General features: G+C 60.7%; 99 protein-coding genes (2 of these 99 running past the window's edge). 47 read left to right on the top strand and 52 right to left on the bottom strand.

The window, feature by feature from the left end:
* The 9 genes in view from tssF to H597_RS0128535 are tightly spaced (at most 26 nt apart) and all read left to right on the top strand, a layout consistent with a single transcriptional unit that may run on beyond the window.
* Positions 1-1,419 carry the 3' portion of a type VI secretion system baseplate subunit TssF gene (gene tssF / locus H597_RS0128575; protein ID WP_028105133.1) on the top strand. It extends 456 nt beyond the left edge of the window, so the window shows 1,419 of its 1,875 coding nt (coding positions 457-1,875); its start codon lies off the left edge, out of view; it ends in the stop codon at positions 1,417-1,419.
* On the top strand, positions 1,395-2,450 hold the full coding sequence (tssG, locus tag H597_RS0128570; RefSeq protein ID WP_028105132.1) for a type VI secretion system baseplate subunit TssG: 1,056 nt from the start codon (positions 1,395-1,397) through the stop codon (positions 2,448-2,450). Before tssF ends, tssG begins: the two co-directional genes overlap by 25 nt.
* The gene (gene tssH, locus H597_RS0128565) at positions 2,443-5,112 is read left to right on the top strand and encodes a type VI secretion system ATPase TssH (RefSeq protein WP_028105131.1); all 2,670 of its coding nucleotides are present in this window, start codon (positions 2,443-2,445) and stop codon (positions 5,110-5,112) included. Before tssG ends, tssH begins: the two co-directional genes overlap by 8 nt.
* Positions 5,113-5,126: 14 nt before the next feature.
* Entirely contained in the window at positions 5,127-7,415 is a 2,289-nt protein-coding gene (locus tag H597_RS0128560; RefSeq protein WP_035375431.1) for a type VI secretion system Vgr family protein, read from the top strand.
* 26 nt (positions 7,416-7,441) lie between these two features.
* Entirely contained in the window at positions 7,442-7,918 is a 477-nt protein-coding gene (locus tag H597_RS0128555) for a DUF6484 domain-containing protein (protein WP_028105129.1), read from the top strand.
* A gap of 12 nt (positions 7,919-7,930) precedes the next feature.
* Entirely contained in the window at positions 7,931-9,175 is a 1,245-nt protein-coding gene (locus tag H597_RS0128550; protein ID WP_028105128.1) for a TIGR02270 family protein, read from the top strand.
* 2 nt (positions 9,176-9,177) lie between these two features.
* Complete coding sequence (locus H597_RS35445; RefSeq protein ID WP_161630658.1) at positions 9,178-9,339, top strand: hypothetical protein; 162 nt, start codon at positions 9,178-9,180, stop codon at positions 9,337-9,339.
* A 20-nt stretch (positions 9,340-9,359) separates the two neighbouring features.
* On the top strand, positions 9,360-11,003 hold the full coding sequence (gene tagH, locus H597_RS0128540; RefSeq protein ID WP_028105127.1) for a type VI secretion system-associated FHA domain protein TagH: 1,644 nt from the start codon (positions 9,360-9,362) through the stop codon (positions 11,001-11,003).
* A 2-nt stretch (positions 11,004-11,005) separates the two neighbouring features.
* Positions 11,006-11,761, top strand: coding sequence for a PP2C family protein-serine/threonine phosphatase (locus tag H597_RS0128535; protein WP_028105126.1), 756 nt, complete (start codon positions 11,006-11,008; stop codon positions 11,759-11,761).
* Positions 11,762-11,764: 3 nt separating this feature from the next.
* On the opposite strand, the gene tagF is transcribed toward H597_RS0128535, so the two are convergent.
* From tagF to H597_RS0128505, 6 genes are all read right to left on the bottom strand, one after another.
* Complete coding sequence (gene tagF, locus H597_RS32835) at positions 11,765-12,478, bottom strand: type VI secretion system-associated protein TagF (protein ID WP_035375458.1); 714 nt, start codon at positions 12,476-12,478, stop codon at positions 11,765-11,767.
* On the bottom strand, positions 12,478-16,089 hold the full coding sequence (gene tssM / locus H597_RS0128525) for a type VI secretion system membrane subunit TssM (protein WP_028105125.1): 3,612 nt from the start codon (positions 16,087-16,089) through the stop codon (positions 12,478-12,480). The genes tagF and tssM overlap by 1 nt, the downstream gene beginning before the upstream one ends.
* An 11-nt stretch (positions 16,090-16,100) precedes the next feature.
* On the bottom strand, positions 16,101-17,426 hold the full coding sequence (locus tag H597_RS0128520; protein WP_028105124.1) for a DotU family type VI secretion system protein: 1,326 nt from the start codon (positions 17,424-17,426) through the stop codon (positions 16,101-16,103).
* Positions 17,427-17,428: 2 nt separating this feature from the next.
* The gene (gene tssK, locus H597_RS0128515; protein WP_028105123.1) at positions 17,429-18,760 is read right to left on the bottom strand and encodes a type VI secretion system baseplate subunit TssK; all 1,332 of its coding nucleotides are present in this window, start codon (positions 18,758-18,760) and stop codon (positions 17,429-17,431) included.
* Positions 18,761-18,812: 52 nt separating this feature from the next.
* Positions 18,813-19,286 carry a type VI secretion system lipoprotein TssJ gene (gene tssJ / locus H597_RS32830; protein ID WP_035375457.1) on the bottom strand — a complete coding sequence of 158 codons (474 nt, stop codon included), beginning with the start codon at positions 19,284-19,286 and terminating at the stop codon, positions 18,813-18,815.
* A 235-nt stretch (positions 19,287-19,521) separates the two neighbouring features.
* Positions 19,522-20,859 carry a 3-oxoacyl-ACP reductase gene (locus tag H597_RS0128505; RefSeq protein WP_028105122.1) on the bottom strand — a complete coding sequence of 446 codons (1,338 nt, stop codon included), beginning with the start codon at positions 20,857-20,859 and terminating at the stop codon, positions 19,522-19,524.
* Between the two features lie 158 nt (positions 20,860-21,017).
* Between H597_RS0128505 and H597_RS0128500 the strand changes: the two genes are divergently transcribed.
* From H597_RS0128500 to H597_RS33655, 4 genes are read left to right on the top strand one after another with little or no spacing between them, the layout of a single operon-like run.
* Entirely contained in the window at positions 21,018-22,121 is a 1,104-nt protein-coding gene (locus H597_RS0128500) for a DUF2169 family type VI secretion system accessory protein (protein WP_028105121.1), read from the top strand.
* Positions 22,118-23,149, top strand: coding sequence for a 3-oxoacyl-ACP synthase (locus H597_RS0128495; protein ID WP_028105120.1), 1,032 nt, complete (start codon positions 22,118-22,120; stop codon positions 23,147-23,149). Before H597_RS0128500 ends, H597_RS0128495 begins: the two co-directional genes overlap by 4 nt.
* Positions 23,146-24,156, top strand: coding sequence for a DUF4150 domain-containing protein (locus tag H597_RS34510; protein WP_035375429.1), 1,011 nt, complete (start codon positions 23,146-23,148; stop codon positions 24,154-24,156). Before H597_RS0128495 ends, H597_RS34510 begins: the two co-directional genes overlap by 4 nt.
* A 22-nt stretch (positions 24,157-24,178) precedes the next feature.
* On the top strand, positions 24,179-25,081 hold the full coding sequence (locus H597_RS33655; RefSeq protein WP_051294178.1) for a hypothetical protein: 903 nt from the start codon (positions 24,179-24,181) through the stop codon (positions 25,079-25,081).
* 23 nt (positions 25,082-25,104) lie between these two features.
* Here H597_RS33655 and H597_RS0128480 read toward each other — a convergent pair whose 3' ends face one another.
* Entirely contained in the window at positions 25,105-26,172 is a 1,068-nt protein-coding gene (locus H597_RS0128480) for a hypothetical protein (protein WP_028105119.1), read from the bottom strand.
* 558 nt (positions 26,173-26,730) lie between these two features.
* On the opposite strand from H597_RS0128480, the gene H597_RS0128475 reads away from it, so the two are divergent.
* The gene (locus H597_RS0128475) at positions 26,731-28,878 is read left to right on the top strand and encodes a hypothetical protein (protein WP_051294177.1); all 2,148 of its coding nucleotides are present in this window, start codon (positions 26,731-26,733) and stop codon (positions 28,876-28,878) included.
* A gap of 32 nt (positions 28,879-28,910) precedes the next feature.
* Here the strand turns inward: H597_RS0128475 and H597_RS33650 are convergent, their stop codons facing one another.
* Positions 28,911-31,007 carry a S8 family serine peptidase gene (locus H597_RS33650; protein ID WP_051294176.1) on the bottom strand — a complete coding sequence of 699 codons (2,097 nt, stop codon included), beginning with the start codon at positions 31,005-31,007 and terminating at the stop codon, positions 28,911-28,913.
* A gap of 339 nt (positions 31,008-31,346) precedes the next feature.
* Between H597_RS33650 and H597_RS0128465 the strand changes: the two genes are divergently transcribed.
* Positions 31,347-32,360 carry a hypothetical protein gene (locus H597_RS0128465; protein WP_154668324.1) on the top strand — a complete coding sequence of 338 codons (1,014 nt, stop codon included), beginning with the start codon at positions 31,347-31,349 and terminating at the stop codon, positions 32,358-32,360.
* A gap of 36 nt (positions 32,361-32,396) precedes the next feature.
* Here the strand turns inward: H597_RS0128465 and H597_RS35285 are convergent, their stop codons facing one another.
* The 3 genes from H597_RS35285 to H597_RS0128445 all read right to left on the bottom strand — a co-directional run bounded on the left by H597_RS35285 (position 32,397) and on the right by H597_RS0128445 (position 36,187).
* Complete coding sequence (locus tag H597_RS35285; protein WP_154668323.1) at positions 32,397-32,555, bottom strand: hypothetical protein; 159 nt, start codon at positions 32,553-32,555, stop codon at positions 32,397-32,399.
* A 34-nt stretch (positions 32,556-32,589) separates the two neighbouring features.
* On the bottom strand, positions 32,590-34,233 hold the full coding sequence (locus tag H597_RS35280; protein WP_154668322.1) for a zinc finger-like domain-containing protein: 1,644 nt from the start codon (positions 34,231-34,233) through the stop codon (positions 32,590-32,592).
* A gap of 712 nt (positions 34,234-34,945) precedes the next feature.
* The gene (locus H597_RS0128445; protein WP_083941338.1) at positions 34,946-36,187 is read right to left on the bottom strand and encodes an acetamidase/formamidase family protein; all 1,242 of its coding nucleotides are present in this window, start codon (positions 36,185-36,187) and stop codon (positions 34,946-34,948) included.
* Positions 36,188-36,721: 534 nt separating this feature from the next.
* On the opposite strand from H597_RS0128445, the gene H597_RS35275 reads away from it, so the two are divergent.
* The 3 genes from H597_RS35275 to H597_RS0128440 all read left to right on the top strand — a co-directional run bounded on the left by H597_RS35275 (position 36,722) and on the right by H597_RS0128440 (position 38,054).
* Complete coding sequence (locus H597_RS35275; protein ID WP_154668321.1) at positions 36,722-37,063, top strand: hypothetical protein; 342 nt, start codon at positions 36,722-36,724, stop codon at positions 37,061-37,063.
* Between the two features lie 222 nt (positions 37,064-37,285).
* Positions 37,286-37,690, top strand: coding sequence for a surface-adhesin E family protein (locus H597_RS35270; RefSeq protein ID WP_154668320.1), 405 nt, complete (start codon positions 37,286-37,288; stop codon positions 37,688-37,690).
* A gap of 70 nt (positions 37,691-37,760) precedes the next feature.
* A complete protein-coding gene (locus H597_RS0128440; protein ID WP_028105113.1) occupies positions 37,761-38,054 on the top strand; it encodes a hypothetical protein in 294 nt (97 codons plus the stop codon).
* A gap of 113 nt (positions 38,055-38,167) precedes the next feature.
* Here H597_RS0128440 and H597_RS35765 read toward each other — a convergent pair whose 3' ends face one another.
* Positions 38,168-38,317, bottom strand: coding sequence for a hypothetical protein (locus tag H597_RS35765; protein WP_154668318.1), 150 nt, complete (start codon positions 38,315-38,317; stop codon positions 38,168-38,170).
* A 409-nt stretch (positions 38,318-38,726) separates the two neighbouring features.
* Between H597_RS35765 and H597_RS0128425 the strand changes: the two genes are divergently transcribed.
* Positions 38,727-39,317 carry an antitoxin Xre/MbcA/ParS toxin-binding domain-containing protein gene (locus tag H597_RS0128425; RefSeq protein WP_028105112.1) on the top strand — a complete coding sequence of 197 codons (591 nt, stop codon included), beginning with the start codon at positions 38,727-38,729 and terminating at the stop codon, positions 39,315-39,317.
* Positions 39,314-39,790 (top strand): RES family NAD+ phosphorylase, encoded by a 477-nt coding sequence (locus H597_RS34495; RefSeq protein WP_083941337.1) that lies wholly within the window; start codon positions 39,314-39,316, stop codon positions 39,788-39,790. Before H597_RS0128425 ends, H597_RS34495 begins: the two co-directional genes overlap by 4 nt.
* Positions 39,791-40,105: 315 nt before the next feature.
* Here H597_RS34495 and H597_RS0128420 read toward each other — a convergent pair whose 3' ends face one another.
* A complete protein-coding gene (locus H597_RS0128420) occupies positions 40,106-40,555 on the bottom strand; it encodes a hypothetical protein (RefSeq protein WP_154668317.1) in 450 nt (149 codons plus the stop codon).
* A gap of 1,101 nt (positions 40,556-41,656) precedes the next feature.
* Here H597_RS0128420 and H597_RS0128415 point away from each other — a divergent pair.
* From H597_RS0128415 to H597_RS32810, 7 genes are all read left to right on the top strand, one after another.
* A complete protein-coding gene (locus H597_RS0128415; protein WP_028105110.1) occupies positions 41,657-43,246 on the top strand; it encodes a ferritin-like domain-containing protein in 1,590 nt (529 codons plus the stop codon).
* A gap of 6 nt (positions 43,247-43,252) precedes the next feature.
* Positions 43,253-44,671, top strand: a complete 1,419-nt coding sequence (locus H597_RS0128410) for a hypothetical protein (RefSeq protein ID WP_229632268.1) — start codon at positions 43,253-43,255, stop codon at positions 44,669-44,671.
* The gene (locus tag H597_RS0128405; protein ID WP_035375428.1) at positions 44,671-45,495 is read left to right on the top strand and encodes a hypothetical protein; all 825 of its coding nucleotides are present in this window, start codon (positions 44,671-44,673) and stop codon (positions 45,493-45,495) included. Before H597_RS0128410 ends, H597_RS0128405 begins: the two co-directional genes overlap by 1 nt.
* The gene (locus H597_RS0128400; RefSeq protein ID WP_028105107.1) at positions 45,485-46,876 is read left to right on the top strand and encodes a radical SAM/SPASM domain-containing protein; all 1,392 of its coding nucleotides are present in this window, start codon (positions 45,485-45,487) and stop codon (positions 46,874-46,876) included. The genes H597_RS0128405 and H597_RS0128400 overlap by 11 nt, the downstream gene beginning before the upstream one ends.
* 5 nt (positions 46,877-46,881) lie before the next feature.
* Positions 46,882-48,351: a flavin-dependent monooxygenase QhpG gene (gene qhpG / locus H597_RS0128395; protein ID WP_028105106.1), complete on the top strand. Its 1,470-nt coding sequence runs from the start codon at positions 46,882-46,884 to the stop codon at positions 48,349-48,351.
* Positions 48,352-48,469: 118 nt separating this feature from the next.
* Positions 48,470-50,710, top strand: coding sequence for a M4 family metallopeptidase (locus tag H597_RS0128390; RefSeq protein WP_028105105.1), 2,241 nt, complete (start codon positions 48,470-48,472; stop codon positions 50,708-50,710).
* A gap of 51 nt (positions 50,711-50,761) precedes the next feature.
* Positions 50,762-51,595, top strand: a complete 834-nt coding sequence (locus tag H597_RS32810; protein ID WP_154668316.1) for a transporter substrate-binding domain-containing protein — start codon at positions 50,762-50,764, stop codon at positions 51,593-51,595.
* 48 nt (positions 51,596-51,643) lie between these two features.
* On the opposite strand, the gene H597_RS0128380 is transcribed toward H597_RS32810, so the two are convergent.
* The 3 genes from H597_RS0128380 to H597_RS0128370 all read right to left on the bottom strand — a co-directional run bounded on the left by H597_RS0128380 (position 51,644) and on the right by H597_RS0128370 (position 56,268).
* On the bottom strand, positions 51,644-52,918 hold the full coding sequence (locus H597_RS0128380) for a leucine-rich repeat domain-containing protein (RefSeq protein WP_028105104.1): 1,275 nt from the start codon (positions 52,916-52,918) through the stop codon (positions 51,644-51,646).
* A gap of 159 nt (positions 52,919-53,077) precedes the next feature.
* Entirely contained in the window at positions 53,078-53,938 is an 861-nt protein-coding gene (locus H597_RS0128375; RefSeq protein WP_154668315.1) for a hypothetical protein, read from the bottom strand.
* A 125-nt stretch (positions 53,939-54,063) separates the two neighbouring features.
* Entirely contained in the window at positions 54,064-56,268 is a 2,205-nt protein-coding gene (locus H597_RS0128370; RefSeq protein ID WP_028105102.1) for an OsmC domain/YcaO domain-containing protein, read from the bottom strand.
* Positions 56,269-56,620: 352 nt separating this feature from the next.
* Here H597_RS0128370 and H597_RS32805 point away from each other — a divergent pair, with 352 nt between their 5' ends.
* From H597_RS32805 to H597_RS0128355, 3 genes are all read left to right on the top strand, one after another.
* Positions 56,621-57,289 carry a substrate-binding periplasmic protein gene (locus H597_RS32805; RefSeq protein ID WP_229632267.1) on the top strand — a complete coding sequence of 223 codons (669 nt, stop codon included), beginning with the start codon at positions 56,621-56,623 and terminating at the stop codon, positions 57,287-57,289.
* Positions 57,290-57,310: 21 nt separating this feature from the next.
* On the top strand, positions 57,311-59,575 hold the full coding sequence (locus tag H597_RS32800; protein ID WP_051294175.1) for a TonB-dependent receptor: 2,265 nt from the start codon (positions 57,311-57,313) through the stop codon (positions 59,573-59,575).
* Positions 59,576-59,773: 198 nt separating this feature from the next.
* The gene (locus H597_RS0128355) at positions 59,774-60,307 is read left to right on the top strand and encodes a DUF2478 domain-containing protein (protein ID WP_028105101.1); all 534 of its coding nucleotides are present in this window, start codon (positions 59,774-59,776) and stop codon (positions 60,305-60,307) included.
* A gap of 111 nt (positions 60,308-60,418) precedes the next feature.
* On the opposite strand, the gene H597_RS0128350 is transcribed toward H597_RS0128355, so the two are convergent.
* Entirely contained in the window at positions 60,419-61,306 is an 888-nt protein-coding gene (locus H597_RS0128350; protein WP_028105100.1) for a LysR family transcriptional regulator, read from the bottom strand.
* Positions 61,307-61,401: 95 nt separating this feature from the next.
* Here H597_RS0128350 and H597_RS0128345 point away from each other — a divergent pair, with 95 nt between their 5' ends.
* The gene (locus H597_RS0128345; RefSeq protein ID WP_028105099.1) at positions 61,402-62,379 is read left to right on the top strand and encodes an NAD-dependent epimerase/dehydratase family protein; all 978 of its coding nucleotides are present in this window, start codon (positions 61,402-61,404) and stop codon (positions 62,377-62,379) included.
* A 111-nt stretch (positions 62,380-62,490) separates the two neighbouring features.
* Positions 62,491-62,970: a DUF2726 domain-containing protein gene (locus H597_RS32795; RefSeq protein WP_211232098.1), complete on the top strand. Its 480-nt coding sequence runs from the start codon at positions 62,491-62,493 to the stop codon at positions 62,968-62,970.
* A 22-nt stretch (positions 62,971-62,992) separates the two neighbouring features.
* Here H597_RS32795 and H597_RS0128335 read toward each other — a convergent pair whose 3' ends face one another.
* From H597_RS0128335 to H597_RS0128305, 7 genes are all read right to left on the bottom strand, one after another.
* Complete coding sequence (locus H597_RS0128335; protein WP_028105098.1) at positions 62,993-64,771, bottom strand: AI-2E family transporter; 1,779 nt, start codon at positions 64,769-64,771, stop codon at positions 62,993-62,995.
* Positions 64,768-65,037, bottom strand: a complete 270-nt coding sequence (locus H597_RS35435) for a hypothetical protein (RefSeq protein ID WP_028105097.1) — start codon at positions 65,035-65,037, stop codon at positions 64,768-64,770. Before H597_RS35435 ends, H597_RS0128335 begins: the two co-directional genes overlap by 4 nt.
* A gap of 82 nt (positions 65,038-65,119) precedes the next feature.
* Positions 65,120-65,365 carry a TetR/AcrR family transcriptional regulator gene (locus H597_RS0128325; RefSeq protein ID WP_083941334.1) on the bottom strand — a complete coding sequence of 82 codons (246 nt, stop codon included), beginning with the start codon at positions 65,363-65,365 and terminating at the stop codon, positions 65,120-65,122.
* A complete protein-coding gene (locus H597_RS0128320) occupies positions 65,356-66,765 on the bottom strand; it encodes an efflux transporter outer membrane subunit (RefSeq protein WP_028105095.1) in 1,410 nt (469 codons plus the stop codon). The genes H597_RS0128325 and H597_RS0128320 overlap by 10 nt, the downstream gene beginning before the upstream one ends.
* Positions 66,762-69,896 (bottom strand): efflux RND transporter permease subunit, encoded by a 3,135-nt coding sequence (locus H597_RS0128315; RefSeq protein WP_028105094.1) that lies wholly within the window; start codon positions 69,894-69,896, stop codon positions 66,762-66,764. The genes H597_RS0128320 and H597_RS0128315 overlap by 4 nt, the downstream gene beginning before the upstream one ends.
* 9 nt (positions 69,897-69,905) lie before the next feature.
* Complete coding sequence (locus H597_RS0128310) at positions 69,906-71,060, bottom strand: efflux RND transporter periplasmic adaptor subunit (RefSeq protein ID WP_028105093.1); 1,155 nt, start codon at positions 71,058-71,060, stop codon at positions 69,906-69,908.
* Between the two features lie 60 nt (positions 71,061-71,120).
* Complete coding sequence (locus H597_RS0128305; protein ID WP_028105092.1) at positions 71,121-71,687, bottom strand: TetR/AcrR family transcriptional regulator; 567 nt, start codon at positions 71,685-71,687, stop codon at positions 71,121-71,123.
* 88 nt (positions 71,688-71,775) lie between these two features.
* Between H597_RS0128305 and H597_RS0128300 the strand changes: the two genes are divergently transcribed.
* Positions 71,776-72,684: a LysR family transcriptional regulator gene (locus H597_RS0128300; RefSeq protein ID WP_028105091.1), complete on the top strand. Its 909-nt coding sequence runs from the start codon at positions 71,776-71,778 to the stop codon at positions 72,682-72,684.
* A 33-nt stretch (positions 72,685-72,717) separates the two neighbouring features.
* The gene (locus tag H597_RS0128295) at positions 72,718-74,685 is read left to right on the top strand and encodes a peptidase U32 family protein (protein WP_028105090.1); all 1,968 of its coding nucleotides are present in this window, start codon (positions 72,718-72,720) and stop codon (positions 74,683-74,685) included.
* Here H597_RS0128295 and H597_RS0128290 read toward each other — a convergent pair.
* A complete protein-coding gene (locus H597_RS0128290) occupies positions 74,682-75,227 on the bottom strand; it encodes a hypothetical protein (RefSeq protein WP_028105089.1) in 546 nt (181 codons plus the stop codon). The two genes, H597_RS0128295 and H597_RS0128290, sit on opposite strands and share 4 nt — an antisense overlap.
* A gap of 95 nt (positions 75,228-75,322) precedes the next feature.
* Here H597_RS0128290 and H597_RS33645 point away from each other — a divergent pair, with 95 nt between their 5' ends.
* The 3 genes from H597_RS33645 to H597_RS0128275 all read left to right on the top strand — a co-directional run bounded on the left by H597_RS33645 (position 75,323) and on the right by H597_RS0128275 (position 81,887).
* Positions 75,323-79,084 carry a CHASE domain-containing protein gene (locus H597_RS33645; protein WP_083941333.1) on the top strand — a complete coding sequence of 1,254 codons (3,762 nt, stop codon included), beginning with the start codon at positions 75,323-75,325 and terminating at the stop codon, positions 79,082-79,084.
* A 66-nt stretch (positions 79,085-79,150) separates the two neighbouring features.
* Complete coding sequence (locus H597_RS0128280) at positions 79,151-79,630, top strand: hypothetical protein (RefSeq protein WP_028105088.1); 480 nt, start codon at positions 79,151-79,153, stop codon at positions 79,628-79,630.
* Between the two features lie 7 nt (positions 79,631-79,637).
* Positions 79,638-81,887 carry a putative bifunctional diguanylate cyclase/phosphodiesterase gene (locus H597_RS0128275; protein ID WP_028105087.1) on the top strand — a complete coding sequence of 750 codons (2,250 nt, stop codon included), beginning with the start codon at positions 79,638-79,640 and terminating at the stop codon, positions 81,885-81,887.
* Here H597_RS0128275 and fusA read toward each other — a convergent pair.
* The 12 genes from fusA to mltG form a co-directional block, all read right to left on the bottom strand.
* A complete protein-coding gene (gene fusA / locus H597_RS0128270) occupies positions 81,884-83,998 on the bottom strand; it encodes an elongation factor G (RefSeq protein ID WP_028105086.1) in 2,115 nt (704 codons plus the stop codon). The genes H597_RS0128275 and fusA overlap by 4 nt on opposite strands.
* Positions 83,999-84,071: 73 nt before the next feature.
* On the bottom strand, positions 84,072-84,683 hold the full coding sequence (locus H597_RS0128265; RefSeq protein ID WP_028105085.1) for a flavin reductase family protein: 612 nt from the start codon (positions 84,681-84,683) through the stop codon (positions 84,072-84,074).
* A 16-nt stretch (positions 84,684-84,699) separates the two neighbouring features.
* Positions 84,700-84,897, bottom strand: a complete 198-nt coding sequence (locus tag H597_RS0128260; RefSeq protein ID WP_028105084.1) for a hypothetical protein — start codon at positions 84,895-84,897, stop codon at positions 84,700-84,702.
* A gap of 223 nt (positions 84,898-85,120) precedes the next feature.
* Entirely contained in the window at positions 85,121-86,032 is a 912-nt protein-coding gene (locus H597_RS0128250; protein ID WP_028105083.1) for a class I SAM-dependent methyltransferase, read from the bottom strand.
* Between the two features lie 96 nt (positions 86,033-86,128).
* On the bottom strand, positions 86,129-86,803 hold the full coding sequence (locus H597_RS0128245; protein WP_035375423.1) for an ankyrin repeat domain-containing protein: 675 nt from the start codon (positions 86,801-86,803) through the stop codon (positions 86,129-86,131).
* Positions 86,800-87,579, bottom strand: coding sequence for a TatD family hydrolase (locus H597_RS0128240; protein ID WP_028105081.1), 780 nt, complete (start codon positions 87,577-87,579; stop codon positions 86,800-86,802). The genes H597_RS0128245 and H597_RS0128240 overlap by 4 nt, the downstream gene beginning before the upstream one ends.
* A gap of 38 nt (positions 87,580-87,617) precedes the next feature.
* Entirely contained in the window at positions 87,618-88,784 is a 1,167-nt protein-coding gene (locus tag H597_RS0128235; RefSeq protein WP_083941332.1) for a tetratricopeptide repeat protein, read from the bottom strand.
* Positions 88,781-89,287 (bottom strand): GNAT family N-acetyltransferase, encoded by a 507-nt coding sequence (locus H597_RS0128230; protein WP_028105079.1) that lies wholly within the window; start codon positions 89,285-89,287, stop codon positions 88,781-88,783. The genes H597_RS0128235 and H597_RS0128230 overlap by 4 nt, the downstream gene beginning before the upstream one ends.
* Positions 89,288-89,290: 3 nt before the next feature.
* Positions 89,291-89,668 carry a PilZ domain-containing protein gene (locus H597_RS0128225; RefSeq protein ID WP_028105078.1) on the bottom strand — a complete coding sequence of 126 codons (378 nt, stop codon included), beginning with the start codon at positions 89,666-89,668 and terminating at the stop codon, positions 89,291-89,293.
* Between the two features lie 12 nt (positions 89,669-89,680).
* Positions 89,681-90,700 carry a DNA polymerase III subunit delta' gene (locus H597_RS0128220; RefSeq protein ID WP_028105077.1) on the bottom strand — a complete coding sequence of 340 codons (1,020 nt, stop codon included), beginning with the start codon at positions 90,698-90,700 and terminating at the stop codon, positions 89,681-89,683.
* A complete protein-coding gene (gene tmk / locus H597_RS0128215; protein ID WP_028105076.1) occupies positions 90,697-91,311 on the bottom strand; it encodes a dTMP kinase in 615 nt (204 codons plus the stop codon). Before tmk ends, H597_RS0128220 begins: the two co-directional genes overlap by 4 nt.
* Positions 91,311-92,297 carry an endolytic transglycosylase MltG gene (gene mltG, locus H597_RS0128210; RefSeq protein WP_028105075.1) on the bottom strand — a complete coding sequence of 329 codons (987 nt, stop codon included), beginning with the start codon at positions 92,295-92,297 and terminating at the stop codon, positions 91,311-91,313. Before mltG ends, tmk begins: the two co-directional genes overlap by 1 nt.
* Positions 92,298-92,440: 143 nt before the next feature.
* Here mltG and ygfZ point away from each other — a divergent pair, with 143 nt between their 5' ends.
* Genes ygfZ through H597_RS0128195 form a run of 3 tightly spaced genes read left to right on the top strand, consistent with a single transcriptional unit; the run spans position 92,441 to position 94,559 of the window.
* Positions 92,441-93,448 (top strand): CAF17-like 4Fe-4S cluster assembly/insertion protein YgfZ, encoded by a 1,008-nt coding sequence (gene ygfZ, locus H597_RS0128205; protein WP_028105074.1) that lies wholly within the window; start codon positions 92,441-92,443, stop codon positions 93,446-93,448.
* A 2-nt stretch (positions 93,449-93,450) separates the two neighbouring features.
* A complete protein-coding gene (locus H597_RS0128200) occupies positions 93,451-93,738 on the top strand; it encodes a DUF4936 family protein (protein WP_028105073.1) in 288 nt (95 codons plus the stop codon).
* A complete protein-coding gene (locus H597_RS0128195; RefSeq protein WP_028105072.1) occupies positions 93,729-94,559 on the top strand; it encodes an NRDE family protein in 831 nt (276 codons plus the stop codon). The genes H597_RS0128200 and H597_RS0128195 overlap by 10 nt, the downstream gene beginning before the upstream one ends.
* On the opposite strand, the gene H597_RS0128190 is transcribed toward H597_RS0128195, so the two are convergent.
* The 7 genes from H597_RS0128190 to H597_RS0128160 are packed head-to-tail and all read right to left on the bottom strand — an operon-like array spanning position 94,556 to position 100,074.
* Entirely contained in the window at positions 94,556-94,813 is a 258-nt protein-coding gene (locus H597_RS0128190; protein ID WP_154668314.1) for a hypothetical protein, read from the bottom strand. The genes H597_RS0128195 and H597_RS0128190 overlap by 4 nt on opposite strands.
* Before the next feature lie 9 nt (positions 94,814-94,822).
* Positions 94,823-95,245: a GNAT family N-acetyltransferase gene (locus H597_RS0128185; protein WP_028105070.1), complete on the bottom strand. Its 423-nt coding sequence runs from the start codon at positions 95,243-95,245 to the stop codon at positions 94,823-94,825.
* A 13-nt stretch (positions 95,246-95,258) separates the two neighbouring features.
* Complete coding sequence (locus H597_RS0128180) at positions 95,259-96,155, bottom strand: SDR family oxidoreductase (RefSeq protein WP_028105069.1); 897 nt, start codon at positions 96,153-96,155, stop codon at positions 95,259-95,261.
* Complete coding sequence (locus H597_RS0128175; protein WP_028105068.1) at positions 96,152-97,150, bottom strand: NADP-dependent oxidoreductase; 999 nt, start codon at positions 97,148-97,150, stop codon at positions 96,152-96,154. The genes H597_RS0128180 and H597_RS0128175 overlap by 4 nt, the downstream gene beginning before the upstream one ends.
* Positions 97,151-97,159: 9 nt before the next feature.
* Positions 97,160-97,945, bottom strand: a complete 786-nt coding sequence (locus H597_RS0128170) for an SDR family oxidoreductase (RefSeq protein ID WP_028105067.1) — start codon at positions 97,943-97,945, stop codon at positions 97,160-97,162.
* Between the two features lie 10 nt (positions 97,946-97,955).
* Entirely contained in the window at positions 97,956-98,258 is a 303-nt protein-coding gene (locus H597_RS0128165; protein ID WP_028105066.1) for a Dabb family protein, read from the bottom strand.
* A 10-nt stretch (positions 98,259-98,268) separates the two neighbouring features.
* Positions 98,269-100,074: an acyl-CoA dehydrogenase gene (locus H597_RS0128160; protein ID WP_028105065.1), complete on the bottom strand. Its 1,806-nt coding sequence runs from the start codon at positions 100,072-100,074 to the stop codon at positions 98,269-98,271.
* A gap of 213 nt (positions 100,075-100,287) precedes the next feature.
* Here H597_RS0128160 and H597_RS0128155 point away from each other — a divergent pair, with 213 nt between their 5' ends.
* Together H597_RS0128155 and H597_RS0128150 are read left to right on the top strand one after the other, a co-directional pair.
* The gene (locus H597_RS0128155) at positions 100,288-101,991 is read left to right on the top strand and encodes an MFS transporter (protein ID WP_028105064.1); all 1,704 of its coding nucleotides are present in this window, start codon (positions 100,288-100,290) and stop codon (positions 101,989-101,991) included.
* A 217-nt stretch (positions 101,992-102,208) separates the two neighbouring features.
* Complete coding sequence (locus tag H597_RS0128150) at positions 102,209-103,228, top strand: hypothetical protein (protein WP_028105063.1); 1,020 nt, start codon at positions 102,209-102,211, stop codon at positions 103,226-103,228.
* A gap of 123 nt (positions 103,229-103,351) precedes the next feature.
* Here H597_RS0128150 and H597_RS0128140 read toward each other — a convergent pair whose 3' ends face one another.
* The 5 genes from H597_RS0128140 to H597_RS35260 form a co-directional block, all read right to left on the bottom strand.
* Positions 103,352-103,879, bottom strand: coding sequence for a hypothetical protein (locus tag H597_RS0128140; RefSeq protein ID WP_028105062.1), 528 nt, complete (start codon positions 103,877-103,879; stop codon positions 103,352-103,354).
* Between the two features lie 137 nt (positions 103,880-104,016).
* Positions 104,017-104,883: a carboxylating nicotinate-nucleotide diphosphorylase gene (gene nadC / locus H597_RS0128135; protein WP_028105061.1), complete on the bottom strand. Its 867-nt coding sequence runs from the start codon at positions 104,881-104,883 to the stop codon at positions 104,017-104,019.
* Positions 104,880-106,019, bottom strand: a complete 1,140-nt coding sequence (gene nadA / locus H597_RS0128130) for a quinolinate synthase NadA (protein WP_028105060.1) — start codon at positions 106,017-106,019, stop codon at positions 104,880-104,882. Before nadA ends, nadC begins: the two co-directional genes overlap by 4 nt.
* Complete coding sequence (locus H597_RS0128125; protein WP_028105059.1) at positions 106,020-107,621, bottom strand: ABC-F family ATPase; 1,602 nt, start codon at positions 107,619-107,621, stop codon at positions 106,020-106,022. It lies immediately after the preceding gene.
* Positions 107,622-107,754: 133 nt separating this feature from the next.
* Positions 107,755-108,081 (bottom strand): hypothetical protein, encoded by a 327-nt coding sequence (locus H597_RS35260; protein WP_154668313.1) that lies wholly within the window; start codon positions 108,079-108,081, stop codon positions 107,755-107,757.
* A 278-nt stretch (positions 108,082-108,359) separates the two neighbouring features.
* Between H597_RS35260 and H597_RS0128115 the strand changes: the two genes are divergently transcribed.
* The 5 genes from H597_RS0128115 to H597_RS34490 all read left to right on the top strand — a co-directional run bounded on the left by H597_RS0128115 (position 108,360) and on the right by H597_RS34490 (position 112,786).
* Complete coding sequence (locus H597_RS0128115; RefSeq protein ID WP_211232097.1) at positions 108,360-109,082, top strand: SIR2 family protein; 723 nt, start codon at positions 108,360-108,362, stop codon at positions 109,080-109,082.
* Positions 109,083-109,829: 747 nt separating this feature from the next.
* A complete protein-coding gene (locus H597_RS0128105; protein WP_028105056.1) occupies positions 109,830-110,336 on the top strand; it encodes a hypothetical protein in 507 nt (168 codons plus the stop codon).
* Between the two features lie 76 nt (positions 110,337-110,412).
* Positions 110,413-111,012 (top strand): SOS response-associated peptidase, encoded by a 600-nt coding sequence (locus H597_RS32780; RefSeq protein ID WP_307581297.1) that lies wholly within the window; start codon positions 110,413-110,415, stop codon positions 111,010-111,012.
* Between the two features lie 23 nt (positions 111,013-111,035).
* Positions 111,036-111,872 carry a hypothetical protein gene (locus H597_RS0128095; RefSeq protein ID WP_028105055.1) on the top strand — a complete coding sequence of 279 codons (837 nt, stop codon included), beginning with the start codon at positions 111,036-111,038 and terminating at the stop codon, positions 111,870-111,872.
* On the top strand, positions 111,869-112,786 hold the full coding sequence (locus H597_RS34490) for an RES family NAD+ phosphorylase (protein ID WP_083941331.1): 918 nt from the start codon (positions 111,869-111,871) through the stop codon (positions 112,784-112,786). Before H597_RS0128095 ends, H597_RS34490 begins: the two co-directional genes overlap by 4 nt.
* Before the next feature lie 46 nt (positions 112,787-112,832).
* Here the strand turns inward: H597_RS34490 and H597_RS35255 are convergent, their stop codons facing one another.
* The 3 genes from H597_RS35255 to ldcA form a co-directional block, all read right to left on the bottom strand.
* On the bottom strand, positions 112,833-112,976 hold the full coding sequence (locus H597_RS35255) for a hypothetical protein (protein WP_154668312.1): 144 nt from the start codon (positions 112,974-112,976) through the stop codon (positions 112,833-112,835).
* Positions 112,977-113,177: 201 nt separating this feature from the next.
* The gene (locus H597_RS0128080; RefSeq protein ID WP_028105053.1) at positions 113,178-114,470 is read right to left on the bottom strand and encodes an NAD(P)/FAD-dependent oxidoreductase; all 1,293 of its coding nucleotides are present in this window, start codon (positions 114,468-114,470) and stop codon (positions 113,178-113,180) included.
* Positions 114,467-115,343, bottom strand: partial view of a muramoyltetrapeptide carboxypeptidase gene (ldcA, locus tag H597_RS0128075; RefSeq protein WP_028105052.1) — the 3' portion only. Its footprint extends 26 nt past the window's final position; the window shows 877 of its 903 coding nt (coding positions 27-903); the start codon falls outside the window, past its right edge — the gene reads right to left on this strand; the stop codon is at positions 114,467-114,469. Before ldcA ends, H597_RS0128080 begins: the two co-directional genes overlap by 4 nt.

Genomic DNA, 115,343 nt, shown 5'->3' with positions numbered 1-115,343 from the left:
CCGGACCTGCCGTTGACGTCGCTGCCTGTTGCGCAGCGGATCAAGGGCGGCGTGCGCTTGCGGCTGAAAACAACGGCCGGCCTGCAATTCCAGCAGCTGGGGCTTGATCGCTTGCAGGTCTTCCTGTCCGGCAGCGACGAAATCGCCTACAAATTGCACGAGCTTTGCCTTGGCGCCTGTGTCGGCATGCTGGTGGCGCCTGCCACCCGTCCCTGGCCATGGCATCAGTTCCTCCCTGCGGATAGGGTCGGTAAATCAGGATACCAGGATGAGCAGGCTTTGTTGCCGCCGGCCTTGCGCTCTTTCCAGGGCTACCGTCTGCTACAGGAGTATTTTTCCTTCCCGCAGCGCTTCCTCTTCATCGACCTGCAAGGGCTTGGACCGGGCGTGCGGCGGCATGCCGGTAATGAGCTGGAGGTGGTCCTGCTGTTCGAGCGCGGCGACGCTTCGCTGGAGAGCGTGGTCGACGCCTCCAATTTTTCCCTGTTCTGCGCGCCCGCGGTCAACCTGTTTCCCAAACGCGCCGACCGGGTGCATCTGAACGATGGCTCCCACGATTACCATGTGGTGGCGGATCGCACCCGTCCGATGGATTATGAGGTCTACGAGGTGACCGGGGTGACCGGCCACGGCGTCGGCAGCGACAGCGAACGGCATTTCGCGCCGTTTTACGCGGCCTATCATACCGAAGGGCGGCAGCACGCGGCCTACTTCACCACGCAGCGTGAGCCTCGGGTGCTGTCTGAAGCGCAGAGGCGGAACGGCTTCCGGTCCAGCTACGTGGGCAGCGAGGTATTCATTTCGCTGGTGGACCCTGACGAAGCGCCGTACCGCCACGATCTGCGCCAGCTCGCCATTACGACGCTGTGCACCAACCGCGATCTCCCTTTGCACCTGCCGCTGGGAAGTGGGGTGTCGGATTTTGTGCTGGACCACGCTGCCCCGGTGGCGGGGATACGCTGCGTCAAGGGGCCCTCGAAGCCGCACTCTCCCCTGTGGGAAGGCGCTGCCGCCTGGCGCTTCATCAGTCATTTGTCGCTCAATTATCTGTCCTTGCTGAACACGGACGAAGGGGAGGGAGCGCAAGCCCTGCGCCAGATGCTCGCTTTGTACGCGAACAGCACAGGAGGCAGCCTGCAGCGGCAAATCGACGCGCTGCAGGCCGTGCGGGCCGCGCCTATCGTGCGCCGGTTGCGCGGCTGCGGGCCCATTTCCTTCGGGCGCGGCTTGCGAATCGAGCTGGAAGTCGACGAAATGGGGTTCCAGGGCGGGAGTGCTTTCCTGTTCGGCAGCGTCATGGAGGAGTTCTTCGCCCGTTACGTGTCGATCAATTCCTTCACCGAAACCGTTCTGCGTTCGACCGGGCGCGGCGAAATCATGCGTTGGGAGCCCAGATGCGGGACCGGCTTGATCATCTGACGTATTTCCAGGCACTGGAGATGGCGCCGTACCGGCACGATTTCTTCCAGGCGCTGCGCCGTATCGATTGCCTGTTCCCGCATCTGCCGCGCATTGGGCAGGCGCTGCGGCCCGCCGACGAGGCGCTGCGCCTGGCCCAGGAGGCCGCGCTGGATTTTGCGCCAGCCACCCTGTCGTCCTTCCATCAGCCGCAAGGCTCGGCGGTGCCTCGGCTGGAGGTCCGCTTTTTTGGCCTGCTGGGCCCAAACGGACCATTGCCCCTGCATCTGACGGAATTCGCCCGCAGCCGCAGCCAGCACTCCGGCGACCTTGCGTTGACGCGCTTCCTGGACCTGTTCCACCACCGTTTCCTGGCCCTGTTCTACCGGGCGTGGGCCCAGGCCCAGCCAACCGTCAGTCTGGACCGGCCGCGCGACGACCGTTTTTCGATCTACGTCGGCGCACTGTGCGGTCTTGGTGATGCCAGCTTACGCGAGCGCGATGCGGTCCAGGATAACGCCAAACTGTTTTATGCCGGCCTCCTGGCGCGCCAAGTACGCAACACCGACGGCCTGGTGGCTCTACTGGCCGGTTATTTCCGCCTCCCGGTGACGCTGGAGCCATATGTCGGGCACTGGCTTACGCTGGCGGAGGTTGATCGCACGCGGCTCGCCGGTTCCAGCGTAAGTCCGCAAGCGGGCGTGGGACTTGGCGCCGTGCTTGGGCGGCGGGTATGGGACCGGCAGCACAAGTTCCGCCTTTGCCTTGGCCCTTTGGCGCTGGGCCAGCTGGAAGAATTTCTCCCGGGCGGCCCGGCGCTCCCGAAACTGGTCGACTGGGTGCGCCAATATCTCTGCTTCGAACTGGAGTGGGATGTGCGTCTGATCCTCAAACGCGAACAAGTTCCCGCGGCGCGTCTCGGCAGGTATCAGCGACTGGGATGGAGCACCTGGCTGGGCACGCAAGCGCGCGCGCAGGATGCGCGCGACCTGGTGCTGGAGCCGGAACGCTTGACCGCCGCTTTATCGTCAAAAGGAAAACATCATGGGTGAGATCAGCCGGATTGCGCTGTTTGGGAAATTGAACAGCCTGGCTTACAAGTCGATCGAGGGCGCCACGGTACTGTGCAAGCTGCGTGGGAATCCCTACGTGGAACTGGAACATTGGGTGCAGCAGATCTTGCAGGCGCAGGACTCCGACCTGCACAGCATTGCACGCTATTTCGAACTGGACGCTTCGCGCCTGGCTGCCGATCTGACGTCGGCGCTGGACCGGCTGCCGCGTGGCTCGACCTCGATTTCTGACCTGTCCATGCATATCGAAAATGCGGTGGAGCGGGCCTGGGTCTATGCAACGCTGATGTTCGGCGCGTCGCAGGTGCGCAGCGGGCATCTGGCGGTGGGAATCCTGAAGACGCCCTCGCTGCGCAATGTCTTCCTGCGCATTTCGCCGGAGTTCGATCGGATCAAGCTTGATGTCCTGACCGAGAATTTCGTCGATATCGTCAACGGATCGCCGGAACAAAGCTTGCATTCCGGCGACGGCAGCGGCCTGTCGGCTGTACCGGGCGAGGCCAGCGGGGCAATGCCGCCGGCGCAACTTGGCAAGCAGGAGGCGCTCAAGCGATTTGCGGTGGACTTGACCGAACGGGCGCGCAAAGGCGAGATTGATCCAGTCACCGGCCGCGACGAGGAAGTACGCCAGATCGTCGATATCCTGATGCGGCGGCGCCAGAACAATCCCATCCTGACCGGCGAGGCTGGTGTCGGCAAGACGGCGGTGGTGGAGGGCTTTGCCGCGCGTATCGCCAGCGGCGATGTTCCGCCGCCATTGCGCGATATGTCCCTGCTCATGCTGGACGTCGGGTTGTTGCAGGCCGGCGCCAGTATGAAAGGGGAATTCGAGAACCGCTTGCGACAGGTGATCGACGAGGTGCAGGCTTCGCCGAAGCCTGTCATCCTGTTCATCGATGAGGCCCATACCCTGATTGGCGCAGGCGGTGCGGCCGGCACCGGGGACGCGGCAAACCTGCTGAAGCCAGCGCTGGCACGCGGTACATTGCGCACTATCGGTGCGACGACATGGGCCGAGTATAAGAAGTACATCGAGAAGGATCCGGCGCTGACCCGGCGCTTCCAGGTGGTCCAGGTCGACGAACCGGATGAGGAAAAGGCCATCCTGATGGTGCGCGGCCTGGCGGGGGCATTGGAAAAGCATCATCGCATCCAGGTTTTGGACGAGGCGATCGATGCCGCTGTCAGGCTGTCCCGCCGCTATATCCCGGCGCGGCAATTGCCGGACAAGGCCATCAGCCTGCTTGACACCAGTTGCGCACGCGTCGCCATCAGCCAGCATGGGACGCCCGCTGGGGTGGAAGACAGCAAGCGGCGCATCGAGGCGCTTGAAACGGAATTGGCCATTATTGGCCGCGAGGAAGCGATTGGCCTCGATACGGCTGAACGGCGCAGCGCGGCGGAGCGCAATCTGCAGGCGGAACGCAGCCGCCTGGATGGCCTGGAGACGCGCTGGATCAATGAGAAAGACCTGGTGGATGAAATCCTTGCATTGCGGGGCCAGTTGCGCACGGAGGGCGTTGCCGTCGACGGCCAGGCGGAGCGCGCCGGACGCGGCGCCGCGCTGGACAAGCTGCAAGTACTGCAACAGCGGCTGGCCGACATGCAGGGCGAAAGCCCGCTGATCATGCCGGCAGTCGATGCCCAGGCCGTAGCGTCGGTGGTGGCCGATTGGACCGGTATTCCGCTTGGCCGGATGGTGAAAGACGAAGTCGAAGCTGTGCTCGCGCTGGCGCAAACGCTGAATCAGCGGGTGGTCGGGCAACGCGAGGGGCTGGAAGCGATTGCGCGCAGGATCCAGACTTCGCGCGCCAAGCTGGATAATCCCAACAGGCCGATCGGCGTGTTCCTGCTGTGCGGTCCTTCCGGTGTAGGCAAGACGGAAACTGGACTGGCGCTGGCCGAGGCGCTGTACGGCGGCGAGCAGAACATCATCACCATCAATATGAGCGAGTTCCAGGAAGCGCATTCGGTGTCGACCCTGAAAGGATCGCCGCCCGGGTATGTCGGGTATGGCGAAGGCGGCATCCTGACCGAAGCAGTGCGCCGCAAGCCCTACAGCGTGGTCCTGCTGGACGAGGTCGAGAAGGCCCATCCCGACGTGCACGAAATTTTCTTCCAGGTGTTCGACAAGGGCTGGATGGAAGACGCGGAAGGGCGGCATATCGATTTCAAGAACACCCTGATCCTGCTGACATCCAATGTGGGCTCGGAACTGTTGATGAAGCTTTACAAAGATCCGGAATTGACGCCCGAGCCGGCGGGTATCGTCAAGGCGCTGCGCGATCCGCTGTTGAAGGTGTTTCCGGCAGCATTGCTGGGCCGGCTGGTGGTCGTGCCGTACGCGCCTATCTCGGAGGGAATGCTGGGCAGCATCATTGGCCTGCAATTGGATCGCATCGGTCATCGCATTGCGGAGCAGCACAAGATCGGATTCCGCTATGACGCGGCGGTTCCCCGGCTCATTGCGGCCCGCTGCAATGAGCTGGAAAGCGGAGCGCGCGCGGTCGATGCGATCTTGACCAACACCATGCTACCCAGGATCAGCGTGGAGCTGCTGACGCGTAGCTTGGGAAGCACTCCGCTCGCAAGCATTGCGGTTGGCGTGCGCGATGGGGACTTCGACTACCGATTCGAATAGGCCGGGAGGGCGGAATGCGCAGGGCGATCGAGATCGTAACGCCGTTGGGGCAAGACGTATTGCTCTTTCACCGCATGCATGCGAGTGAGGAGCTGTCGCGCCTGAGCGAGTTTGAACTGGATCTCCTGAGCGAGCACGGCGACATCAATCTTGACCAGATACTGGGCAAGAATGTAACGGTGAAGCTGGAAATGCAAGGCGAGGGTGTGCGCCACTTTAATGGCTATGTGACGCGCTTTGCGCAATCCGGGATGTCCGGCCGCTACCATTTCTACCGCGCCATGGTGCGCCCTTGGCTGTGGTTCCTGACGCGGACGGCCGATTGCCGCATTTTCCAGGAGATGACGGTTCCGGAAATCATCAAGCAGGTGTTCAATGATCATGCGGTGGCCGACGTGAAGAGCAACCTGAGCGACAGTTACCACAAGTGGAATTACTGCGTTCAGTACCGGGAGACTGATTTCAACTTCGTCAGCCGGCTGATGGAGCAGGAGGGGATTTACTACTACTTCACGCATGCTGAGGGACGCCATACCATGGTGCTGGTCGATGCCTATAGCGCTCATCAAGCTGCCGCGGGCTGCGACAGCCTGCCATATATCGATTCCGAACGGGTTGTGCGTCCCGAACAGGAATATGTAAAACAATGGAAGTACGCGCGGGAGATCCACCCCGGTAACTGCCAGATCACGGATTTCGACTTCGAGCGCCCGGCCGTTGACCTGGCGGTGAAGACCAAGGTGAAACGGGAGCATGTACTGGCGGACTACGAAATCTACGACTATCCCGGCAGCTATGTGCAGGCGGCGGACGGCAACCGCTATGTGCAAGCCAGGATGGACGAATTGCAGACGCGCTTTGAATTGGCGCGCGGCGCAACCAATGCGCGCGGATTGAGTGTTGGGCATTTGTTCAAACTAAGTGGACAGCCACGCGCCGACCAGAACCGCGAGTATCTGGTGATGGCGGCGACCCATACGCTTGTATACAACGCTTATGAAACGCAGGAGACGGCGAGCGCAGGCGCCAGCTACAACTGCAGCTTCACGGCGCTTGCCAGCCGCCAGCAATTCCGTCCCCAGCGCGTGACGCAGAAACCTTTCGTCCAGGGTCCCCAGACGGCTATTGTTGTCGGCCCGTCCGGTGACGAGATCTATACCGACAAATATGGCCGGGTGAAAGTCCAGTTCCACTGGGACCGCTATGGCAAGCAGAACGAGAACAGCTCGTGCTGGATCCGTCCCTCGCATCCTTGGGCGGGCAAGAACTGGGGCATGGTCTCGATCCCGCGCATTGGACAGGAAGTGATCGTCGATTTCCTGGAGGGCGACCCGGACCGGCCCATCATCACCGGGCGCGTGTACAACGCTGAACAGATGCCACCTTATGCTCTGCCGGCCAATATGACGCAGACCGGCATCCTGAGCCGCTCATCCAAATCAGGCAGCGGGGCAAATGCGAACGAATTGCGTTTTGAGGACAAGAAGGGCGCCGAGCAGGTGTTCCTGCACGCCGAGAAGAACCAGGACATCGAAGTCGAAAACGATGAAACGCATTGGGTCGGACATGACCGGACCAAGACGATCGACAACGACGAAACTACCCATGTCAAGCATGACCGTACGGAATCCGTCGATAACAACGAAACCATCACGATCGGCGTCGACCGGAAGGAGAAGGTCGGGAGCAATGAGAACATCACGATTGGCGTCAACCGGACCGAAAACGTGGGGGCCAACGAGACGATCACGATCGGCGCGAACCGTACTGAAAACGTGGGCGCCAATGAAACCATCAGCATCGCATCCAACCGCACCATTACCGTGGGGGCTTGTGAAACGGCGACTGTGGTGGCGCAGCGCACGCACACGGTAGGCATCAACGAGACAATCACGGTGGGCGCGGCGCAGGAGGTCACCATTGGTGCGATGCAGATGGTCACCGTCGGCGCGAACCAGGTGGTGAACGTTGGCGTCAACCAGTCGCTCGACGTCGGGGCCAACCAGAAGACTGATGTGGGCGCCAACATGTCCGAAAGCGTTGGCGGTTCACAGTCCAGCAAAGTTTCGAAAGGCAGAACCACCTCGGTTGGCGACGACGATTCACTCAAGGTTGGCAAGCACCTGGTGATCGATGCGGGCGACTCTGTGACCATCAAGACGGGTAGTGCCAGTATAACAATGAAGAAAGACGGAACCATCGTCATCGAAGGCAAGGACATCACGATCAAGGGCTCGGGCAAGATCAATGCGAAGGCAACCGGCGATATCGTGATGAAGGGATCGAAGATACTCCAAAACTGATTGCAAAGCACTGGCTGGAGGTGGATATGAGTGGCAGGGATCTGATAGCGGAGGAAGCCGCCGCAGCGGCGCTTCCGGCGGCAGGCGTGGTGATCGGCGAGTTGATCGGGATGAAGGAAGAGGGACGCGTGCCGCTGGTCCTGTATTCCGGACAGCATGGAACCGCAGGTGTTGCTGCGCGCAGCGTCGTCGACCTGCATGCCCCGCACATTGGCGGCAAGGTCGTGCTGATGTTCGAAGGCGGTGATATCGACAGGCCGATTGTCATGGGCGTGCTGCGCACGGGCGAAGGATTGCCATTGGAGGAGCGTCCCGGCCAGGTGGAAGCGGATGTGGACGGCGAGCGCCTGATTGTCAGCGCAAAGGAGCAGCTCGTCCTGCGCTGTGGCAAGGCGAGCGTCACACTTTCGAAAAACGGGAAAGTGCTCATCCAGGGAACGTATTTGCTGAGCCGTTCGTCCGGGGTGAACCGGATTAAAGGCGGCGCCGTGCAGCTTAACTGAGTGGATTTGATCATGTCCACCAGTCCGCAGCATATCGTGCCCAATGTGATTCAGCAGCATGTCGAAGAATCGGCGATTCTGCGCGGGGTTCGCTCGGCCCTGGTGCGGGGGCCGCATGTCAAGCTGCATCATTTGCGGCGACTGGATGAACGCCTTGCCGCGCATCTCGATGGGATTTCCATTGCCGGCGACTTCGGCCGCAATGCTTGCACTGCCACGCTGGAAAATCCGCAAAAAGGGCAAGTTTTCACGGCGGCAGCGCGCGCGATCGAAGATGGCGCCGTGGTTGAACTCAATCGGCTGCTCGCGTTGGCGGAAGCGATGCCTGAAATACAGCCCGGTCTTTTGTCGGCAGCGGGATGGGTTTCGGCCAGGTTCCTGCAAGGGACGGTGCGGGAACTTCTTCAATCCACAAGCGCCTTTCGGCGGCAGGTCGGGATCAGTGCTTGCGCCATGCACCAGGTCGATCCCGGCGACGCACTGCAAAAGTCCCTGGGCGATCCGGACAGCCGCTTGCGGGCGAGGGCGCTGCGCTGCATTGGCGAGTCCGGCCGCCGCGACCTCTTGGCGTCCTGCCTGCAGGCGATTGAACATGAAGACCTGGCATGCCGACTATGGGCGGCCCGCTCGGCAGCCTTGCTGGGTGAGCGGGAACGGGCTGCCGCGTTCTTAACCGAGCTGGCGGTGAACGATGCGAAGGTGCGCCGATATGTTCTGCCGATGCTGCTCAAGCTAGTCGATGCGGCGCAGGCGAATACCATCCTGAAGCAGTTGGCGAAGGAATCATTGGAACTCCGGCTGTTGATATCCGCCAGCGGCACAACGGGCGATGTCAGTTACATACCATGGCTGATCAAGCAGATGGACGATCCGAAGTCGACGCGCCTTGCCGGGGAGGCATTTTCAATGATCACCGGCCTGGATCTTTCCTTATTGGATCTTGACCGAAAGCCGCCGAAGGACTTCGAACCAGACGACGAGCTGGGAATCGACGATGACGACAGCCTGCCATGGCCGGATCCACAGAAGCTGCAAGCGTGGTGGCAGGAAAACCTGAACCGCTTCAAACCCGGTGAACGCTATTTCATGGGCGAACCTCCCACTGTATCGCATTGCATGAATGTGCTGCGGGATGGCTACCAGCGGCAGCGTATCGCTGCAGCCGAGCATCTCTGCCTGCTGCAGCCGGGGTCTCAATTATTTCCTGCCAGTGCGCCGGCGTGGCGCCAGGAGCGCTGGCTGAAGAAGATGAACTAGATATGGATGCCAGGACTATTCTCAGCGTTCTATCGCTGGTGTTCTTAACGGCGGCGACTTTGCGCTATTACCGCGACGGAGGCCACATTGTCCCGGCGAGCAAGGCATGGTATCTGGTCGCCTCTATTTTCGCGCTGGTGAGCGGCTGGCTGTGGCTACAGTGATTACATTGCGGAGGCCCCTAATGATTTTGATCAAAGCAGTTTCATTCAACGGCCAGGCGATGCCGACAGCGCTTGGCGCGGAGTTTGGCGAAGAAGGCGGCATCATCGGACGCGGGACGGGTAACGCGCTGGTCTTGCCGGACCCCGAGCGCTTCGTGTCGAGGACACATGCCGCCATTGCGTTCCGTGCCGGAACCTATGTGATCCGTGACTTGAGCAGCGCGTCACCGGTCTATGTCAATGGCATCCCCCTGGGAAACGGGCGGGAGGCCAAACTGACATGCGGCGACGAATTGCGCATCGGAGCTTACGCATTGCTGGTGGAAGCGCCACCGCCCGCGAACCAGCACACGGCCAGCATCGAATCGTCACCGATTGACGATCCTTTGGGTTTATTTGGTGGGACAAGCATGGCTTGCGCGCCTTGGCAGGGTTCGAAGGCCCCGGCTTCCGGCAGGGGCAGTATTCCCGACGATTTCGATCCTTTTGCCGACCTGTCGCCTTCGCACGCGGAGCCGCAAGCCCCAAGCCAGCCGGACGACTTCCATCTGGGCCTTGAGCCGTCCGGTGGCTCGGACATCAACCGTCTTTTTGGCCTAGGAGCCGGTGCCAGTGGCGGTTTATTTCCAGACGGCCATCCCTTGGCCGAAAATGCACATACGCACGGACCCGTCGACCCGCTGGTGGCGTTGGGTGCAATGCAGCAGCCGCAATGGGGCGCGAACAGCCAGCGCGACGATGCGCCAGAGATCTATGCGTCGTTTGTGCCGCCTATGTCCTATGCAGGGAACCAGCAGAAGGCGCAGGAAAGTGTGCAGGGCGACCTGGGTTCGCAGCGGCAGGGCGCGGCATTTGTGCCGGCCGGGCCAACAAATATGGTCGTATCCTGGAATACGGAAAATGAGCAGGCTCCAGGTAGCATCAAGACCTTGGTCATGGGTTCGCCAGGGAGGACGGCCGCGAAGGCGGTGGCCAGCGCCCCCGACACGGCCCAGCCAACACTAGCACTACCGGATCCTGCTGTCGTGGAAACTCCCGCCGCGCCTTCGGCCCGAGTCGAGGAGGCCGAACTGCTTAAGGCCTTCCTGGAAGGAGCCGGAGTGCCGGATTTGGAAATGGGCGCTCCGCTCACGCCTGAAATGATGGCGATGTTCGGACAGCTCCTGCGCGAATCCATGAAGGGTACCTTGGACCTGCTAATGGCAAGAGCGATGACCAAACGTGAAATGCACGCGCAAATGACCGTGATCAGCATGCACGAAAACAATCCTCTCAAGTTTTCGCCCAATGTTGAAGTAGCGCTGCATAGCGTGTTGGCACCGCGCGGCAAGGGATTCATGCCCCCCGTGCCGGCAATGAAGGACGCCTACGATGACTTGCGGGCCCATCAATTCGGTGTCATGGCCGGCATGCGTGCGGCCTTGTCCCGTGTACTGCAACGATTCGATCCAGTGCACCTGGAAGAGCGCCTGACCGACAACACCCTGGTCGATTCGCTGCTTCCTGCCAATCGCAAGGCCAAGTTGTGGACGCAATACCTGGATCTGTACGCTGATATCACGAAGGAGGCGGAAGACGACTTCCAGATCTGGTTCGGAAGGGAGTTCCTGAGCGCTTATGAAGCCCAAATGGCCAAATTGAAGCAGGACGGACAGCAGGGATAAGCATGGACATCAAGATATCGGTGCTGTCAAAACCCGGCGGGCGCGCCGTCAACGAAGACGCTTATGGATGCTGGTCGAACCGGAGCGCCTGTTTTTGCGTGCTGTCCGATGGTGCCGGCGGACATAAGGGGGGCGCCGTCGCGTCCAGGCTGGCGGTCGAACACGCACTGACATGGTTTCGCCTTCGTCCTGAGTGCAGCGCCGAATGTGTGGCACAAGCCATCCAGGCAGCCAACGCAGCAGTCGTCGACGCGCAGCGTGAGATGCCCGAATACGGCGATATGCGCGCGACTATCGTCGTACTGGCGCTCGATTCCGAGCGTGGGACTGCGGTGTGGGGCCACGTTGGCGACTCGCGCCTCTATTGTTTCCGCGGCCAGCGCATCACTTTCCAGACGCGCGACCACAGCGTCCTGCAAGGCATGGTTGATGCCGGCTACATGCAGCTTGAAGATTTGCGTCATTCCCCGCAGCGTAGCGTCTTGCAGGCGGCGCTGGGCGATGCAAAGGCATTCGGGCCGTGCATCGGGCCGTCGTCGTTCCCCCTCAAGGATGGCGATGTTTTCCTGCTTTGCACCGACGGCTTCTGGGAACACCTGGACGAGCCGGGAATGGAGCGGTCGCTGCATGAGGCGGAGTCGCCGCATGCCTGGCTGGACCGGATGGAAGTGGCGGTGAGGGCGCAGGAAAGCCGGCAGCAGGACAACTATTCGGCGGTACTGGTGGCTTGCCAGGACTTCAGCATGGCCGGGGCTTGACGGTCAGCCAGCGTCCCCCAACAACGCCTCGAAATCGTTTTTCGCTGGCAGCCCGGAGAAGGCCAGCAGCTGTATTGCGCCACCTGAAGCAGGTTCGCTCCACCACAGGCTTTTGCCGCGACCCGTGCGTCCATAGTGGTGCGATCCCGCCTCCCAGAAAAGTTCGCAGAGCCCCGCCCTGGATGGAATGTCCAGACTCAACACGGTGCCTGCTGAAGCGCTCCACCAGCGGTCGATGCGCTGTGCGCCATCGCGATCCCAGCCATCCGCAATGACTGGAAAAGCGCTTCCGGCCAATCGCTCCTCGAGCACGGCGGGATCGAACCCCACATCAAGGCATTCCAGCGCTAGCTGTTCCATGCCGCAGAACCAGTGTTGCGCTGACAATAGTGATGCCAATACTTCGGGAACTGGCGCAAGTTCCACGGCCAAGGTCAAGGGGAAGTGCCGGCCCACCTTATCGACGCTGGGCATCATCACTCCAGCCCATGCGGATTCCCCGCATACGCCAGGCAATAGGGCAAAGTTCCAGAGCGGGCCGTTCAAATAGGTTTCCAGCCAGCGCTCCTTAAGGCTGCTGCGGCTGGCCGCCATCCCCTCCTGCAGCCACGCATCCCATGCGGCGATGAAACCGGGCGGCAGGCGCCTTGATGCGAAATCTCCCAATGCCGGAATCTTGCCATACCATCCTGGCAGCGGGGGAGACGCTGCGTGCATCAGAACGCTCCCGGACATTGGAACTGCTCCAGTTCCGCCAGCCGGAAGGGATTGCGCACACTGTTGGTCAAGACCTCAAACTGCGCTTTACGCCCTTCCACGTTGAAGGTGGCGAGGAACTTCTCGGGCTGGCCGGTACTGTCGACTTGAACCTGGTCAAAAAGGCGGAACAGGGCCCAAGCGCCTTCAAAGGTCCGGCCCGAAGCGCCGGCACCGCTGACGGGGCTCAGCTGCAGCCGCACCTGGGTGCTGCCGCGCGGGCCTGGCCATTGGATCTGCGCCGGCACTTGCGGCCCGTGGCTGTACTTCACCAGCTGGCCGTCCACATCGAGGATGAACTGGGTAATCGAGGCATCCATCATCATCGGCTTGAGATCCAGGCGCATGCTGACTGCCGGGCCGCTGCGGAAAAAGACATCGCGAATGACCTGGGCGCGCTGGAACTGCACCAGTGCGGCGGAACTGGCGCCCATCGACGCATCGCCCACCGGGCGGAAACTCCATGGCCGCGTTGCCGTATTCACATATTGGGCCAGGTTTTTCTGGAAAAAGTCGTCCATCAGACCGCCGGGCGCGAACAGCCGGCTGAAATCGTCCGGTGTGACGTCGCGCCCGCTGCCTTTGGAGAACGGATATCGCCCCGCAATGGCTTTATTGCAGAAATCCCCGATTGAAGCCTGCATCGCCTGGCTAAGGTTGTTGCGCGCAACGCCCAATGCCTGGCTCGCGCCGCCCGCCGACAAGGTCAGCATGATCGAGCGCAAGGGCTCCGGCTGGCGGCTGCCTTCGGCCTTGACCTTGTTCGGCACATCGCTGGGAGGAGGCGTATTGGCGCTTTTCAGTGCCGCATCGGTGGCAGTCAACAGCATGTAAAGTTCGTTGATCAGCGCGATGCTGGTGTCGATCGGCGCCGGCTGCCCTGCCACCTGGCTGCGAACCTGGCGGCGCAGCGCATCGAACTGGCGATCGACGATATTCTCCGGCAGTGCCAGGCTGGCGGCCGTGCTGGAAGGGGGCGCCTGCTGGCCAAACAGTTTGAGAAGTTCTTCGCGGGTGGTCTTGATCTTTTCACCAGCCTTGTCGACCACAGTCTTGTCGGCCTCGTCCAGTTGAACCAGGGTTACTTCCTTGACGATGGCGCGCAGCAGCAATGGCAGGGGGGAATCCGGTGCGGACAGGATGCGCGCCAGCTCGATGCTTTGCTGCAGGCTTGTTGCGCGGACCAGGGTGATATCGTCGACGAAGTTGGCCCAGGTCTTTGCATAGTCCTCAAAGTATAGGCGGCCCACTTCATTGACCAGCTTCGCTTTCTTGTCCGGTGCTGCCAGGCCGCGTTCCTTCTCGGGGAGACCCAATACCCAGGCCTCCTCGTCTGCCAGTTGGCCGGTGGTGCGCACCGCTTCCTGGAGGAAGACTTTGCGATAACCATTCACGCTAAAGATGCCCGGCACGCCCCTGGTCAGGGGCAGGTCGCTGTGACGCCTGAAGACGAGCAGGGCAGTGGGGCCGCCCGCATTGGCAATGGTGAATTCAGACAGGCTGCTGCCAGCACCCTGTCGCTTGATACGGTTGTAAATGCGTTCGGCCAGGGGCGTTTGGGCCAGCGCCTGGCGCGTGGAACCGATAAGACGGAGGTCGGCGGGATTCGGCGCAAGCACGTCGCCGCTCGCCAGCAGGGTATCCAGGTGCTGTTCAAGCTCCTGGCGCTGGGTGCGGGTCGCATCGCGCGGCAGGCTGCTCTCCCAATCGGCCGTAATGAAGGCCTTCAAGGCTGCCGGGTCCAAGTAGCGTCCGTCGTGCAGCATGATGTACGCTTTCAGCGCCTCGTACAGCAGCTCGGGATTGGCCTGTCCATCCGATTGCAGTTGCTGCTGGATTCTGAGTTCCAGGCGCGGCAGGAAGACATCATGCAAGAGCCGTCGGTGCGCCAACCTGGATGCGGCGCCCAGTTTGTCGCCCTGGTACAGGCCGAAACCCATGGTGAAGGGGATCTGGCCCGGCGGCGCGTTGGAAACGCGGGCCAGGTCGCGTACCGCGCCCATGGCTGGAAGCAGCTCCATTACATTGGTGCTCGCGACGCCTCCCAGTTGGTCCAACTGGCGTGAAACCGCGCCGGTCCTCGCTTGTACGTCGGCGACGTAGGCACGATTGCGGGCAAAACTGATCATCCATGCAGTGATGGCGCCGATGGCGATGAGCCCGGCTAGTACCAATGCACCGAGTTGCAACAGCGCACGCCGGCGCTCCCATCGCGAGTTGGTGCCGGCCAGTCCGGCTTCCTGGAACACCACCTCCTTGAGCAGGCGCGTGATGAAATAGCTCTTGCCGCTGGGAGTGTTGGGCGCCAGCACCTTGCGCTCGAGCTGCAGGGCGCGGCCCAGGTTACCCATCAAACGGTCGATCGGGCTGCCTTCTTGCGTGCCGCTGGTGAAATAGACCCCGCGCAGCATTGGCTCGGCCGTGAAGCGCGACGCGGAAATGAGGTTGTCGACGAATTCGCACAGGCTCGCCTTGAGAGCGGCAAGTTGCTGGGGAAAGACATAGAGCGCGGCACGGCGCTGGGGATCGCGCTCCTGTTGCAGCCGATCGATCAGGCGCGCATTGATGCGCTCTTCCAGAACCGCGAATTGGCCGGCGAAGTCCGGTGCGGGCGTGGCGTCCCCTGCGGCCTCGCGATAAGCAAAGGTTGCGCCCCAAACCTGCGCGCGTTCTTCTTTGCCCATGTCGCTGAAAAACTCCATGAAGCCGGGCAGCAGGTCGATCTTGGTCACCAGCATGTACAGCGGAAAGCGGATATTCAGCTCGTCGTGCAGTTCCTGCAGGCGCATGCGCAGCGCATTGATATGGTTCGCTCGCTGGGCCGGGGACTGTTCCAGGAGTTCGGGCACGCTCAGGCTTAGCAGCGCGCCATTGATCGGCCGCCGCACACGGTATTTTTTTAATAATTGCAGGAAGCCGCTCCAAGCCGCGGCGTCCGACTGCTGGTTGCTGTCTTGCGTCGTATAGCGACCGGCGGTGTCCAGCAGGACCGCATCATTGGAGAACCACCAGTCGCAATTACGCGTTCCGCCGATGCCCCGTATGGCCGGCTGTCCGAAGCGTTCGCTCAACGGGAACTGCAGGCCCGAATTCACCAGTGCTGTTGTCTTGCCCGAGCCTGGAGCCCCGATCAGTATGTACCAGGGCAATTCATATACCCATTGGCGGCGCAAGTCGGCCAGCATAGCGAGCGCTGACGTGCGCCCGCGCTCGCTGAGGCGCGCCTTCTTCAGCACGAGCACGGCATCTTCGAAGCGTTTGCCGAGTGTGGCCAATTCCTCGGCGGCGACACTGTCCACCGCTGGCGCCGAAGGCGTTGCCTGCTTGAGCAGGCCATCCATCAGGCGCGCGTTGGCGCGCCTGGCTTTAACAACCGTCCATAGCCGCTTTCCTGCATAGAAAAGGACTACCAGCAGAATCAGGATAAGGCGAACACGCTCGGTTTCCAAGGGATGGTACTCGGCGATGCCGAGCAGGGGGCCGACCAGCCAGATGAGCAGGGCGATGGCAAGCAGCCCGAGGATCGCAAGGACGTATTGGTTAAGCATCCAGGAAAGGAGCTTTTTGATCATGTCTTGGTCCTTTATTGGGCGTCTTGTTTCGGAGTCAGGACGATTTCCACGCGGCGGTTGCGCGCGCGCCCGGCGGGCGTATTATTGGGAGCGATCGGGCTTGCATCGGCATGTCCTTCCGCCGTGAAGCGGCCCTGGCCCGCGGACTTTTCCTCCAGCAGGCGCGCCACGACGCTGGCCCGTTCTTGCGACAAGTGCCAGTTTGACGGGAAACGGGTCGTTCTGATTGCCTGGTCGTCGGTGTAGCCGTCAACCACGACGGAGCCGGGAACTGCCTTGAGTGCCGCCGCAATCCGATCCAATACGTCCATGTAATTGGCCGATACGGTGGCGCTGCCGGGCGCAAACAGTCCATCGCCGCGCATGGTGACCACGCTGCGTCCTTGTTCGTCGCGCACCGCCACCAGGCCCAGTTCGATCTCCCGCGCCAGGAATCCCGCCAGGCGCGGTTTCGCCGCCGGCGGCGGCACGGGCGGCAACGGCGCCACAATCATTGCCGGTGCGGCACGCATGCCCTGGATTTGCGTGAACGTGGGATCCGAGTTCCGGTTCAGGATGAAGCTGAACGTGGCGTAGACCCCCAGCATCAGCAGGCCTAGCGCGCCAAACGCCACCCACAGCGGCAAGGCCGCCAGAATGGCGCGGCCGGCAGCGGGCGCGCCTTCCCAGTGAGGCGAAAGCGGGCGTTCGTACTCGCCTTGCAGTTGCCGCAACATCAGGGCCAATCGTTCACGCAGGGCATCCAGCTGTGCTTTGCCATTGTCGAGGACCCGGTAGCGGCCTTCGAGCCCCAGCGACAGGCAGATGTACATCAGCTCCAGCAGTGCGCAGTGTTCGGCTGGCGCCTCCGCCAGTTTGGACAGTAGCTGGAAGAACTTCTCGCCGCCCCATGCCTCGTTATGAAACCTTACCAGCAGGCTGTCCCTGGCCCAGATGCCGGAACCGCCCCAAGGTGTGGATGCCGCTGCCTCATCAAGCAGGGTACAAAGCGCGTAGCGCGCCGCGATAATGTTTTCATTCGCGATGCCGGCCGCTTTCGCGCGCCGTTCGAATTCCCTAATTTGCCGCGTGAGGAATTCCTTCGCAGCTGCCGGATCCGGGTGATGCAGGGTTGCCCGCAGTTGCGGCACAATGTTGAGGAGCGGATTGGCGGCGGCCAGCAGGGGATTCAGTCCCGAAATTTCCGCCGTCTGGACGAAACCAAAATCCGCGCTTTCATGAATGGGCGGCACCGCCACCGGCGCTGGCGCCGCTTGGGCACGCTGGCGCCCGCCCGGCGTGGGGAGAACGATGGTATGTTCCGCGTCCGCCGTGGCAAATGGATCATCCTGGCTCATGGTTACCCCTTAATGGCCCAAAATTCGAGTTCCAGCCCTGGAAACTCGCCAGCGATATGCATGGCCAATCCGCCGGAACGTTCAAGCTGGTCCCACAATTCACCGCCACGTTCAATTTCAAAGTAATTGAAGCCGGCGTGGTAGGGAATCTGGCGCGGCGCCACCGGCATCGAATGCAAGGGAATGCCGGGCAAGGCGAGATTGACGAGGTCGCGGATCCGTTCGACCGGTCCCACCTTGACTTGGCTGGGAAAGCGCGCGCGTAGCGTCTCGGATGGCATCTGTGCATTGACGGCGAGTACGAAGCCGGCCGACTTCAAGAGGTCGCGGTCCGGCAGTTGTGCCAGGCGCACACCATATTTCCTGTCCTGAAGCTCGATCGGAACGGCGCTGCGATGCAGGACCATGCTGAGCGCGCTGCGCAGTTCGGCCATGATTGGCGCAAACGTCTGCGCCAGGTTGTCGTGCTGGTAGGCCGGATGACTCTGCGGACGCCGGTTTTCGCGGCTGAAGGTGGCGAGGTCACCCGCGAGCGAGAGCATAGCGACAAACAATTCTTCGGGGTGGAAGAGGGCAGTACGGCAGTAATGGGCAAAGACCGGCTCGTGCCGGTTAACTGCCTGCAGCAGCATGAAGTCTGCCACCTCCGCCACGCCACCCCGGCCCGGCTGCGCCAATTGAGCGGCCAGTTCCTCGCCCCGCTGATGCAGCAGTCCGTGGATTTCATTGCAATAACCGGCAAGCGCCGCATTGTCGCGGATTGCCAGCGATGGCGGAATGTAGTGCTTGTCGAGGAGCAGCCGGTTATCCGCACGACGTTCGCTCAAGCGCAGCACGCCAAGACAGGCATAGGCCTCCGTGCGTTCGCTTTCCAATAGCAGGCTCAGGCGCATCTGCCCAACCTGGATCGGCGCTGAATTGCTGGAAGTGCTGTCCGCAACATCCAATTCGGTGACGTGGTAGCGTGCCAGCTTGTCCTCGCCAGCCGAATTCGCATCCGACTCCGAACATCCCTTGCGCCGCATGGGCACTGCCAGCATGACCAGCTGGTCGCGAGCGCTGGCGGGGATATTCAGCGGAGCTGGTGCCGAGTGGGTGGAAGGAAAGTCGAAGGGGGTGCCGTCGGGGAACAGGCCGCTGCCCGTTGCAAGTACGACTTTCCCCATTGCCAGTGCCGCTTCGTCGACCTCCATTGTCAGGAAGCCCCAGCTATGCGACCTCGCCGGACGGGACCGCGCCTCGATCAGTTTTTCAAGATAGCGTTCGTGTTGCTGAAAATGTTGTGGTTGCAAAAACATGCCTTCTGACCAAATGACTTTGCTTTCCCACGACATGATCGATGTTCCTTAAATCCAGATGAGCTGGTAAGGTTGAAAGAAGTTGTTTTCATTTTTCAGCGCTGATGGAGACGCCGCGCGACTTCAGGCTGATCGATACCGGCATGGACTGGCCGGCCGGCACGGGAAGCGAGGCGCGCCAGGACGACTTTTCCAGGTCACGGAAGGCGGCGACCACGGCGACGAAGCGCGTGTCCGCTTGCAAGGTGCGGTCAAAATGCTTGGTTTCGCCTGGGCGTAAGGTGAATTCCTCCCTGGCCACCAGTTCGCCACCCAGGGCTTCCTTGTCGCGTTCAAGCAGGGAGAAGAAATCGGCGCTCTGGAATGCGCCCAGGTTTTTCAACTCAAACAGGCGCAGCACAACAGGAGAAGCGCGGCCGCGGGTATCGGGATTGACATCGCCGGAGACAGTCACATTGGTCTGCATCACCGCCGGCTTGGGCGGGCCGGACGCACAGGAGCAAAGCGCGGCCAGCGCCGCAGCGCTGGCTAGTCGAATCGCAAGAGAACGGTAGCGGCCCATCGAATTCTCCAGGAGATACATATCAGGCGTGAATCAAGCGGCTTCCTTGCAAACGATAGTACATCCGATAACAGTGCACAAAACTCACACTTATTCACGGAACAAGCGCGGACTGCGCTGCGCTGAAGGTAATCCGTTGACACGGCCGCAGGCGGCCAAGGGAGACTTTTCGGTTGGTAGCCCAATGGAATAGCCTTCCTCGTCCGCGGCACTGCCTGTCGGATGAGGGGCGTCGTCAAGCGCCCATCAATCCCTGCCCGCAGACACGGATTGTTTGTCCGCTGATGCCGCAAGCGCCGGGCGTGCACAGGAAAGTCACCATTTCGGCGACATCCCGTGGTTGCCCTCCCTGGGAAAGCGAATTGAGGCGCCGGCCTATCTCGCGGGTCAGGAACGGGACCTTCCTGGTCATCGGCGTTTCGATGAATCCCGGTGCGACAGCATTGAAAGTAACGCCGTCAGCCGCGTGCAATGGCGCCTGCGCGGCTACATAGGCAATCAGGGCTGCCTTCGATGTCGCGTAATTGGTCTGGCCGAAATTGCCGGCAATGCCGCTGATCGATGACAAGCACACCACGCGGCCATGCTCCCGCAGCAGCGATTCGTCCATCAGCGCCTGGTCTATTGCCGTAATGGCGGCCAGATTGATTTCTAATACCTGGTCCCATTCGCGCTGCTCCATCTTTGCCAACGAGCGGTCACGCGTGATTCCGGCGTTATGCACCACGATGTCGATGCCGCCAAAGCTGTCGCGCACGCATCGGGCAATTGCGGCGGGTGTTCCCGCCGCTGCTATATCCAATGCCAACGCCGATCCACCGAGCCGTGTGGCGACCGCGCCCAATTCTTCTGCGGCGGCCGGAACGTCGAGCAGCACCACTTTCGCGCCTTCCTGCGCCAGCCGTTCTGCCGTTGCGAGGCCGATGCCGCGGGCCGCCCCCGTGACCAGGGCTACTTTTCCGGCAAGTACGTGGGTCAAAGGCCGGCTGTCCGGCGCCATCGCCAAAGCCGTCACGTGCAGCGCTTGGCCAGAAACGTACGCGCATTGGGGGCCGCAGAAGAAGCGCACGACGCCGTCCAGTCGGCCCACTGCAGCGCGGTCTACGCTGACCAGATTGGCGGTCACACCGCGCCGGCCGAGTTCCTTGCCCAGTGAGCGAATGAAGCCCTGCAGCCCACGCGCTACCGATACGGCCAATGGACCGATCGCCTCCGAGAGCGACGGAGCGACCAGAAGCACCCGGCCATTGCGCGCAATGCTTTTCAAGCGGGGCTGGAAGGCGGCATAGACGGCGCGCAAATCGGCCACGCTCCGGCACCCGCTAGCGTCCATTACAAATAGGTCGATTGCGGCTGTCGCTGCGTGCGCGCCTGCGCCGCGCAGGGCGGCCTCCAGCTCGGATGAAGCGTAGGCGCCTGCCGTCGCCGCCAGCAGGAATGCCTTTCCCTGAAAAGGCAGTGCTGCGTATGGCGCGAATGAACGCTGCAGCTCGGTTGGATGCGGCAGGCCGAGGGCACGCACTATCGGGCCAATGACGGGCCAGCGGTTAATCTTGATCAGGGTATCGGGCATTTACAGTTTCAGGACAAGTTGGCATTCCGGGACGCAACTATACTACCGAAGCCCGATAAGGCCGTACAATTGGTGAACAAATTTGGGCGCCGACCTGGCAACGTGGCTTGCAAGTTGGCGGCAAGGTATGGAAGGTGCAACTCATCTGAAGGGAATGCATGGAGTTCGTGAATGCAACGCGCATGGTCACTGGCTACACCCTTGGCACCGAACCCTCCGGGCGGGAATGGCTTGTGATCGTTATCAAAGGCACGTTTCACTTACCTAAGCCGGGCGAAGAGGTTCGCTTACACGATCAGCAGCTGCCCCTGCACATGGCCGATGTCTGGTGCGGGGCTCCGGCACTTTCCGCTCCGCGTTACGAAGCGGACTTCGCGCTGCGCAAGCAACGTTGCGACATTCTCCTGCACGGAAGTGCCTATGCTCCGGGAGGACGACCGGCCACCCGCGTGCCGGTAGGTCTGCGCGTTGGCGACCGCGCGAAATCCTTCGCCGTTGTGGGAAACCGGCACTGGCAGTGCGGGTTCGGCGCGGTAACGGCTAGCGCACCGGAAGCTTTTTTAAGCCAGCCGATCGGCTATGAGGCTGCCTTTGGCGGTATTGATATGAGCGACGCCGATCCAGCCCGCCATACTGCTTTCATGCCCAATCCCGTCGGGCGGGGATTTCACCTGAACTTGGGAAGCGAATGCATCGACGGTGCGCCGCTCCCAAATACCGAGGAACTGGAACGTCCCGTCACATCGCCGCAGGGCGCATTCATGCCAATGGCGTTTGGCCCAGTCGGCCGCAATTGGGATCCGCGCATCCGCTACGCTGGCACCTACGACCAACGCTGGCTGGAGGAGCATTTTCCTTTCCTGCCGCCGGACTTTGATGAACGTTATTACCAGAGCGCTCCGCAGGACCAGCAGTGGCGGCAGCCTGTCAGCGGGCAGGAGGTCGCACTGGTAAACCTGACTCCGGACGGCCACCGCGCCTTCATGCTGCCTGACTTCGAAGCGCCGGTGAACATCATTGCAAAAGGCGGCGCGCGCGAAGACTTGCGGGCAACGCTGGACACCATCGTATTGGAACCTGACCAGGAGCGGTTCAGCATGACGTGGCGTCTGGCTCGCCCGCTGAAACGCAGTATTTTTGAAATCTCCCAGGTGCTGGTCGGGCGCAAAGGCAAGGAATGGTGGCAGCAACGCGAGCAGGTGATTTTCCCGATCAAGGTGCAGATGCTGCCGGTCAGACAGCAAGGGAGTCCTGAACCATGACCGCAGCAGCTATCGCAATTTGCAATGCAGGCCTGGTCACCAGCGTCGGCCTGTCCGCTCCAGCTAGTTGTGCCGCAATTCGGGCCAAAGTGAGCAATGCGAGCCAGACGCGCTTCGCCGATTCAAGTGGAAACTGGATTATGGCGCACCAGGTTCCGCTCCAGGAATCGTGGCGCGGCCGCGCGAAATTGGCGCGTATGGCTGCTATGGCAATCGAGGAGTGTCTGCGTGACGTGCCGCCCGAGGAATGGGGCGGCATTCCGATGCTGCTATGCGTGGCGGAGCAGGGCCGTCCCGGCCGCCAGGCCGGCGTGGACGATCTTTTGCTGCAGGAAATCAGGGCGCAGCTAACCGCCCCGGCCGCAGAGCGCCACACAATTATCGCGAATGGCCGCATCGGCGTTGCCATCGGACTGGCACAGGCACGCAAGCATATGCAGGAAGAGCCGGCATGCCGGATGCTGCTGGTTGCGGTGGACAGCCTGCTTGGCTGGCCCACCCTCGAAGATTACCAGCGCAAGAACCGCCTGCTGACGGCCAGCAATTCCAATGGCTTCATGCCAGGCGAGGGGGCTGGCGCCCTGCTGCTGGCCAGGCCGTCCGGAAAGACCGGCGAGCTGCTTTGCACAGGCATCGGCTTTGGCCAGGAAGAGGCGTCGATAGATAGCACCGAACCTCTGCGCGGCGACGGCCTGTCGCAGGCTGTCAAGACGGCACTGGCCGACGCCGGACTGGCGATGCAGCATATGCATTTCCGGATCACCGATAACGCAGGCGAGCAATACTACTTCAAGGAGGCGGCGCTAGCGCTGCAGCGGACCCTCCGCGTGCGCAAGGCGGATTTTGATCATTGGCATCCCGCGGAGTGTACCGGCGAAATCGGCGCGGCGGCGGGCATCAGCATTATCGCCAATGCGATGGCGGCATGCGCCAAGCGCTATGCCAAGGGCGCGAACATCCTGGTTCACCTTGGGAATGACAGCGGCGAGCGGGCATCGCTCACTCTCCAGTACCGGGAGGCAGCATGAGCAACCAGGTCTACGCAAACAATATGGAAGTATCGTGCAAGCAGGCGGACGGCAAATCAGTCAGCGCATTTCCCGACGTTTGCTATACCCCGCCACAAACGGCTGCTACACCGCCCGGCGTGCCGGTTCCCTATCCCAATACAGGCCTTGCCAGCGACACCAGCGACGGTTCCAAAAGCGTCACGATTTCCGGGCAGGAGGTGATGCTGAAGAATAAGAGCTACTTCAAGCAAAGCACCGGCGACGAGGCTGGATCGGCTCCATTGAAAGGCGTCGTTACGCACGTAAACAAGGGAAAGGTGTACTTCACGATGTGGTCGATGGACGTGAAGATCGAAGGGGAAAACGTGGTGCGCCACCTCGATCTCACCACCCATAACCATGCATCGCAGCCGGGTCAGACACCGCCAATGGTCTATCAGGACCTTGTCGCATTCGGAGATCCCGTACAGTGTATTGGCGATTCAGCCAAGGCCACGGCGGCTTGCGCCGGCTGCTCCCAGGATACCTGTACCAAGGATTGCGAAGACTGGCAAGCCTGCATCCTGGTTGCAAAAAAGGACGCGAAAAGCAAGTGCTGCAAGGGAAAGCAGACGGGCGACCACCTGATCGAAGACCACTGGGTAAGGCCGAAGGGCACACTGGTCGCCGACTTCCAGCATCTCGCCAGCAAGCCCGGTGGCGCCTACCATGGAGCGCCCACCGCTTGTGTGAACCGCTCCCGTTATGAGGAGAAGCATGGAATCGGGCACGGAACCCGGGGCGTGTACGAAGACAAATTCTTCATGGGTGGAACTTTTTCCTACCTCGAAGCGAAAGCCATGGCGCGCGAATCGCACCAGGATGCGAATGGAAACCGATGTAGCGAAGCATGCCTGGATGCGCAGCTCGACGCCTTCTATGGCAAGGGCGACGACCGGCAATTGCAGGCTTCGAAGCAACGGCAAGCGTTGACAGAACAGCAGCGCAAGGATGCTCTAGCCCGAACCGGAGTGGATAACTGGTAGCCTAAGACAGAAAGGAGTGCGGATGGATATGACATTGACTGGGGCGGCCGTCAGAGGTGGCGATGAAGCTTTCCTGGCAGCGATCATTGACGAGTACTCGGACGAAAGCCCGGACCACTGCATGGTATTGCGCTATCAAGGCGGAGCATTCAAGCAGCGTTTGCTCGATCATGCTGTGTGCGCGATCGTGGTTTCGCCCGATATCAACGCCCCGGTGTATTTCCTCAGTCCGCACGGCGAAGTCACGCTTGCCGGTCCATCCGGCAATGCTACCGAATTGATCGACGACTCCGACCGCGGGCCGAGCTCGATGGTGCTGGTGCGCGATGCCGCCTGGATCGGCAGATGTCTTTACGCCTGCGGCATGGCGCGTATGGTCTACATGCGTGATAGCGATGGAATTTGGCATAGCATCGACGCGGAAGTCTTCGTGCCGCGCGAGAAACGCGAGCGAGCGCTTGGTTTCCATGCAATCGGCGGGGCAGGGCCGAAAGACATATACTGCGCAGGCCAATATGGAGAAATCTGGCACTACGACGGCGCCCATTGGCAGCAGGAAGACAGTCCGGCGAATCTGGCGCTTACCGGCATTTGCGTGCGGCGCTCTGGCGAAGTGGTCATTGTGGGGATGTCCGGCACGCTGCTCGTAGGGCGGCACGGCAAGTGGGCTGTTGTGGACCACCAGGCGACTGAACGTGATTTTTGGGGCGTTGCCGAATTTTTAGGTGAGATCTATGTATCGAACCACGATGGCGTTTTCCGGCTGGTGGGCGAAACGCTGGATCTGATCGATTTGGGCGCCGAGACGGTGCCCACGACAGCCTATCTGGCCGCGAACGGCGAGGTACTCTGGTCGATTGGCAGCAACCACGCGTTTTACACCAGGGATGGGCGGGTCTGGGTTTCAGTGGCGCTGCCGTCCTGAATGGACGACTTGCGGGAACCCGGTCAGTCCGCCTTGTGCAGCGCCTTGGCATCGTTTGCCCTGCCGACGGTCACTGTCACCGGGTTGGCGTAATTAGGACTGGAGGCATTGACTTCATGGAATGTCTGAGCTGCCTGTTCACCATACATCTGGAAATACCAGCGCGGGTCGGCGCCGTTCTGGCGATTATCGCCACGCGCATAATTCTCAAGTGTGACGCGGTCTGTTCCACTGCGCGCCACAACTCCGGCAAAGTGGAAGGACCAGCCAAGGTCCCGGTCCGTGCCGCTTGCGAAATCGCGTACGCGCGAGGTCCCATTCGGCTGAGGCGCACCGCCGCCGATGGTGGCAATCATGTACGCCTCGCCCACAGCCGGCTTTGCATATTGGTTGGCGCCTGCTGTTGCCAGGGCGCGCCGGCTGTTCGGTAGCGCTGTCACGTATTCCCGCGCAATCGCATCCGCCCGGGCATTTTCGTTGAACTCTTGCTCTTCGTCGTAGTAGGCGTCTTTGTACGCTTGCCATGCGGCAGGCGCCAGCCGCGCGGCCGTCCGCGCTGCGACGCGCTGGCCGCGCCCCAGCATCGATTCGGTCTCCGCGCCAACGACCCTAGCGCCGACCGCATTGCAATTCTGCGGCAGCAGGTTGGGGTTGCCGGCATTGAGCTGAGGTGTGACCCGAAGCAGGATGTTCTGAGTGCTCCAGCCGGTCCAGATCGTGATACTGGTACCGTCTGTATGCAAGGTGATGGGAGAATGTGCCGCCGCCAGGGCCTGGTTACTCGCCTGGACGAGGGCAGCAGTGGCATAGAATTCCTTCGGTTGGCGGGCAGTGAGGTTCGATTCCTCGATCGCCATATCTGCGTTGTTCGACAGGCGCAACGACAAGCCGCCCGGATGGGGGACAATGTTTGCCGTTGCTGCGTTGGCGCCGCTCAGGAACTCATCGCCACCGCCAACCCCATGGAGCGCAGCCTGCGCATTGAACTGGGCCGCGCCGACAATCGCGTAGGGGTATCCAAACCAGGGGCGCTTGGCTGGAGCGTTGACGATGACTTTTGCCGGCGGCAGCGTCCGGTGCCGTTGAATCACCTGGCCCGCTTGCAGGGACCGAAGACCAGGCACGCTAGACCGTTGTGCTGCGCGCATGGAGTTCGCTGGAGGGGGCACCACCGGCGTCTTGACGGGAACAGCGCGAGCGACCGGATGAATGCCTGGCTGTGCTGCGCGCGCCTGTAGCGGGCCTTGCCGCACCATGGGGTTGCTACGCGGCGGTATCAGCGCCGATGGCGGCACGGTCACCGTCGGCTTCCGGGTTGCAAGGACTGCCATACCTGCCGCGCCTTTTGCGATGCGAGGATCTTGCGCCATATCTGCTTTCTCCCGAATGAGTTTGGAAACTGTAACCGAAGGCGTTGGGCGGCGCAAATTCCGTCACTTATTCTGCCTCATAGAAGAACTGCTCGATCCTCACGTCGTCAGGATCGAGCTGAAATTTGGGCGACACTTGGCTTCAAAATTGGGTGCCAGCACCAATTCCTGTATTGCTCCGTCCACCTAAAGTGCAGCACATGCAGCCGCGCTGATGCGTGTGGCCAGCATGACTACATGTACTTCCACAAATCCGAAGTCCAAACAAGGAGCTCAGCAATGGATGCCCAAAACAACGCTTCCGCCATGCAATCGAACCAAGTATTCCCGCCACTGCCCGACGTACTTGAAATGCCGTCGCCGCAATCTTCTGCCGATATTCAAGCTCATTTCCCTGGCCCCGGTGAGCTGGGCCTGCCGCAGTTTCCTGTGCTGAAGAGCGTACGCCCCGGCTGCTACCTGCTGAATTACTCGCCTAGCGGCAGCAACCTGGTGACGTTCGACGGCACCATGCGCGTGGAGAAGCATGCAGCAGGCCGTACGGCAAGCGGCGACCTGTATCAACGCCCGGTCATCTTCCTGCCGCTGAAGTCCGCGCTGCCGGCCGACCTGCAACGGCCGCTGTTCTTCCCCGGCCCGAACCCGGCAAGCGGCATTCCCATTCTTTCGCGCGGCCGCTACCGCTACTACCTGAAGGTGACCCAAATTCTGGAGAACTTCACCTTCGGTAATAGCTTCACGCTGGGCCTGGAGATGTGGCGCTTCGTCAAAAACGCCGGGGCATGGAATACTGGCGGCACCTGGGTCAATGAAGGAGCTGTCACCGCACTGATGACCTGGCAGGCCGCACCTGCCGGCTATCCGGCACCGAACCACTACCTGGCGGGCGACGTAAAGAATGCTGCCAACGTGGTGATAGGGCGCCTGACCATGGGCTGGGTCTCCGATTACCTGCGCAAGGCCACCATCGAAGTGGATCGGGTCAGTCAGTCCGAGGCCGTGATCAACAATGGTGCCGGGGTAGACTGGGCAGCAGTCGGCAAGAGCGTCGACTGGGACATCACCGCCATTCAAAGCGATGCGAATGTTGTGGAACCAAGCGGCATCTCCTGGTCCAACGGCGAGGCCCATGCAGCCATGCTGGCCAAGCGCGATTCGTCCAACCTGGACGTCGAATGGCGGTACCACGTCCTGGTCATGCGCCGCCTGGACGAGACGGAACGCGGCATCATGTACGACAACGCCGGTACCGACTCCAACAACGTGCCACGCGAAGGCTGCGCCATCTCCTCGCACTGGGTCATGCCGAATACCGCGGAGTGGGGCACTGTTGCCGGTCAGCGTTTCGGCACCGCCGCCGCGCCGTACTTCCGCACCGCAGTGCATGAAATCGGGCATGCAATGGGCCTGTACCACAACACGGTGGACAACGGCTACCTGTGCACGACCGACGTGATCGCATCGCGCTCGCTGAATCCTGGCAGCATGCAGTTCCCGGCGAATATCCAATGGTCCTATAACGCGGACGATGCCAAGCGCCTGCGCCATATGCCGGACATTTACACCCGTCCCGGCGGCCTGCCATTCGGTACCGCGTACGGAGCGACGCCAATCAGCCCAACCGATATGGAACTGGAAATGGAGGGACTGAGCATGTTCGTGACGCCGGTTTCCTGCGCGGTTCCGATTGGCGCGCCGGTCCGGGTGAACATCACCATGCAGAACCAGACCAGTGCCCCAATCGCGGCACCGACCTCGCTGAGCATGAAGAGTGGCGTTGTGCGCGGCAAGGTGATCGATCCTTGCGGTACGATCCGCACCTTCTCGCCAATCGTCATTTGCGTGGAAGACAAACCGCTCGAGCCGCTGGCTGCGCAGGATACCATCGATCACTCGCTGACCCTGTTGCGCGGCGGGCAGGGCGCGCTGTTCCCGATGCCAGGGGCGTACCGCATCATCGTGGAAGCCCGTTGGGATAACCACGGCCTTGAATGCGTGTGCACCGGCGAAAATACGGTGATGGTGACTTCCGCTGTCGATCAGGCGCATGCGCAGGCCGCCCTGAAAGTGCTGTCGACGCCGGACACGCTGCTGGCATTGGCCATCGGCGGCGACCACCTCAGTGAAGGGATGGCAGCTGTCGATGCGGCAATCGCGAATCCTGTCCTGCGTCCGCACTTCGCCTATATTGAAGCCAAGCGTATGGCAACGCGCTTCCGCCATCGCAAGGCCGACTTCGCCGCGGCGGCCAAGCTGATTGACGGCAGCACGATCATGAGCCCGGCCGAAGTAAAGCGTGCAGCAAGCTGGGTCAAGGATGCCGGCCCAAGCACAGCGCCAGGCAAGCAACTGGCCAAGGAGTTGACCAGCAAGGCCAAAGACATGAATATCGAGGAGGCGCTGAAAGCTCTGGCCGAACCGGCCTGATGTAGGAGAAGGGGGCGTAGAGCCCCCTTTATTTATTGCAGGTTGACGGTTACGCCGTTGGTGGTGCAAACGGTATTAGCGCCAGAACGGATTTGCATATAGCGGTAGTACGCGCCATGCCAGGCCGCTTGCTGGTAGGTGTAGCTGTAGGAGCCAGGAACAGCGCCTGCGTCTTGCGCTACAACGTCGGTGGTACCGTCCTTGCTGCCATACCAATAGCCCTGAGCACCGGCGGGCAGGTTATTGCCCGAGACAGTGAAGGTATAGCTGCCGCCCAGTGCCACATTGCGGGTGCTGACGCTCAGCGAGCAGCTTGGCGCAGCTTGCTGGAATTGCACGGTCACCGCATTGGTGGTGCAGACAGCCTGGCCTTGCGGGTTGCGGATCTCGGCGCGGCGGACATAGCTGCCTTCCATGCCTACCGCATTCGTTTCGCTGGTCTGGTATGGAACGGCGCCGGCATACAGCCCATTTACGTCGGTCATGCCATTTTTGCTGCCATACCAGTATGCGGTGGAGCCCGCTGGCAACGAGGTGCCATTGATCGTCCAGGTCACCGCTCCGTTTGCCGGGACCACGCCGGTGCTGGCGGACAGGGAGCAGCTTGGACCGGTCAGCGAGGCCCACTTCTTCATCGCCGCGCCCAGGTTCAGGACACCTGCGCCGCAAACTGCGTTGCTGCCGGTACCGCAAGGCGTGCCTTTCGGCGTTGCGGCACCGGCCGGAATTGGCGATACGGTCTGCAGCAGCACTTTGACAGCCTCGTCGCCAATCTGGTTGGCCGGGAACAGGGTGGGGCGGTAGGACAGCATCAGGGCCAGGGCGCCCGACACGTGCGGCGCTGCGAAACTGGTTCCAGTGCTGCCATCGCCGCCTTTGCCGGCGCCGGTCGGCAGTTGATAGGTGTAGTAAGAGCTGATTCCGCTGCCGTCGCTCTCCGGCGAGGCGGTCGTGGTGTGGATACCTACGCTTGGAGCGCTCAGGCTGACACCAGTGCCGAAATTGCTTTGCCAAAAATATGCATTGTTCGACACGCCGCCAACCACCACCACGTTCTTGCAGTTTGCCGGTTGCCAGTTGGAGATGTCTTCGCCCTGGTTACCGGCTGCCACCACCACGACGGCGCCTACGCTTCGGGCTTTGTCGATCGCATTCTGGTATTCGCGCGAGCAAGGGCCGCTATCTCCACCCAGGCTGACGTTGATCACCTTGGCAGGGAAAGCATTGCGAGGCTGAGGCGTTTTGCCGTCCGGCCCCATGATTTCGCCGGCCGTTCCCGGAACACCTGCGGCCCAAAGAATGCCTTTGGCCGCATCGGCGACGGTGAAGCTGCGGCTGCTGCGGTCGGTGACCCGTACCGGCAGCAAGTTGACGGAATTGCTGATGCCAGCGATACCCAGTCCATTATTATTGGCGGCGGCGATGATGCCCGCTACCTGCGTGCCGTGCCAGCTTTCCGCATTGGCCGTGCCAAAGGCGATATCGCGTCCGCGCAGACCGCAGTTCGCGGCCAGCATGTCGCAACCTGGCAGGCGGCGTGCACCGAACTCTTCGTGCTGCACGATGCCCGAATCGATCACGGCTACCACAACCGGCGAGCCTTCGCGGGCGATGTCCCAGCCGGCTTCGGCGTTGATGCTGGCGAGATTGGACTTTTGGTATTTCACATACGCCGGGTCATTTGGCGCGAACTGCAGGCGGCCGTTGCCACCGCTTTCAACATACTCGACCTGGGATTGCTTTTTCAGGGCGCCGATAAAGGCCGTCAGCTCGCTGTAGTTCAGGCGATTTGCTTCGATGCCCGCGGTCGCAACTTTACCCGGGGTTGCACGATATACCTGGTAATGGGTCGCACCGGACGGCAGCGTTTCGATGCGCACCAGGCGCACGCCGAGGTTTTTCAGCATGTCGACGGCGAACTGGTTTTCCGCCGCTTCCCGCTGCTGCGCAGTGCCTGCCTGGGCGCGCAGTTTGACCATGATGGTGGCTGGCGCGTAGCCAGCCGGCAGCTTGGCCGATGCGCCGTCCAGGCTGCCGGCAAATGCGACAGGTGTAATGCTGGCGACCGCGCCGATGGCGCTGATTGCGCAGGCGATTGTGCCAAGCTTGATCAGCTTCGTTAATTTCATCTGTGATTCCTTGATTGTTGAGATATGCAAAAGCCTCCCGGCTTGCGCCAGGTTTAACCGGGTTTGTTGCCAATAGTGTTTGATGCAATCCGGGTAGTCCGGGATCACGTCGTTGATAGTGGCGGCAGAACACGCGCCTGATCCCGCATCACGCGTGCAATGGGCACGGATGAGGGGGAATGGGTGGGTTTTGGTTACTACATTAGCAAGCTTGAATGATAACTAATAGTTACTATGTTTGCCAACACGATTGAGCAAGCCCCACAAAATGAAGACCTCCCGATGGCCTTTTCCAATGTGGGAGCCTTCACGCCGAATTAGCAACAGAGGTGATAATTGATGATATTTTCGCCATCGATCGAGGCATATACTCGGCCTCCAGATATTGATATTCCGCAAATTTCATCTAATAAAAAGGGCGAAATCCGCCTGCTTCGCAGTCCTCTCCAGGATTGCTTTCTGTCCCTCCAGCTGACGTATTTACCAGCGCTGGTCGTCCTGCATCGAGCATTTTGCTTGGCTTCCCGGGGCATTCATCATCCGAATCATCTCGACATGAGATTCACCGGGAAGCCGAATTCCGTTGATGCCGTATCCGATGAGGAGAAAACCATGCTTCTTGAATCAGTCGCAACTGCATTGAACCTGCGCGCCACGCCTGGTGGGGCCATTATTGGGGAACTGCGTAACGGGGATCTTGCTGAGTGGGACCGTATCGAAAAAGAGTGGATCCAGGTGAAGGTGCAGACGGGGCATTGCGCTGGCATGTCCGGCGCAGTGCGGCGAAAATGGCTAATCCAGCACTACGCAACGGCGCCAAAGCTGGCAGCGGTCGACCGGAAGAAGGCCGCCGACATCATCCGACGGTACAGCGTTGAATTCGACGGTGTGCATTACTCACTCGGCACCAAGGCCAAGTCCTGGGAGGAGTTGAAGGCCCGCGGTTCGGTGGATTGCTCCGGTTGGGTGTATCTGCTAAGCCGCCAGATCCTGGCGGAATACGGATTGGAAACTAAGCCGGGCCTTTTATATACATACTCGGACGAGCAGATCACCAATATAGGAAAGAACACAGAAGCGATCATCGCTGGCCACTACCTGAAGAAGGAGCACTTTGTACCCGGTACGCTGATCGGCATCGACTTCAAGGAATACTCGTGGGATCGTGGCCGGCCGTTGGACATCGACCATATCACGATGGTGGGACAAGACGATCATGGCCTGTTCATCTCGCAAAGTTCCAGCAGCGGGGGCGGCGTCAACACAGTTCCGCTCGATAAATGGCTTAACAGTCAGGCGCAATTGATCGCGCTGGGGCGCGTACATCTGGTCGATCTTCTTGCCGTTGCTTGAAGTCGCGAGCTTGAATGAGGCGTAAAAAGCCGTCCGTCAAGGACGGCGCAGCAACTCCTCTATGCGCCAGAGGGGCTGTACGTGCGACAAGTGGCAGCCTACAATTTGCTGCATGATCGCTTCGCCCAGCCTGCCGTCAGGCGCGCCAACTTGAAAGCACTTCGAATTGAGCAGGATCGGGATTTCTCGGATCATTCGCACCTCCTGCTCTGTGTCCAAAAAATTGCGATTAGGGCCGCGCCACACCCGTTGAGACCGGATGTATGCCCGGGAGCCAACGTGCAATACTTGGCACCTTCGCCAAATAGGGCGTCACCAACGGCCAATTATGGCGGAAAGCGAAGTGCCCATATCCACTGCCGACAAACGACGAGACAAACGCAAGCAAAAGGAAGCTCGGCAGGTGCTCCCAGTTGCGAGGCCTTTGGCGATAGGCGGCCGGAACTTTTAATCGTTGCAAATAGCTGGTGACTTTGCTCGCCAACCAGGGCAGCGGCGAATAGATCAAGGCAGCGACGATCGCGAGAACGGCAAAGAGCCCCGTGCGCAGGAAGCACTCGAAGCCGCTCAGTTGATCCTCAGAATATATTGACGACACGACCGCGAACACGACCAAAGCCGGCAACATGACATTGAACCAGGCCGCCGCCGAATTCGCCGGCGAAATGCCATCGAGGGTCTTTTCGATGCCCTCGGCAAGCACCTTCGCCTTTTCACGGCTGATCATATTCTCCAGCCGTTGATTGACTGCATCGTAAAAGCGCTTTGCCGTCTTGTCTGTCGATTGCGCTGCAGTGTTCAGAGCGCTGTTAAGCGCCGGCAAGGAGCGATAGTGGGCAAAGAGCTGGTGCATTTGTGGTTGCGTCAACAGCAAGCCCACAGAACTGCGCAGCTTGGCGAGTTGCGCCAATTCTTCGCTAAAGAGCTCATCAAATATGGCCGGCCGGATAAACGGTCGAGGCTCTTCACCCACGCCGACGATCGTATAATTCAGTGCCAGCGCCTTGAAATCAAGCCTGGTCACCTGCGTCTCAGCGCAATAACGGACCTGCCAACGGTTATCGGCGTCGTATGTTCCGCCGCCGCTTAGCGTGAACGGAAACGACTGGCGCGCCACTTTAGGACCACAATCCGACACGAAACGCGCCAGTCCCACCGGTTCAATATCGCCGACCACTGTCGTATTCCAGGAAGGCGTGGCAATCGCACTCACATGGCTGACATGGGTAGAGCAGCCATGCCCCTGGCAGATCTGACAGCGATTGGCGCCGGCTCCATTGCATCCCCGGCAGTAGGTCCTGCCGCTGTGGTGCTCACAATGAAGACACAGTTCCTTTTCCTGGCGCCGAATGGTCTGGTTACCGTTCTGATAGTGGACGTCGACGAAGTTGTACCCGCGGCCATGGCAAAAGTGGCAGTGGACTTTCCCTTGACCTGCACAAGCAGGGCACGAGATGTTGCCATGCCCTTGGCAGCTTTGACATTCTTCGCATACAGAAATAGAGGGAAGGGTGGCGATGTCACGGGCGGCGGCAGCCCAGGCCAGCGAACTTGCGGAAGCGTCGCGAATACTATCAAGAAAATTCTTCCGGAGTCCTTGGTCTGTGGCCGCCTGTACATTAAGTTGGCTGAGCGCTTGCTGGAAAGCGTGCTGGTCGTAGCCGTAATGTCCGCCATTGGCTTGCCTGGCGCCTTCAAACCGTTCGTTCTTGACGACGCCGCTGAAACGCCAGCTCACCAAACATGTAATCGTTGCCGGTGCAACGGCGCTGGCAGTTGCCAGCACCTGATCACGCTCGATATTGTTGCCGTGAACCTTGTCCCGGACCCACTCAAGAAGTTGCTGTGCCAGCAGGGGTGTATTGTCAGCCAAGTGTAACTCTCGGTATCTAAATTTGATTGTCCGGCATTCTAGCCGAAATTATTTTTTTAGCATCCACCGTTCAGATCGCCTGTTGGGAATCGAAGAGATGCATTGTGATTGATTGAGACGCGCCATGAGCTTTGCAGAAGGCTTGAAGCCTCTCTGTCAGACAAAGGAGGTACGAAATCGAGGCGTCGAACCCAAGAGACATTCGCTTTGGACTACGTCAACCGGCCCTGCAGGAGGCGCCAGTAAGAACTCAGTCGAGCAGTTGAGAGCCCTTGTTGCCCGTGTTCGCGCAGCGCCAGGAGTCCAACTGTATGACGCGGTGGAGGCAGGAGTTCCCACGAACGTCGTGAAGCTAATTGCAAAAGCAACTGGAGAATCTAACTCGGTCATTCTGGGATTCGCAGGCGTATCCCAGACGACGTTCGTGCGCGACGAGGCTGGCAAAAAAAACCCTTCCAGACGTAGCGGGTCATCGGATCATGGCCTACCTCCGGCTGCTCGCCACTTTACGACATCAGGCTAGTGAACATGCAGCCTATGCTGCCACGTCCATTTCGCTGGCCGCTTGGGAAACTCGTGCCCACTTTGCGAAAGGCGGTGCACTTCCTTAAAATCGAATCTTGGTGCGCATCGAAGTTCTGGACGATATTTGGGCCGTGCGCGACACCGTGTCCAGGCCGTTACCCGTTCAGAGCGCTCGATCAGCCACAACTTATTGATTCCATGGTGGCAGCAGGTTCTTTTTGATTTTGGCGGCGATGCCGACGCTTCGGCCAGCCAGATTGGCGACCGAGTACTGAGCCGCGCTACCTAGCACCACCGCACTCTCGGAAAGACTGAGGCCATAATCCTGCTGTAGCCATTGCGTCATGCCTGCAGTCGCCGCGCGCAGGGCATCGTCCAATGAGCCGGCCTGACCGAGCGTCATGATGTGTGTTGGCGATTCCACGCGTGGCATGCCGATCGCCTTGCTTTTGATGAGCTCCACCCTGAACTCGACATCCATCGACGTTTCAAGCGCGTACTGCGAGGTCTCGCCGTCGCCCTGCAGCGCATGCGCATCGCCGAGATAGAGCAGGGCACCGGGCTGCTGCACCGGCAGGTAGACCGTATTGCCCTCGACAACTTCGTTGAAATCCATATTGCCACCGAAGCGGCCAGTGTCGCCGGTGGAGACGGCAGGACCATCGGGCGGAGCGACAGCCAGCCCGCCCAGCATCGGCCGCACCGGCACAGCCAAGCCGCGCAAGGCCTCGCTGGCGTGGGCCGGGCTGGCCAAGCCTCGTTCGCGGTCCAGCTTCCAGCGTACGGGCGCGCCTAATTTGCTGGCCCGTGTCGCAAGGTCGGTGGACTGCGCGCGGCCGACGATGGCGTCCAGGCTGTCCGCATAGTCGCGGTTCAACTTCAGTTTGAGGAGGTGGATCACCAGGGTGTCGCCGGCTTCCGCCCCCATCACGAAGAACGGGCCGGTCTGCGGATTGCCGTACAGCGCGCGCGTTACACCGCGTTCATCGACGCCGCCAGAATCTATGGTGGTGGTATGGATAGTATCGCCGGGCCAGACCGTCAACACCGGCAGGCGGGTCGAGCTGAATTCGTTCGAATAATCTTTGGGTGCGTATTCATGCCGCTGCGACGCATTGGCAGTGCGATCCGGCAGGCGGCGCGCACGGAAGGAATGTTGGGCGCGGGCCGCAGAGTCATTCGTATCAGGGAAATCCGCGACGCCTTGCAGGCGGTCAGCGGTGGCAGTGCCTTTGTACAGGTACCGCTGGCCGTCCTTGTCGATGACGTTTAGCACCATCTGTCCATCTTTTCGCGTTCCGTTCAGTGCATCGCCATCGAGCGTGCCGATTAGCTTGCCGCCTTCGTCCTGCAAATGCAGCGTCATATTGGAGGGGGTGCCCCAGCGTTCTATCTGCAGCAGCCAGTTTTCGGCCGCCTGTGCCGACATAGCACCACTCAGTAGGGTTAGGAATAGTGCTGTGCGCATAGGCTGCCCGGTCTCGTTAGGGAAATAAGATCGTGCCATAGTAGCAAATACCGAGATGAAGTAGAAAATTTATTCTACCTTGCGCCGTTCATGCGCAAAACGCAAAAAAGCCACCGGGAGGTGGCGCCCTATTTTCTTGGTGGCCGGGGGCGGGATCGACCCACCGACACAAGGATTTTCAAAATGAGGATCCGGAAGAGGTGGACTCCTCAATAGCACTGAGTCAAGGGTGATCTATGGGGCAGAGGTGCCGCGGTAATGGCCAAGGCGATCCTTGGCCTACCGGGTTGTACCGGGCTGCCAGGATCATGGGAAATAGTTCGCACAGCGGCAGGCGCACTATGGCGTCAAGGTTCTTGGCCCACGGCGTCGAACTCGGCACCGTGCAGTTGATGCTGGGGCACGCAGAGTTTTATGCTAGTGAAGTGAATATAGTTTTTAGGGGGGACGAACGGTCGAAATCGGGCGTTAAGCCCCTTTTTTTATCAAAGATCCTTGGATTATGTCAGTGCAAATATAGAATACGTACCAGGTAGGGATACGCTGCTACCGCAAGCATTGAGCCAAGCTATTGTTGATTCCCGAAAGAAATTCATGCCATCTCATCGAGTTGTGTCCGGCGAGCATTTTGCCTTGCTTTTGGAGAGTGCTAAAAACGGCAGTGGGTTGAACCTTACGACGGCGTGTGCTCAACTGTCAGAAGATCAGCTAAGTGAGTTGCTGAGCCTCACTAGCAAAAACATCCCCTCTACTAAAGTGATAGTAAGAAAATCAGATTATTCTTTGTGGTACAGGAATTGGGCAATTCTTGAATTTGGTTTTATTGAATTTTCCTAACCATGGCAGGACGGCGGTTTATAGGTTAGTTTCCAATGAACGACTAGCAGGCTGCTGAAATACCTCCGAAACACACCCAGTTTGGGCATGAGTCAGGGTGCCTTTACCCTTGAACACGTCGAAAAAATCGCTTGTAGCTCGTTTTACGAGGTCGGCAATTCGACAGAAGATGACGCAAATCAGTATTTCAGCAGCCTGCTAGGCCAACCCGGGAGAATGACTATGAAGAGGCTGTGCTTTCTATTGGTCGCCGCCATCTCTTCTTCGCATTGTGTTGCTGCGCAGTGGTTGGAAGTCGCGGGCAGCACAGGCGGTAGCCGTTCCTATGCGTTCTCGACGGATATTGATTTAGATTCAATTGCAAGTAGTGGACAGTACAAAAAGGCCTGGATTCGGGCTCGATATGTGCAATCTCAGAAGGATGGGGTAAGAGAAGTATTGCAAATTTTCTATATATCCTGTACCGAGAATAGATATGGTGTCGTTCAAGAAAATCAATTTTCACAAGACGGTCGTTTAATAAAGTCCAAAGCGTGGCCATTTTCAGAAGCGCTGCTGATTGACGTTGCACCCGGCAGCGTGTCCGAAGCAGTGGTCAAGTTTGTTTGCTCAACCTCATCAAGGTAGCAAGAAACCATGCTTCTTGAATCAGTCGCAACTGCATTGAACCTGCGCGCCACTCCTGGAGGGGCCATTATTGGGGAACTGCGTAACGGGGATCTTGCAGAGTGGGACCGTATCGAAAAAAGAGTGGATCCAGGTGAAGGTGCAGACGGGGCATTGCGCCGGCATGTCCGGGGCGGTGCGGCGAAAATGGCTAATTCAACACTACGCAACGGCGCCAAAGCTGGCAGCACTCGACCGGAAGAAGGCCGCGGACATCATCCGGCGGTACAGTGTTGAATTCGACGGCGTCCATTATGCACTCGGCACCAAGGCCAAGTCCTGGGCGGAGTTGAAGGCCCGCGGTTCGGTGGATTGCTCCGGTTGAGTGTATCTGCTAAGCCGCCAGATCCTGGCGGAATACGGATTGGAAACTAAGCCGGGCCTTTTATATACATACTCGGACGAGCAGATTACCAATCTTGGGATCGCGGACGACCGTTAGACATCGACCACATCACGATGGTGGGACAAGACGATCATGGCCTGTTCATCTCGCAAAGTTCCAGCAGCGGGGGCGGCGTCAACACTGTTCCACTCGATAAATGGCTTAACAGTCAGGCGCAATTGATCGCGCTGGGGCGCGTACATCTGGTCGATCTTCTTGCCGTTGTTTGAAGTCGCGAGTTTGAATGAGGCGTAAAAAGCCGTCCGTCAAGGACGGCGCAGCAACTCCTCCACGCGCCAGAGCGGCTGTACGTGTGACCGGTCGCGGCTGTCCAGGTAGCGGACAACCGTTTGAACCAGGCCGCCGCCGAATTCGACGGTGAAATTCCGTCGAGGGTCTTTTCAATGCCCTCGGCAAGCACCTTCGTGGTTGCGTGAACAGCCCACAGTTCAGTGCCTGCGCCTTGAACTCAAGCCTGGCGTCGCAGCGCAAGCTAGCTGAAATTATCTTTTTGGCATCCATCTTTCAGATCGCTTGTTGGGAATCCAAGTGATGCATTGATTGAGACGCACACTATTTTGATTTACCATTTGGCTGTATGAGTCCAACCAAATGGGTGTTGCCATGAGCTTTGCAGATGACTTGAAGCCTATCCATCAGACAAAGGAGGCACGAAATCGAGGCGTCGAATCCAAGAGACATTCGCTTTGGACTACATTAACTAGCCCTGCAGGAGGCCCCAGTAAGACCTCAGTCGAGCAGTTGAGAGCCCTCGTTGCCCGTGTTCGCGAAGCGCCAGGAGTCCAACTGTATGACGCGGTGGAAGCAGGAGTTCCCACGAACGTCGTGAAGCTAATTGCAAAAGCAACTGGAGAGTCTACCTCGGTCATCATGGGATTCGCAGGCGTATCCCAGACGACGTTCGTGCGCAACGAGGCTGCCAAAAAACCCCTTCCAGACGTAGCCGGTCATCGGATCATGGCCTACCTCCGGCTGCTCGCCACTTTACGAAAAATGTTAGATGAGAGCGGCGACCCCGAGCAACTGAGGAATTTCGACCTTGAGGGCTGGTTTTCGCGTTGGATACATACAAAACTCCCAGAACTGGGAGACAAGTCGCCAGCCGAGATGTTGCGCAACCCTGAGGGACAACGAGCAGTGGAGCAAGTGCTCGAGCGGATGAGGGGAGGGCTTGCCGCATGACGGTCAGCCTATGGCGCATTGCCGCTGACACTACTAGCTGGACTGCGGAAGACATGACCGGAAAAGGGGCGGCCCACAGGGGTGGCTCGCGATGGAATCAGGCTGGTGAACATGTAGCCTATGCTGCCACGTCCATTTCGCTGGCCGCTTGGGAAACTCGTGCCCACTTTGCGAAAGGCGGTGCACTTCCTTGGAATCGAATCTTGGTGCGCATCGATGTTCCGGACGACATTTGGGCCGCGCGGGACACTGTGTCCAGGCCGTTACCTGTTGGATGGAATGTTGTTCCTGAGGGGATGGTGTCTCGCTCGATTGGGTCGACTTGGTTAAGTAAAGGCACAACAGCATTGTTAGTCGTGCCGTCCGTGATCATTAACGAGGAGGATAACGTCTTGATCAATCCTGCGCATCCCGATGCCACTCGAATAACGACGAGCCGGGTTCGGCAATTCATCTACGATCACCGCGTTTAGTCGGTTTGACATGCTTGGCGCTACGCAAAATCTGCTCAGCTGGCGATGCGGGATGCGTTTCTTGACGTATTTAACTATCTCGGCGCTAACGATATTGCATTGATTCGCCAGGTCGAGTTTTCGGAGTAGAGAATCAGAACTCGTACGTTACGCCATTTCGATCAATTTGTTATTGCGGCTTGCGGGATTCGTTAATCATAGCCCGTCAACAAGCCTGTTAAGCAATACCCTCGAAGTCGATGCGGCAGCGAATTAAGGTAGTGCAGCGGGGAGAGCGCGAGGAGTTGGTTGCCCTTCCCATCAGCGAAATGGATGCTAGCTGACTCGCTTCACACCGTTACTCATAAGTCCGTTTTCTAAGTTACTGAGCCGCGTAAATACCTGATTGCTCGTGTATTCAAGCATGCCACTCGGCTGTTTGCCAGCCTTAAGAGCACGCTCCGCTGCAACAATTTCCTTAGCCAAGGAGATGAACCATTCGCAAGCAAACTCAGCCTCGTCACGTAGGACGGGGTCTAGACGGCCGTAGTTAATGGAATCACATGCTCGGCGCCACCACTTTTGCAGGCCCGTTAATTTCTCACGGAGTTCTATATTGGCGAGTAGAGCGCCATCGACGACTGATCGATTGAGCGCGTCCAGCGCTTCTTGGCAGGCTCTCCGTTCAAGCTCCTCTTGAGCGAAATGCTCCTTACACAAGCCGCCTAAATGCGGCGGCGCATCGCAACGATGTTTTATACAGCTCAGTTTTTTCGTTCTGGTCATAACGACTATCCCAAGGATTGAAAACCTGTCTCAGGCGCCTTCCGTTAAACACGATGCCGAAGGAGGGTTACGAATATTAAAGAACCCGGCGGCGCCGGGTTCAATGGTTGTAGTGGTATTTAGGGTGGATTACCCTGGGCAAGCGAAATAAGCTTTGCTACCGCGACGCCTGCCTCGGCAACCTTCGGCAACGTGTCCAGCATTCGCGTGACTATCGATGCTTTCGGCTTGCCGGAGTCGAACTGCGACTCGATAACGTCCCATTTTTGCCTCCCTGTGAATTAGCAAAGTTACACAATACCATGACTGTTGCACAGGCAGAAAAGTTGGCCTGAGAAGCGGAAGACGCCCATCAGGAAGCGCCTAATCGACGGAGGCCACAGGAGAGACGGCAGGCAGATTTTATGGACGGGAATAACTGTCGTTTCCAGCTTTTAACGGGCGCAGGAGTTCCAGTGCCGCGATGACTAGGGACAATCGTTTCGGCTCCGGAGTAAAAGTCTCCTTACAGTGCAAAGCGAATCACAAACCAATAGCGGATGTTCCTTACCACTAGCGGGAAAGTGTCAAAGCAATCGCGACCTATCAGCTTGCAACTGGTTATAGCTACGACGGGGCATTGTTGATCCGCCTAGTATTTTACATAATATAGATTATGCGAATTACCGGACGTTACCACAAAGCTGTAATGCACGATTCTAGCCTTTTTGGTTCACGAATCATTTCCCCCCCACTTGACACATGCGCACTGACGAGTAACCCAATGGCCGCGCTAAGTCATCCCTCGCGCTGGCCCATGATGCAAGCGTTGCGGGTGGTATTTCCACCACCATGGTAATTTTTATAGTTGAAGACTTAATAAGTCATTGCGATACTCGCTGCACTGTTAGCCCGCGCCAAGCGGCGCCGACATGCCACCTCCCAAAGCCAGCCTGACGCAAGCTTTCAGACCGGTCCGCGACGCGGCGCATTAGCTCTCTCGTTTGCCTTATCACGCTACTGTCATTTGACGCCGTCGACTCCAGCCGAAGCACGCTTCGCCTGCCCCGACGCCTATTGCAACGCATCCCCACGGGATGTCCGACACGAGAAGGACAAGAAATGCGAGCTGCACAGATCCGCCGCCACCTCGGCGCTCCCTCAGCCTTCCTGCCGCAGACCGGCACCGAACAAGGCCTGCCATCGACCACTGCAAGGCTCTTGCGCGGCACGGTTGCACCGGCGGCAAGCGCCAAGGCAACCGGCACTCCTGCGCTGAACCTGGAGTTTTCGCCGCGCGATTACATCACGTACCTGCTGTCGATCGACGCCGAAATTGAGCACTGCCTGATGGTGCAATATCTGTATGCCGCCTATTCGCTTGGCGGCCCGCAGGTGCCCGAGGCGTTTCGGGACAGCGTGCGCACCTGGCAGGAGGTCATACTGGGCATCGCCAAGGAGGAAATGGGCCACCTGATCTCGGTGCAAAATTCCTTACGTTTGATCGGCTCGCCGCTGCATATGGAGCGTGAGGATGAGCCCTGGGACTCCCCGTTTTATCCCTTCCCGTTCATGCTCGAACCGCTGACGCTCGACTCGCTGGCCAAGTATGTGTACGCCGAATCGCCGGTCGACTGGGACGGTGGGGCGCTGGGCGATGAGATCCGCGACCGCGTCCACGCCCAGACCGACAACCCGCACCAGGTGGCGGCCCTGTTCAACACTCTGATCCCCCTGGTGGCCGATCCCGACTATCTTCCTGATGCAGCCTTCGACGCCTCGACCTTGCCGGCCCAGGCCGACTTCGCCGAATGGGGCCGCGGCTACCAGGGTGGCCATCGCGGCCGCCCCACTGGCCAGCCGACCCAGACCCCGGATGTGCTGGTGGTGCCCCAGACCTGCCGCGACGACATGGTCGCCGCATTGCACGCCATCGCCCAGCAGGGTGAGGCAACCAGCGGCACCACTGCCTCGCACTTCGTGCGCTTCCTGCGCATCTATGTCGAAATGCGTGAGCTGATCGAGCATACGCCGCTGACTGCCGAGCACTGGAACGCAGCCCGCCCGGCCGATTTCGCCGCGCCGCAATGGCAGGCGCTGCGGCCTGAAAGCAAGGCCGGCCTGCGCGCCGCGGGCCCTGCGGGACGGGCAGCCTGGGCGCCGGCACGCCAGGTCGCCGTCAACCCCTACGTCTCGCTCGATCCAGATGACGAGGGCAGCGATGAAGGCGGCGCCACCACGCGCATTACTCATCCCGAGTCGGCGCTGTGGGCCACGCTGCACAATATCCGCTACCGCATGCTGCTGAACTATCTGATTCACAGCTTCACGCTGTACGGCGGCCTGAACGCGGCTGGCGCCATCACGCCGCGCGGCGCCATCGTCAACGCCACCTTCGGTGAAATGTACAACCTGCGCGCCGTCTCCGAGATCCTGATGCAGTCACCGGTCAAGGCCGACGACCTGGCCGCCGGCTTTGCCGGACCGCCCTTCCAGATGCCCTACACCCTCAACAGCCCATTCGGCGAGGCCAATAAATGGCGCGGCCACCTCGACCTGCTGACCGCGTCGGCCAGCGTGGTCGAAGCGCTGCAGTTGCTGGCGCCCGAGTCCCGCCACGCCTATCTGGCGTCGCTGCGCGAGGCCGACCGGAATATGCGCGAACTGATCTTGCGCATCCTGTCGGGCACCATCGACACCGCCCTGATTTAGGAGACCATGATGCCGATTCTGGAACTGAGAATTCTGCCCCCGCTGGCTGTGGCCCGTCTGGGCGGCGCGGCCGAGCCGCTCGAAGCTTTCGACCTGGAGACCGATCCGGACAGTCCGATGAACTACCGCCGCATCGTGCCGCGCGAGAGCTTCGAGGTCGACGCGGTAAGCGGCCGCATCGTGCGCGCCTACGTGCCCGACAAGATCCGCTTCAAGGACGAAGACAAGCTGGTGCGCCCGGTCGCGCCCTTCCTTGAAGTGTTCGCGCGCACCAGTGCCGAACCCGATCTGTTGCAAGCGTTGACTGCAGACTTGCTGGCCGCAGAAGGCCTGACGCTGGCCAACCTGCACTGGGATGTCGAGCTGGGCAACATCAAAATCTACCGCCGCACCAACAACCGCAACGACCAGATCCACGCCAACCTGTTCGGCCTGAAGGACCACGCCCGTCACGCGCTGGAAGGCTGGTGCGAGAACTTCAAGGCCGGCAAGACGCTGCCGCTCGGCCATGTGCAGTTCATTGCGCCCAGCGAAGACTACCCGGAGATCCGCCTGCGCTACACGCCGGCCGCCGGCAAAGTCTACGGCAGCCGCATGCAGCGCCTGGAACCGCAGGCGGACGGCATCCCGCTGCTGGTGCCCGACCCGATCATCGACAGCGAAGACTTGGTGCTATATGACGCGGAGCGAGGCGATTGGCTCAATTACACGGAAGGCAGCGGCCCGACGCTGACGAATCCGGCCGGCATCTACGCCGGCTACGCCAACGCGCAGGGCCAGCAGGTCAGCTGGGGCTACCTGGACGATGAATGCGACGGCCTGGTGCGCGTGGTCCTGACGCTGGCCGACGGCAGCACACTGGTGGCCCAGGCGACCATCGGCGCCGGTCCGCCGGCCTACGCGCCGGACACGCTGCCGATCCGCGTCGTCTCCGACGAGATGGAGCAGCTGCTGCACGGCCCGGCCGTGCAGGAGGAAGCAGTGTCGCTGGAACAGGCCACCGAACTGGTGCTGCGCGCGCTGGAAACGGTGCGGCTGATGAACACTGCAGTCATGAACGGCAATCCGGTCAACGGCCGCCTTAACGTGGCCAGCACCATGGTGCGCCAGAATAGCAGCGATTTCGAGCGCTATTACGAGCCGATCGCCGCCGCCTCACTGGTCGACAACCTGGCGCTGCGCGCCCTGCACGAGCGCGTGTTCAGCGCCCTCTCCGCCGGCGGCGCGCCGTGGTTCGCCCAGACGCTACGCTTGCCAGAGGAAATCGGCGACCTGTCGGCGACTGCGCTGCGCAAGATGCCCGCCCTCATGCGCGGTGCCGACGGCCGTGGCCTGACCCTGACCCGGCGCCATATCGACATGGTGGTCAAGGCAGCCCGCAACGCCATGTTCAGCCAACCCGAAAATCCTGCAGGAGACCTGTGATGGCCGCCAAAACGCCCACTCTGAGCGCCAATAATCTGACCGCACAAATCCACCACCGCGGCGCCGGCAACCCGTTCTCGATACTGCCCCGCAGCGCGATATCCAACTGCTTCCCCGGCCTGGAATTCGATTTCCGCAACCTGTGGCGGCGCGCCTTCGAAGGCATCGTGCTGGTGGAGAACAACAACTACGTGATCGACGCCGAGCCGGAATACCAGCACTTGGTCACGCGCCGCCTGCTACGCTTCGCCGGACTGGAGGTCGGCACCATGGTCAACACGACCGGGCCGGTCTTCCCCGACGGCAGCTCGGGCACCCTCGCCTCGGCGGCCAATCCGAACGCGGTGTCTTTCATGGAATGGTCGAACTCGATCGCCCGCATCCTGCATCTGCAGGGCCAGATGGTTACCTGTGAGTTCACCGCCCAGACCGACGCCAGCACGGAAGTCCTGGCCGGCCCGGACACGCCCGTTATCACCGAGGAGCTGCGCTTGCGCATCTTCTTCGAACCTGACACGGCGGCATTCAATCCGGCGCTGCTGCAGCCGGGCGAGCTGACCCAGGGCCTGTGCGCACCCTGGCAGAACGACTACCGCGAGTGCGCTTGCTACTACTGGGCGGCGTCGCGCCCCGACTATGTCAACGTCGAACCGGGCGTCAACGGCTTGTCGCGTGGCGACATGTGGTTCGCCAAGAAGCGCACCGGCACCTACATCCCGGACAACCGCACCGACACCCGGCTCTATTCCTACGACGACCTGTTCAAGTCCTGGCAGGAGGACCTGAGTTTCATCATTCGTGGCAAGGATGCCGATGAATCCTGAGGCCATGGCAGGAAGTGCGACCCTGGCGCGGGCGCTGAGCAAGCGCATCGCGGCGGCCTCGCAGCCGCGCCATCGCCACGCCCACCTGGTCGACGACGCCCAGGGCGCGCAGCTCTTGATGGTCAACGGCACGCGCCTGTACCACCTGCCGCCCGAGCTGGCTGGGGAATTTCGGGCGGCGCTGGGCAGCGACGATCCGGGCCTGCTGCAAGGCTTGGTCGATAGTTGTGGCCTGCGCGCCGAGGCGCTGATCGACGACACTCCGCTGGAGGCGCCGCCGCTGCATGCGCTCTCGCTGGCAATTGCGCAGAAGTGCAACCTCGGCTGCACCTATTGCTATGCGCAGCAGGGCGAGTTTGGCGACAAGGCGAAGAGCATGGAGGAGCAGCAGGCGCTTAAGGCGGTCGACCTGTTGCTGTCGCAGGCAGCACCGGGCGCCAAGGTGAACCTGTCCTTCATGGGCGGCGAACCGCTGTCGAACCGCGCAGTGCTGCGCAGCGTGACCGGCTACGCCAGCCGGCAGGCGGCCCTGCGCCAGCTTGACTGCCGTTTTTCCATCACGACCAACGGTACGCTGCTGCAGCCGGACGATGCCGAGTTCTTCGAGGAGCATGGCTTCGCTGTCACCGTCAGCCTGGACGGCGCCGCCGAGCAGCACAACCGGCTGCGGCCTTTCAAAGGTGGCAAAGGCTCCTTCGACCGCATCCTGGAACGCATTGCTCCGTTATTGGCATTGCAGCGCCAGATGCAGGTGTCGGCGCGCGTCACCGTCACGCCGTTCAACCTGGACCTGCCAGCTACGCTTGACCTGTTCATCGGCATGGGCTTCCATAGCGTCGGTTTCTCGCCGTTACTGCGCGCCTCCAACGGACGTGCTGAAATGGGCGAAGCCGAGCTGGCCGAGATGCTGGAAGCGATGATCGCCTGCGGCCTGGCGTTCGAGCAGCACGTGCTGCAAGGGCGCCGCTATCCGTTCATGAACATGCAGAATGCGCTGCGTGAACTGCAGCGCGGGACGCACAGGCCCTACCCTTGCGGCGCCGGCGCCGGCTACTTCGGCGTGTCGGCCGACGGCGAGCTGTCCGCCTGCCACCGCTTCGTCGGCGACGAACAAGGCGCCATGGGCTCGCTGGACAGCGGGGTTGATCGCGCACGGCAGGCGATCTGGCTGCGCGAACGGCATGTACATCAGCAGCAGCCATGTTCGAATTGCTGGGCGCGCTATCTGTGCGGCGGCGGCTGCCATCACGAGGTGCTGGCGCGCGGACGCGGCGCCTGCGACTACATTCGAGGCTGGCTGCACTACACGATAGGGGCACACCAACGCCTCATTCACCTGGCGCCTGACTGGTTCAGTGCACCGGCAGGCAGCCCCGACTGAGCCCCATGCACGGCGACGATAGTCTGTTCGACGCGCTGGTGATTGGCGCCGGCCCGGCCGGCGTCAGCGCTGCGCTGCGCCTGCAACAGCTGGGCTACCGTATCCTGCTGATCGAACGCAGCGCTGCCTGGCCGAGGCCGCAAGTCGGCGAGGCGCTCACACCGGGCGTGCGCAACATCATTGACCTGCTCGATGCCAATGACGCGCTGGCAGCGGTACCCCACGTTGCCCACGTGGGCAGCCGGGTGCTATGGCGCAGCCGCGAGCCCGACCTGCTGCCGCAATCCGGTTCGGCCATCGTCGACCGGGGCTGCTTTGACGCGGCTCTGCTGGCATTGGCGCAGGGCCGCGGCATCGAGCTCGAACAGCCGGCTCGCCTGCTGCACGTGGCAGGCACGGCGGGCGACTGGCGCGTCAGCCTGCTGTGCGGCGAGGCCCGCTGCCGCCAAGTGCGCGTCCGCTTCATTCTTGAAGCGAGCGGGCGCAGCGCGGCGACCGGCATCCGTTGTGCGCCCCGGCTAGCGGCTTTGTGGGCTGAAGTCGATAAGTCTGCCCTGGCGGCGCTGGGCGGATCAACGCAGGTGGAAGCGCTCGAACATGGCTGGCTGTGGGCGGCCTGCCTGCCCGGCCAGCGTTATCGGCTGATGCTGGTGTGTGACCCACAAGCGGCGCGTCAGGCGGAACCGTCCGGACCGGAGGCCCGCTTGCGTGCTGCATGCGCAAGCAGCCAGTTGCTGCGCGTGGCGGCCGGGCTGCCCCTGCTGGGCGCAGTGCAAATGTGCGCGGCGACGCCTTACCTGGCGCCCGACAGTTGGCAGGACGGCCGACTAAAACTTGGCGATGCTGCCTTCGCGCTCGATCCCGTCTCCTCGTCGGGCGTGGAAAAGGCCATGCGCTTTTCGCTGCAAGCGGCTGTGGCCGTACATACCGTACTGGGCAACGACGGCCATGCGCTGGCGCGCCGCTTCTTTGAGGGGCGGCTGGTGGAAGCCTGCGCGCGGCACGCGCACTGGACCGAAGCGTATTATGCCCAGGCCTGGTGCGCCGACCTGCCCTTCTGGCAAGCCCGCGCACGCGCCGAAGCGGACGGCGATGGCGCGGTGCGCCCCGACCTTCTGGGCGCCTTATCCACAGAGCGTGCCAGGCTGGCCGCTTACCAACCGCCTGAACTCAAACCGTTGGCAGCGCTTAACCCTGCCTTGCCGCTGCGCTTGCATGGCGCCGCCGCGCTGGTCCAGCTGCCCTGCGTGGTGGACGACCGCGTGACCCTGCACACGGCCTTCGACCATCCCCATCTGGAGCGACCATTGGCCTTCCTGGAAAACGAAGCTTTGTTCCCGCATTTGGCCAGGTTGGCGCAGCCGCTGCCGTTGGCCCAGCTTCTGCAGATGCTGTCCGCCTGCATGCCAACGCATAAAGCCCAGCGCATCGCAGCGTGGTTGTGGCAGCGCGGCCTGCTGGAAAGCGTCGGCTGAGCCCATTGATCCCCGGCCGAAATTAGACAATTCGGCCGCTTCTGTCTTATTCCGTGCTTTTTTTGACACCACCACCTACCCGGACTATGTTCGCACGACCCTGACAATCGGAGCAAAAATGAAACTTCGGAAATCCATGCTTGCAGTATCCCTTGCCGCAGCAAATCTGGCCCTTGGCCACGCTTCCGCTGCCACGAGCACTCCTCAGTTCACGATCCCGCAGTCTTTTATCAAGGCGTCTCCGCAAGAGAACGCCGCACTTACGGCTGCGCTGGTCGCGCGGCATGGTAACGAGGGGCTGGACGGCGATCATGGCTACTTGCTTACAAAAGAACATCCAGGTCCAGCTGGCTCCAGGATTTCCCGCTTCAGCCATACTTATAAGGGATTGCGTGTGCTCGGATCCGACTCTGTCGTTGTGAGCGACGGACGTGGCAGCATTCTGAGCACGTCCGAGTCGGATCGCCGCTTCGGGCTTGGACAAGGCGCGGCGAATACGCTAAATGGCGCGAATCTCTTCGACGTCGCGCCGTCAGTACAGTCGCGGGCTGCCATCGATCAAATCGTGCGTGACGCCGCACCGAACGGGCAGCATCGCTATGCGCCAAGTGCGGAACTCGTTATCCAGCCGATTGTTAAGCGGGTGCGGGTCCCCGGTGCCGAATTCAAACCGGAGGCGAAACTGAATGCACTCGACCTGGAAGACAAGGTCACCGGCTACCAACTGGTCTGGCTGGTCAAAGTCCGCATGGCGGATAACGGAAAGCCGGTCTTCCGCGATGCCATTGTGAGCGCAGAAGACGGCCGTATCCTGACCCAATGGGATGCACTGCAAACCGGAATCGTCGGGGTCGGACACAGCCAGTTTTCCGGCGACGTGCCAATTCAAACCACCCTCAGTGGCGGCGTGTACAGGATGCTCGATCCAGCGCGCGGCACGGGTGGCCAATTCGGCGGCATGGCGGTGAGCGACGCTGCACATGGTCCGGTCCCGGGTACGCTCTACACCAACGCCACCAATGTCTGGGGCGATGGCTTGCCCTACAACGGTGGTAGCACCAGCGGTCCGAATGGCCAGACCGCAGCGGTGGATGCGCTGTGGGCCCAGATGAACAACTACGATATGCTGAAGAACACGCTGGGTTGGCTGTCTCTGGACGGCAATAACACGGCAAGCTATATCGCGGTGCACGTCGGCACCAATATGGACAACGCCTACTACGATTCCTCGTGCAACTGCATGTCCATCGGCGACGGAACCGGTTCGAAAGGCCTGGCCTCGCTCGATATCATCGGCCATGAGCTTGGGCATGGCATCACCGGGGCTACCTCGGCCCTGAACTACTCGGGCGAATCGGGCGGCCTCAATGAGTCCTCCTCGGACATCAATGGCGAAATGGTGGAAGCCTACGCCAGGAACGGCGGCACCGGCAATGTCATCCCGTCGACCGGCAACGACTGGATGCTGGGCCGGGAGATATCCCCGAACGGCACACCAATGCGCTGGATGTGGAAGCCCTCCAAGGACGGTGCCTCGAAGGATGCATGGACCAGCACCCTCGGCTCGCTCAATCCGCACTATTCGTCAGGACCGAACAACCGGATGTTCTATTTCCTGTCGCAAGGTTCGAATGCGACGCCCGGCGACGAAAAATACAGCGCCTATCTGACGCAAAACCCACACAATATGACGGGGATCGGAAGCGACAAGGCCTACCGTATCTGGTTCCGCGCCAACACCACCAAATTCACCTCGTCCACCAACTATGCCGACGCTCGGGCAAAGATGATCCAATCCGCTAACGAGCTGTATGGAGTAGGTTCGAAGGAATCCATTGCCGTGACGCGCGCCTATGCAGCCATCAACGTCGGGCAAGACATTCCGGAAGGGGCGCAACTGGACCTGATCAAGAATGGTTCGTTCGAGAGCGGTGCCACAAATTGGAACGGCTCCGTCAATGTGATCGGCAGCTGGCCGAACCAGGCCGCATACGATGGCAGCAAATACGCCCTTTTCGGCGGTAAAGGCGTCACCAACAACGCGGCGCTGACCCAGGCAATCACCATCCCGGCCACCGCAACGGCGGCAAACTTGTCGTTCGCACTGCATATCGACAGCGCCGAAACCACCGCAAGTACCGCCTACGACAAGCTGGTGGTAACGGTCAAAAACACCGCCGGCGCGGTGTTGGGAACCCTGGCCACCTACTCTAACCTGAATAAGGCACTAGGCTACAGTGTCAAGAATTTCAGCCTGTTGCCTTACAAGGGGCAGGCCGTGGTGTTGTCATTCAGCGCGAGCGAGGATTCGTCCTTGCAGACTTCATTCGTGGTGGATAAGGTAAGCTTGATCCAGTAACAGACCCAGGGTCGGCCGGCACCGAAAGTAAACGGTTCAGTTGATTTCATATTGGAATACAATGATTTGCGAAATCAGCTGGGCTCCGATATGCGCAAGGCCGACCTTCTGTTCTTTCTCGCCATGTTTCTGGCATTTGCCGATGCCAGTTGCGCCTGCATGCCGTTTCGTCTTGGGTATGTGAACCAGCACCGGCCACCCTACTTTCTCGGTTCCGGCAGCTCGGAGCCACGCGCGCCCGGCGCCACAGTGGAACTGATTCGCGCCATCGCCGCTTCGGCCGGGTGTCAGGTGATTTCGGTACGTCTTCCTCCCCTGCGGTTGCGTCAGGCGCTGGGTCATGCCGATATCGATGCCATGCTGATGGACGCCAATGATAGCGACCTGTCCACCTACGCCCTGCCCCAGACCCGCAACGGCAAACTCGATGACTCGCGTGCCATACCCATGTACACCGTCGTTTTTGTCCGCGCTGGCGACGGAATCCCCCTCGATACCGATCCGCGCACTGCGTTCGCAACCCGCCGTTTGGGCATGAACAACGGCGCCTCCTTAGCGGCCCAAATGCGGGCGCAGGGCTTTAATATTGATGACGGAGCACAGGATGGGGAACGAAACCTGGAGAAACTGATACGGGGAAGGATCGACGGCTACGCCGCGACCCTCGTCGCGCCTACGCATATGGACGCCTTCATAACCGCGACGTACGGAAAACAGCTGGCTCGGATCGAGAAGCCGCTGCGCATCCATCATTTCTGGCTCGGGTTCAGCAAACGCTATTTCGAGCGCAATCAAGCGCAGGTCGAAGCGATGTGGGGATGGCTGGGGACCCACGGGCACGCGCGCTTTGTCGAACTGGTCGAGCAGTACCAAAGAACCCCCTGAATCCCCCCGCCACCGCGCCTGCAGCGGAGGGCCGATACTTCGACAGTCTTACTTCAACGCGGCGCGGAAGTCTTCCAGGTGGTTTCCGTATTTCTCGAGTTTCAGCTTCAGCTTTTTTACCGCCGGATTTTTCTCTATCTGCAAGTAGTTCAGGTTTTCTAATTGCGTAAGAACGCCCAGGTCCTGAATCTTGTTATCGTAGACTTTCAGAAGCTCCAGATTCACAAGATCTTTCAGCGCGGCGATGTCGCTCAATCCATTGCCACCGATTCCGAGTTCAACCAGCGCTGTTAAATGCCGAAGCGGTTCGATATCGGCAATCGCATTGCAATGCGCATAGAGATGCCTGAGTTCATTCAAATTCCGCAACGCCTCGAATGCGCGGATTTTGTTGTCATTCACGTTCAGCGAGATCAGCTTCGGCAGATTTGCGACGACATCAATGTTCTCGATCCGGTTGCTGCCGATTGACAGTTCGCGCAGGTGTCGAAATTCACTGAGTAGCGAAATATCGCTGATCGCATTCTCACTGACGTTTAGATTTTCAAGGTGATCAAGGCCTTTGAGAAGATCAAGGTTGGTGAGCTGGTTTTTCCGGATATTCAACCCAGTGACGTTTCCATTTTCGTCAACGCTGTAGGTGTTCCTGGCAAACCAGTCCATTACTTCATCGATCTTTTTCTCTTTCAGAGTATCGCCAATCGCATTCTCAATGACGGCGATTTCTTGTGGCTTACCCGGTTCGCAGTCTGCTTCCTCCAGCTCATCGTCTTCATCCATTGCGGAAGTGCCGAGCTTCGGCGTTGCTGTCATTAACGCGAACAGTTGGAAGTTGTCGTCGCCAGTCCAGCGTCCCTTCTGCAAGAAAACGTACTGTCCGTTCACGTCCCAATAGCACATGGTTTCGGCCTCGCTGTGGACCGCCCCGCCCTCGTATTCCTGCGACCACGGGACCCCGTCGAACTCCTCATCTTCCTTGTCCGGGAAATCGTCAGAATCGGGTTCATAATAGCTGTCGCCGTCTTTCGGCCAGCCCTTCCGTGACTTTCCGAAAAGCCCTTCCGCAATGACCAACGCCTCTTTGTAGATCGCGTCGCATTCCGCCTCCATCGCATACTCCACGTCGGGCGTCATGTCTTCGTCGTATTGGTAGTCCCCGCCCGCGAGGTTCAATACGATGACTTTCCGGTGCGGTCCGTTCCTTAGGAAGTTGGTGAGACTGTAGTCAAGCGCCTCGTCGAGCGGCTCCATCACTACCTCGGGGTAAGGCAGCTCCAATTGGCGTTGCAGGGCAAGAATTTTGTCCTTCAGTTTGGCGTGCACGGCATGACTCATATCTTGTTGACTTAAAGCGCCGTCTTCGGCGGGAAGCCGGATTGTAAGCCAACTCAAACCAGGCGCCACGCAAACTATGCGTAAGCTGGAATGCAGCCAGGGATTCGGACCAGACTGGCCGGAAAGGACCGTTAGCGCCGGTTGCCGCTAAGGCTTGACGGCCTTCCACCATACGATGGCGTCCGCCACGATAGCCGCCGTACTCCACGTTACAGGGTCCAGCTTTACATGTGCGCTGACACCTTTCATTAAGCGGACGATTTCGGCGGAAGCCTTGTGGTAGGGCGACTTTGGATCCGCAGCTTCCTTGACAGTGCCATCGCCGTAATGATTGCTCAAATAGACGCTGCCGGACTTGACGTCGACAATGATCCTGTCCCCTCCGCCGGACCCGACCAGGTATTCCATGTTTGGTTGCGTTGCCCTGGCATCGTAATGTGGCAAGCGCTTTTCCCGATTTCCGTGGATCGACTGATCGCTATTGGTATTCCGAAAAGTCATCGGGTTGGCAAGCGTGGCCTCAATGCCGTTGCGGATATTCCTTGAATCCCCGAGATCGGCCTTGCGCAGGATCCGTATGCCCATTGTGCTAGTCGTATTGACGACCGGCCCCGCCACGCCTCCCTTGGCTATTTGAGCGTACAGAAAGTTATTCCGTTTCAAAGCCTCCGTGTCGACCGTGAAGTTAACTTCTCGCTTCGCCTGGTTGCGTGCTTCCTGTTTGCTCACCTTCACCGTCTTTTTAGCGCCCCTTGCCTCGATCTCTTTCCTGATCTGGGCTTCCTGAAGCTCCCTCTTTTCAGCGGATTGCTTCGCTTTATTCCCGCCAGTTGCGGAGCGGGAGAGCTGCAGAACAGAGGGGACGACGGCCGCCAACGCGGGCTGGGCTGGCAGGCTCAGATGTGAAAGAGTTCTGACGTCCAGATTTGAGGCACGCTGGACTGTTTTTGCGCCACCGTAAGGTGGAGGCACCGGGACTGGAGGGCGCTTCGGAAATGGGGGCTTCATATTCCTCCCTTCGCCATGCCCGTACGAGCCCTGGCTGCAATTGAAAGAAAACTGGCGTGCCTTTAATGATGGCCACAGCCAGCTTTCCCGTCAATGCATTACCCCCAAAGCCTGCGAGTCGATTACTACTTGCTAGCTGCTGCGAACTTGGCGCGCGCCGCGTGCAGCTTCCGGTAGCTGTCGATCTTGCGCTGATGCCGGTCAAGGCCTTCCAGCTTCATGCTGGTTGGCGTCAGGCCGAAGAAGCGCACCGTGCCATCCACCGACCCCAGCACCGCGTCCATACGCGGGTTGCCAAACATGCGGCGGAAATTGACAACGTAGTCGTCCAGTTCCATGTCCTCATCCAGCTCCACTTCGAGCACCGCGTTCAGGGCCTGGTAGAACAAGCCGCGTTCGAGGGTGTTGTCGTTGTACTGCAGGAAGGCTTCGACCAGCTCTTTTGCTTCTTCAAAGTTCTGCAAGGCCAGATGGATCAGCAGCTTCAGCTCAAGAACCGTCAACTGGCCCCAATCCGTATTCTCGTCAAACTCGATGCCGATCAACGTGGCGATGTCGCCATATTCATCCAGCTCGCTGTTTTCCAGGCGCTCCAGCAACGCTTCCAGGCTGTCGTCGTCCAGGCGGTGCAGGTTCAGGATATCGGAACGGAACTGAAGCGCCTTGTTCGTGTTATCCCAGATCAAATCCTCGACGGGATAGATTTCGGAATAGCCCGGCACCAGAATGCGGCAAGCAGTGGCGCCCAATTCGTCGTAGACCGCCATGTATGCCTCTTTGCCGATGCCTTCGAGGATGCCGAACAACATCGCGGCTTCGTCGGCATTGGAGTTTTCACCATGACCGGAGAAGTCCCATTCGACAAACTCGTAATCGGATTTGGCGCTGAAGAAGCGCCAAGAGACGATGCCGCTGGAATCGATGAAGTGTTCGACAAAGTTGTTCGGCTCGGTGACTGCGTTGCTGACAAAGGTCGGACGGGGCAAATCGTTCAGGCCTTCGAAGCTGCGGCCCTGGAGCAATTCGGTCAGGCTGCGTTCCAGTGCCACTTCAAAGCTTGGATGCGCGCCAAACGAGGCGAATACGCCGCCCGTGCGCGGGTTCATCAGGGTGACGCACATGACTGGATACTTGCCGCCCAACGAGGCATCTTTTACCAGTACAGGGAAGCCCTGCTCTTCCAGCCCCTTGATGCCGGCCACGATGCCAGGGTACTTGGCCAGAACTTCCTGCGGCACGTCCGGCAAGGCGATTTCGCCTTCCAGGATTTCGCGCTTGACGGCCCGCTCAAAGATCTCCGACAGGCACTGTACCTGGGCTTCTGCCAGCGTGTTGCCGGCGCTCATGCCATTGCTGACGAAGAGGTTCTCGACCAGGTTGGTCGGGAAGTACACTACCTCGCCATCCGATTGCCGTACAAACGGCAGGGAGCAAATGCCGCGCTCCACATTGCCCGAGTTGGTGTCGTAGAGGTTTGATCCCTTCAGCTCGCCATCGGGGTTGTAGATTTCCAGGCAGTACTCGTCGAGGATTTCTTTTGGCAGCGCGTCTTTGCGGCCGGGCTTGAACCAGCGCTCGTTCGGGTAATGCACGAACGCTGCATTGGCGATATCCTCGCCCCAGAATTCACCGGCATAGAAGTGATTGCAGCTGATCCGCTCGATATATTCGCCCAGCGCCGATGCCAGCGCGCTTTCCTTGGTCGCCCCCTTGCCGTTGGTGAAGCACATCGGGGAATGCGCGTCGCGGATATGCAGCGACCACACGTTCGGCACAATATTACGCCACGAAGCGATCTCAATCTTGATGCCCAGGTCAGCCAGCAGGCCCGACATATTGGCAATGGTCTGCTCCAATGGCAGGTCCTTGCCCAGGATAAAAGTGCTCGCTTCGGCGGAAGGATTCAAGGTCAGCAAAGCCTGGGCGTCGGCATCCAGGTTCTCGACTTCTTCGATCACGAATTCCGGGCCCTGTTGCACCACCTTTTTGACGGTGCAGCGGTCGATGGAGCGCAAGATGCCTTCGCGGTCTTTGGCGGAAATATCGGCCGGCAGCTCGACCTGGATCTTGAAGGTTTGCTGGTAACGGTTTTCCGGATCGACGATATTGTTCTGCGACAGGCGGATATTTTCGGTTGGAATATTGCGCGTATTGCAATAGAGCTTCACGAAATAGGCGGCGCACAAGGCTGACGAAGCCAGGAAGTAGTCGAATGGACCGGGCGCCGAGCCGTCTCCCTTGTAGCGGATTGGCTGGTCGGCGATTACCGTGAAGTCATCGAATTTAGCTTCCAGCCGAAGCTTATCGAGAAAGTTGACCTTAATTTCCATGCGAATCTTCCAAAAATAGTGCTCAAAACGAGTTGGCGGCTATTATCCGTGCTTTTAGCCCCGAGGCAAAGCTTGCGATACCGTTACAGCTGGACTGCACGGGCAAAAAAGACTCGCAGCCCGCCTTGGATTGGCCTTACTATGAAAGAAATACTACCTTTCGGTGACTATCAATAGTATGCGCCTCTCGTGCCGGTTATCTGGCTTCGGGCGTCCGCTGGTACTGCTGTTTGCCGCATTCCTCTTCGGGGCGGCGGCGCGGGCCGCGCCGACCGATGCGCCTCTCAGCGTGACACTGACCGGCCACGAGTACCCTCCTTTTATGGGCCAGCAGCTGCCTCATGGAGGCTTGTTGACGCGTATTGTCGCCGAGTCGTTCAAGGCGGCCAATGTCCAGGTAAAGTTTCTGCCGGTTTCCAGTAATAACCGCGTTATCACCGGCGTCATGACCGGCTTGTACGATGGCGCCTATGGCTGGGCCCATGCGCCCGAACGGGATCGCAAGCTGCTGTATTCCAAATCGTCGATCTATACTTTCCGCATGGTGTTTTTCCAGCGCCGCGTCAAGGAAATCGCCTGGAATACCCTGTCCGACCTGGCGGCTTACCAGATCGGCGCGACGCTGGGCAACCACTATTCCGAGGAATTCTCCGATCTGCAGGCCCGCAAGGTCCTGCAGGTGCAGGAAGCTGCCAGCGATATCAATAATATGCGCAAGCTTCTGCTCGGCCGTATAGACTTGTTTCCGATGGAGGAAGAAGCTGGCCAGATGCTGATCCTGAACTCGCTGACGCCGGCCGAACAGGTTAATCTGAGCTTTCAGGCGCGGCCGATCGCCTTGATCCCGACCTACCTCGTATTGCGCCGCAACTTGCCGAATGCGGCCTTGCTGCTGGAACGCTTCGAACAGGGTTACAGGCAGTTGAATGACAGCGGCCAGCTGGCACGCATGGTTGGCGAAACCCGTAAAGCTGTAATGGCATCCGCGCAACAAGCACAAAACAAACGCAATCCCCCTTAGTTTCAAGGAAGGAGAGCCGCCATGCATGATTGCCGCTTCACGCCCCTGACGCTTGGATGGCTGGCCGTCCTTCCGGCTTACGCCCAGCAATTGCCGGACGGGCCGATCGAGCAAGTGCGCGTGACCGCGCAAAAACGGGCCGAAGCACTGCAAACGGTTCCGCTCAGCGTCACGGCGCTGGACCAGCGCGATCTCGAACGCATGGGCGTGGAACGGCTGTCCGATCTAGCCCGCGAAACGCCGGGATTGGCGGTGGTGTCCTCCGGCCCCGGCCAGAACATCCTGATCATTCGCGGGATTTCCTCGGTAGCCGGCGCCGCCGGCACGGTCGGCTACTACCTTGACGATACTCCGATAGCCGCTTCCAGTAATGCCTCCCTACTTTCGCTGCGGGGTCTGATCGATCCTTCCGTCTTCGACATCGCACGGGTTGAGGTGTTGCGCGGACCGCAAGGCACGCTGTATGGCTCCAGTTCCATGGGCGGCACGATCAAGTACATCAGCACCCAGCCTGATTTACGAGCCTTCAGTGGCCGTGCTGTCGCAACGCTATCCCATACCCAAGGCGGCGGCTGGAATGAGGACGGCAACGGAATGCTCAACATCCCTCTGGGAGACGGAGGAGCCGCTGCCTTGCGCATTGGCGTGTACCTTCGCCACGCCGACGGCTATATCGATCGCTATGCAGTCCCCGCCAATGACATCCTGGCTGCCGGGGCGGGTGGCATCCAGGAAAAAGGCGGCAATAGCGAGCAGACCAAGGCCGCGCGGCTAGCCCTGCGTCTGAACCTGGGGGATGGGCTGGCAATCAACGCGTCGATCTATTACCAGCATATGCGTCTCGGCGCGCCATTCCAGGTCGATATTCCGCCGGGCAGCTTCGATAGCTTGATCCAGACCCGGCTGCTTCCCGAACCGAGCGTCCAGAACTCGTCGCTCAGCAACCTCACGATCCATAAGACTTTCGGCAGCTTCGAACTGGTGTCGTCGTCCTCTTATTATGATCGCCGAGTTGCGGTCGATGAAGACGCGTCCAAGGTTTTGTACTATTTCCTGTCGCCCTCGCCGCAGACTTCGGTCTACCCAGTCGGGATGCACGGCGATTACATCAACCGCGAATTCACGCAGGAGTTGCGTGCCCTATCGGATTTCAAAGGCCCGCTGCAACTGATCGGCGGTGTGTTCTATCACCATGTCGATGCGCCGCTCGCTTCGCAGATTCCGGTCACCGCTGGCTATAACAATCGCTTCGGCACCAATTTCGACAGTTTCTTTGTTGGCGCGCGCCAGGCCAAAACCAAAGAGCTGGCAGTGTTCGCCGAAGGCGCCTATCAACTCACGCCCCAGTGGAGTGCCCGCCTCGGCCTGCGTGCCTTCCGTGTCGACCAGGACTTTGCGCAGCAAGGCGACGGCTTGTTTAACGGCGGGCCGTCCGCCGTCACCGGCGATTCGAAGGATCATGGCTATACGCCCAGGTTCAATCTGTCCTGGCAGGGAACGCCGGACCTGATGCTGTACGCCACCGCGTCCAAAGGCTACCGCCCAGGCGGCCCTAATAATCCAGCGCCGGCGGCCTTGTGCGCCGACGAAGTGGCCGGATTGGGCTTAAGCGAAAGCGCCTTGCGCAAATTTTCCGCCGACACGCTGTGGAGCTACGAAGGCGGCGTGAAATCGCAGTGGCTGCAGCGCCGTCTGACAGTCAACGCTTCGCTCTACAGCATCGACTGGAGCAAGGTGCAGCAGCAGATCGTCCTGCAATGCGGCTTCAATATCACCGCCAATTTCGGCTCCGCCCGCAGCCGGGGCGGCGAACTGGAGGCGAGCTATCTTCCCTTCCCCAACTGGGTCCTGCGCGGAGGCCTGGGTTACACCAGTGCCACGCTCAGTAATGACGTTCCCGGCACCTCCGCCATGAAAGGCGACAGTTTGCTGGACGTACCACGCTGGAGCGGTAGTGCGGCCGTGGAATACAACTGGATCTCGGGCGCCGCATATTCCGGCTTCGCACGCCTTGACGCCACCTATACGGGAAGTGCGAAGTCGCTGTACGAGCGCGATAGCCCGTTCTATCGCCGCGCCGGTTTCACACAGCTCAATTTCCAATTTGGCTGGCAGCCGAACGCCAAGCCGCCGCGCTGGCGCGCTACATTGGTAGCCGACAACCTGCTCAACAAGATTGGCCAGACTGGCCTGCCGGTTGCAATTTCGGCCGACCTGCCCAATACCCGCCGCGTGGCCATCAATCGGCCCCGTACGCTGGGCTTGAAGCTGGATGTGCCGTTTTAGAGCCACTACTACTCGCTGCTCAACGATGCGGTGACCTGGCGCGGCGTCTACGGCACGGTGGTCGGCCCGGCCATAAACGCGCTTTCATTGATCTACATCAAATGGTTTTCTTGATATTTTTGCTATCGTTATATACATAGTTATATATCGAATTCTCCACAAGAGAACCAGATCCCGCCCCACATGCAAACTAATGCAATGAACGAAGAAAAATATACGCCACCTGTAGCAGCAATCATTCATGCGGATCATAGTGCCGCAGACAAGCTGTTGGTCGAATTTGCTGGAAAATTGCGCGCCGTCGGCCGCCGTGTCGGCGGCTTGGTACAGCAGCAATGCGATAGTAGCGGCAGACAAGGAACCGTCCTGGTCGACCTGCAAAACGGCCAGCATTTCCCCCTGTTGCAAAATCTGGGCGCCGGATCCCAGTCCTGCTGCCTGGACGAGACCGGTGTAACGTCGGCCAGTATCGCCCTGCGCCGCGCGCTGCAGGATGGCGCCGACCTCGCTGTCGCCAACCGGTTCGGCACGCTTGAGGCCAGCGGTGGCGGCCTCTCCGCCGAAATGCTGGCGCTGATTGCGGAGGGAGTGCCTTTGCTGACCGTCGTCGGCGACAAGTACTTACAGGCTTGGCGCAATTGGACGGGCGAACTTGGCGTTGAACTGCCGGCCGATATGGGCGCCTTGCAGAAATGGTTCGCTGCCGTTTCCGATCCAGCGCTTCCTATGTAGCCAATCGCTAAGAGGCTGTTTCAAAATGGGCGTGGCTAGGCGCAGCGACGAAGGCAGTGCGCCTGCACGGCAAGGAGCTGCAACAACGCCATGGCCATTTTGAAACGGCCTCTAAGCGGCAATCTCGATGCGCAGGCCCGCCACCAGCGCATCGAAGACCGTACGGCAGCGAACGCTGTGCCGCAAGTCCGAGTGCATGGTGACCCAGGTCGGCAACGTCATATTCATTTTTTCTGGCAATACGCGAACCAGATTGCTGTCGCGCGCCGCGAGGCCAACCTGGTACACGCCGATGCCCGCGCCGGCACGCACCATCGCCATCTGGGCAAGATTGCTGTCGCAGCGATAGGCGAAGTCGTCGCGCGACCACGTGCCCATCGCCGCCGCCGCCGCGCGCAGGAAAGGCGTTTCCACGTCAAAGCCCACCAGGCTGTAGCGGGCGAGATCCGACATTTTTTGGGGCGCGCCATGGGCGGCCAAATAGTCTTTGTGCGCAAAGAAGCCCAGCGTGATGTCGCTGACGCGCTGCGCCAGCAGAACATCTTGCCGGGGCTGAGTCTGGCGAACGGCGATGTCCACTTCCCTGCCAACCAGATCATGAACCGCGTCGCTTAATACAAGTTCAACCGACAGTTCGGGATGGGCCGCCCGTAGCGGCGCCAGGATGGCCGGCAGGATTTCCACGCCCACGACTTCGCTGGCTGAAATCCGCACGGCACCGCGTACGGCGCTATGTCCGTGGGCGCTGCGCTCGATTGAAGCCGCCACATGCTGCATTTCTTCGAGCTGGACACGCAACTGGCCTGCTGCATCGGTGGGCTGCAAACCAGCCTGGGAACGTGTGAATAGCGCCAGCCCAAGGCTCGATTCCAGTTCCGATATATGGCGGCCAACCGTTGGCTGCGTTAATCCCAGGGAACGGGCCGCGCCGGAAAGCGATTGCGCGTTCAGCACATGCAGGAAGGTGCGGTACAAATCCCAGGGAATCGAGGTTGTCATACAAATTTGTATAGCGACTGCAAATATTTAGAGGATTTTCGTTTGGTCGAAGTTTGCCCATAATTTGCTCCATAGTCAACTTTACGGAGCAAAGCATGAAAGCAAATCAAACAGCACTGGTTCTTGGCCCAAGTGGCGGCATCGGCGGCGAAATGCTGCGCCAGCTGGTAGCGCAAGGCTGGAAAGTACGGGCATTGAAGCGCGGCCTCGGCGTTCCGAGCCGCCACTCCGGCGACGTCGAATGGATCGAAGGCGACGCGATGAATGCGCAAGACGTCAGCCAAGCGGCCGAAGGCTGCGCGGTGATTGTCCACGCCGTGAATCCACCTGGCTATCGAGGCTGGGGCCAGCAGGTGCTGCCAATGATCGACAACTCGATTGCGGCAGCCGCTGCGCAAGGCGCCACCATCGTGCTGCCGGGTACCGTTTATAACTACGGTCCGGATGCCTTCCCGCTGCTGCATGAAGACTCCCCACAGCGTCCCCTGACCCGCAAGGGGAAGATTCGCGCAGAAATGGAAAAGCGCCTGCGCGACGCGACCGAACGCCTGAAAGTCCGGGTGATTGTAGTGCGTGCCGGTGACTTTTTCGGTCCTGGGGCGCGTAACAACTGGCTGTCGCAGGGCATGATCCGTCCCGGCGAAGTTCCTTCGGAAGTCAAACTGCCAAGTGCGCCTGGCGTCGGCCACCAGTATGCGTACCTGCCGGATGTCGCCGCGACCATGATTTCGCTGCTGGACGTACGAGAAAAACTGCCTGCATTTGCCAGCTACCATATGGAGGGCTACTGGGACCGCGACGGCACCGAGTTTGGCCGCGCAATCCAGCGTGTGGTCGAATCCCACGGCGCCAAAGCGCCGAAACTGAAAGCCTTCCCATGGTGGATGATTCGGCTGATCGCGCCGTTTAACGAAACCCTGCGCGAAATGATGGAAATGCGCTACCTGTGGCAAAGTGCCGTCCGGATGGATAACCAGCAACTGCGCCAGATTCTGGGTACCGAACCGAACACCCCACTGGAAACCGCCCTGGCGCGCACGCTGGGTAGCCTGAATTGCCTGCCAACTGCATAATACCCGCAGCTCCGCCCCAACCGGGCGGAGTTTCGTTGTGACGATTGGATAGACTTTGGCGCAGTTCATTCTGGCACTATGCGCATCCCTTTTCCATTTGTGGAGCCAGAGTTGAAATCGCTGTTCTTGACCACCTTCCTCATCGTTTTTGCGCTTGGAGTTCTTGGCGCTATCCTGTCCACGCAAAAGAAAGCGAAGCGAGGCCTTGGAAAGATCACTCGCAAAGCGCCGCTCACCGAAAACGAACAACCGATGTATTTCCGGCTAACACAGGCATTTCCGGATCACGTAGTGTTAGCGCAGGTGGCCTTTTCCGCACTGCTTACAGCAAAAGACATGGGTACTCGGAATCGCTTTGACCGCAAGATCGCCGATTTCGTTATTTGTACCAAGTCATTTGAGGTTCTTGCGATTATTGAGCTCGACGACTCCAGCCATCTCAGCAAAGTGAATCAAGATGCAGCTCGGGACCAAATGCTTGCGGCTGCCGGCTACACTACTTTGCGATACAAGATGGTGCCCGATGTACTTAAAGTGCGAGCGGATATCGCGGCGCTCCAGCCAGCGCCGAAAAATATCAAAGCCGCGTGACATCGCACTGGCCGCTGGCTGCCTATTCCTTAGTTTTACCGGGTGTAACGAAGGCCAAAGCCTCTTCATAGGATTGCAACACCAGGTCGACGCGCTTGGCGACCGCCTCGGTTTCACTGCCGCCACCGCCAAGTGGCACGATGGTCACCACCGGAATATCCGGCAAAGCCAAGCGCATTTCTTCTAGTGCGTGGCACCATGCAGCAAGATCGCTTTTGAGTGGATAGACGACGAACACGCAGAAAATCAGCTTGTCTGCACCGGGATGTTCGTCTTCCTCCTGCTGTTCACTCAGGATGAAACTGCGCGCATCGAGGCCCGCTTCACGGAAAACCAGTACGAGCAGTTCGCTCAGGAACTCCTCCCGCACCTCGGGCATTGCCGTGCACAAAATGACCGAGCGGGCCGGAACATCGAGCGATCCTTGCCAGCGCCCCAGCTTCTGTTGGCGCTTGTGGCGTAAGTGCGCACCGATGTTCTCGTTCAGCATGGAGACGCGGTGACGGCGCGACCTCCCTTGCGACTGCCCGGCGGCAAGCGTATCGGCAACCATGGCGACGGTTGCCCGCAAACGCACTTCCTGGCCGCTTAAGAGATCCGAACTTGCCAGCGCCATCCCCGGAATCAGCACCTTGTCGCAGTATCGCGCCAGGGTCGATTTGCGCAGGAAGGCCCGCGCATCCTCGATGATCGCATCGGCCTCGCCGCTCAGGGCGCGGCTCTGGAAGCGTTGCGCGTGGTTCGAGTTGGGCGCCTCGGCGAATAGAATACTGATCGGTTCCAGCCCTTTGATGTAGCGGCCCGCGACCACGATGCACAACGTCAGGGGTGTGGAAAGAAGCAGGCCAAGCGGGCCCCAGATCGCGCCCCAGAACATGGCGGAGACAATCACGGCGAGCGGCGACATGCCTACGCTTTGGCCATAAACGCGCGGCTCGATCACATGCGCCACCACCAGTTCCAGCGACAGGAACAGGACGACGGCGTATATCGCCAGCGTCCATCCCGGTTCTACCGCAGCGGCAAACAGGGCGATCGATGCACCTGCGATCAAGGCGCCGATGTAGGGAACGAAGCGCAGCGCGGCGCAAAGTGCGCCCCACAATGCGGCATGCGGAATGCCGATCAGCCAAAGAGCAAACGTGATGACGACACCAAAGGTCACGTTGAGCACCAATTGCGTGAAGAAGAAGCGCGAAACGCCCTCCGCCGCATCTTCAAGGCCTTTGATGGTGCGACTGACTTCGCTCTGCCCGACCAGGCGCAAGACCCGGTCACGCAGGTTTTCGCGGTCGAGCAGGATGAAAATCAACAGCACCAGCACCAGGAAGGCTTCGCCCAGCGGGCCGGAAACAACGCCGATGGCTTTTGCAACGGAATCGCTGGTGCTGGCGTGTTCATGAATTTCGACCGGCACTGGCCGTGGGCCCGCCTCGAGCCGGTTCGCGGCCGGGGTTTCTTCCAGCAGCTGCGGAGCAAGTCGGGCCAGGGGATGCTGGACCAAGGACTCCAGGGATTTGGTCTTGGAACGGATTTCGGCACTGTATTGCGGCAGGTCGGAGGTCAGCGCGAGGACATTTGCCCCGAGCACTGCGAAGGTGCCGGCAAAGACCACGATCACCAGCGCCAACGCGCCGAACATCGCATTCACCCGAGAGAGACCGAGCGTCGCCATGGCGCGAATCAGCGGCGCCAGCGCCAGGCTAAGCACCAGTGCCGTCACAACAGGCTGCAATACTTCCTTGCCAAAATACAGGAGGCCAAGCACACAAGCCGTCGTAACGGCGAAATTCACTTTCATACAGTTTCCGCATCGCGCACCATGGACAGTGCGAATTTACACAGGCTGGCCGACCAACGACGCAGCATGTCCGCATTGACGCCGGTGCGGTCAGGTATCTCTCGCTGCAACTGGTCTGCCATCCCAGTTACCGCGACCGCAAGCAGCCATAATACTTGATCTTCACTGCCCTTACGACAGTGTCTTTGCAGGACGCCAAGCAAGCGTTCAAGAACGCCGGCCTCCTGCCTTGCCCCTGGCTCCCCCTCCCTGAGCCGCAGCGCCATCCTGTAGTCCTCGCTTTCCCCCAGAGGAGCGAGACGTTCTTCAAAGTACGCGCGTAACGATTCCGCGAGCGAGAATCCAGCATTAGTCAAAGGCGGTAACGGGATACCGGCGGCGCGCCAGCGTCTCCCCAACCGCCGACTCGTACAGGCCAGCCTTGTCCCCGAAGTGGTAGTAGATCGACGCCAGGTTCGATTTCGACGCGCGGGCGATCGCCCGCACCGTGGTCTTCTCATATCCGTTCTTCGAGAACAGCTGCAAAGCACAGGACAGAATCAACTCGCGCCGCACCAAGCCATCGCGCCGGCCGCGGCCTCCGCCTATTTCCATCCGCCACCCAGTACTTTGTATAAGGTGACCTGGTTGCTCGCCTTGGCGAGTCGTGCGCTGATCAAGCCTTGCTGGGTACTGTAGAGGGTCCGCTGCGAAACCAGCGCATTCAGGTAGGACTCGGCGCCCTTCTGGTAGCGGGCTTCATGGATGCGGAAGCTTTTCTCCGCTGCCTCGGCCTGTGATATCTGCGACGCGAGCCGTTCATCCAGTGTGCCACGTTCGGCCAAGGCATCGGCGACTTCGCGGAATGCCAGTTGGATTGCCTTTTCATACTGGGCAACCGAAATGTCGCGATTGGCACGTGCAATCTCCAGATTCGCCCGGTTGGCTCCGCCCGCGAAAATCGGCAGGTTCAGTTGCGGGGCGAAGCTCCAGCTTCCTGTGCCGGCCTTGAACAGGCCCGAAAGCTCGTTACTGGCACTGCCGGCAAAGGCGGTCAGCGAAACGCTGGGAAAGAATGCGGCACGAGCGACGCCAATATTCGCATTGGCCGCCTGCAAAGTACGTTCGGCTTCCACCACGTCCGGACGCCGCAGCAGGACATCGGAAGGGACGCCCTCCGGCAAGTCCGCGATGCTGGTTGCCGCTTGCAGCGAACCTTGGGGCAGGAGCGCTGCCGGCACCCGTGTTCCTGCCAACAGGATCAAGGCGTTTTCATCGGCGGCCACCTGTGCGCGGAAGATCGCGGCATCGTTGCGGGCGGCTTCGGCGCTGCTTTGCGACTCATACATGTCGAGCCCGGACGTGGCGCCCGATTCGAAGCGGCGCTTGGCCAGTTCATAGGTGATCTGCTGGTTTTTCAGCGTGTCGAGCGCCAGGCGCAGGCGTTCCTGGTCGGCCGCGAGCGTGAGCCAGGCATTCGCCACCTCGGCCACCAGACTGATTTGCTGGGCGCGGCGCGCTTCTTCCGTGCCCAGATACTGCTGCAAGGAAGCCTCGGACATGCTCTTCACGCGGCCGAAGAAGTCGAGTTCAAAGGCTGGGATGCCAAGTCCCGCACTGTATTGGCGGGTGATATAGCCCTTCCCGTCCGAAGATTGCCTGCCCGCGACACGCTGAGCCGTCTGGCCAACGCTTGCGTTCAGGTGCGGCAGGCGTTCTGCGCGAACCACACCATGCTGTGCGCGTGCCTTTTCAATATTCAGGGCCGATACGCGCAGGTCGCGATTGTTGTCCAGCGCGAGTTGGATCACCTGCGCCAGGCGCTCGTTCCCGATGAAGTCGCGCCAGCCAAATTCGGATGCGGAACGCTTCTCGGCCAACGGTGAGGCAGGCTTATAGGCTTCGCCAGCAGGCCACTGCTGCGTCACCGGCAAGTCGGGCCGCTTGTGGGCCGGGGCCAGGCTGCAACCGGCCAGGATTGCAGCAACAGTAATAGCTATCAGGGACTTATTCATTGCATCGTTTCCAAAACATTTACGTCCGCTTGCTTCGGCGCTTTCCTGCCGAACCAGCCCCGCACCAGCACGAAGAACACCGGGACAAAGAAGATTCCAAGGAAGGTTGCCGTCAGCATGCCGCCCAAAACTCCGAAGCCAATGGCTACCTGCGCGCCGGAGCCGGCGCCAGTGGCCAAAGCCAGGGGCAACACACCCAGCCCAAATGCGATCGACGTCATCAGGATAGGACGCAGGCGCATCTTGACTGCTATTAAGGTCGCTTCACGCAGGTCCCGGCCCGCGTCCTGAAGTTCCTTGGCAAACTCCACGATCAGGATCGCGTTCTTGGCAGACAGGCCGACGACGGTCAGCAGCCCAACCTTGAAATAGATATCGTTCGCCAACCCGACACCCCAGGTTGCGAGCACCGCACCGATAATCCCGAGGGGAACAACCAGCATCACGGAGAACGGTACCGACCAGCTTTCATACAACGCGGCCAGGCACAGGAAGACGATCAGGAACGACAGGGTGTACAGCAACGTGGTCTGCGAACCGGATTCTCGTTCCTCCAGTGACATGCCGGTCCATTCGTAGCCTACGCCTTTCGGCAGCTTGGCGATCATCCGCTCCATTTCCAGCATGGCGTCGCCGGAACTCACGCCCGGCGCAGCACCGCCCTGGATATTCAGCGACGAGCTGCCATTGAAGCGCTCAAGCCGGGGCGAGGCGCTGACCCATTCTCCGGTTGCGAAGGCGGAGAACGGCACCATCTGCCCTTCCTTGTTGCGAACCGACCATTTCTGCATGTCCTCCGGCAGCATGCGCGACTCGGCGGCACCCTGCAGGAACACTTTCTTTACGCGGCCGCGGTCGATGAAATCATTGACATAGGCCGAGCCCCAACCAACCGACAGCACCTGGTTGATTTCAGAGACATCAAGGCCAAGCGCCGCAGCCTTTTGCTGGTCGATCGTGATCTTGTATTGCGGCGTGTCTTCCTGCCCGTTCGGTCGCACGCCCACCAGCTTCGGATTCGCGGCCGCCATCGAAAGCAGCTGGTCGCGCGCCGCCATCATCGCGGCGTGGCCCAGGTTGGCGCGGTCGATCAGCTGCAGGTCGAAGCCGCCTGCATTGCCCAGCTCCATCACTGCGGGTGGCGAGAACGTGTAGACCATCGCGTCGCGCGAATTCATCATCGCTTCCAAGGCCCTCCAGCCGATGTAGGCGGAGTGGTTCTCAATGCCCGGGCGCTCCTTCCAGTCCTTCAGCTTGACGAAGGCCATGCCATTGTTCTGCCCATTGCCGCCAAAGGAGAAGCCTGCGACGGAAAGCACAGATTCCACATTCGCTTTTTCCTTGGTAAAGAAGTAGTTTTCGACTTCTTCAATGGTCTTTACGGTGCGCTCCTGGGTTGCGCCGGAAGGAAGCTGGATCGCGGTGAACAGGACGCCCTGGTCTTCCTCCGGCAGGAAGGCGGATGGTACGCGAGAGAATGCAAAGCCCAGCGCGCCAAGCAGTGCTGCATACACCACCATCGTTTTCCCGGTGCGATGGATCAGCTTACCCACCACGCCCTGGTACTTCTCATTGCCGCGGTCGAATTTGCGGTTGAACCAGCCAAAGAAGCCTTTATCGGCTACGTGGGCGCCCGGTTTCAGGAAGGTTGCACACAGTGCCGGCGTGAACACCATCGCCACCAACACCGACAGCACCATGGCGGAAACAATCGTCACCGAGAACTGGCGGTAGATAACGCCTGTGGAACCGCTCATGAAGGCCATTGGGACAAAGACGGCGGAAATCACCATGCCGATGCCGACCAGGGCGCCGGATATCTGTCCCATCGACTTCAGCGTTGCCTCCTTCGGCGACAAGCCCTCTTCCGCCATGACGCGCTCCACGTTTTCGACCACGACGATGGCATCGTCCACCAGCAGGCCGATCGCCAGCACCAACGCGAACATGGTCAGGGTATTGATGGAGTAGCCCATTGCCGCCAGCACGCCGAACGTGCCCAGCAGGACGACCGGTACCGCCATGGTCGGAATCAGCGTTGCGCGGAAGTTCTGCAGGAATAGGTACATCACCAGGAACACCAGCACGATCGCTTCCAGAAGCGTCTTTATCACTTCATGGATCGAGATTTCCACGAACGGCGTGGTGTCGAACGCAAGCTGCGCCTTTACGCCTTTCGGGAAGAACGGTTCCATTTCCGCCAGCTTGGCCTTGACCGCATTCGCGGTCGACAGCGCGTTGGCGCCGGTGGCAAGCTTGATTGCCAGCCCTGCTGCCGGCTTGCCGTTGAAGCGCACGACGCTCACATAGTTTTCGCCGCCCAGCTCGATCTTTGCCACATCGCGCAAGTAAACGGTGGCGCCGTTAGACTGGGTCTTGAGCAGGATGCCGCCGAATTGCTCCGAAGTCTGCAGGCGGCTCTGCGCGCTCACCGCCGCATTTAGCTGCTGGCCGCGCACAGCAGGCGCACCGCCAAGTTCACCGGCCGATACTTCCGTGTTCTGGCCTTTGATCGATGCAATCACGTCGGCTGGAGTCATTCGATAGCTCTCCAGCTTCGCCGGATCGAGCCAGATACGCATCGCATACTGTGTACCGAAATGCTGAACCTCGCCCACGCCTTCGATACGTGACAGCGGTTCCACCACGCTGGATGCGATATAGTCGTCCAGGTCTGCATTATTCATGCTGCCATCCCCGGAAACGAATCCGAGAATGAGCAGGAAGCTGTTGGTCGCCTTGGACACCACCAGGCCCTGCTGCGTCACTTCCGCAGGCAGCAAAGGTGTCGCCAGCGCGAGCTTGTTCTGAACCTGGACTTGGGCGATATCGGGATCCGTACCGGTCTTGAAGTTCAGTGCAATACTGATGCCGCCAGTCGCGTCCGAGCTGGAAGTCATGTTACGCAGCCCATCTATGCCCTTCATTTTCTGCTCGATGACCTGGGTCACCGAATCTTCCACCGTCTTGGCCGAGGCGCCGGGGTAGATACCCGCGATCTGGATCGATGGCGGTGCGATATCGGGATACTGTGAAACAGGCAGCGTCTGAATCGCCAGCAGGCCCGCGAGCATGATGACAATCGCAATAACCCACGAGAAAATGGGCCGATGGATGAAGAATCTAGCCATTTCTGCTCCTTATCGCGCCGCGGCGACGGACTTCAGGGCGATCGCAGGCCTGGCTTGGGCGGCAACGGCCGAAGCTCCCGGCTGTACTTTTTGCAGGCCTTCCACGATCACGCGGTCACCAACGGCCAGGCCGGATTTCACCAGCCATTGGTCGCCCAACGTTCCGGAAGTGGTGAGCACGCGCTGTTCGACAACACCTTTCTGGTTCAGCACCAGCGCTGTCGGCTCCCCTTTCTGGTTGCGTGTTACGCCCTGCTGCGGCACGCTAATAGCCTTCTCGTCAACGCCGTTCTCTATCACCGCGCGCACGAACATGCCCGGCATCAGATCATGCTTCGGGTTCGGCACGATGGCGCGCAGCACCACATTGCCGGTACCGGGATCGACGCTCGAACCCGAGAACTGGAGTTTGCCTTCATGGCCATAGGACGAGCCATCCGCCAGCTTGAGGACTACCCGAGCCTGGCCGCCGGCCTGCTTCAAGGCACCCGATTCGACGAGCTTTTTCAGGCGCAGCATCTCTTCGCTGGATTGGGTGACGTCGACGTAAATCGGATCCAGCTGCTGCACGATTGTCAGTGCGGCCTCCTGCCCCGCCGTCACCAGCGCTCCGGGCGTGACGTTCGAACGGCCGATGCGGCCGGAAATCGGCGCTTCGACTTTCGTATAGTCGAAGTTGATGCGCGCCGTCTCCAGTGCCGCGGTGGCGGACGCCACTTCAGCCCGGGCCTGCGCCTCGCCTGCCACCGCATCATCGTATTCCTGGCGGCTGACGCCTTCGATGTCCAACAGTTCCCGATAGCGTTTTGCCTTCGGCGCTGCCGCCAACAGGTTCGCCTCGGCGCGCAGCATGGCAGCCTTGGCCGAGTTTACGGCAGCCAGGTAAGTTGCGGCATCGATCTGGTACAGCTGGCTTCCCGCCTTGACGTCGGCACCTTCGACAAACAGCCGTTTCTGGACCAGCCCACCGACTTGCGGACGGACCTCGGCAACCATGAAGGCCGCAGTACGGCCCGGCAGCTCAATATTCAGCGACAAGGGGCGTGCTTGCACGATGTGCACCCCAACCTCGGGCGCCGGGGCTTTGCCCTGCGGCGCCTGTTGGGACTCGCATCCGGCAGTCAGCGCTGCCGCACATGCGAGGAAAACCAATTCTTTTCTCATTCAAATCTCCGGGATTGCGTTACATACGCAAGTAATCACTCATTTAAGAAACAAAAAAACTTAGTCGAGAAACATGCGACGGATCGCCATGAAGCCGCTGGCCTTATAAGCCTCCACCCGCTCGGGTTCGCGCATGGCAAAGTCAATCGTCGCATTGGCAATGGCAAGGAACAGCGCGTCCGCATATTGCGGATGGTGCCCGGCCAGGATCTCGCCCGATTGCACCAGCTCGAGCATGCCAACGTCGGGGAACATTGCGGTCTCAGCGGCCCGCGTTTCTTCCGTCAGGATGTCGGTCACCGCCAGTTGGGTCGAGGCCCTGTTCCACACCGGATGGGCCAAGGCCCAATCGATATGGGCATTCCAGATGACCCGGGCGCGCTCGACCAGCGGTTGCGACGGGTCGAAGGAATCGCGCAAGCTTTCCCAGCCCTGCTCGCAGATATACAGGTACATCTCGTTCAGCAGGGCTTCCTTGGTCGGGAAGTAGCGGAACAAAGTGCCCTCGGCCACGCCGGCCAGCTTGGCGACGAGAGCTGTCGGCGCGCCAACGCCGCGCTCGGCAACTGCCTGCGCAGCGGCTTCCAGCAGGTGCAACCTCTTCTCTTCGCTCTTTGGACGGGCCATGGTCGGAATCATTAATAACGGAGTACTCACTCATTATATGACTGCTTTTCACCAAAAGCAAACACTTGTTCGGTAATACAATTTCGGAATGAAGACCACTCTCGACGAGATGCAGGCATTTATTGCCATTGTGACGACAGGCTCGATCAGCGCCGGCGCCGAACAACTGGGCCTGACCGTATCGGCGGCCAGCCGCACACTGGCCCGGCTCGAAGATAAACTCGCCACTACCCTCGTGCGCCGCACCACCCGGCGCCTCGAGCTGACCGAAGAAGGCAGCGCTTTTCTCGACAGCGCGCGGCGCATCATTGCGGCTGTTGAAGATACGGAGGAGCAGATGTCCTTGCGCCGCCAAGGCCCGGCGGGCCGCCTGCGCATCGATGCCGCCACGCCCTTCATGCTGCACGTGATCGTGCCGCTCGTGCAGGGCTATCGCGCAAGCTATCCGCGCGTGGAGCTGGAGCTGAACAGCAATGAAGGCTTCATCGACCTGATGGAAAAGCGCACCGACGTCGCCTTCCGCATCGGCCGCCTCAAGGATTCGACCCTGCACGCGACGCCGATCGGCGGCAGCCGGCTGCGCATCCTGGCCAGCCCAGACTATCTGGAACGGCATGGGGTGCCGGCCAGCGTGGCCGATCTGGCAGGCCATACCCTGCTCGGCTTCAACCAGCCCGAATCGCTCAACGACTGGCCCCTGCTGGCGGCCGATGGGCAGCCCTTGCACGTCACGCCCCATATCTACTCATCCAGCGGGGAGACACTGCTGCAACTGGCGCTGGGCGGCAACGGAATCGCCTGCCTGTCCGATTTCCTGACCTGTGCCGACCGCGAGGCGGGCCGGCTGCGCCAGCTGCTTCCCGAAGCAACATTGGAGGTTCGGCAACCGATCAATGCGGTCTACTACCGCAATACCGCCCTCTCGGCGCGGATTGCGTCGTTCGTCGGCTACATGAAGGAAAAACTGGGCGATCGCGGCTTCGACGAGCCGTTATAATATCCACCCTTGCAACCGTAGGGTTATCACAGAATGTCTTTGCTTGACCACGAGCTCGAACTGCTGGCGCCAGCCAAAACCGCGGAGATCGGCCGCGAAGCTATCCTGCATGGCGCGGATGCCGTGTATATCGGCGGCCCCGCCTTCGGCGCTCGCCACAACGCCAGCAATCCGATCGAGGAAATTTCCGCGCTGGTGGAATTCGCCCACCGTTACCGCTCGCGCATCTTCGTGACCATGAACACGATCATGCACGATTCGGAACTCGACCTGGCCCGCAAGCAGATCTGGCAGCTGTACGAAGCTGGCGTCGACGCGCTGATCATCCAGGACATGGGCTTGCTGGAAATGGACCTGCCGCCGATCCAGCTGCATGCATCGACCCAGTGCGATATCCGCACGGTGGAGAAAGCCAAGTTCCTCGGCGACGTGGGCTTCTCGCAGCTGGTGCTGGCGCGCGAACTGACGCTCGACAAGATCAAGCAGATCCGCGCGCAAGTGGATACCCCGCTCGAATACTTCGTGCACGGCGCGCTGTGCGTGGCCTTCTCCGGCCAGTGCTATATCTCGCATGCCGACACCGGCCGCAGCGCCAACCGTGGCGACTGCTCGCAGGCATGCCGCCTGCCGTACACCTTGTCGGACAACCAGGGCCGCGTCGTGGCGTTCGAAAAACACCTGTTGTCGATGAAGGACAACGACCAGAGCGCCAACCTGGAAGTCCTGGTCGACGCCGGCATCCGCTCCTTCAAGATCGAAGGCCGCTACAAGGATATGGGCTATGTGAAGAACATCACCGCCCACTACCGCCTGCTGCTGGACGAGCTGCTCGAGCGCCGCCCGGAGTTTGCGCGCGCCGCAAGCGGCCGTACCCGCGTCCTGTTCACGCCCGACGTGGACAAGACCTTCCATCGCGGCCATACCGACTACTTCGCCAACGGCCGCCAGGAAGACATCGGCGCCTTCGATTCGCCCAAGTATGTGGGCGTCGAACTGGGTACCGTGGTGCGCATGGGCGGCGACCATATCGACGTCATCACCAATGCGTCGATGGCCAATGGCGACGGCCTGAATTACATGAACAAGCGCACCACTGTCGGCATCCAGGCCAACAAGGCCGAGAAGCTGGGCGATACGGAAGACGGCCAGCGCTGGCGCGTATTCCCCAACGAGCAGATGGCTGCCCTGCCCGGCCTGAAAGTTGGCACCGTGATCCATCGCAACCGCGACCACCAGTGGGAAGCGGCCCTGCACAAGAAATCGTCGGACCGCCATGTCGGCCTGCAGCTGACGTTGGCCGAGACCGAGGGCGGCCTGCGCCTGTCGATCATCGACGAAGACGGCATTGTCAGCGCCGCCGATGCGGCCATCGCCTTGCAGCCGGCGCAGAATGCCGAACAGGCCGAGAGCGGCCTGCGTGCCAGCCTGGCCAAGCTGGGCAACACCATGTTCGTGGCCGACCATGTGGAACTGAAGCTCTCGCAGCCATGGTTCGTGCCTTCGTCTGCCATCAATGCCCTGCGCCGCGACGCGGTGTCGGCACATGAAGCCGCGCGCCTGACTGCCTGGCAGCGCCCTGAACGCAAAGCACCCGCCGAGCCGCGCGCCGTCTACCCGGATACGCAACTGAGCTACCTCGCCAACGTTTACAACGAGAAGGCGCGCGCGTTCTACCACAAGCATGGCGTGCAGCTGATCGCCGCCGCGTATGAGTCGCATGAGGAAGCGGGCGAAGTGCCGCTGATGATCACCAAGCACTGCCTGCGCTTCTCGTTCAACCTGTGCCCGAAACAGGCCAAGGGTGTGCAAGGCGTACAGGGCCAGGTGAAGGCCGAACCGATGACGCTGGTGAGCGGCGACCACACCTATACGCTGAAGTTTGACTGCAAGCCTTGCGAAATGCACGTGGTCGGGGCCATCAAGCCGGGCATCCTGAACTCAGCGCCGCCATCGGCAGTCGCTTACAGCCCGCTGGTGTTTCACCGCAAGCGCCCGCACTAAGCAAGCAAGGCGCGCGCTTCTTCCAGCAAGCCCTCGGCGCAGGGCTTGCCGGTTTTAGATTCCCGCAATGAGACATGCCACAGTCCGATCACGCCGGACAGCTGGCTCTCGTCCTTGGCAAGTTCGATCCGGCGTACCAGGTCGGCCGCCAGCAGGCCCAGATGCTTGCGTGCAGCCGCCACCATCAGCTCGCGGGCCGCGGCAATGGCCGCCGCACCGACGGCTGCACGGACCATGATCGGCGCCACCACCGAAGTCGGCGCGGGCGCAGCCGGCGGTTGCTGCGCAGCCTTGGGCGGCGGCGCGGACGTGATCCCGGCCAGGCCCTTGCGCAATAAGCCTTCCACCGACTCCAGCATATCGTCTTCGCCAAGCCAGGTATCGATCTCGCCCAGGGCCTTTTGGCCGTCGAGCAGGATCAGCACCGCGCGCTGGCGGGCCGTCAGCCCGGCACTGCGTTGGCCCAGCTCCGCGCGGCCGGCCTCGGTTTTCGCGAACACGGTGGCGCGCAGGCGGATTCGATTTTCGGTAGTCAGTTGCATGCCTCTATGCTAAGAGGAAATTATTACAAGATCATTTCACTATCTGACATCTTCCGTGTTATAAAGACATCATCCACCGACCTGTGCGCACAAATATGCCAACTCGCATTCGTACGCTGACAGCCTTGCTGCTCGCCGCTGGAGCGTACTACCTGCTGGCTCGCCTCGGCCTGATGCTCGCGCTGGCGCAAAGCAACGCAAGTCCAGTCTGGCCGCCGTCCGGATTTGCGATCGTCCTGCTGCTGCGCGGTGGCCGCCGCTACTGGCCTGCAATCCTCACCGGCGCCTTCCTCGCCAACCTTGCCGTGTTCCAGAATAACCAGGTGGGATCGCTGCCCGTCCTGCTGGCGGCGTCACTGACGATTGCCATGGGCAATACCGCCGAAGCCCTGGTGGCGCATTCGCTGGCACGCCATTTTGCTGTTGAAAGCCTGGCGCTGCTCACCCAGCGCGAAGTGTATAAATTCAGCGGCGCCATCGCTGTCGCCGCCCTCGCCTCCACCGCCATCGGCGTGCTGGCACTGGACCTGTCGGGCATCATCCCTTCCACGCTGACCTGGCAGGTGGCAGCCACCTGGTGGACCGGGGACTTTCTTGGCATGCTGCTGCTGGCGCCGCTGGCCATGGCGCTTCCGGCGCGCCCGGCGCTGCCGCACTGGACGCCCGGCCAGCTGCTGTTCCTTGGCACGCTGACGGCGGCGACGCTGGCCGTCTTCCTCAGCGATGGCCACTTCGCCGCCGTCCAGTACCTGCCCTACGGCCTGTTGTTCTTCCTCTGCCTGGCGGCAGTAAACCGCTGGCGCGCGATGATACGGCTGGCCCTGGCCATCATTTCCGGGGTCGCCGTTCCGGCCACGGTGATGAACCACGGCCCGTTTGTCTCCGGCGTGCTGCACCATTCCCTGCTGTCATTGTCGACTTACCTGGCCATCTGCAGCATCCTGGCCTGGGTGCTGGCCACTGAGGAGGAGTCGGGGCTGGCTGAAAGCTATGTCTGGACGCCGATCCTGACCCTGCTTGCCTGCATGGTGCTGACGGTCGGCGCCTGGGGCTGGATCACCGGCGACACCGAGTCGCGCACCCGCGAACGCTTCCAGCGCGCCGCGGACAATGTGCGCGAGACGATCCGCCTGCGTCTGGAAGGCTATGAGGCCCTGCTGCGCGCAGGCACCGCCTTGTTCGACGCTTCCGTCACGGTCGAGGCCAAGGAATGGCAGCGATTCGTCGTCGGCCTCGACTTGCCCAGCCAATATCCCGGCGTGCTGGGCATGGGGTTCGCCCGTTTCGCCCCGGCCGGCGCGCTGGCGGCGTTGAGTAAGGAGGTGCGTGTCTGGCCTGAAGGCGACCGCGACCTGCACGCCGCCATTGTCTATATCGAGCCGCACTCGCCGCGCAATATGGTGGCGATCGGTTTCGACATGATGTCCGAGCCCAGCCGGCGCGACGCCATGGTGGCGGCGATGCAGACCGGCAAGATGACGGCCAGCGGTCCCATCACCCTGGTCCAGGAAATCAGCGGTCCCAAACAGGTTGGCTTCCTGCTCTTCAACCCCGTTTATTCCGAGAATGCGGCCGGGCAGCGCGAACTGCAAGGCTTTGTCTACACCCCGTTCCGCATGGGCGATTTAATGCAGGGTATCTTCGGCGACGGGCTCGATGAAGTGCGGCTCGATATCCGCTACCAGGACACCCAGGGCCAGCTGATGTACAGCAGCGCCCGCAGCGGCGTGGGCCGCAGCTTCACCCACCTGTCCAGCCTCCAGTTCGTGGCGGTGGGCGAGAACGGCCAGTCCTGGGCCCTGGATATTCGCCCGACCGCCTTGTTCGACTCCGCGGTCGACCAGTCGAAGTCCTTCATCGTGCTGGTCATGGGGACGCTGATCAGCCTGCTGTTTTTTGGCGTCAGCCGCAACCTGGTGCACGAGCGCATCGCCGCGCTGCGTGCCAAGGAGCAATCGGCCAGGCAGCTGGAGCAGCAGACTGCCAGCCTGGAGGAATCGGAAGCGCGCTTCAAACTGCTCACCTCCCACATCCGCAACCATGCCATCGTGCTGCTCGACCCGACAGGCACCATCACCACCTGGAACGAAGGGGCTGCTAAATTGTTCGGCTATGAGGCGGACGAGATCGTGGGCCAGCCGCTGCAGAGCCTGATGGCCGAAAGCGATGCCGTCACCAGCCTGACCCTGGCGCTGGAACACGGCCAATATGAAGCAACCTCGCTGCGCCGGCGGCGCGACGGCACGACCTTCCTGGCGCTCAAACAACTGTTCCCGGTCCACGACGACCATGGCCGCTGTATCGGCTACGCCATGATCATGCGCGATGTGACGGCCGAGAAGGCGGCGGAAAAGGAATTGAACGACGCCAAGACCCAGGCCGAGTCGGCCAGCGCCGCCAAGAGCGCCTTCGTGGCCAATATCAGCCATGAGCTGCGGACACCGATGAACGCGGTGCTGGGCGTGAGCCAGATCCTGGCGCGCACGCCACTCAACGCCGAGCAGCGTCAATACCTGGACATGGTATCGGGCGCCGGCCGCTCGCTGCTGGCCTTGCTCAATGATGTGCTCGACTTTTCCAAGATCGAAGCCAATAAGCTGGAGTTGGCCGACGACGATTTCCTGGTCGATGACGTGCTCGCTTCGCTCGCCGCCGTCATGGCCATGACCAGCACCGAGAAAGGCCTGGCGCTGTCGCTGTGCGTGGAAGCCGATGTGCCCTTGTCGCTGCATGGCGACGGGCAGCGCGTGCAGCAGGTGCTGCTCAACCTGGTCAGCAATGCGCTCAAATTCACCGAGCACGGCATGGTCAGCGTGCGCGGCAGCCGCGATTCCGCGCAGACCGGCGTGCTGCGCTGGGAAGTCAGCGACACTGGCATCGGCATCAGCGCCGAGCAGTTGCAGCGCCTCTTCACGCCTTTCAGCCAAGCCGATGCCTCGATGGCGCGGCGTTATGGCGGGACCGGCCTGGGCCTGACCATTTCCCAGCGGCTGGCGCAGATGATGGGCGGTAAGATTGAAGTCAGCAGCGTGGCCGGGCGTGGCACCACCTTCACGTTCCTGATGCCATTACGCGAAGGCGAGCTGCCCGATCCTTACGCCCTGGCCGGCGCCCGCCGCCAATGGCGCGTGCTCTACGCCGATCCGAACCAGGATTTGCACGACGACGTGGTGCAAATGGCGGCGCGCTGGGGATGGCGCTGCGATACGGTCGATAGCGGCGCCGGCATCGAGGCCGCCCTGGCCCGCGGCAATTACGACCTGCTGGTCTACGACGCCAGCCTGGCCCCCGCCGCGCGGCGCGCCAGCGTCGGGCAACGGGTGTGCGTACGCAATGGCCTGCAGCCCGCCGCGGCCGGCCAGGATCCGGAGTTGCTGCGTCCACTGACCCGCTCCGCCCTGTTCCACGCCCTGTCGGCCCCGCCGCAACCGGCCGCAGCGGCACCGGCAAGCAGCGCCGGGGATGGCGCCAAGGCGCTCGACGGCCTGACAATCCTGCTGGCCGAAGACAACGCCTTGAACCAGTTGGTGGCGCGCAGCATGCTCGAGTCGGTGGGCGCCAGCGTGCATATCTCCGAGAACGGCGAACAAGCGCTGGATTTCCTGCGCGAGCGGCGCCACCCGGTCGACCTGGTCTTGATGGACGTGCAAATGCCGGTCATGGATGGCTTTGCGGCGACCCAGGCGATCCGGCAGGACTTGCAGCTCGACTTGCCGGTCTTGGCCATGAGCGCCGGGGTCAGCCTCGACGAGCGCGCGGAGTGCGACGCCGCCGGCATGAATGGCTTTGTCGCCAAACCGGTCGACGCAGATGACTTAATTACAACAATTTTGAAGTTTGTTCATGCTGGAGAGTGAATTGAAATCTCTCGAATTGACACAAAGGCTATAATTAACCGGCAGTCATTAAATATTTGGGAATAAATGAAAAAGCTTTTGCTTGGCGCTGCCTTTGCCGCCCTGTCCTTCCCGGCCCTGGCCGACACCTTTGAAGTGATCGAAAACCAGCCTTTGTCGGAACTCTGGGTCAATCCCGGCTTCTATTCCTACCATTTCCAGCGTGACCGCGGATTTGACGATACCAATCCCGGCTTCGGCGCCGAATACCGCTTTTCGACGGTCGCATCCGCCACGGCGGGGCGCTTCCACAACAGCGACCGCCGCATGTCCAACTATGCCGGCGTGTACTACCAGCCCTGGTCCATCGGGCCGGTCCGCCTGGGCGCCGTGATCGGCGGCTTCAACGGCTACCCCAAGATGCGCGACGGCGGCTGGTTCCTGGCCGCGATTCCCGTCATCAGCGTGGAATATCAACGCGTCGGCGTGAACTTTGCTATCGTACCTACATATAAGGAACGTTTGCATGGTGCCTTATCCGTGCAGCTGAAGTTCAAACTGTTGTGATCGATGTATGAACGAGCGCGCGTCCATTGAACACTTGCAAGCCAGTTCGCTCGATGAGTTGCGGCGCCTGGCCGGCTTTGTGTGCGGCCAGCCGGTGCCGGCCGAGGCACTGCAGGACGAGCAGCGGCTGTTCTCGTACTTACCGCAAGGATATAGCGCCGACCGGTATGAGGCCTTGGCCGACCTGGCCGCCTGCATACGCGCCCAGCAGCATCTGCGCCAGGGCTTGGCGCGCGCCCACGGCTTCCTGGCCGGATTTGCCGAGCATGCCCCGGCGCCGCTGTGGATCAAGGACGCCGACGGCGCCTATGTCATGGGCGGCGGCCTGGAATACCAGGAAGGCAGCGCCCTCGACAAGCCGGATGTCACCAAGTCCATGGAAACGACGGACGAAGGCAAGCGCCATTGGCTGGTGCATAAATTCCCGATTTCCGTGAACGGCGAATCGTTCACCGGCGGCTCGGCAATCGATGTCACCACCGAGGTGGAAAAGGAACGCGCCCTGATCCGGCACGACAATTTCTATGTTTTGCTGTCGCGCCTGAGCGCCCTGATCCCCCGCTCGCGTACCCTCGAACAGCTGTGCCTGGACGCCTGCCGCCTGGCGGCGCATCAACCCTCCCTCGATTGCGCGGCCATCAGCAGAAAGTCCGATGACGGCCAGCTGCAGCTGTTCGCCTCGGCCAGCCGCGAAGGCCAGGAGCGCCACTGGCGCGCCGGCGATGCGCCGCCGGACTGGCTGGCCCCCGACCTGGCGGCGCATGTCCTGGCCACCGGCCGCGTGCAATCGGGCTCGCGCAAGGGCCACGCCATCGCCTCCTGTATGGCCGTGCCCCTGTTCGTCAACAACCAGCCCTGGGGCGTGGTGACCTTCTATTCGCGCCGCGAGCACCAGTTCGACGCCTTTTACCGCGAACGCGCCGGGGAGCTGAGCAACGAACTCAGTTACGGCATCGAGCGCCTGGTCAATGCCCAGGAGATGCACCGCCTGGCGCGCACCAATGTCCTCTCCGGCCTGCCCAGCCGCCTGCAGTTCGAGGAAGAAATCGCCGCACTGGCCGCGTCCGATGCGCGCGGCACCGTCCTGCTGCTGAACATCAACCGCTTTGACGAAATCAGCTCGGCCTACGGCAATGCCGCCGCCGTCGGCCTGATGCGCACCATCGCGCAGCGCCTGCGCTCGGCGATGGCGGAGAGCATGTTGCTGGCGCACGTGGGCGTGGGCCGCTTTGCGATCTTCCTGCCGGCGCACGGCACCCAGACGGCAGCCGAATTCGTGCACGAAACGGCGGCGCCGATGCTGCAGGGCAGCTACCAGGTCAAGGAGCACAAGATCTGGTGCACCATCAGTGCCGGTGCGGCCGCCTTGCCCGACGACGGCACCACCGCCGATGAACTGCTGGTCAAATCCTGGGATGCCCTGGCCGCGGCGCGCGACCTGGACCTGCGCTTCGGTCTATACGACCGCGCCGCCGACCGCGTCGTGGCGCGCCAGATCAGCCTCGAAGTGGAATTGCGCGAGGCGCTGGAACGGCATGAATTCGTCAACTTCTACCAGCCGAAGATCGACCTGCGCACTGGCAAGCTGACCGGTGCCGAAGCGCTGGTGCGCTGGCGCCATCCCCAGCGCGGCCTGGTGTCGCCCGCCGAATTCGTGCCGACGCTGGAGCGCACCGGCCTGGTGATCGCCGTCGGCCGCCAGGTCATGCAGCGCGCCATGCAGGACTGGCGCAACTGGCACGACGCCGGCCTGCGGCCGCCGCAGATCGCCGTCAACGTGGCGCCGGCCCAGTTCCGCTGCGACTCCCTGTTCAGCGATATCGAGCAGGCGCTGAATACGGCGGGCGCCGACCAGCAGCCGCTGTCGATCGAGATCACGGAAAGCTCCTTGGTGTCCGACCACGACCGCGTGGTCGATATCCTGAGCAAGGTACGCGCCCTTGACGTGCCGGTGGCGATCGACGACTTCGGCACCGGCTATTCCTCGCTATCCTACCTGGTCAGCCTGCCGGTCGATGTGATGAAGATCGACCGCTCCTTCGTCACCCGCATGTCGCAGGACGCCGGCTATATGGGCCTGGTCAGCACCGTGGTGTCCCTGGCGCACAACCTGGACCTCAAGGTCGTGGCCGAAGGCATCGAGACGGAAGAGGAAGCCAAGCTGCTCAAGCTCTTGCGCTGCGAACAGGGACAGGGCTACCTGTACGGCCACCCTGTCCCGGCGGACGAATTCGCCGCCCTGCTCGAAACAGCTTAATGCCTGGCCGCCGCGCGGGCGGTCGCCACCTGGTCGAGGATATGCCGCGGCACAGCGGCGTAGTGCTGGAATTCCATGGTGTAGGTGGCACGTCCCTGGGTCAGCGAGCGCAGCGAGGTCGAATAGCCGAACATCTCCGCCAGCGGCACCAGCGCGCGCACCTGCTTGCCGCCGCCACCCGGAATTTCATCCATGCCCTGCACCATGCCGCGCCGCGTCGTCAGGTCGCCCATCACATTGCCCATGAATTCCTCGGGCGTTTCCACTTCCACGTGCATCATCGGTTCCAGCAGCTGGGCGTCGGCCTTGCGCATGCCTTCCTTGAACGCCATCGAGCCCGCCATGCGGAACGCGTTCTCGTTCGAATCCACGTCGTGGTAGGAGCCGAAGGTCAGCGTGGCGCGCACGTCGACCACCGGATAGCCCGCCAGCACGCCGGCATTCAGCGTTTCGCGGATGCCCTTCTCCACCGCCGGAATGAACTCGCGCGGCACCACGCCGCCCTTGATGGCGTCGACAAACTCGAAGCCCTTGCCCGCTTCCATCGGTTCCAGCTTCAGCACCACGTGCCCGTACTGGCCCTTGCCGCCCGATTGCTTGATGAACTTGCCTTCGATATCGCTGACCGCCTTGGTGACGGTTTCGCGATAGGCCACCTGCGGCTTGCCCACCGTGGTCTCGACGCCGAACTCGCGCCGCATGCGGTCCACCAGGATTTCCAGGTGCAGCTCGCCCATGCCGGACATGATGGTCTGGCCCGATTCCTCGTCGGTATGGACGCGGAACGAGGGGTCTTCCTGCGCCAATCGGTTGAGTGCAATCGCCATTTTTTCCTGGTCGGCCTTGGTCTTCGGTTCCACCGCCTGCGAAATCACCGGCTCGGGGAAGATCATCTTCTCCAGGATGATGACCTGGTCCGGATTGCTCAGCGTATCGCCCGTGGTCACGTTCTTCAAGCCGACGGCGGCCGCGATGTCGCCCGCGAACACTTCCTTGATCTCCTTGCGCTCGTTGGCGTGCATCTGCAGGATGCGGCCCAGCCGCTCTTTCTGGCCCTTGGTCGGGTTGTAGACGGTATCGCCGGAATTGACCAGGCCCGAATACACGCGGAAGAAGGTCAGCTGGCCCACGAAGGGGTCGGTCATGATCTTGAAGGCGAGCGCCGAGAAGGGCTCGTCATCCGAGGGATGGCGTTCAATCTCGTTATCGTCTTCATCATGGCCGGCGATGGCCGGCACGTCGACCGGCGACGGCAGGTACTCGACCACCGCGTCCAGCATGGCTTGCACGCCGCGGTTCTTGAAGGCGCTGCCCGCCAGCATCGGCACGATCTCGTTGCGGATCGTGCGTTCGCGCAGGGCGGCCTTGATCTCCTCTTCGGTGAGCGTCTCGCCGTTCAGGTACTTCTCCGTCAATTCGGGCGTGGCTTCGGCGGCCGCTTCCACCATATGCTCATGCCAGGTCTGCGCCAGTTCCTTGAGGTTGGCGGGAATGTCTTCATAGGTGAACTTGACGCCCAGCGTCTCGTCGTCCCACATGATGGCGCGCATCTTCACCAGGTCGACCACGCCGTGGAAGTTTTCCTCGGCGCCGATCGGGATCTGGATCGGCACGGCGGTGCCCTTCAGGCGCTCCTTGATCTGCTGCTGGACGCGGAAGAAATCGGCGCCGACGCGGTCCATCTTGTTGACGAAGGCGAGCCGGGGCACCTTGTATTTATTGGCCTGGCGCCAGACGGTCTCCGATTGCGGCTGCACGCCGCCGACCGAGTCGTACACCATGACGGCGCCGTCGAGCACGCGCATCGAACGTTCGACTTCAATGGTGAAGTCGACGTGGCCCGGCGTGTCGATGATATTGATGCGGTGCTCGGGGAAATTGCCGCCCATGCCTTTCCAGAAGGCCGTGGTCGCCGCCGAGGTGATGGTGATGCCGCGTTCCTGCTCCTGCTCCATCCAGTCCATGGTCGCGGCGCCATTATGCACCTCGCCCAGCTTGTGGTTGACACCGGTGTAGAACAGGATACGCTCCGTCGTCGTGGTCTTGCCAGCGTCGATGTGGGCGCTAATGCCGATATTGCGGTAACGCTCGATAGGTGTCTTGCGGCTCATCACAATCTCCTTGAACGATGCCTTGCGGTCATCTTTGATTCTATCAGTAACAGGAGTGCAAAGATTGGGCGGCTCAGCAAGAAATCAAGGGAGCGCCAGGGAGCGGCTTCGCTTTTGTCATGGTACTCGAGACCACGAAGTTGCCGGCGCCGACATGGTGCAGGGTATGCAGCTCGGCATTATCTTCGCGGAAGTCCCAATGCCCGTTGGCAAATACGCGTTCGTCCGCGGCGGCGGCCACCACCTCGGCGAAGCAGGTATCGTAGGCGTCCTCCGTATGGCGTTCCGGGATCAGGCGGCATTCCATCCAGGCCACGCAGCCGGCAGTGGGCAGCGGCGCACCGGTGACGGCGCCGGGCACCGCCTCGATGCCGAAGTGCTGGAACTTGTCGCCTTCGCGGCCGGTGGCGATGCCCACCGCATACGTCAGGTCAGCCGCCGAAGCGCCCGGAATACAGACGGCAAAGACCCCGCTGGCGGCGATCAGCTCGCGGCTATAGGTATTTTTGTCGATGACGATGGCAATGCGCGGCGGCGTGAATTCCACCGGCATCGACCAGGCAGCGGCCATGATGTTGCGCCGCCCTGCATGGGCTGTGGTGACGAGCACGGTCGGGCCGTGGTTGATCAGCCGGCTGGCGTGCTTGAGCTCCACCGTCTTAAAGTGAGGATGCGGATAGGTCATGCGCGCATTCTAGCGCTTATCGCCTTCCCCCGCCGAGTACCCGCGCCGGCAACATCACGATGGCGCGCAGCAGTTCGAAGACCGCCTCGACGCCGATGCCGAGCAGGCGGAGCGGCAATAGCAACAGCCAGATCAATGGGTACATGACCAGGGCCAGCAAGGCCAGCGGCCAGCACAGGAAAAGCAGGAACAGCCATAAGATGAAGCCAAACATTCCGGGGTCCTCCGATTGAAGTTGAGGCAACTTTAATGGGGAGGTCCGGAGCGGACAATGGCGATGCGATCAACTGCCGCAGGACGCGATAAATGGAAGAAATCCGGGGATGGATGGCGCGGGGAGTTGGCGCCGCCTCCGCCGTCATCGCGGAAACAGCCCGGTGGCGCCATCGCCATCAAGCTGTTACGCTCGGTATTCTGGTCCGGATGGCCGTCCTGCGCTAGGCCGCAAACGCGGGAACCGACGCCGTCACCCGCACCACCGCAGCCTGCATATTGGCCTGCAAGGACTGGATCTGGCCACCGGCCCGGTATGCGAAGCCGACCTGGATGGTGTCGCCCGCCCGCACCGCGACCGGCTCGGCCAACGGCAGCGTCATATAGTGATTCAGCCAATCGATGGTGCTGTTGCGCTCTTGTACCACGGCGAGGATGTTCTTGGTGATGAAACGCAGCGCGTTCAACTGCCCGTCGCGTTCGGCGACAAATTGCCCCTCCCAGCGGTATTGCATCTCGTTCGGCTGGGTAAAGTCGATCAGGGAATAGACTTGCGGCTGGCTTAACTCAAGCGTGCCGTTCTGCATCTGGCCAGGTTGCTGGAATTGCACGATCGGCGCGTAAAAGCCGTCGAAATCGTATTCCTGCTGTACCGGTTGGGCCGCCATCAGCACCGCTTCTGGCATGAACAGCGGCAGCGGCCCGCCAAAACGTCCGCGGTAGCGCTGTTTGAAATGCTCGATGACTTCGACCTGCTTTTCGCGCAGCATGGCGACGTGGATCATTTCGCAGATCACCACGTCGACCGGTTCGGGCGGCAGGAATTCGAACGCATCGGCATGGATCACCTCGACCCGCGCCCCGTTCTTGTTCATCGCCAGGAATTTGCGCGCTTCCTGCACCATGTCCGGGTTGAACTCCACGCAATAGACCTTGTCCGCCTTTTGCGCCGCGAAGAAGGACAGCACGCCGGTGCCGCCGCCCAGCTCCAGCACCTTCATGCCCGGCTTGACCACGTAATCGATGGCCGCCTTGAAATTGTGCATACGGTTGGCGTCCATCAGCATATTGTGATGGTAATGAACGGGGATGAATTGCCCGAGGTAGCAGCTTTCGATTTCGCGTTCGTTCAGCATGGCGGTAGCGCGGCGGGGCGCGGTGGGTTTTCGACATCTGGATTGTCGCCCCAAGCGCCTGGCAGCATTTGCACGATATGAACGGGAAATACCGCTCTATTTGCCGTTGAGGTGGCGGCGGATGCGTTCAGCGATCCAGGGCTTATCGACGCGCTGGGCAAATCCGGCGGCGTTCTGGTGCCAGGCGCGGTCCTTGCGGGTGGCGTCCGCGCCCCGGTCCAGCAGCAGCGAGACAGCATCTTCCTGGCCCTCCTGTGCAGCCAGCATCAGGGGCGTGGCGCCGGTCGGAGACTCGGCGTCGACATGGGCGCCACGCTCGAGCAGCAATTTCATGATGTCCAGGTCGCCCGCGGCGGCCGCGTAATGCAGGGCTGTCCATCCCGGACGATTGACCTGCGCCCCTTTTTCCAGCAACAGCAGGACGGCCGGCTTGTTTTTCTTGAAAGCGGCCATCATCAAGGCCGTGTTGCCATTGGGCGCCTGCAAATCGGGCTGGATAGCCGGCTGGGCCAGCAGCAGTCTGGCGATTTTCATGGCCTCGTAGCGCATCGCGACAATCAAGCCGGTCTCGCCACGGACGGGATCGCGCAGGTTCGGGTCGAGGCCGCGCGCCAGCATCGCCTTGACGGCGCGCTCGTCATCGAGCTGGATGACGCGGAAGAAATTGCCGGCGTCTTCCTCCGCCGAGGGGATATCTTCACCGGCCCAGGCGGCGCGGGCCAGGAGCGCCGCAGCGCCGGCGGCCAGCAGCGCGCGCCGGGCAGGCGTCATGCCGCGTCCTTGAACAGCTTGAAGAAATTGGCCGAGGTCTGCTCAGCCACCTGTTCCAACGGCACCCCTTTAAGTTTGGCGATGAATTCGGCCACGTGGGCCACAAAGCCCGGTTCGTTCATCTTGCCGCGATACGGCACGGGCGCCAGATAAGGCGAGTCGGTCTCGATCAGCATACGCTCGAGCGGCACTTCCAAGGCCACCGCCTGCAATTCCTTTGCGCTTTTGAAGGTCACGATGCCGGAGAAGGAAATATAGAAACCCTGCTCCATCGAGGCCCGCGCCACCTCCAGCGACTCGGTGAAGCAATGCATGACGCCTGCCACCCCGCCCTTGTCGGTACCCGCGCCCTCTTCGCGCATGATGCGGATGGTGTCTTCAGACGCCGAGCGGGTATGAATGATCAGCGGCTTGCGGGATTCGCGCGAGGCGCGGATGTGGGTGCGGAAACGCTCGCGCTGCCATTCCAGGTCGCCCTGCAGGCGGTAATAATCCAGGCCGGTTTCGCCAATGGCGACAATGCGCGGGTGCTTGGCCAGCTCGACCAATTGTTCGACGGTCGGCTCCGGCGTATCTTCGTAGTCCGGATGAACCCCGACCGAGGCGTAAATGTGGGGAAATTGCTCGGCCAGCGCCAGTACGCGCGGAAAATCCGGCAAGTCGACCGAGACGCAGAGCGCGTGGCTGACTTTGTTTTCCGCCATTTTGGCGAGGATTTCAGGCATCCGGGCGGCCAGCTCCGGAAAGTCGATATGGCAATGGGAATCGATAAACATGCCGAGATTGTACGCGAGCCTGCCGGCCCGCGCCAAAGTCAGGGCATGAGGCGCCAGGTATCGATGAAGTCGCGCAGCGCAGTGGGATGCGCCTGTTTCCAGGTTTCGAAGTCCGGCCGGTAGGATTCCTTATACATCAGCAGGAAGATCGCCGCATCGAGCTGGCCGGCGGTATGCAACTTTTTCAATGTCAGCAAGGCCGCGCTTTGCAGGGACGGCTCGCCTTTGGCCTCCAGCTCGGAGGCCACCTGCAGCGCCGTCGACCAAGCCTGCAATTCGCCCTGGAATGGCGACTGCGCCTTGCCATCCTTGGGTCCCGCAGCCAGCGCCATGGCGTAGGCCAGCCAGATGGCGCCATCCACACCCGCTTGCGAACCAGGCTCAATATTGATCTTTTGCCCACCTTTGGCAGGATCGCGCTGTACCCAGGCCTTGCGCTCAAAGCCAAGCCGCGCCAGCGGTTTGCCAGCAGCTGCCTGCATGGCTTTCAATCGCTCCCAGTTCCCCGCCTCGCTCGGCATGGCTGCAATCGCGTGCACGGTCGCCGCCATGGCGCCCTGTCCATCGCCTAGGCGCACGCGGGCATCTGACAGAAAACGCCATGCCTGGGAGTCCAAAGGATCCAGCTCCGCAGCCATCTTGAACATCAGTTCCGCGCCGCTCCAGTTCTTCTCCATGAAGTAGGTGTCACCCTCCATGATCATGGCTTTGGCGAACCTGGGATCTTCCTTGTAGGCCGCACGGTATTTCAAACGCGCAGCCTCATACTGGCCTTGGTGAAAGAATGTTTCGCCTTCTTTAAAGAGCACGTTCGCTGCAGCCGTGGCGATATGTCCCGGTTTCTCGGTCTCATCATTGAGCGCCCGCAGTACTTCGTTCGCGACAGGATCATCCGCTGCGATCGCAAGTGCCTTGCGCGCCCATGCGCCAGCTTGCTCTCGTTGGTTTTTGGCCTGCGGCGTGGCGCTACCGTATGCCAAGGCAAGGAGCATGTAAGAAAACGCCGACAAAGGACTGGATGCCTCCGGCGATTCCTTACGGGCGGCCTCGAACTTCTCCGATGCAGCCTTATATTCGCCTTGCGGGATCAAAGCGAGGCCTTCGGAGACCAGACGCTGCGACTTGTCGCTGCCATTGACCGCCGCCTGGGCCGGTAATAAAACCGCCAACAGCAGACCGGCGATCGATGTGCGCAAAAGTCTCATGCGACGCGTTTCCCCAAAATAATCAAATCGCGCTCAATGCCATCCAGATTGGCAACCCGAGGCAAATTGGCCCAGGTTTCGAAGCCGAATTTCTCGAACAGGGCCAGTGATGGCTTGTTGTGGCCAAAAATGAAGCCGAGCACGGTATGCACCGCCACCTGCGGGGCAAAGTCGATGGCTTGCTGCAGTGCATAGCGGCCAACGCCCTTGCCGCGCCAGGCGGCGTCGATGTAGATCGAGACTTCGGCCGTGCCCGCATACGCCGGGCGGCCATAGAAGTTCGAGTACGAAATCCAGCCGATGACGCCGTCGCGGCCGGCCTCCTCCACCACCCACAACGGCCGGCGAGCCGGCTGGTGTTCGTGGAACCAGGGCAGGCGCGCCTCAACCGAGACGGGCTCGGTATCGGCCGTCACCTCGCGCGAAGCGATGGTGCTGTTGTAAATGGCAACAATGCGGGGCAAGTCCTCGAGCGTGGCGAGGCGGTGGCGGAACGGCGCCATGCCTTACAGCGTGTGGGTGGCGCGCGACGAGCGCAGCGCTGCGCCCAGGATTTCCTCGATGCGCAGGCGGGCGCGGGTGCCGGTCTCGTCATCCGGGAAGTGCACGCCGATGCCCTGGGTCTTGTTATTGGCCGCGCCCTGCGGCGTGAGCCAGACCACCTTGCCGGCGATCGCATACTTGTTCGGGTCGTCCATCAGGGTCAGCAGCAGATAGATCTCGTCGCCGATCTTGTAGGGCTTTTGGGTAGGCACGAACATGCCGCCATGTTTCAGGAAGGGCATATAGGCCGCGTACAGGGCTGCCTTTTCCTTGATGGCCAGGGACAACACGGTTGGGCGGTTGACCGCCGCAGCGGTTGCATCGTTTGGGCTTGCGCTCATTTTTTCCTTTCTTCAGCTACAGCAAGCAGTGTAGTCAAGAAGCATATCTTCAATAAACAATTTTGGCGACAGGGGGTGGTCCGATGTTGCGCGCCGTTCGTTGGCGCCCTTGATCGCTCCCATCAGGCGGCTGATGTTCACCTTGTCCGCCAGGCCGGCCAGCTCGCGCTGGTAACGGGGATAATAACGGATGTTTCCTGCTAGTTTGTACGAAAACAAGTCGTAAAGCCAGCGCTGTTGCCAGGAAACCAATGCCGTCAGCGGTACTTTCTGCAATTTGTCGGCAGTTTTCAGCGCACCGTCCACGCTGGGACGGGCCAGGTACGCCAGCAGGGCGTCCAATTCTTCGCGGTTGCCCGTCTCCGAGGCAAGGGCGGCGGCCAGCGGCGAACCGCCCTGCTCGCGCAGCCAGCTGTCGGCATCGGGCACGCCCTGTTGCTGGAGCCAGGCCAGCGCTTCGGCGTGGGCGGGCATGGGCATGGCAAATTTGCGGCAGCGCGACAAAATGGTCGGCAGCACACGGTCCAGTCCGTTGGACGCCAGCAGGAAGACGGTGCCCGGCGGCGGCTCTTCCAGCGTTTTCAGCAGGGCATTCGAAGCCGGCATATTCAGCGCTTCGGCCGGATACAGCACCACCACCCGCAAACCCTGGCGGTGGGTCGAGATGTTCATGAAATCGGCCAGGGCACGGATCTGCTCGATCTTGATCTCGCGCGACGGGGCTTTCTTGGCCGCCTTCTTATCCTCGCCCTCCTCGCCTTCGCCGGGTTCATCCTCCATAGCTTCGGGGCGCACGCGGCGATAGTCCGGATGGCTCTGCTGCTGGAACCAGCCGCAGCTCGGGCAGGCGCCGCAGGCATGGCCGTCCGGCTGTCCATCCTCGCACAGCAGCGCCTGAGCGAACTGTTCGATGAAATGCGCCTTGCCGATGCCGTTGGCGCCGTGGAACAGGATCGCATGGGGCATGCGCTGGCGCAGCTGCTGCAGCTGCTGCCAGGCGCCGTGCTGCCAGGGATATATCTGGCCGCTCACTCGAGCGCCCCCACGATCTGTGCCAGTTCAGCCTGGATGTCGGCAATGCTGCGGGTCGAGTCGATCACGCGGAAACGCTGCGGCGCCTCGGCGGCGCGGCGCAGGTATTCGGCGCGGGTCGCCATGAAGAAATCGGCCTGTTCCCGTTCGAAACGGTCCAGCTCGCGCGTGGCGTCGAGGCGCGCGCGCGCCACTTCCAGCGGCACGTCGAACAGGATGGTCAGGTCCGGTTCCAGGCCCGGGTGCACCCATTGCGCCAGGGTTTCCAGCTTGTCACGGCTGAGGCCGCGCCCGCCCCCCTGGTAGGCGAAGCTGGCATCGGTAAAACGGTCGGAAATGACCCAGGCGCCGCGTGCCAGGCCCGGTTCGATCACCTGGGCCACATGCTCGCGCCGGCTGGCGAATACCAGCAGGGTTTCGGTTTCCACGTGCATGGTTTCGTGCAGCCACAATTCGCGCAGTTTTTCGCCCAGCGGGGTGCCTCCCGGCTCGCGCGAACTGACCAGCTCAAGGCCGCGCGCCTTCACCAGCCCGCCAACGAACTGGATATGGGTCGATTTGCCGGCACCGTCGATGCCCTCGAATGTGATGAATTTACCGCGCTTTGTCATTATCGTTGGTACTGGTTGACCGCCCGGTTATGGTCGGTCAGGTTATCGGAAAACTGGCTGGTGCCATTGCCGCGCGCCACAAAGTACAGCGCGCTGGACTTGGCCGGGGCCAGGGCTGCGGTCAGCGAAGCCACCCCCGGCAGCGCAATCGGGGTCGGTGGCAAGCCGGTGCGCGTATAGGTATTGTAGGGAGTGTCGGTCTCCAGGTCCTTCTTGCGGATATTGCCATCGAACTTAGGCCCGATGCCGTAAATCACGGTCGGGTCGGTCTGCAGCAGCATGCCGATCTTGAGCCGGTTTACAAATACGGCCGCGATCATACCGCGTTCCGACTTTTGCCCGGTTTCCTTTTCAACAATCGACGCCATGGTCAGGGCTTCATAGGGCGACTTATAAGGCAGGCCGGACGCGCGCTTGTCCCAGGCTTCGGCCAGGCGTTTCATCAGCATGCTGTGCGCCTGGCGGTAAATCGCCAGCTCGCTTGAATGCTTGGCGAACAGGTAGGTGTCCGGGAAGAACAGGCCTTCCGGCTCCTTGAAGTCGGGATCGATGCGCGCCATCAGCTCGCGGTCGCTCAGTTCGGCCGTGTCATGCTTCAAGCCTTCATGCGCGGCGATCGCCTGGCGCATCTGGCGGAAAGTCCAGCCCTCGATGATGGTCAGCGACTCCTGGGCGAACTCGCCGCGCACCAACTGGTCGATCAGGCGCAGCGGCGTCGTGCCAGGTTTCAGCTCGTACGTGCCAGCTTTGAGCTGGCCGCTCTTGCCTGTCGCCCTGGCCAGCAGGTTGAACATCAGCGGCTGGATCGGCACGCCGGCGGCGACCATCTGTTGGCCGGCGGCGCTGGCGCCGCTGCCTTTGCTGATGGTGAATTCAATCGCCCGCTGGTCGTCCAGGACCGGCTGGCCTGCCCACCAGGCAAACCCGCCCACGGCTCCGGCCGCGGCCAACACACCCAAGGTGATCGTCTTGCTGAAAAACGCCATTTCCAAATGCCCGTTCTATAAAGCCATCGTGAACCAGTTTCAACCTGGACGACAGCAAATTCCAGGCCCCCGGCGGAATTTGCGCGGGATCACTATAATGAAGCCCGTAATGATAATGCTTCATCGTCAGGATATGGGAAATTATGAATAGCTGGAATCAACTTTTGACTCAGGAACAAGAAACGCTGACCGCCGGCCAGTTGGCCGCCGGGTTTGCCGCCCCGCTCGGCGAGCAGGGCTTGATCGCTTTCAGCGGCGAAGAATCGGCCACCTTCCTGCACAGCCAGTTGACCAACGATGTCGAGCATCTGGGCCTGGGCGACGTGCGCCTGGCCGGCTACTGCTCGCCCAAGGGGCGCATGCTGGCATCGTTCCTGATGTGGCGCACGGCCGAGTCGATCTTCCTGCAACTGCCGCGGGCGATCCAGCCTGCCATCCAGAAACGCCTGCAGATGTTCATCCTGCGCGCCAAAACCAAACCGGCCGATGTCACGGACCAATACGTAACCCTGGCCATCGGCGGCGCCGACGGCGAAGCGGTGCTGCAGACCTGGTTCGACGTGCTGCCGGCCACGCCGTTCAGCAAAATCGACCATCCGCTGGGCACGCTGCTGCGCGTCGCCGATGCCTTCGGTTCGCCGCGCTACCTGTGGCTGGCCACGGCGGACACCGCCACGGTCGCGGCGCCGGTGCTGAAGGATCGCCTGCATGTGGGCGGCGACGAAGCCTGGCGCCTGTCGGAAATCCATGCCGGCGTGCCGCAGGTGGGCGCAGGCACCCAGGAGCAATTCGTCCCGCAAATGGTCAACTTCGAACTGCTGGGCGGCGTGAACTTCAAGAAAGGTTGCTATCCGGGCCAGGAAATCGTGGCCCGCAGCCAATACCTGGGCAAACTGAAACGCCGCACGGCGCTGGCCAGCATCGCCGATGCGGGCGCCATGCCGGGCGCGGAAGTGTTTTCCCCGGCCGATCCCGAGCAGCCATGCGGGATGGTGGTCAACACCGCGCGCAACGGCGCTGGCGGCGTCGACGCGCTGGTGGAAATGAAATTGGAAGCACTTGAGGCCGGCGACGTGCGTTTCGGCTCGGCCAGCGGCCCTGCCCTGCAGTTCAAGCCCCTGCCTTACGCGCTGGACAAGCTTGACGTCTGAGCATGGACCTCTACGTGTATTACAAGGTGCAGGCCGGGCAGGCGGCAAGCCTGCAGCAAGCTGTCATGGCCATGCAGGCCGGCCTGGCGGCCGCGCATGGTATTGCCGCGCAGCTTAAGCGGAGGCCGGAAGCGCCGGAAGGGGTGCAAACCTGGATGGAAGTCTATCCGGCTGCCCCGGCCAGCCTGCACGTCGAGCTCGCCAACGCCGTGGCCCAGGCGGGCCTGGCGCGCTGGATTTCCGGCCCGCGCCATATGGAAGTGTTCGAGGACATGCCGCCATGTGCCTGATCGTCTTTGCCTGGCAGGTCGTTCCGGGCGTGCCCCTGATCGCCGCCGCCAACCGCGATGAGTTTTATGATCGCGACACCACCCCGGCCGCAGCCTGGCCCGATGCGCCCCAGATCTTCGCCGGGCGGGACCTGAAGGCTGGCGGCAGCTGGATGGGCATCACGCGTCCCGGCACAGCCGCCGCCTCCGAAGCCCAGCCGATGCCGCGCGCCGAGTGCGGCGCCGGCGAACAGCCAGCCGCGCATCCGCCCCCCTATCCGGCCGGCAGCGCACCCTCGCGCTTTGCGGCGCTCACCAATGTGCGCCAGCCGCGGGACCATAATCCGCTGGCGCCGTCGCGCGGCCAACTGGTGGCCGATTTCCTGGCCGGGGCCATGACAGCACAGGAGTATGTGGCACAGATCGCGCCGGGCGCCGCCCAGTACAACGGTTTCAACCTGGTGCTGTGCGACGGCAAGGAGCTGGTCTGGTATTCCAACAAGGGGGAAGAAGACCCGCGCAACGGCAAGGCGCTGGAGCCGGGCATCTACGGGCTGTCCAACGCCCTGCTCGATTCGGCCTGGCCCAAGGTGCTTAAAACCAAGGCGCAATTCGCCAGTCTGCTGTGCCTGGGCGCGCCGGAGGACGCTTATTTCGAGATGCTGTCCGACACCACCCGGGCACCAGACATGCGCCTGCCGGAAACCGGCGTGCCGCTGGAGCTGGAACGGGTGCTGTCAGCCGTGAAGATCGAGTCGCCAAACTACGGCACGCGCAGTTCGACCGTGGTCAAGCTGTACGCGGACAGCCCGGCGGAACTGCACGAAATCCAGATCCGTTAAGGCAGCTGCTCGCGCGTGCAGGTCGGCTTGTCTTTGCCCTGGCGGGTGCAGGAGATCAAGGTGCGGGTGCCGGTATCGATGGCGTAGAAATGGGTCGGGCCGCTCGCTGTGGCGGGCGCCGCGGCGGCCGCCGGCCAAGGCATGGCGACGCCGCCCACCTGGGCCTGCGCCACCTGGATCGGACTGATGGAGCCAACCAGGACGCCAGCGCCGAACACTGCGCAAACGCCAAGCGCGATCATGGAACGTTTCATTCTCAACTCCTAGAATTCGTAGTGCATTTCGATGTGGGGAATGCCTGCTTCCTCGAAGACCTCGCCGGCCATGGCGAAACCATGGGCCAGGTAGAACTCCGCCGCATGGGTTTGGGCGCTGAGCACAACCTGCCGGTCGCCGCGTTCGCGCGCCTTCGCCATCAGGCCTTTCAAGATGGCGCCGCCAACGCCTGAACCGCGCGCAGTGCGCAGTACTGCCATGCGCCCGATATGCCCGTCGGGCAGCAGGCGTCCGGTACCGAGCGGCCGGCCGGCCGCGTCATAGGCCACCGCGTGTAGGCAGGCGGCGTCCATGTCGTCCATTTCGAGGTCGGCAGGCACGTTCTGCTCCTGCACGAAGACTTCCATGCGGATCGGTTTTGCGTCGGCCTGCATCGATGGCCAGTCGCCAAAGCGGAGTGTCGTTGTCATGCCGCGCATTCTCTCACAACATGGCGCGCAAGGCGTCGCGCACTTGCGGCGTGGCCGCGTACGGGTCGGCCGGATTGGTTTGCGCCACCATATCGCGCGCCCGCTGGGCCACGCCGTCCAGTGCTTGCGGATGGGTGAAGATGTAGAACCGCTCTTCCGCGATGGCTGCGAAGGTCAGCTCGGCGACGTCCTGGGCCGACACCTTACCGGAAGTGACGGCCTTCGAGACCATGGATTGCGCCGCCATCTGGCTGGCGGTGGGGCGGCCTGCCATCGGCATGTCCTGCGGGCGGTTGCGGTGCGACTGGTGGATTCCGGTCGGGACGAAAAACGGGCACAGGACCGACGCGCCGATCGGGGCCTGCACCAGCGCCAGATCGTGGTACAGGCTCTCCGTCAGCGCCACCACGGCATGTTTGGAGACGTTGTAGACGCCCATCACCGGCGGGCAGAGAACGCCGGCCATGGAGGAGGTGTTGACGATGTGGCCTTCATAGGCCGGATCGCGTTTCGCGCATTCCAGCATCAGCGGGGTGAAGATCCGCACGCCGTGCACGACGCCGGAAACGTTCACGCCCATCACCCAATCCCAGTCCGCCTCGCTGGCCTCCCACAGCAAGCCGCCGAAACCGACGCCAGCGTTATTAAAGACAAGGTGCACCGCGCCGAATTCGCGCATGGCCGCATCGGCCAGGGCCTGCACATCGGCCGACTGGCGCACGTCGCAGCGCAGCGCCGCAACCTGGGCGCCGAGGCCGCGCAGCTCCGCCGTCGTCGCGTCAAGCGCGTCCTGCTGGACATCGCCCAGCACCAGCTTCATGCCCAGCGCGTGGGCTTTCAGCGCGAATTCGCGGCCGAAGCCGCTCGCGCCACCGGTGATCACTGCAACCTTGCCTTGGAAGTTTTTCATTCGATGAGTTTCACAAGTTGTTTGCCGAAGTTGAGGCCTTGAAGCAGGCCGATAAGGGCTTGCGGCGCGGAGGCCAGGCCCTGGGAAACGCTTTCGCGGTATTTCAATTGGCCCGACGCCACCAGCCGGCCCATTTCAGACAGCCCCTGCGGCCACATGTCCATATGCTCGGTGACGATGAAGCCGCGCAGGGTGATGCGGTTCAAGAGCAGCTTCTTGGCGTTGCGGATCGGGATCTCGGCGCCCGTGTAGCCGGCCAGCAGGCCGCACAAGGCCACCCGGGCAAATGCATTGGTGCGGCCCAAGGCCGTGTCGAACACGTCGCCGCCGACATTCTCGAAGATGGCGTCGATCCCATTCGGCGTGGCCGCCGCCAGGTCCGCCTTCAGGTTGCCGGCCTTGTAGTCGACGCAGGCATCGAACCCCAATTCATTGACCACGTAGTCGCATTTGGCCTTGCCGCCCGCGATGCCTACCGCGCGGCAGCCCGCCAGCCGGGCCAACTGGCCGACAGCGCTGCCCACGGCGCCGCTGGCGGCCGAGACCACGACTGTCTCGCCCAGCCGCGGGCGCAGGATCTCGTGCATGCCGTACCAGGCGGTCATACCCGGCATGCCCACCGCACCGAGATGCGCCGCAGCGGGGATGGCAGCCGTATCGACCTTGCGCAAGCCCTCGCCGTCCGACACGCCCATCTCGGCCCAGCCGAACATGCCCGCCACGAATTCGCCTGCCGCAAAGCCGGGATGGCGCGACTCCACCACTTCGCCTACGGTGCCGCCGATCATGGTCTGTTCCAGAGGCTGCGGCGCGGCGTAGCTCTTCGCGTCGCTCATACGGCCGCGCATATACGGGTCCAGCGACAGGTAATGGTTACGCACCAGCAGTTGGCCCTCGGCCAGCGCCGGCACGTCGATTTCCTCGAGCCGGAAATTTTCCGGCACGACGACACCGCGCGGGCGCGAGGCCAGCACGATGCGTTGATACTTGGTCATGCAAACTCCTTAAACTGCTGAAACCCCGCCATCCACGGCCAGCACCTGGCCCGTGATATGCCTGCCGGCATCCGAGGCGAACAGCGCCACCGCGCCCTTCAGGTCTTCATCCCCGCCCAGGCGCTGCAGCGGCGCCGCGGCCGCCAGCTTGTCTTCGCCCATGGCCTTGATCACGCCCGCGCTGAGTTTGGACGGGAAGAAGCCCGGCGCCAGCGCGTTGACGTTGATGCCGTACTCGCCCCATTCGCCGGCCAGCGCGCGGGTGAAATTGATCAAGGCCGCCTTGGACGTATTGTAAGCGACGGTCTTCATGGTGCCGGGGCCGTTGCCGGCCAGGCCGGCGATGGAGGCGATATTGATAATGCGGCCGGAGCGGCGCGGGATCATGGAACGCTTGCCCACCGCCTGCGACAGCAGGAAGATGCTGCGCACGTTCAGGTTCATCACCTTGTCCCAGGCCTCCAGCGGATAGTCCTCGGCCGGAGCGCCCCAAGTCGCGCCGGCGTTGTTTACCAGGATGTCTATATGGCCGCCCAGCGCGTCCAGGGCCGCATCCACCAGCGGATCGATCGATGCTTCCTTGCCCAGGTCGGAGGCGATGGCCACGGCTTCAACGCCGCGCTCTTTGAGCAGGGCGACCGCTTCATCGAGGTCGGCCTGCTTGCGCGAGGTGATCACCAGCCTTGCGCCCAATTCGCCCAGCGCCAGCGCCATCTGCAGCCCGAGGCCGCGCGAGCCGCCGGTAACCAGCGCAGTTTTGCCGGTCAGGTCGAAGAGTTCCTGGGTAGTTCGCATGCATGTCTCCTTATATGGTGTAGTCCATGCACTGGCGCGCATCGCGCACAGCGCTAAAAAATGGTTTGAGTGCCTGGTGCTGCGGGTGCGACTGGTAAGCGTCGAGCGCTTCCCTGCTGTCGAATTCGGAATACAGCACCACGTCGTAGGTCGCCTCCAGCCCGGCTTCGGCGAGGCCCACTTCCAGCTTCAGGATGCCGGGCACAATGCCGGCGCAGGCCAGCAGCATTTCCTTCATTCGGACCGCGTTGGTGGCGCGGTCGGCGCCTTCGGCCTGCTCTTTCAGCTTCCACATGACGATGTGCTTGATCATTCAGTTTTCCTCAGAACCACGCGTCGCGCATATCGAGCGCCGTCGTGTCCAGCGCCGCCAGCAAATCCAGCTGCGGCTGGACCTTTGGCAGCTCCCATTGATAAAAATAGCGGCAGGCCTGCAGTTTGCCGCGCCGGAAATTGTCGTCTTCCGGCAGCCTGGCCACGGCCGCTATCGCCTGCTGCAGCCAGATCCAGGCGACCACCACATGCCCCACCGCTTCCAGGTAGACCGTGGCATTGGCCAGGGTCTGGTTCAGGTCGGGGGCAGCATACAGGGCGCCGGTAACTTCTTCAACCCGACGCCAGGCCGCCTCCAGGGCTGCCGCGTGCGAAACCAGCTGGCCCTCGCCGCTGGCGCGCGCGGTCAGCACCGTAGCGCGGATTTCCTCGGCGACGGTCGTCAGCAGCGCCCCGTCGTGGATGACCGCCTTCCTGCCCAGCAGGTCCAGGCCGTGGATCCCATGGGTGCCCTCGTGGATCTGGTTCAGGCGGTTGTCACGATAGAACTGCTCCACATTGTAGTCGCGGGTATAGCCGTAGCCGCCATGCACCTGGATCGCCAGGTTGTTCGCTTCCAGCCCCCATTGCGCGGGCCAGGACTTGGCGATGGGCGTCAGGAACTCCAGCAGGCGGCCGGCGCGCTGGCGGAGTTCGGGGCTCTCGCCGGTGTGTTCATCGTCGACCAGGCGCGCGCTGTACAGGCACAAGCCCAAGGCGCCTTCCGCGTACGCCTTTTGGGCCAGCAGCATGCGCCGCACATCGGTGTGGGCGATGATGGGCAGCTGCGGCGAGGACGGGTCCTTGGCGGCGGGATGGCGTCCCTGCGGGCGTTCACGCGCATAGTCCAGCGCGTGCAGATAGCCGGTATAGCCAAGCACCGCGGCGCACAAGCCGACGCCAATACGCGCTTCGTTCATCATGTGGAACATATTGACCAGGCCCTGGCCTTCACGCCCCACCAGGAAGCCGATAGCGCCTGCGCGCCCCTGCGGCCGGTGTTTCCCTTCACCGAAATTGAGCAGGCAATTGGTGGTGCCGCGGTTGCCCATCTTGTGGTTCAGGCCTGCCAGGGCGATGTCGTTACGCTCGCCGTTCTCGAGGAATTTGGGAACGATGAAGAGCGAAATGCCTTTCACGCCGGGCACCAGGTTGCCGTCGGGTCCGGGAATCTTGGCCAGCACCAGATGCACGATGTTCTCGGCCAATTCGTGCTCGCCGGCGGAGATCCACATTTTGTTGCCGGCCAGGCGGAACTGGTGCTCGCCATCGCGTTCGGCGCGGGTGCTGATATCCGACAGGCTGGAGCCGGCCTGCGGCTCGCTCAGGCACATGGTGCCGAACCAGCGCCCTTCCAGCATGGGCCGCACGAAATGTTCGACTTGCGCGGTGGAGGCGCATTTGAGCAGCGTATTGGCATTGCCGATGGTGAGGAAGGCATAGCTGGAAGTGGCCATATTAGCGGCGGTGAAGTAAGCCGTGATGGCTTTCTCCACTGTCAGCGGCAACTGCATGCCGCCCAGGGCGTAATCCTGGCCGGCGGCCATCAAGCCCGCCGCCGAAAACGCGTCCAGGGCGCGCTTGATTTCAGGGATGACGCTGACACGCTCGCCGTCGAACTGCGGCTCGCGCTGGTCGCCCAGTTTGTTGTGCGGGGCAAACAGCTCGCTGGCGATCTGCTCGGCGGTATCGAGCGCAGCGGTAAAGGTCTCGCGGCTATGGTCGGCAAAGCGCGGGCGCTTGGCGAGGGCCTCGCTATCGAGCCACTCATACAGCATGAACTCGACGTCACGGCGGCTCAATAGCCTTGACGCCAGCCGGGCAACGCTCACTGCTTCGGTCATGCGCATCTCCCACATCGGATGGTTTCGAACGAGCATAGCACAGCTTTAGCACGGTCGTTCGCTTCATTGCCGTGTATGTAAGTTTTGTGTAAGTTTCAAGCAAGAATGATGTAAGGATAGAGGTCCAGACTGCATCCTGCCGTTGAAGCATTTGAAATACTAACTATTAATCTGGAGACAAGCATCATGGCAATCAGTTCTGGAACCGCCGACGCGCGGAACCTGGGCGGCGGCAAGGCCGCCCCCATGACCAAGGAAGAGAAGAAGGTCATCTTCGCCTCGTCCCTCGGTACCGTGTTCGAATGGTACGACTTTTACCTTTACGGTTCGCTGGCATCGATCATCGCCAAGCAGTTCTTCGTGGGCGACCCCACCACGTCCTTCATCTTCGCCCTCCTGGCCTTCGCCGCGGGCTTCATCGTGCGCCCCTTCGGCGCCATCGTGTTCGGCCGTTTGGGCGACATGATCGGCCGCAAATATACCTTTCTGGTCACCATCCTGATCATGGGTATGTCGACCTTCATCGTCGGCCTGCTGCCCAACTACGCCAGCATCGGCGTGGCGGCGCCAATCATCCTGGTCACCCTGCGCCTGCTGCAAGGCCTGGCGCTGGGCGGCGAATACGGCGGTGCCGCGACCTATGTGGCGGAACATGCGCCGCACGGCAAGCGCGGCATGTTCACCGCGTGGATCCAGACCACCGCAACCTTGGGCTTTTTCCTTTCGCTGCTGGTGATCCTGGCCTGCCGCCAGTCCATGCCGCTGGAAGAATTTGAAGCCTGGGGCTGGCGTATTCCGTTCCTGGTGTCCGTTGCGCTGCTGGGCATCTCGGTGTGGATCCGCCTGTCGATGAACGAATCCCCTGCTTTTGCCAAGATGAAGGCGGAAGGCAAGACTTCCAAGGCGCCGCTGAGCGAAGCCTTCGGCCAATGGAAGAACCTCAAGGTCGTGATCCTGGCGTTGTTCGGCCTGACCATGGGCCAGGCCGTCGTCTGGTACACCGGCCAGTTCTATGCGCTGTTCTTCATGATCCAGACGCTGAAGATCGACATCGCCACCGCCAACATCCTGATCGCCATTGCGCTGATACTGGCAACGCCGTTCTTCATCTTCTTCGGCAGCCTGTCCGACAAGATCGGCCGCAAGTGGATCATCCTGGGCGGCTGCATGATTGCCGCTGCGACCTACTTCCCCCTGTTCGGCGCCCTGACCCACTACGGCAATCCGCAACTGGAGTCGGCGATCAAGAATTCGCCTGTGGTGGTGGTGGCCGATCCGAACTCCTGCCACTTCCAGTTCAACGCCACCGGCGAGAAGAAATTCCCATCGTCCTGCGATATCGCCACGTCGATGCTGTCCAAAGCTTCGGTGGCCTACACCCGCCAGGACGCCCCCGCCGGCACCGTTGCCACGATCAAGGTAGGCGACAAGGAAGTGCAGTCCTTTAACGCTACGATGACCGCCGACGGCCTGAACTTCAATGCCGACTCCAAGAAAAAGGAAGGCGAACTGAAAAAGGCCGTGGCTGAAACGGTGAAATCCGCCGGCTATCCTGCCAAGGCCGATCCGGCCCAGATCAACAAGCCGATGATGGTGCTGATCCTGTGGGTGCTGGTGCTGTATGTGACCATGGTGTACGGCCCGATCGCCGCCATGCTAGTGGAGCTGTTCCCGACCCGCATTCGCTACACCTCGATGTCGCTGCCCTACCATATCGGTAACGGCTGGTTCGGCGGCCTGCTGCCAACCACCGCCTTCGCGCTGGTGGCCTTCAAGGGCGACATCTACTTCGGCCTGTGGTACCCGATTGTCATCGCCCTGGCGACCTTGGTGATTGGCGCACTGTTTGTCCGCGAGACCAAGGACAACAATATCTACGCGCACGACTAAGCGTTCCTGCAACAATCAAAAGGCTGCCTAAGGGCAGCCTTTTTTATTGCGTGATCAAGTCATCCGCCGATTGCCGGCAGCCCTGGCCAAGGCTGGGCACTGTTGTTTTTAATGGCAATGTGACAATTTGTTAGAAAACAAGCCAGAGTTTTGCGTACCGTTGTAGGTCCATTCCTACAACTATTAAGAAAATTCGCAAGCCCAGGAGGATAATGCCATGCGAAAGCTGTTGATCGCCTGTGTTCTCGCACAATTAGCTGGATGTACCTCGCTGCGCAACTTGTTCTCGCCGGACGGCGCTTATTCCGGCATCGCTCCACCACCCATCCATACAGTAGACCCTGAACTTCCCAAGGACGCGCCGATCATGGCCGACAGCGTCGCAATGGCGGCAAAGAGCCCGTATGAACAGTATTACCAAGCTTTGCAGTTGGCCAAGGATGTGCAGGTCGACAAAGACGCTACGGCCTCCCTCAAGATCCTCAAGGATTATGTCGAGAAGGGCATCACCGTCGTCAACGTCTCATGTCTGCGCTGGTTCCGTAGCTTGGCGGAGGCCGAGATCCGCTTCAATTATGCCCAAAGCAACCAGAACGTGATCCAGGATTTAGGAACCACATTGCTTGGGATCGGAAAGGCCAACCCTTTAACAGTAGGTGTTTATGGCGCAGGATTCACTGCCGCAAATGGCTTTGAAAAATCCTTTTCCCAGTCATTCTTCCTCGCCCCCAATTCGAACAAGGTGAAAGCGCATATGTTCTCGCTACTGGATAAGCAAGCGGAAAAATTGCAGCTGCAAGCTTTCCCGAATTTCCAGCAAGCTTACCTGGCCCTGGAACGCTACGGCGATATCTGCACGCAGCAAACAGCCAAGGAAATCATCAACTCATCGCTCGACCAGACCAACAGCAAAATCCAGGAGGGCGGTCGAGTGCAGACCGTCATCTCTGACAGCCAGCTGGGCCAAGTCGCTTACGATAAGGCTGTGGAGCAAGCGAAAGCAAAGGTGGAACAGGAAAAGGGGAAAGAAATCACCGAGCTCAAAGGACGCTTGCAAAAGGCGGAAAGCAAACAGGCCGAGCAGCAAACGGACAGCGCGCGGGATTTTGCGCGGGCCCAAGATCAAATCGCCCAAATGCTGAAGGAAAGAAATGAGATGCAGATACGGCTGGACAACCAGCAAAAACAGCTCGATACCTTAAAAGCTCAAGTTCAACCGCCGCCAAAAGTCCCATAGCCGGCGTCAGTCTCAGTTCTACATGTGCTACTGCCCCGCCCCGGCGAGGCCACCACCCTGCAATCCCGTGTCGACCTGGAGCTCCAGCTCACCCCAGTGCGCGAAGGCGGCGGCCATTCCTGACTAGCGGGCGCTGCGCAGGGTTTCAGTAGCGTAGGTGGCGGAGCGGTCCAGCACTGCAGCCCCGAAGTCGGCAATCAACTTGGCCAGGGCCGGATCAGCGATCGATTCGCTCTCGACGATGATGGCAATGGCACCCGTAATTGGCAAGGAATACAGTTCCAGGTCGGCGGGTTTGGGCGGGCGCGGAATGCGCTGCTCAGTGGGGAATTTGGAAGGCAGGCGCGGCGGCGCGCCGGTTGGGCACCAATCTTCCAGCGCCCCCTTGGTGAAGGCGGCCGGGTCACCGCCTTGGGTAGCGATGGCGCAAGCGGCGTAGACCTGCCGCCGTGCCACTTCGACCGCGGCAAACTGTGCTTCCCGCAGCCAGGCGTTTTCCTGGCGCCATGGCGCCGGTTCCGGATCGGCCGCCAAGGTAGATATCTGGAAGCGTTTGCCCAGCGGCCCGCCGCCGATAACTTCCCATATGTAAGGATTGATCCTGGCGATGATTTTCGCCAGGGTGGAGCTGATGTGCAGTAGGTCTGACATGGCGTCTCCTCCAGTCTACGGTTGAGATGTTGGAGACGCCGGAGCGGCGGCTCCAGCAAAACACTTTACGCCGCTAATTGCCAAACATAGTCACGCATTGTCACTGCGGCATGCGAAGATCGCTTGCAGGGACGCGATCAGCCAATGATGCGCAGCGAGAAATCGGTCGCCTTGACGTCTTTGGTCAGGGCCCCGATGGAGATGCGGTGCACGCCGGTTTCGGCGATGGCGCGCACGGTATCGAAGTTGACGCCACCGGATGCTTCCAGCAGCGCACGGCCGCCGTTTTGCTGAACCGCAGCACGCATCATCTCCAGGCTGAAGTTGTCGAGCAGGATGGATACCGCGCCAGCCGACAGGGCTTCTTCCAGCTGCTCCAGCGTTTCCACCTCAACCTGGATGCTGACTTTCGCGTCCAGACGCTTGGCCGCGACCAGGGCGGCGGTGATGCCGCCAGCCGCCGCGATATGGTTTTCCTTGATCAGGATGCCGTCGTACAGCGCCAGGCGCTGGTTCTGGCCGCCGCCCACACGCACCGCGTATTTCTGCGCCAGGCGCAGGCCCGGCAGCGTCTTGCGGGTGTCGAGGATGGCAGCCGAAGTGCCGGCGATCACGTCGACATAACGGCGGGTCGCCGTCGCCACGCCCGACATCAATTGCATGAAATTCAGCGCCGAGCGTTCAGCCGTCAGGATGGCGCGGGCCGGGCCGATGATGGTGCAGACCGGGGTATCGGCGGCCATCAGGTCGCCCTCCGCGTAATGCCAATCGATGCCGATGGAAGGATCGAGCGCTTCCATCACGCCTTCAAACCACGGGGCGCCGCACAGCACGGCCTCTTCGCGCACGATCACGCGGGCGGTGGCGCGGCCCTCTTCCGGCACCAGCTTGCCGGTCAGGTCGCCGGTGCCGATATCTTCCATCAAGGCGGCCAGCAGATTGCGCTCATAGGCGCCCGCCAGCGCATCGTCAAACGGTGCGAATTTGTTTTTCAGTGTGCTCATGCGGGACCGATACCTTTGAACAGTTGCGCTTCTTGTGCCAGGTCCGCGCCCGGCGCGACCTTGGCCTTCTTGGCGGCGGCGAAATCGAGCATACGGTTGATCGAACGCTGCGCCAGCCGGCCCACTTCCGGATCGACGTGGATTTCGTTGTTCATGTTTTCCAGCACATCCACCAGGTTGCGCAGGCCGTTCATCGCCATCCACGGGCAGTGCGCGCAGCTCTTGCAGGTAGCGCTGTTGCCGGCGGTCGGTGCTTCGATGAAGGTCTTGCCCGGCGCCGCCATGCGCATCTTGTGCAGGATGCCGTTGTCGGTGGCGACAATGAATTCCGTTTCCGGCAGGCTTACTGCGGCGGCGATCAGCTGCGAAGTCGAACCCACGACATCAGCCTGGTCCACGACGGCAGCCGGCGATTCAGGATGCACCAGTACCTTGGCGTTCGGGTGCTCGGCCTTCAGCAGGTCCAGCTCGACGCCCTTGAACTCGTCGTGCACCAGGCAGGAGCCCTGCCACAGCAACATGTCCGCGCCGGTCTGCTTCTGGATGTAGGAACCCAGGTGCTTGTCGGGCGCCCACAGGATCTTCTTGCCCTGCTCGTGCAGGTGCTTGACGATGTCCAGGCCGATCGAGGACGTCACCATCCAGTCGGCGCGCGCCTTGACGGCGGCGCTGGTGTTGGCATACACCACCACCGTGCGGTCCGGGTGCTGGTCGCAGAAGGCGATGAAGTCTTCCGGAGGACAGCCCAGGTCCAGCGAACAGGTCGCGTCCAGATCCGGCATCAGCACGGTTTTTTCCGGGCTGAGGATCTTGGACGTCTCGCCCATGAATTTCACGCCGGCCACCACCAGGGTCTTGGCCGGATGGTCGCGCCCGAAGCGCGCCATCTCCAGCGAATCGGAAACGCAGCCGCCCGTTTCCTCGGCCAGGTCCTGCAGGTCGGCGTCCACATAGTAGTGGGCCACCAGCACAGCATTACGCTCGCGCAGCAGGGTCTTGATGCGTTCCTTCAGCAGGATTTTTTCGTTGGCCGGCACAGGTGCCGGGGTGCGGGCCCACGCATGGGCCACGCAGCTGCCGCCTTCGACTGGCTTTTCGAATTCGACAGTCTTAATGGGTGCAACAATCGCGTTCATTTACTCGATGCCTTGGCTCTTCAGATATTCCTCATAGCCGCCGCGGAAGTCCACGACTTCGTTTTCCTTGATCTCGATGATGCGGGTGGCCAGCGAGGATACGAACTCGCGGTCGTGCGACACGAAGATCAGGGTGCCGGCGTACTTTTCCAGGGCGATGTTGAGCGACTCGATCGATTCCATGTCCATGTGGTTGGTCGGTTCGTCCAGCAGCAGGACATTGTGACGGCCCAACATCAGCTTGCCGTACATCATACGACCTTTTTCGCCACCCGACAGGACGCGCACCGATTTCTTCACTTCGTCGCCGCCAAACAGCAGGCGGCCCAGCGAGGAGCGCACGGCCTGGTCATCGTCGCCTTCCTTGGTCCACTGGCCCATCCAGTCGGTCAGGTTCAGGTCAGCGGCGAATTCCTCGGTTGGATCCTGCGGCATGTAACCGACGTTGGCGTTTTCCGCCCACTTCACCAGGCCGGTATCCGACTTCAGGCCGGCGATCTCTTCGCCGCCGATGCAGCGCAGCATGGTGGTCTTGCCGGCGCCGTTGGCGCCAATAATGGCAATCCGTTCGCCCGCTTCCACCGCGAGGTCGACGTTCTTGAACAGGGTGCGGTCGTAGGTTTTCGAGATGCCCTGGGTTTCCACGGCCAGGCGGTGCAGCTTCTTCTCGCCGTCGAAGCGCACGAACGGATAGGCGCGCGAGGATGGCTTGATGTCCTCGATCTTGATCTTGTCGATCATCTTGGCACGCGAAGTCGCCTGGCGGGCCTTGGATTTGTTGGCCGAGAAGCGGCGCACGAAATCCTGCAGTTCGGCGACTTTATCCTTGGCCTTGGCATTGTTGGCCAGCTGCTGGTTGCGGGCCTGGGTCGAGGCCAGCATGTATTCGTCGTAGTTGCCCGGATAGATCTTCAGCGTGCCGTAGTCCATGTCGGCGACGTGGGTGCAGACCTGGTTCAGGAAGTGACGATCGTGGGAAATAATGATCATCGTCGAATCGCGCTGGTTCAGCGTGTCTTCCAGCCAGCGGATGGTGTCGATGTCCAAGTTATTGGTCGGTTCGTCCAGCAGCAGGATGTGCGGGTTGGAGAACAGGGCCTGCGCCAGCAGCACGCGCAGCTTCCAGCCGGGCGCCACGGCGCTCATTGGGCCCTGGTGCAGGCTGATGTCGATACCGGCGCCCATCAGCAGTTCGCCGGCGCGCGCTTCGGCAGTGTAGCCGTCGTACTCGGCGACCTTGCCTTCGAGTTCGGCCGCTTCCATGTAGTCGTCGTCGGTCGCTTCCGGGTTAGCGTAGATGGCGTCACGCTTGCTCATCGCTTCCCACATCTCGGTGTGGCCCATCATGACCACGTCCAGCACGCGCTTTTCTTCGTACGCAAACTGGTCCTGACGCAGCTTACCCAGGCGCTCGTTGGCGTCCAGGCTGACGTTGCCGGCCGACGGTTCGAGGTCGCCACCCAGGATCTTCATGAAGGTGGACTTGCCGCAGCCGTTCGCGCCAATCAGGCCGTAGCGGTTGCCGTCGCCAAACTTGACGGAAATGTTCTCGAACAGCGGCTTGGCGCCGAACTGCATGGTGATGTTAGCGGTAGATAGCATTGCTGGATTGGTCTTTTTTGCGTGAAATCAAGCCCTTAGGGCGAAAGGCGACATTATACAGCACCCACCATGAACCACTGTATAAAACAGCAAATATCAATGACTTACAGCTGTATTTTAAACGGCGACTTGCTCACGAAATATCAGGCGCGCCACGCGGCGGGCGCTCGCCTAATATCCTGACCACCCACACCTGCAAGTAGGTTGGCGACCGATCATCCGCTCGCTGATAGCCACACCAGCGCATCGAGTCGCCGTTCCATGTGTCGCAATAGGCATCATAGAGCGGTGGAAGCAATTTCGCGTGCGGAGAATGATCGCCCCAGCGCTCCAAACCAATTCGGATATGGGCGCCAACACGCACCATCTGGATGCAACCGTTGATGCCGGGGTCGTTGCCGAATTCCCGGTCGGAACGGCTGATGCCATTGAGTCTTAGCTGCCGGACATTACTGTGCATGCGCACAGTATACCAATGGAGTTTCCGACAACGCTAAAGTTGCGCAATTGCTGATAGACTGCCTTCATTGGTTACTAAACGATAGGTTAAACAATATGGTGTCGTTAGTACTACTGGGGGCAGGAGCGAGTTACGGCAGCGCGGACGTTGTGCCCCACCCCCCACCTTTAGGGAATGGGGCAAACGGGCTGTTTGCCCGCTTGGAGGCGCATTCAGTGATTGCGAGAAGTATACCCGAAGGGATTAGACAGGAATTTCGTGACAGCTTTGAGCGAGGGATGGCGCAGTACTATGAGCACGCGAATGGCAACATCATGGCATTTCAAAGAGATCTCGCTGCGTATTTGGCGCATTTCACGCCTGGGCCTGCTAATGCGTATCGGACCCTAATTGAAAGACTGGGGATTCATCGAGTTGTGTATTCAACGCTCAACTACGACCTGTTGTTTGAGCTGTCTGCCGCTTCTCTGGGATTTGATATCCAATACGCGGTCGACAAGGTTCCTCGCCATGTGCGACTGTTGAAACCTCATGGGTCCTGCAACTTCTGGCCTGATACTCCCGTTGACATGTTACGGGGGTGTACCTTTGCTGGTAACGGCGCCGACATCTCGGCGCCCGTGCGCCCACTGGATCATCAGCAAACGCTGCGCCGCTGCGTTGATGACGATAGTCTTTCGCCCGCGATTGCCATGTACGCTGAAGGTAAAGCCGTAAAGGTTTGCCCCGAATATGTCGAGGCGCAGCAGAACCAATGGAAGGCGACAGCCGCAAAAGCTCGACATGTCTTCGTATCGGGAGTCCGAGTGCATCAGGCAGATGGACATATTTGGGAAGTGCTTGCTAAATCACCAGCCCAAGTTACATACTTTGGCTTGAAGTGGGATTTAGACGAGTTTCATAGTTGGAAAGAAGCAACCGGCAAGAAAAACGCATACTTCGTTGAAAGTGATTTCTCTTCTTCAATCGGTGTGATGGAGAGTCGGCTTGCGGGGATCTAGCGCCAGACCCCAAGTTCGAATGTCAGCTTTGCGACGTATTAGCCGGCGTTTGAGGAAGATCGCCCATCATCTGAAGACGTGCAGCTAAAGGGCGAAACGAAAAAAGCCCTCGCTCGGAGGGATTGAAACTCAAACGTAGTGGAAAGTGCGCACGTCAAGGAAATGTACCGCGTAGGCTCTCTCTGTTCCTATCAGGTACCCCCAGAGAAGGCCTGCGCCGACGCCAAAGATAGCCCACTCGCCGAAGCCCCAACCCAGTGGTATCTCAGAACTCCAGCCCGAATTGATAATGTACGGCAGTACGTAGTTCACAAGTGCCGCACTATGCCCGAACAGAATGGACCAGTTGTTCGCGGATTTCGCGACCTCCTCTCCGGTCGCACCATAAACGATTGTGCCCTGACAACCTTCGCATTTGTGGAGGCTATGGTTAAGTTCGTGGTCGCATCGGCCACATGAACTGCGACCAAGTTCAAGCATGGTGAAATTCCTAGTAAATCTATTATTAGTAATTTTATCACACCGTTGTAGCAATAAATCAACGTTAGTTGCTGCTAAGACACTCTGCCATTTGCATTAGATGAGGCTGTTACGCAGGCGCCCTACTCTGAAATCACTGATTCTGATCTGAATTCTGGCGAGCAAAAGCTGCCCAGCATTACTGGGTAGGCATACAGTATGGCGCCACAGCCAGTGCGAAGGCAAAATTACAGAATTACAACCATTCGGGTTTGGCCCAGTGCACTCATGGATATCGTCGCGAACAGCACATTAGGGAGCATTGGCACGGCAATAGGCAACTTGAGGACGAAAATCATCGGTGTCAACGACAAGCTAAATGGAAAGCACCTACCGGCAATGAATGACGACCGTGAAGCACTTCTTCAATACGTCACAACGCATCGCGAAGACCTTTTATTCCTCAACGAAATTCAGGCCGTCCTTCTATCCGCTCTTGAAGCGTGCGACCAAATCGACGAGCTAAATCAGAATCAGCATCAGGTTTGGCAGGATGAGCAGGACAGGCAAGCGAGCGTTCAACTGCGCTCCCTAAAACACGAACGTGTTAAGCGGCAAGCTGAACGGGCGGACATGTGGTACCTGTGGTTGCATCAGACCGCCAGATGGCTTGCTGGGGCCATCCTGGTATTTCTTATGTACTCTAGCGCCGTGTGGCTTTCGGAGCACACCAAGTTCTTCCACGTACCAATTAAGGACTTGTTTCCGAAAATTTCAGAGCAGCCAAAGGCATGAGGGAGAACAGCGCATGTGTGTAAATTACCGCCCTCCTGATCGTGAGCAGTTAAGGGCAACCGGAATCGTTCTTCGTATGGAAGACGCATGGAAGCCAGAGACCTGGAAGGACTACCCTGCCCCGATCATCCGCAAGAGCGATGACGGGCCTGAAGCCGTACTGGCGACATACGGCATGGTTCCAGTTCGCCGGCTTCCGCCGGGCGTACGGTTCGACAGCATGAACGCTCGCAGCGAGAGCGTCGGCGAGAAACGCACCTTCACGAACGCTTGGGCGAAGTCGCACCGATGCCTGGTGCCGATGACAGCTTTCTATGAGCCCTGCTACGAATCCGGCAAGGCAGTGAGATGGGGAGTTGGGATGGCCGACGAAAGCATGTTCGCCGTCACGGGCCTATGGAAGGAATGGGAAAGTGATGCTGGTCCGGAGTACTCGTTCACCCAGCTGACAATCAATGCGGATGAGCACCCGCTGATGAAGCGCTTTCACAAGGCTGGCGATGAAAAGCGCGCCCTAGTCGTCGTGCCGCGCGAGTCTTGGGACGATTGGCTGGAATGCAGTGATCCCGAGTTCGCACGTTCGTTCCTCGCGCACTACCCCGCAGAGCTTATGATTTCTTGGGCGTTTCCGGTGCCGCCGCGCAAGAAGATACCTGCGAATGAAAATACGAAATGATTTGCTAATTGAGGAGCATTCCTATGGCGGTTGACAGTGATACTTGGGTGCTCAGCGGTGGGACTTTCTTGCTTGGAGTAGTCGTAACAGCAACAATTAATTCCTTTATGCGAAGGCAAGAGAAGCGCGACAATGACCTGGTTCGCCACCAGTCACTTGCGTATGCTCATGTAGTACGCATGACGGAATTCATGGCGGCCGAAGCCATATTCCGCGAATCACTCGCAGCCTTCCCTGCACTCGACATTCCGGCAGGCGCCACCTTCAAGGCAATGCACCGCAATGCCATTGAGTTCGAGGAGTTTTTGAGAAGTGCAACACAAGACGCCAAAAAAACGGTGATCGCAGACATAAAACACGCGACAGGGCTAATCAGAGCCTACTTAGCAGATTTCCACCTTACAGCCGAAAAGCTCGCGGACCTTCCTCGAAGCGTGATTTTCGCCTATAACCAATTCCAACTCGACGCCAGGCGCATCGCCGGCGAACTACAACATTGTTGCGATCGACTGGAAAACGACAACGTGCCAATTTCGGCAGAGGTTATTTGTCGCGCTGTTACTGCCTATAACGCACATGCGGAGTCTGCGCGAAAGTTGCACGATGAGCTGACGCCACTTACAAATCTTTCGGCCGACGAAATCAAGGATCTGTACTCCGATTGCTATGTTCGCATGAATCGCATGGTAGCTGAAATCAAAGAACACATGTCGGCAATTCAGTCCGCTCGAAAATCGATCGCAGATCTCGATGTAACGCAAACGACAAACAGTCGGTCCGATAATTGCCAATCGTATAGTGCCGCGAACTATTATCGGAGTAATGTCGGCGAACACCTATCGAGAAAGGCATTACGATGACCCTCGATGACTGCAATGCGCACTTCAAAGTCATAACAAGTTCTATAGACAGGGATGAGATTAAATTACACTTGCGATCTTTGCTCAACGAAGTAAGTATTTTGAGCTTCGAGTTGGGGCAAGGTGAATGTTATTGGAGGGGCGTCATAGCGAAAAGCGAACCGTACCGCCCGGTATCTCGGGTCATATACGCTCCACCATCAATGGCGAGAACAAACAGAATGAACGACCCAGGCTCACCGATGGTCTATTGTGCCAGAAGCCCCCGTACAGTTCTTGCAGAACTGCGTGTCCAACCAGGTAACTATGTTCAATGGTTCTGCTTCACACGACTTCCAAAAAAATATCTACGCTTGTGTGTTTTAGGTGAGCTAAAGCACGTTCAGCAAACTGGTTATACGAGAATGCACGGAGCAGATCCAAAGAATACAATTCACGAGTTAATCTACAGAAACGGGCGCGATAGTGCAAGGCGTCTCATCTATATCGACACCTTTTTATCAAGCTTACTTGCTCAGTCGAAATCAGAGAGTAAGGACTATTTGACGACCAGAATTTTGGCCGAGCTAGCACTTGAGCAAACGGAGTCGCATGGGCTAACCTATCCGAGCGTCGAGGACTCGTCGGGGGTTAACGTCGCGTTGATGCCTGCGATTTTCGATTCCTACACTCGCATCATTTGTTGCCAGCATATACGGATTGACAAAGTGCGTAAGGCGAGCCGACATAAGCCAAGCCGATATAACCATACCCTCTTACACACTGCGACCGCTATCGAGAGAGACGAATTTGTCTGGAAACTGGCAAATTCTCCAAACGACTTCACTTTATTCAATTTGGATATGCAAGAGCATGCGCTGCTTGCTGATGGCAAAAACGACAAAAGTCCATTTCGCATTTTGAACCCAGATTGATCAGCTCGAAAATCATATCGAACTGGCGTACTACTGCAGGCTGTACCTAGAGTAGTGGGCCGGTGGTGCCGGCGGGAAGAAAAACTTCCTTCCATTGATACCCATCCAAGGTGCGGGCGGATGCTTGCGATCTCGCTGCGGCAAAGCTTGTCATCCAGGCTTTGATCGCCTCATCAACAATTTCGAACATCTCCTACTTCAAGCCGTGTGTACATAAAATTTCCCACGCCTTGATAGGTTTCAAGGGGAACAGGCAAGCTAAACAGTATCGTGGTCATGACATCCCTCCTTTAAAAAAGGCGTGCCGATTTGACCAATTTAAGAGTAAAAAAGTTCAAACAAGAGGTGATAAGAGCGAATAAGAGTTTCTGCCCAAATCGCGAAGGCATCCCTACTGCCGCATCCAATCACGTAGTTCGTAGTACCAATAGGTAAGCTGCGCCGCCAATAAGCCCGCCGGGCCGCCGTTGGTCGGGAGTCCCCAGGCCGCGAATTGATCGATTTTACTGAGTTCGCCCATCAGCGCCGCGGATAGCACATCGCCGGCCAGCGAAGTTGGACCGACGCCGTGGCCACCGAATCCCATGCCATACCAAACCCCGTTCGGCAGCTTGCCCAGCTGCGGCATTTTGTGTCGGCCATAGCTCATTAGGCCGCTCCAGGCATAATCCACTTTAACGCCTGCCAGTTGCGGGTAGACCTTCAGCATATCCTCATACAGCAGCCTTGCCACGTCCTCGGGGCTGCGAGAACGGATCGAAATCCGACCGCCCCACAGTAGGCGGGTATCCTGCAGCGGCCGATAGTAGTCGAAGGCAAAACGGGTGTCGTAAATGGCAGCTTGGCTTGTCAGCGCCTGCGGCAGGCGCTCATCCAGCGGCTCGGTTGCCATGACGTAGGTGGCGATTGGCAGGATCGCGCCAGCTAGCGCAGGATACAGGCGATCGATATAACCGCCGCAGCAGACCACCACCTCGTCGCAAACCACCTCGCCACCGGCGGTCGCCACGCGCCAGCCTGACCGCGCCCCACCGCTCGACGTCCGCTGTAATGGCTCAATCGCGCTTGCGCGGCTAGCCTCGTGCACTTTGACTCCAGCTGCACCGAGGGCGCGGGCCAAACCTTGCGCATACTTCAGGGGATGAAAGTGGAAGGCATTTTCCTCGTACAGGGCGCCGAAATACCGTTCGCTACGTGCTCGCTCGGCAAAGTCGGCCGGCGATATGCGTTGCCATTCGACGCCCAGATAGTCGTGCATGAAGCGCTGGCGCTCATCGAGCACGCGCGGATCGTCGAACCAGTTGGCAAGATAGATACCGCCGTGCGTCGCTTCGCATTCAATGCCGTATTCGACGATGCGCCGGCGGATCTGCTTAACCGCGCCCAGCGTGAGCTGGTAAAGCCGCCTGCCCTGCTCGGCGCCCACCGTTGCCAGCAAGGCTTGCTCGTCGAGCGAATAGCCGCCAAAGACGAAACCGCCGTTGCGCCCCGAAGCGCCGTGGCCAACGCATTCGGCCTCCAGCAGCACAACATCGCGCTCGCCATGCTCCATCAGCGACATCGCGCTCGCCAGCCCGGCAAAGCCCGCCCCGATGATGCAGACACGCGCCTCCTGGCGCCCTGCCAGGGCTGGATAGCTATCGCCCGGCGCGGTCGCGCGGTAGTAGCTCTCCGCGACCTTCATCGCAAAGTCGGGTAGCCGCTGATCGTAAGGTCAAAACCTTCGGCATCGGAAACGAGATGTGCCTGCGCGCCGAACGGCAATGTGCAGCGCTCTTCGCCATGCCCGAACGGCAGCCCGGTCAGCACCGGTATCGGCAACAGACCGCGGATATAGGCCAGCATGGCGTCGAAGTCATAGCCATTATCGTGAGGCGAAAGGCGGTAGCCGGAAAAGTCTCCCAGCACGATGGCACGCTGACGCTCCAGCACCCCGGCGAAATGCAGCTGCAGCAGCATGCGCTCGACACGGTATGGATGTTCGCCGATATCTTCGAGGAACAGGATGCCCCCGTCGATGTGGGGCCAGAATGGGGTGCCAAGCAGGTGGTTCACCATGGCCAGGTTGCCGCCCCACAGCGTCCCCTGCACGTCGACCTGCGGATTGCCGGACGCCGTGCCGCGCACGAAATGCGTCGGCCCGCGCAGGCAGTCCCAGAACTGCTGCAGCGTGTATTCGACCGGCTCGTCGCGAACGAAATCGGCACTCATTGGTCCGGCGAAACTGATCCGGCCCGTGGCCTGGTACAGCCCCATATGGAAGGCCGTGATATCGCTGAAACCGGTGAACAGTTTGCCGCTCTCGGCCATCCGCTGGAAATCGATGCGCGGCAGGATGCGGCTGATGCCATACTGCCCGCGCAGCATGACCACCACTTGGCATTCGGGATCGTCAGCGGCAGCATTGAGCTGCGCCAGCCGGCCGTCATCGGTGTCCGCGAACCGCTGGAACTTGCGCGCGCCGTCGTAGAAGTTATGGACGATGCAGCCCTGGGCTTCAAGACGGGCAATGCCGCGTGCCAGCGCGGCGTCATCGATGGGGTAGCCGCTGGTTCCG

Source organism: Pseudoduganella violaceinigra DSM 15887, from assembly GCF_000425385.1.
Taxonomy (GTDB): domain Bacteria; phylum Pseudomonadota; class Gammaproteobacteria; order Burkholderiales; family Burkholderiaceae_D; genus Rugamonas; species Rugamonas violaceinigra.
Note: the sequence above shows the minus strand (reverse complement) of the source record. Positions and strands in the feature narration are given on the sequence as shown.

Excerpts from the sequence above, each read along its gene's own strand:
- tssG (WP_028105132.1), top strand. The coding sequence starts at position 1,395 with ATGCGGGACCGGCTTGATCATCTGACGTATTTCCAGGCACTGGAGATG.
- tssH (WP_028105131.1), top strand. The coding sequence starts at position 2,443 with ATGGGTGAGATCAGCCGGATTGCGCTGTTTGGGAAATTGAACAGCCTG.
- H597_RS0128560 (WP_035375431.1), top strand. The coding sequence starts at position 5,127 with ATGCGCAGGGCGATCGAGATCGTAACGCCGTTGGGGCAAGACGTATTG.
- H597_RS0128555 (WP_028105129.1), top strand. The coding sequence starts at position 7,442 with ATGAGTGGCAGGGATCTGATAGCGGAGGAAGCCGCCGCAGCGGCGCTT.
- H597_RS0128550 (WP_028105128.1), top strand. The coding sequence starts at position 7,931 with ATGTCCACCAGTCCGCAGCATATCGTGCCCAATGTGATTCAGCAGCAT.
- H597_RS35445 (WP_161630658.1), top strand. The coding sequence starts at position 9,178 with ATGGATGCCAGGACTATTCTCAGCGTTCTATCGCTGGTGTTCTTAACG.
- tagH (WP_028105127.1), top strand. The coding sequence starts at position 9,360 with ATGATTTTGATCAAAGCAGTTTCATTCAACGGCCAGGCGATGCCGACA.
- H597_RS0128535 (WP_028105126.1), top strand. The coding sequence starts at position 11,006 with ATGGACATCAAGATATCGGTGCTGTCAAAACCCGGCGGGCGCGCCGTC.
- tagF (WP_035375458.1), bottom strand. The coding sequence starts at position 12,478 with ATGCACGCAGCGTCTCCCCCGCTGCCAGGATGGTATGGCAAGATTCCG.
- tssM (WP_028105125.1), bottom strand. The coding sequence starts at position 16,089 with ATGATCAAAAAGCTCCTTTCCTGGATGCTTAACCAATACGTCCTTGCG.
- H597_RS0128520 (WP_028105124.1), bottom strand. The coding sequence starts at position 17,426 with ATGAGCCAGGATGATCCATTTGCCACGGCGGACGCGGAACATACCATC.
- tssK (WP_028105123.1), bottom strand. The coding sequence starts at position 18,760 with ATGTCGTGGGAAAGCAAAGTCATTTGGTCAGAAGGCATGTTTTTGCAA.
- tssJ (WP_035375457.1), bottom strand. The coding sequence starts at position 19,286 with ATGGGCCGCTACCGTTCTCTTGCGATTCGACTAGCCAGCGCTGCGGCG.
- H597_RS0128505 (WP_028105122.1), bottom strand. The coding sequence starts at position 20,859 with ATGCCCGATACCCTGATCAAGATTAACCGCTGGCCCGTCATTGGCCCG.
- H597_RS0128500 (WP_028105121.1), top strand. The coding sequence starts at position 21,018 with ATGGAGTTCGTGAATGCAACGCGCATGGTCACTGGCTACACCCTTGGC.
- H597_RS0128495 (WP_028105120.1), top strand. The coding sequence starts at position 22,118 with ATGACCGCAGCAGCTATCGCAATTTGCAATGCAGGCCTGGTCACCAGC.
- H597_RS34510 (WP_035375429.1), top strand. The coding sequence starts at position 23,146 with ATGAGCAACCAGGTCTACGCAAACAATATGGAAGTATCGTGCAAGCAG.
- H597_RS33655 (WP_051294178.1), top strand. The coding sequence starts at position 24,179 with ATGGATATGACATTGACTGGGGCGGCCGTCAGAGGTGGCGATGAAGCT.
- H597_RS0128475 (WP_051294177.1), top strand. The coding sequence starts at position 26,731 with ATGGATGCCCAAAACAACGCTTCCGCCATGCAATCGAACCAAGTATTC.
- H597_RS33650 (WP_051294176.1), bottom strand. The coding sequence starts at position 31,007 with ATGAAATTAACGAAGCTGATCAAGCTTGGCACAATCGCCTGCGCAATC.
- H597_RS0128465 (WP_154668324.1), top strand. The coding sequence starts at position 31,347 with ATGATATTTTCGCCATCGATCGAGGCATATACTCGGCCTCCAGATATT.
- H597_RS35285 (WP_154668323.1), bottom strand. The coding sequence starts at position 32,555 with ATGATCCGAGAAATCCCGATCCTGCTCAATTCGAAGTGCTTTCAAGTT.
- H597_RS0128445 (WP_083941338.1), bottom strand. The coding sequence starts at position 36,187 with ATGTCGGCACAGGCGGCCGAAAACTGGCTGCTGCAGATAGAACGCTGG.
- H597_RS35270 (WP_154668320.1), top strand. The coding sequence starts at position 37,286 with ATGAAGAGGCTGTGCTTTCTATTGGTCGCCGCCATCTCTTCTTCGCAT.
- H597_RS35765 (WP_154668318.1), bottom strand. The coding sequence starts at position 38,317 with ATGTACGCGCCCCAGCGCGATCAATTGCGCCTGACTGTTAAGCCATTT.
- H597_RS0128425 (WP_028105112.1), top strand. The coding sequence starts at position 38,727 with ATGGGTGTTGCCATGAGCTTTGCAGATGACTTGAAGCCTATCCATCAG.
- H597_RS34495 (WP_083941337.1), top strand. The coding sequence starts at position 39,314 with ATGACGGTCAGCCTATGGCGCATTGCCGCTGACACTACTAGCTGGACT.
- H597_RS0128420 (WP_154668317.1), bottom strand. The coding sequence starts at position 40,555 with ATGACCAGAACGAAAAAACTGAGCTGTATAAAACATCGTTGCGATGCG.
- H597_RS0128415 (WP_028105110.1), top strand. The coding sequence starts at position 41,657 with ATGCGAGCTGCACAGATCCGCCGCCACCTCGGCGCTCCCTCAGCCTTC.
- H597_RS0128410 (WP_229632268.1), top strand. The coding sequence starts at position 43,253 with ATGATGCCGATTCTGGAACTGAGAATTCTGCCCCCGCTGGCTGTGGCC.
- H597_RS0128405 (WP_035375428.1), top strand. The coding sequence starts at position 44,671 with ATGGCCGCCAAAACGCCCACTCTGAGCGCCAATAATCTGACCGCACAA.
- H597_RS0128400 (WP_028105107.1), top strand. The coding sequence starts at position 45,485 with ATGAATCCTGAGGCCATGGCAGGAAGTGCGACCCTGGCGCGGGCGCTG.
- qhpG (WP_028105106.1), top strand. The coding sequence starts at position 46,882 with ATGCACGGCGACGATAGTCTGTTCGACGCGCTGGTGATTGGCGCCGGC.
- H597_RS0128390 (WP_028105105.1), top strand. The coding sequence starts at position 48,470 with ATGAAACTTCGGAAATCCATGCTTGCAGTATCCCTTGCCGCAGCAAAT.
- H597_RS0128375 (WP_154668315.1), bottom strand. The coding sequence starts at position 53,938 with ATGAAGCCCCCATTTCCGAAGCGCCCTCCAGTCCCGGTGCCTCCACCT.
- H597_RS0128370 (WP_028105102.1), bottom strand. The coding sequence starts at position 56,268 with ATGGAAATTAAGGTCAACTTTCTCGATAAGCTTCGGCTGGAAGCTAAA.
- H597_RS32800 (WP_051294175.1), top strand. The coding sequence starts at position 57,311 with ATGCATGATTGCCGCTTCACGCCCCTGACGCTTGGATGGCTGGCCGTC.
- H597_RS0128355 (WP_028105101.1), top strand. The coding sequence starts at position 59,774 with ATGAACGAAGAAAAATATACGCCACCTGTAGCAGCAATCATTCATGCG.
- H597_RS0128350 (WP_028105100.1), bottom strand. The coding sequence starts at position 61,306 with ATGACAACCTCGATTCCCTGGGATTTGTACCGCACCTTCCTGCATGTG.
- H597_RS0128345 (WP_028105099.1), top strand. The coding sequence starts at position 61,402 with ATGAAAGCAAATCAAACAGCACTGGTTCTTGGCCCAAGTGGCGGCATC.
- H597_RS0128335 (WP_028105098.1), bottom strand. The coding sequence starts at position 64,771 with ATGAAAGTGAATTTCGCCGTTACGACGGCTTGTGTGCTTGGCCTCCTG.
- H597_RS35435 (WP_028105097.1), bottom strand. The coding sequence starts at position 65,037 with ATGGCGCTGCGGCTCAGGGAGGGGGAGCCAGGGGCAAGGCAGGAGGCC.
- H597_RS0128325 (WP_083941334.1), bottom strand. The coding sequence starts at position 65,365 with ATGGAAATAGGCGGAGGCCGCGGCCGGCGCGATGGCTTGGTGCGGCGC.
- H597_RS0128320 (WP_028105095.1), bottom strand. The coding sequence starts at position 66,765 with ATGAATAAGTCCCTGATAGCTATTACTGTTGCTGCAATCCTGGCCGGT.
- H597_RS0128315 (WP_028105094.1), bottom strand. The coding sequence starts at position 69,896 with ATGGCTAGATTCTTCATCCATCGGCCCATTTTCTCGTGGGTTATTGCG.
- H597_RS0128310 (WP_028105093.1), bottom strand. The coding sequence starts at position 71,060 with ATGAGAAAAGAATTGGTTTTCCTCGCATGTGCGGCAGCGCTGACTGCC.
- H597_RS0128305 (WP_028105092.1), bottom strand. The coding sequence starts at position 71,687 with ATGGCCCGTCCAAAGAGCGAAGAGAAGAGGTTGCACCTGCTGGAAGCC.
- H597_RS0128300 (WP_028105091.1), top strand. The coding sequence starts at position 71,776 with ATGAAGACCACTCTCGACGAGATGCAGGCATTTATTGCCATTGTGACG.
- H597_RS0128295 (WP_028105090.1), top strand. The coding sequence starts at position 72,718 with ATGTCTTTGCTTGACCACGAGCTCGAACTGCTGGCGCCAGCCAAAACC.
- H597_RS0128290 (WP_028105089.1), bottom strand. The coding sequence starts at position 75,227 with ATGCAACTGACTACCGAAAATCGAATCCGCCTGCGCGCCACCGTGTTC.
- H597_RS33645 (WP_083941333.1), top strand. The coding sequence starts at position 75,323 with ATGCCAACTCGCATTCGTACGCTGACAGCCTTGCTGCTCGCCGCTGGA.
- H597_RS0128280 (WP_028105088.1), top strand. The coding sequence starts at position 79,151 with ATGAAAAAGCTTTTGCTTGGCGCTGCCTTTGCCGCCCTGTCCTTCCCG.
- H597_RS0128275 (WP_028105087.1), top strand. The coding sequence starts at position 79,638 with ATGAACGAGCGCGCGTCCATTGAACACTTGCAAGCCAGTTCGCTCGAT.
- fusA (WP_028105086.1), bottom strand. The coding sequence starts at position 83,998 with ATGAGCCGCAAGACACCTATCGAGCGTTACCGCAATATCGGCATTAGC.
- H597_RS0128265 (WP_028105085.1), bottom strand. The coding sequence starts at position 84,683 with ATGACCTATCCGCATCCTCACTTTAAGACGGTGGAGCTCAAGCACGCC.
- H597_RS0128260 (WP_028105084.1), bottom strand. The coding sequence starts at position 84,897 with ATGTTTGGCTTCATCTTATGGCTGTTCCTGCTTTTCCTGTGCTGGCCG.
- H597_RS0128250 (WP_028105083.1), bottom strand. The coding sequence starts at position 86,032 with ATGCTGAACGAACGCGAAATCGAAAGCTGCTACCTCGGGCAATTCATC.
- H597_RS0128245 (WP_035375423.1), bottom strand. The coding sequence starts at position 86,803 with ATGACGCCTGCCCGGCGCGCGCTGCTGGCCGCCGGCGCTGCGGCGCTC.
- H597_RS0128240 (WP_028105081.1), bottom strand. The coding sequence starts at position 87,579 with ATGTTTATCGATTCCCATTGCCATATCGACTTTCCGGAGCTGGCCGCC.
- H597_RS0128235 (WP_083941332.1), bottom strand. The coding sequence starts at position 88,784 with ATGAGACTTTTGCGCACATCGATCGCCGGTCTGCTGTTGGCGGTTTTA.
- H597_RS0128230 (WP_028105079.1), bottom strand. The coding sequence starts at position 89,287 with ATGGCGCCGTTCCGCCACCGCCTCGCCACGCTCGAGGACTTGCCCCGC.
- H597_RS0128225 (WP_028105078.1), bottom strand. The coding sequence starts at position 89,668 with ATGAGCGCAAGCCCAAACGATGCAACCGCTGCGGCGGTCAACCGCCCA.
- tmk (WP_028105076.1), bottom strand. The coding sequence starts at position 91,311 with ATGACAAAGCGCGGTAAATTCATCACATTCGAGGGCATCGACGGTGCC.
- mltG (WP_028105075.1), bottom strand. The coding sequence starts at position 92,297 with ATGGCGTTTTTCAGCAAGACGATCACCTTGGGTGTGTTGGCCGCGGCC.
- ygfZ (WP_028105074.1), top strand. The coding sequence starts at position 92,441 with ATGAATAGCTGGAATCAACTTTTGACTCAGGAACAAGAAACGCTGACC.
- H597_RS0128200 (WP_028105073.1), top strand. The coding sequence starts at position 93,451 with ATGGACCTCTACGTGTATTACAAGGTGCAGGCCGGGCAGGCGGCAAGC.
- H597_RS0128195 (WP_028105072.1), top strand. The coding sequence starts at position 93,729 with ATGTGCCTGATCGTCTTTGCCTGGCAGGTCGTTCCGGGCGTGCCCCTG.
- H597_RS0128190 (WP_154668314.1), bottom strand. The coding sequence starts at position 94,813 with ATGAAACGTTCCATGATCGCGCTTGGCGTTTGCGCAGTGTTCGGCGCT.
- H597_RS0128185 (WP_028105070.1), bottom strand. The coding sequence starts at position 95,245 with ATGACAACGACACTCCGCTTTGGCGACTGGCCATCGATGCAGGCCGAC.
- H597_RS0128180 (WP_028105069.1), bottom strand. The coding sequence starts at position 96,155 with ATGAAAAACTTCCAAGGCAAGGTTGCAGTGATCACCGGTGGCGCGAGC.
- H597_RS0128175 (WP_028105068.1), bottom strand. The coding sequence starts at position 97,150 with ATGACCAAGTATCAACGCATCGTGCTGGCCTCGCGCCCGCGCGGTGTC.
- H597_RS0128170 (WP_028105067.1), bottom strand. The coding sequence starts at position 97,945 with ATGCGAACTACCCAGGAACTCTTCGACCTGACCGGCAAAACTGCGCTG.
- H597_RS0128165 (WP_028105066.1), bottom strand. The coding sequence starts at position 98,258 with ATGATCAAGCACATCGTCATGTGGAAGCTGAAAGAGCAGGCCGAAGGC.
- H597_RS0128155 (WP_028105064.1), top strand. The coding sequence starts at position 100,288 with ATGGCAATCAGTTCTGGAACCGCCGACGCGCGGAACCTGGGCGGCGGC.
- H597_RS0128150 (WP_028105063.1), top strand. The coding sequence starts at position 102,209 with ATGCGAAAGCTGTTGATCGCCTGTGTTCTCGCACAATTAGCTGGATGT.
- H597_RS0128140 (WP_028105062.1), bottom strand. The coding sequence starts at position 103,879 with ATGTCAGACCTACTGCACATCAGCTCCACCCTGGCGAAAATCATCGCC.
- nadC (WP_028105061.1), bottom strand. The coding sequence starts at position 104,883 with ATGAGCACACTGAAAAACAAATTCGCACCGTTTGACGATGCGCTGGCG.
- nadA (WP_028105060.1), bottom strand. The coding sequence starts at position 106,019 with ATGAACGCGATTGTTGCACCCATTAAGACTGTCGAATTCGAAAAGCCA.
- H597_RS0128125 (WP_028105059.1), bottom strand. The coding sequence starts at position 107,621 with ATGCTATCTACCGCTAACATCACCATGCAGTTCGGCGCCAAGCCGCTG.
- H597_RS35260 (WP_154668313.1), bottom strand. The coding sequence starts at position 108,081 with ATGCACAGTAATGTCCGGCAGCTAAGACTCAATGGCATCAGCCGTTCC.
- H597_RS0128115 (WP_211232097.1), top strand. The coding sequence starts at position 108,360 with ATGGCGCAGTACTATGAGCACGCGAATGGCAACATCATGGCATTTCAA.
- H597_RS0128105 (WP_028105056.1), top strand. The coding sequence starts at position 109,830 with ATGGATATCGTCGCGAACAGCACATTAGGGAGCATTGGCACGGCAATA.
- H597_RS32780 (WP_307581297.1), top strand. The coding sequence starts at position 110,413 with ATGGAAGACGCATGGAAGCCAGAGACCTGGAAGGACTACCCTGCCCCG.
- H597_RS0128095 (WP_028105055.1), top strand. The coding sequence starts at position 111,036 with ATGGCGGTTGACAGTGATACTTGGGTGCTCAGCGGTGGGACTTTCTTG.
- H597_RS34490 (WP_083941331.1), top strand. The coding sequence starts at position 111,869 with ATGACCCTCGATGACTGCAATGCGCACTTCAAAGTCATAACAAGTTCT.
- H597_RS35255 (WP_154668312.1), bottom strand. The coding sequence starts at position 112,976 with ATGTTCGAAATTGTTGATGAGGCGATCAAAGCCTGGATGACAAGCTTT.
- H597_RS0128080 (WP_028105053.1), bottom strand. The coding sequence starts at position 114,470 with ATGAAGGTCGCGGAGAGCTACTACCGCGCGACCGCGCCGGGCGATAGC.